At 33.0% G+C, this 92835-nt stretch carries 90 protein-coding genes and 2 riboswitches; of the genes, 72 read left to right on the top strand and 18 right to left on the bottom strand.

All coding sequences use genetic code 11. The features are described 5' to 3' along the window. The first annotated feature begins 176 nt into the window (after positions 1–176). A riboswitch (cyclic di-AMP (ydaO/yuaA leader) is annotated at positions 177–311 on the top strand. A 174-nt stretch (positions 312–485) separates the two neighbouring features. Genes ehuB through ehuA form a run of 4 tightly spaced genes read left to right on the top strand, consistent with a single transcriptional unit; the run spans position 486 to position 3523 of the window. Continuing rightward, a complete protein-coding gene (gene ehuB / locus PP176A_RS11650; RefSeq protein WP_071140655.1) occupies positions 486–1397 on the top strand; it encodes an ectoine/hydroxyectoine ABC transporter substrate-binding protein EhuB in 912 nt (303 codons plus the stop codon). Positions 1398–1423: 26 nt separating this feature from the next. Next, positions 1424–2071, top strand: coding sequence for an ectoine/hydroxyectoine ABC transporter permease subunit EhuC (gene ehuC / locus PP176A_RS11655; RefSeq protein ID WP_071140656.1), 648 nt, complete (start codon positions 1424–1426; stop codon positions 2069–2071). 1 nt (position 2072) lies between these two features. Next, positions 2073–2726: an ectoine/hydroxyectoine ABC transporter permease subunit EhuD gene (ehuD, locus tag PP176A_RS11660; protein WP_071140657.1), complete on the top strand. Its 654-nt coding sequence runs from the start codon at positions 2073–2075 to the stop codon at positions 2724–2726. 29 nt (positions 2727–2755) lie between these two features. After that, positions 2756–3523: an ectoine/hydroxyectoine ABC transporter ATP-binding protein EhuA gene (gene ehuA, locus PP176A_RS11665; protein ID WP_159429065.1), complete on the top strand. Its 768-nt coding sequence runs from the start codon at positions 2756–2758 to the stop codon at positions 3521–3523. A gap of 241 nt (positions 3524–3764) precedes the next feature. Here ehuA and PP176A_RS11670 read toward each other — a convergent pair whose 3' ends face one another. Beyond that, positions 3765–4661 carry an SDR family oxidoreductase gene (locus PP176A_RS11670; RefSeq protein WP_071140659.1) on the bottom strand — a complete coding sequence of 299 codons (897 nt, stop codon included), beginning with the start codon at positions 4659–4661 and terminating at the stop codon, positions 3765–3767. Between the two features lie 883 nt (positions 4662–5544). Here PP176A_RS11670 and PP176A_RS11675 point away from each other — a divergent pair. Further along, positions 5545–6396 (top strand): CPBP family intramembrane glutamic endopeptidase, encoded by an 852-nt coding sequence (locus PP176A_RS11675; protein ID WP_071140660.1) that lies wholly within the window; start codon positions 5545–5547, stop codon positions 6394–6396. 493 nt (positions 6397–6889) lie between these two features. Here the strand turns inward: PP176A_RS11675 and PP176A_RS11680 are convergent, their stop codons facing one another. Continuing rightward, positions 6890–8152, bottom strand: coding sequence for an MFS transporter (locus PP176A_RS11680; RefSeq protein ID WP_071140661.1), 1263 nt, complete (start codon positions 8150–8152; stop codon positions 6890–6892). 29 nt (positions 8153–8181) lie between these two features. Beyond that, positions 8182–8973, bottom strand: coding sequence for a zinc dependent phospholipase C family protein (locus PP176A_RS11685; RefSeq protein ID WP_071140662.1), 792 nt, complete (start codon positions 8971–8973; stop codon positions 8182–8184). Between the two features lie 356 nt (positions 8974–9329). Between PP176A_RS11685 and PP176A_RS11690 the strand changes: the two genes are divergently transcribed. The 4 genes from PP176A_RS11690 to PP176A_RS11705 are packed head-to-tail and all read left to right on the top strand — an operon-like array spanning position 9330 to position 13694. Next, positions 9330–10901, top strand: coding sequence for a VWA domain-containing protein (locus PP176A_RS11690; protein WP_200796144.1), 1572 nt, complete (start codon positions 9330–9332; stop codon positions 10899–10901). 20 nt (positions 10902–10921) lie between these two features. Then, positions 10922–11524 (top strand): 5-bromo-4-chloroindolyl phosphate hydrolysis family protein, encoded by a 603-nt coding sequence (locus PP176A_RS11695; protein WP_071140664.1) that lies wholly within the window; start codon positions 10922–10924, stop codon positions 11522–11524. Then, entirely contained in the window at positions 11525–12571 is a 1047-nt protein-coding gene (locus PP176A_RS11700; RefSeq protein WP_071140665.1) for a substrate-binding domain-containing protein, read from the top strand. A gap of 19 nt (positions 12572–12590) precedes the next feature. Next, entirely contained in the window at positions 12591–13694 is a 1104-nt protein-coding gene (locus tag PP176A_RS11705) for a toxic anion resistance protein (RefSeq protein WP_071140666.1), read from the top strand. Positions 13695–13811: 117 nt separating this feature from the next. Here PP176A_RS11705 and PP176A_RS11710 read toward each other — a convergent pair whose 3' ends face one another. Beyond that, positions 13812–14750 (bottom strand): ketopantoate reductase family protein, encoded by a 939-nt coding sequence (locus PP176A_RS11710; RefSeq protein WP_071140667.1) that lies wholly within the window; start codon positions 14748–14750, stop codon positions 13812–13814. Positions 14751–15063: 313 nt separating this feature from the next. On the opposite strand from PP176A_RS11710, the gene PP176A_RS11715 reads away from it, so the two are divergent. The 5 genes from PP176A_RS11715 (at position 15064) to PP176A_RS11735 (ending at position 20892) form a co-directional block, all read left to right on the top strand. Then, positions 15064–15648 carry an ABC transporter ATP-binding protein gene (locus PP176A_RS11715; protein WP_071140668.1) on the top strand — a complete coding sequence of 195 codons (585 nt, stop codon included), beginning with the start codon at positions 15064–15066 and terminating at the stop codon, positions 15646–15648. A gap of 23 nt (positions 15649–15671) precedes the next feature. Then, positions 15672–16580, top strand: a complete 909-nt coding sequence (locus PP176A_RS11720) for an ABC transporter permease (protein WP_234958927.1) — start codon at positions 15672–15674, stop codon at positions 16578–16580. 165 nt (positions 16581–16745) lie between these two features. Beyond that, on the top strand, positions 16746–17183 hold the full coding sequence (locus PP176A_RS11725) for a MarR family winged helix-turn-helix transcriptional regulator (protein ID WP_071140670.1): 438 nt from the start codon (positions 16746–16748) through the stop codon (positions 17181–17183). Between the two features lie 114 nt (positions 17184–17297). Next, a complete protein-coding gene (locus PP176A_RS11730) occupies positions 17298–19061 on the top strand; it encodes an ABC transporter ATP-binding protein (protein ID WP_071140671.1) in 1764 nt (587 codons plus the stop codon). Beyond that, complete coding sequence (locus PP176A_RS11735) at positions 19021–20892, top strand: ABC transporter ATP-binding protein (RefSeq protein ID WP_071140672.1); 1872 nt, start codon at positions 19021–19023, stop codon at positions 20890–20892. Before PP176A_RS11730 ends, PP176A_RS11735 begins: the two co-directional genes overlap by 41 nt. A 163-nt stretch (positions 20893–21055) precedes the next feature. Here PP176A_RS11735 and PP176A_RS11740 read toward each other — a convergent pair whose 3' ends face one another. Then, positions 21056–21271, bottom strand: coding sequence for a hypothetical protein (locus PP176A_RS11740; RefSeq protein ID WP_071140673.1), 216 nt, complete (start codon positions 21269–21271; stop codon positions 21056–21058). A gap of 233 nt (positions 21272–21504) precedes the next feature. Between PP176A_RS11740 and PP176A_RS11745 the strand changes: the two genes are divergently transcribed. From PP176A_RS11745 to PP176A_RS11810, 15 genes are all read left to right on the top strand, one after another. Further along, on the top strand, positions 21505–21867 hold the full coding sequence (locus PP176A_RS11745) for a C-GCAxxG-C-C family (seleno)protein (protein ID WP_071140674.1): 363 nt from the start codon (positions 21505–21507) through the stop codon (positions 21865–21867). A gap of 69 nt (positions 21868–21936) precedes the next feature. Continuing rightward, complete coding sequence (locus PP176A_RS16260; RefSeq protein WP_159429063.1) at positions 21937–22074, top strand: hypothetical protein; 138 nt, start codon at positions 21937–21939, stop codon at positions 22072–22074. Positions 22075–22287: 213 nt separating this feature from the next. Then, on the top strand, positions 22288–22638 hold the full coding sequence (locus PP176A_RS11750) for an Inorganic pyrophosphatase (RefSeq protein ID WP_200796145.1): 351 nt from the start codon (positions 22288–22290) through the stop codon (positions 22636–22638). Between the two features lie 85 nt (positions 22639–22723). Then, positions 22724–24838 (top strand): stalk domain-containing protein, encoded by a 2115-nt coding sequence (locus PP176A_RS11755; RefSeq protein WP_071140675.1) that lies wholly within the window; start codon positions 22724–22726, stop codon positions 24836–24838. A gap of 96 nt (positions 24839–24934) precedes the next feature. Continuing rightward, the gene (locus PP176A_RS11760; protein ID WP_071140676.1) at positions 24935–25828 is read left to right on the top strand and encodes a damage-control phosphatase ARMT1 family protein; all 894 of its coding nucleotides are present in this window, start codon (positions 24935–24937) and stop codon (positions 25826–25828) included. Positions 25829–25989: 161 nt separating this feature from the next. After that, entirely contained in the window at positions 25990–26688 is a 699-nt protein-coding gene (locus tag PP176A_RS11765) for a flavodoxin family protein (protein ID WP_083381936.1), read from the top strand. Positions 26689–27018: 330 nt separating this feature from the next. After that, positions 27019–27468 (top strand): hypothetical protein, encoded by a 450-nt coding sequence (locus tag PP176A_RS11770; protein ID WP_071140677.1) that lies wholly within the window; start codon positions 27019–27021, stop codon positions 27466–27468. 324 nt (positions 27469–27792) lie between these two features. Continuing rightward, positions 27793–28530: a DUF5131 family protein gene (locus tag PP176A_RS11775; protein WP_234958923.1), complete on the top strand. Its 738-nt coding sequence runs from the start codon at positions 27793–27795 to the stop codon at positions 28528–28530. A gap of 191 nt (positions 28531–28721) precedes the next feature. Then, positions 28722–29528 (top strand): class I SAM-dependent methyltransferase, encoded by an 807-nt coding sequence (locus tag PP176A_RS11780; RefSeq protein ID WP_071140678.1) that lies wholly within the window; start codon positions 28722–28724, stop codon positions 29526–29528. A gap of 20 nt (positions 29529–29548) precedes the next feature. Further along, positions 29549–30037 (top strand): methylated-DNA--[protein]-cysteine S-methyltransferase, encoded by a 489-nt coding sequence (locus tag PP176A_RS11785; RefSeq protein WP_071140679.1) that lies wholly within the window; start codon positions 29549–29551, stop codon positions 30035–30037. Between the two features lie 40 nt (positions 30038–30077). Further along, a complete protein-coding gene (locus tag PP176A_RS11790; RefSeq protein ID WP_071140680.1) occupies positions 30078–30911 on the top strand; it encodes a deoxyribonuclease IV in 834 nt (277 codons plus the stop codon). A 40-nt stretch (positions 30912–30951) separates the two neighbouring features. Next, positions 30952–31404, top strand: a complete 453-nt coding sequence (locus PP176A_RS11795; protein WP_071140681.1) for a hypothetical protein — start codon at positions 30952–30954, stop codon at positions 31402–31404. A 251-nt stretch (positions 31405–31655) separates the two neighbouring features. Further along, the gene (locus PP176A_RS11800; RefSeq protein ID WP_071140682.1) at positions 31656–32342 is read left to right on the top strand and encodes a response regulator transcription factor; all 687 of its coding nucleotides are present in this window, start codon (positions 31656–31658) and stop codon (positions 32340–32342) included. After that, positions 32343–33707, top strand: coding sequence for a HAMP domain-containing sensor histidine kinase (locus PP176A_RS11805; RefSeq protein ID WP_071140683.1), 1365 nt, complete (start codon positions 32343–32345; stop codon positions 33705–33707). A gap of 71 nt (positions 33708–33778) precedes the next feature. Next, positions 33779–35584 carry an urease accessory protein UreH domain-containing protein gene (locus PP176A_RS11810; RefSeq protein WP_071140684.1) on the top strand — a complete coding sequence of 602 codons (1806 nt, stop codon included), beginning with the start codon at positions 33779–33781 and terminating at the stop codon, positions 35582–35584. Between the two features lie 65 nt (positions 35585–35649). Here PP176A_RS11810 and PP176A_RS11815 read toward each other — a convergent pair whose 3' ends face one another. Continuing rightward, positions 35650–35922, bottom strand: coding sequence for a hypothetical protein (locus tag PP176A_RS11815; RefSeq protein WP_071140685.1), 273 nt, complete (start codon positions 35920–35922; stop codon positions 35650–35652). 271 nt (positions 35923–36193) lie between these two features. On the opposite strand from PP176A_RS11815, the gene PP176A_RS11820 reads away from it, so the two are divergent. After that, positions 36194–37054: a DegV family protein gene (locus tag PP176A_RS11820; protein ID WP_083381937.1), complete on the top strand. Its 861-nt coding sequence runs from the start codon at positions 36194–36196 to the stop codon at positions 37052–37054. A gap of 115 nt (positions 37055–37169) precedes the next feature. Here the strand turns inward: PP176A_RS11820 and PP176A_RS11825 are convergent, their stop codons facing one another. Continuing rightward, positions 37170–38183, bottom strand: a complete 1014-nt coding sequence (locus PP176A_RS11825; protein ID WP_071140686.1) for a hypothetical protein — start codon at positions 38181–38183, stop codon at positions 37170–37172. Positions 38184–38320: 137 nt separating this feature from the next. Beyond that, a complete protein-coding gene (locus tag PP176A_RS11830) occupies positions 38321–39064 on the bottom strand; it encodes a class I SAM-dependent methyltransferase (RefSeq protein ID WP_071140687.1) in 744 nt (247 codons plus the stop codon). 501 nt (positions 39065–39565) lie between these two features. Between PP176A_RS11830 and PP176A_RS11835 the strand changes: the two genes are divergently transcribed. The 4 genes from PP176A_RS11835 to PP176A_RS11850 all read left to right on the top strand — a co-directional run bounded on the left by PP176A_RS11835 (position 39566) and on the right by PP176A_RS11850 (position 43157). Further along, the gene (locus PP176A_RS11835; RefSeq protein ID WP_071140688.1) at positions 39566–40387 is read left to right on the top strand and encodes a glycosyltransferase family 8 protein; all 822 of its coding nucleotides are present in this window, start codon (positions 39566–39568) and stop codon (positions 40385–40387) included. 17 nt (positions 40388–40404) lie between these two features. Further along, the gene (locus PP176A_RS11840; RefSeq protein WP_071140689.1) at positions 40405–40977 is read left to right on the top strand and encodes a chromate transporter; all 573 of its coding nucleotides are present in this window, start codon (positions 40405–40407) and stop codon (positions 40975–40977) included. After that, the gene (locus tag PP176A_RS11845) at positions 40974–41546 is read left to right on the top strand and encodes a chromate transporter (RefSeq protein WP_071140690.1); all 573 of its coding nucleotides are present in this window, start codon (positions 40974–40976) and stop codon (positions 41544–41546) included. Before PP176A_RS11840 ends, PP176A_RS11845 begins: the two co-directional genes overlap by 4 nt. Positions 41547–41669: 123 nt before the next feature. Next, positions 41670–43157, top strand: a complete 1488-nt coding sequence (locus PP176A_RS11850; protein ID WP_071140691.1) for a cobyric acid synthase — start codon at positions 41670–41672, stop codon at positions 43155–43157. A gap of 187 nt (positions 43158–43344) precedes the next feature. Here PP176A_RS11850 and PP176A_RS11855 read toward each other — a convergent pair whose 3' ends face one another. Both PP176A_RS11855 and PP176A_RS11860 read right to left on the bottom strand, forming a co-directional pair. Continuing rightward, the gene (locus PP176A_RS11855) at positions 43345–44739 is read right to left on the bottom strand and encodes a sensor histidine kinase (protein WP_071140692.1); all 1395 of its coding nucleotides are present in this window, start codon (positions 44737–44739) and stop codon (positions 43345–43347) included. A gap of 4 nt (positions 44740–44743) precedes the next feature. Next, positions 44744–45442 carry a response regulator transcription factor gene (locus tag PP176A_RS11860; RefSeq protein ID WP_200796146.1) on the bottom strand — a complete coding sequence of 233 codons (699 nt, stop codon included), beginning with the start codon at positions 45440–45442 and terminating at the stop codon, positions 44744–44746. Between the two features lie 152 nt (positions 45443–45594). On the opposite strand from PP176A_RS11860, the gene PP176A_RS11865 reads away from it, so the two are divergent. From PP176A_RS11865 to PP176A_RS11880, 4 genes are all read left to right on the top strand, one after another. After that, on the top strand, positions 45595–46500 hold the full coding sequence (locus tag PP176A_RS11865) for an ABC transporter ATP-binding protein (RefSeq protein ID WP_071140694.1): 906 nt from the start codon (positions 45595–45597) through the stop codon (positions 46498–46500). Positions 46501–46516: 16 nt separating this feature from the next. Then, entirely contained in the window at positions 46517–47293 is a 777-nt protein-coding gene (locus PP176A_RS11870; RefSeq protein ID WP_071140695.1) for an ABC transporter permease, read from the top strand. A gap of 11 nt (positions 47294–47304) precedes the next feature. Continuing rightward, complete coding sequence (locus PP176A_RS11875; protein WP_159429064.1) at positions 47305–48033, top strand: ABC transporter permease; 729 nt, start codon at positions 47305–47307, stop codon at positions 48031–48033. A gap of 170 nt (positions 48034–48203) precedes the next feature. After that, positions 48204–49520: a DPP IV N-terminal domain-containing protein gene (locus PP176A_RS11880; RefSeq protein WP_071140697.1), complete on the top strand. Its 1317-nt coding sequence runs from the start codon at positions 48204–48206 to the stop codon at positions 49518–49520. A gap of 55 nt (positions 49521–49575) precedes the next feature. Here PP176A_RS11880 and PP176A_RS11885 read toward each other — a convergent pair whose 3' ends face one another. Beyond that, complete coding sequence (locus PP176A_RS11885; RefSeq protein WP_071140698.1) at positions 49576–51588, bottom strand: thioredoxin domain-containing protein; 2013 nt, start codon at positions 51586–51588, stop codon at positions 49576–49578. Between the two features lie 301 nt (positions 51589–51889). On the opposite strand from PP176A_RS11885, the gene PP176A_RS11890 reads away from it, so the two are divergent. From PP176A_RS11890 to PP176A_RS11925, 8 genes are all read left to right on the top strand, one after another. Beyond that, positions 51890–52474 carry a nucleotidyltransferase domain-containing protein gene (locus tag PP176A_RS11890; protein WP_071140699.1) on the top strand — a complete coding sequence of 195 codons (585 nt, stop codon included), beginning with the start codon at positions 51890–51892 and terminating at the stop codon, positions 52472–52474. A gap of 292 nt (positions 52475–52766) precedes the next feature. Further along, entirely contained in the window at positions 52767–55034 is a 2268-nt protein-coding gene (locus PP176A_RS11895) for a pyruvate formate lyase family protein (RefSeq protein WP_071140700.1), read from the top strand. A 2-nt stretch (positions 55035–55036) separates the two neighbouring features. Further along, complete coding sequence (locus PP176A_RS11900; protein ID WP_071140701.1) at positions 55037–55972, top strand: glycyl-radical enzyme activating protein; 936 nt, start codon at positions 55037–55039, stop codon at positions 55970–55972. A gap of 129 nt (positions 55973–56101) precedes the next feature. Beyond that, positions 56102–56863 carry a DeoR/GlpR family DNA-binding transcription regulator gene (locus PP176A_RS11905; protein ID WP_071140702.1) on the top strand — a complete coding sequence of 254 codons (762 nt, stop codon included), beginning with the start codon at positions 56102–56104 and terminating at the stop codon, positions 56861–56863. 184 nt (positions 56864–57047) lie between these two features. Then, complete coding sequence (locus PP176A_RS11910; protein WP_071140703.1) at positions 57048–57854, top strand: Cof-type HAD-IIB family hydrolase; 807 nt, start codon at positions 57048–57050, stop codon at positions 57852–57854. A gap of 142 nt (positions 57855–57996) precedes the next feature. Further along, positions 57997–59907, top strand: a complete 1911-nt coding sequence (locus PP176A_RS11915; protein WP_071140704.1) for a PTS fructose transporter subunit IIABC — start codon at positions 57997–57999, stop codon at positions 59905–59907. Between the two features lie 76 nt (positions 59908–59983). Next, positions 59984–60736, top strand: coding sequence for an N-acetylmannosamine-6-phosphate 2-epimerase (locus tag PP176A_RS11920; protein ID WP_071140705.1), 753 nt, complete (start codon positions 59984–59986; stop codon positions 60734–60736). 168 nt (positions 60737–60904) lie between these two features. Further along, complete coding sequence (locus PP176A_RS11925) at positions 60905–61795, top strand: hypothetical protein (protein WP_071140706.1); 891 nt, start codon at positions 60905–60907, stop codon at positions 61793–61795. Positions 61796–61830: 35 nt separating this feature from the next. On the opposite strand, the gene PP176A_RS11930 is transcribed toward PP176A_RS11925, so the two are convergent. The 3 genes from PP176A_RS11930 to PP176A_RS11940 all read right to left on the bottom strand — a co-directional run bounded on the left by PP176A_RS11930 (position 61831) and on the right by PP176A_RS11940 (position 64050). Continuing rightward, positions 61831–62031 carry a CrcB family protein gene (locus tag PP176A_RS11930; RefSeq protein WP_083381941.1) on the bottom strand — a complete coding sequence of 67 codons (201 nt, stop codon included), beginning with the start codon at positions 62029–62031 and terminating at the stop codon, positions 61831–61833. A 44-nt stretch (positions 62032–62075) separates the two neighbouring features. Then, a riboswitch (Fluoride riboswitch) is annotated at positions 62076–62135 on the bottom strand. 60 nt (positions 62136–62195) lie between these two features. Further along, positions 62196–63299 (bottom strand): SIS domain-containing protein, encoded by a 1104-nt coding sequence (locus PP176A_RS11935; RefSeq protein WP_071140707.1) that lies wholly within the window; start codon positions 63297–63299, stop codon positions 62196–62198. Positions 63300–63384: 85 nt separating this feature from the next. Then, the gene (locus PP176A_RS11940) at positions 63385–64050 is read right to left on the bottom strand and encodes a ribulose-phosphate 3-epimerase (protein ID WP_083381943.1); all 666 of its coding nucleotides are present in this window, start codon (positions 64048–64050) and stop codon (positions 63385–63387) included. Positions 64051–64259: 209 nt separating this feature from the next. On the opposite strand from PP176A_RS11940, the gene deoC reads away from it, so the two are divergent. From deoC to PP176A_RS11970, 6 genes are all read left to right on the top strand, one after another. Next, positions 64260–64946 carry a deoxyribose-phosphate aldolase gene (gene deoC / locus PP176A_RS11945; RefSeq protein ID WP_234958925.1) on the top strand — a complete coding sequence of 229 codons (687 nt, stop codon included), beginning with the start codon at positions 64260–64262 and terminating at the stop codon, positions 64944–64946. 130 nt (positions 64947–65076) lie between these two features. Then, complete coding sequence (gene agaB, locus PP176A_RS11950; protein WP_071140709.1) at positions 65077–65556, top strand: PTS galactosamine transporter subunit IIB; 480 nt, start codon at positions 65077–65079, stop codon at positions 65554–65556. 92 nt (positions 65557–65648) lie between these two features. Then, positions 65649–66428 (top strand): PTS galactosamine transporter subunit IIC, encoded by a 780-nt coding sequence (gene agaC / locus PP176A_RS11955; protein WP_071140710.1) that lies wholly within the window; start codon positions 65649–65651, stop codon positions 66426–66428. After that, a complete protein-coding gene (locus PP176A_RS11960) occupies positions 66415–67215 on the top strand; it encodes a PTS system mannose/fructose/sorbose family transporter subunit IID (protein ID WP_071140711.1) in 801 nt (266 codons plus the stop codon). The genes agaC and PP176A_RS11960 overlap by 14 nt, the downstream gene beginning before the upstream one ends. A 91-nt stretch (positions 67216–67306) precedes the next feature. Beyond that, on the top strand, positions 67307–68362 hold the full coding sequence (locus tag PP176A_RS11965; protein ID WP_071140712.1) for an SIS domain-containing protein: 1056 nt from the start codon (positions 67307–67309) through the stop codon (positions 68360–68362). After that, a complete protein-coding gene (locus PP176A_RS11970) occupies positions 68359–68808 on the top strand; it encodes a GNAT family N-acetyltransferase (RefSeq protein WP_071140713.1) in 450 nt (149 codons plus the stop codon). The genes PP176A_RS11965 and PP176A_RS11970 overlap by 4 nt, the downstream gene beginning before the upstream one ends. Positions 68809–68907: 99 nt before the next feature. Here the strand turns inward: PP176A_RS11970 and agaF are convergent, their stop codons facing one another. Further along, positions 68908–69342: a PTS galactosamine/N-acetylgalactosamine transporter subunit IIA gene (gene agaF / locus PP176A_RS11975; RefSeq protein ID WP_071140714.1), complete on the bottom strand. Its 435-nt coding sequence runs from the start codon at positions 69340–69342 to the stop codon at positions 68908–68910. 202 nt (positions 69343–69544) lie between these two features. Here agaF and PP176A_RS11980 point away from each other — a divergent pair, with 202 nt between their 5' ends. The 14 genes from PP176A_RS11980 to PP176A_RS12045 all read left to right on the top strand — a co-directional run bounded on the left by PP176A_RS11980 (position 69545) and on the right by PP176A_RS12045 (position 84210). Then, a complete protein-coding gene (locus tag PP176A_RS11980; RefSeq protein ID WP_071140715.1) occupies positions 69545–70288 on the top strand; it encodes a GntR family transcriptional regulator in 744 nt (247 codons plus the stop codon). Between the two features lie 221 nt (positions 70289–70509). Continuing rightward, entirely contained in the window at positions 70510–73362 is a 2853-nt protein-coding gene (locus PP176A_RS11985; RefSeq protein WP_071140716.1) for a sigma 54-interacting transcriptional regulator, read from the top strand. A gap of 98 nt (positions 73363–73460) precedes the next feature. Continuing rightward, entirely contained in the window at positions 73461–73886 is a 426-nt protein-coding gene (locus PP176A_RS11990; RefSeq protein ID WP_071140717.1) for a PTS sugar transporter subunit IIA, read from the top strand. A 103-nt stretch (positions 73887–73989) separates the two neighbouring features. Beyond that, entirely contained in the window at positions 73990–74763 is a 774-nt protein-coding gene (locus PP176A_RS11995; protein ID WP_071140718.1) for a PTS mannose/fructose/sorbose/N-acetylgalactosamine transporter subunit IIC, read from the top strand. After that, positions 74756–75568 (top strand): PTS system mannose/fructose/sorbose family transporter subunit IID, encoded by an 813-nt coding sequence (locus PP176A_RS12000; RefSeq protein WP_071140719.1) that lies wholly within the window; start codon positions 74756–74758, stop codon positions 75566–75568. Before PP176A_RS11995 ends, PP176A_RS12000 begins: the two co-directional genes overlap by 8 nt. 148 nt (positions 75569–75716) lie before the next feature. Continuing rightward, on the top strand, positions 75717–76205 hold the full coding sequence (locus tag PP176A_RS12005; protein WP_071140720.1) for a PTS system mannose/fructose/N-acetylgalactosamine-transporter subunit IIB: 489 nt from the start codon (positions 75717–75719) through the stop codon (positions 76203–76205). Between the two features lie 35 nt (positions 76206–76240). Then, complete coding sequence (locus tag PP176A_RS12010) at positions 76241–76948, top strand: SIS domain-containing protein (protein ID WP_071140721.1); 708 nt, start codon at positions 76241–76243, stop codon at positions 76946–76948. A gap of 38 nt (positions 76949–76986) precedes the next feature. Beyond that, complete coding sequence (locus PP176A_RS12015) at positions 76987–78090, top strand: Gfo/Idh/MocA family protein (RefSeq protein ID WP_071140722.1); 1104 nt, start codon at positions 76987–76989, stop codon at positions 78088–78090. A gap of 88 nt (positions 78091–78178) precedes the next feature. Then, the gene (locus PP176A_RS12020; RefSeq protein ID WP_071140723.1) at positions 78179–78916 is read left to right on the top strand and encodes a GntR family transcriptional regulator; all 738 of its coding nucleotides are present in this window, start codon (positions 78179–78181) and stop codon (positions 78914–78916) included. A 155-nt stretch (positions 78917–79071) separates the two neighbouring features. Further along, positions 79072–80361 (top strand): neutral/alkaline non-lysosomal ceramidase N-terminal domain-containing protein, encoded by a 1290-nt coding sequence (locus PP176A_RS12025; RefSeq protein WP_071140724.1) that lies wholly within the window; start codon positions 79072–79074, stop codon positions 80359–80361. Between the two features lie 19 nt (positions 80362–80380). Beyond that, positions 80381–81583, top strand: coding sequence for an N-acetylglucosamine-6-phosphate deacetylase (gene nagA, locus PP176A_RS12030; RefSeq protein ID WP_071140725.1), 1203 nt, complete (start codon positions 80381–80383; stop codon positions 81581–81583). Between the two features lie 177 nt (positions 81584–81760). After that, on the top strand, positions 81761–82360 hold the full coding sequence (locus tag PP176A_RS12035) for a nitroreductase family protein (RefSeq protein WP_071140726.1): 600 nt from the start codon (positions 81761–81763) through the stop codon (positions 82358–82360). 223 nt (positions 82361–82583) lie between these two features. Further along, on the top strand, positions 82584–83543 hold the full coding sequence (locus PP176A_RS12040) for a phosphoglycerate dehydrogenase (RefSeq protein ID WP_071140727.1): 960 nt from the start codon (positions 82584–82586) through the stop codon (positions 83541–83543). 19 nt (positions 83544–83562) lie between these two features. Continuing rightward, entirely contained in the window at positions 83563–84210 is a 648-nt protein-coding gene (locus PP176A_RS12045; protein ID WP_071140728.1) for a bifunctional 4-hydroxy-2-oxoglutarate aldolase/2-dehydro-3-deoxy-phosphogluconate aldolase, read from the top strand. Between the two features lie 55 nt (positions 84211–84265). On the opposite strand, the gene PP176A_RS12050 is transcribed toward PP176A_RS12045, so the two are convergent. Further along, the gene (locus PP176A_RS12050) at positions 84266–85054 is read right to left on the bottom strand and encodes an SDR family NAD(P)-dependent oxidoreductase (protein ID WP_071140729.1); all 789 of its coding nucleotides are present in this window, start codon (positions 85052–85054) and stop codon (positions 84266–84268) included. Between the two features lie 135 nt (positions 85055–85189). Then, a complete protein-coding gene (gene spoVB / locus PP176A_RS12055; protein WP_071140730.1) occupies positions 85190–86614 on the bottom strand; it encodes a stage V sporulation protein B in 1425 nt (474 codons plus the stop codon). A gap of 185 nt (positions 86615–86799) precedes the next feature. On the opposite strand from spoVB, the gene PP176A_RS12060 reads away from it, so the two are divergent. Further along, complete coding sequence (locus PP176A_RS12060) at positions 86800–87423, top strand: ribonuclease H1 domain-containing protein (protein ID WP_071140731.1); 624 nt, start codon at positions 86800–86802, stop codon at positions 87421–87423. Here PP176A_RS12060 and PP176A_RS12065 read toward each other — a convergent pair. Next, positions 87420–87908 (bottom strand): deoxycytidylate deaminase, encoded by a 489-nt coding sequence (locus tag PP176A_RS12065; protein WP_071140732.1) that lies wholly within the window; start codon positions 87906–87908, stop codon positions 87420–87422. The two genes, PP176A_RS12060 and PP176A_RS12065, sit on opposite strands and share 4 nt — an antisense overlap. A 111-nt stretch (positions 87909–88019) precedes the next feature. Between PP176A_RS12065 and PP176A_RS12070 the strand changes: the two genes are divergently transcribed. The 5 genes from PP176A_RS12070 to nagB all read left to right on the top strand — a co-directional run bounded on the left by PP176A_RS12070 (position 88020) and on the right by nagB (position 92817). Then, entirely contained in the window at positions 88020–88511 is a 492-nt protein-coding gene (locus PP176A_RS12070) for an LURP-one-related/scramblase family protein (RefSeq protein WP_071140733.1), read from the top strand. A 92-nt stretch (positions 88512–88603) separates the two neighbouring features. Further along, positions 88604–89557 (top strand): dipeptidase, encoded by a 954-nt coding sequence (locus PP176A_RS12075; protein WP_071140734.1) that lies wholly within the window; start codon positions 88604–88606, stop codon positions 89555–89557. Positions 89558–89609: 52 nt separating this feature from the next. Then, positions 89610–90683, top strand: coding sequence for a CapA family protein (locus PP176A_RS12080; protein WP_071140735.1), 1074 nt, complete (start codon positions 89610–89612; stop codon positions 90681–90683). 31 nt (positions 90684–90714) lie between these two features. Further along, positions 90715–91908, top strand: coding sequence for a patatin-like phospholipase family protein (locus PP176A_RS12085; RefSeq protein WP_071140736.1), 1194 nt, complete (start codon positions 90715–90717; stop codon positions 91906–91908). Positions 91909–92040: 132 nt separating this feature from the next. Further along, positions 92041–92817 carry a glucosamine-6-phosphate deaminase gene (nagB, locus tag PP176A_RS12090; protein ID WP_071140737.1) on the top strand — a complete coding sequence of 259 codons (777 nt, stop codon included), beginning with the start codon at positions 92041–92043 and terminating at the stop codon, positions 92815–92817. The last annotated feature ends 18 nt before the right edge of the window (positions 92818–92835 follow it).

Here is a 92835-nt window from a genome sequence, read left to right on the forward strand (position 1 = left end):
GAATAATCAATTCATTTTAATGGTATTGGATTTCGATTAAATCTTAATACAAAATTTATGTTCGGAGAATTTTTCGCCTTGACATTAAAAATAATATGTGTTACCATTTTTATTAAATTATATCCATTAAGATATGTCTATTAAATTATATCTTTATAAGTTAAACAACTCAGTAAAGTTATATTTTGCTGAATTTCCAAAAGGAAAACGGGGGAACCAACGTTGGGGTGCATTGTTTTGCTTTATTAAAACATAGGGTAGTTTCTATCCGAACCCGTCAGCTAACCTCGTAAGCGTATGAAACAAATTTAACCATTTCTGTTTTTTCAATTATGCGTGTTTTTTCTTTTGGGCTATAAAAAGCCCTTTTTGTTTTTCTATTTTAATATTCCAATATTATAGGGCTGTTTCAGCATTTTCTGAGTACTTAAAAATATATTTTAAGTATTTTTTTATTGAGTATTTAAAATAGAAAGGAGAAAAAAATGAAAAAATTTAAAACGGCAACAAATTTATTAACAGTTCTATTATCAATCGGTTTGCTGGTAATATTTTTAACAGGGTGCCAAGATTCAAAGGAAAATTTACAATCAAAAGAAGGGGCGCCCGAAAACGAAACGACATTAGAGAAAGCGCAAAGGCTTGGTTCTGTAACAATTGGGTTTGCAAATGAGAAACCATATGCATATCAAACAGCGGAAGGTAAGCTTACAGGTGAGGCGGTGGAGGTTGCAAGAGCAGTTCTTGAGAATTTAGGCATCACTAAGGTTGAAGGTATTTTGACTGAATTCGGCTCATTAATTCCGGGCTTAAAAGCAAAAAGATTTGATATGGTTACTGCCGGTATGTTTGTAACACCTGAACGTGCAAAGGATGTAAGTTTTGCTAATCCTGAATATAAAATTGGGGAAGCTATTGCCGTGAAAAAAGGCAATCCTCTCGACTTACACAGTTATGAAGACATTGCAAATCATGATTCTGCTAAAATTGCAGTACCGGGAGGAGCAATAGAATATGATTACTTAGTGGCTGTCGGGTTAGATAAGAAACGCATTGTCACTGTTCCTGATATGCCTTCGGCTCTGGCGGCTTTACAATCAGGGCGAGTAGACGCAATTACCGCAACAGGTCCGTCACTGCAGGCCACTCTTGACTCTTCAGAGGATGATAAAATTGAGCGCGTGACGGATTTCACACAACCTGTTATTGATGGTGAAAGTGTGATTGGTTACGGAGCAACGGCATTCAGAAAGTCAGACCAGGATTTTGTTGATGCTTTTAATAAAGAATTAAAGAAGCTTCGGGAATCAGGAAAACTTCTTGAAATTATTGAACCGTTTGGGTTTACTGAAAATGAACTTCCAGGAGATATTACAATTAAAAATTTAATTAAATAATTTATATTTGGAAGGAAGTGTTATAGTTGAGCACATTTGAGCTGCTCATCTCCCTTTTGAAGGGAGGCCTTAAAGTTACAATTATAGTTACATTATTTTCTACAATTCTTGCTTTTATTTTGGGATTTACTGCAGGGTTGGCACGTTTATCAAAATATAAAATATTACGGATTATATCGGGAATGTATGTAGAAGTTTTTCGTGGGACTTCTCTATTAGTTCAACTTTTTTGGTTGTATTTTGCTTTGCCTTTATTGGGTATAAAATTTTCTGCGATATCTACGGCTATTCTTGCTATAGGATTAAATTTTGGTGCCTATTGTTCTGAAATTGTCAGAAGTGCGGTTAATTCAATTCCTCAAGGGCAAACAGAAGCTTGTATAGCATTAAATATGACTTCATTTCAAAGTATGCGGAGAGTTATAATACCTCAAGCATTTGTAACGATGTTGCCCAACTTGGGTAATCAGCTGATAGAGCTGTTAAAAAGTACGTCTCTTGTTTCTATGATTACACTGGCTGATTTAACATATCACGCCAATATACTTAATTCTTCTACATTTGAAACAACAAAAATTTACGGCTTGCTTTTAATTATATATTTTGTTATTTCCTTACCTTTAACATATGGTATTAAGATGTTGGAATGCAAGCTGTCCGTATGGAGGGTTTAATATGTTTGATTGGAAATTTGCTATAAACATACTACCTAAAATATTGGCATCTTTAAAAATCACTATTGTAGCAACCTTTGCAGGATTTTTTCTTGCTCTTGTATTTGGTTTAGTATTATCCATTTTATCCAAATCAAGAATAAAGCCAGTATCTCGTTTAACTAATGGGGTAGTCTTATTTATCAGAAATACACCTTTGTTAGTACAACTATATTTTATTTTTTATGTATTTCCTGAATACGGTTTAACACTTGAGCCACTTTCTGCCGGAATTTTAGGTTTAGGAATTCATTATAGTACCTATTTGTCAGAGGTTTATAGAAGCGGTATTGAAAATGTGCCTCAGGGCCAGTGGGAAGCAGCAAAGGCTTTAAATTTTACACGGATGGAAACTTGGACTAAGATAATACTGCCTCAAGCGATACCTCCTATTTTACCCGTTTTAGGTAATTATTTAATTACGATGTTTAAGGAAACCCCGCTATTGTCTGCAATAACACTTGTCGAAATTCTGCAGACTGCTAAAATAATTGGTGCGGGTTCTTTTAAATATTTGGAAGGGTTTACAATAGTAGGCATTATATTTTTTATACTTAGCTATCCGTCATCGAGATTAATAAAGAGCTTGGATGTACGATTAAATAAAAAGTTTTAATAAAGAAAGGAGTGATTACAATAAAACCTATAATTCGTTATAATAAAATCACTAAAGCTTATGGTGATCTCAAAGTTTTGAAAGGGATAGATTTTGAAATTTATCCGGGAGAAAAGGTTGCTCTGATCGGGCCAAGCGGGTCGGGGAAAACGACTTTAGCCAGACTTTTAATGACATTGGAAGAACCGTCATCCGGTACGATTGAAGTTGAAGGCAAACTTTTGTGGCATGAAAAAATAAACGGCAAATTAGTCAGAGCAAAGGAAAAGCATCTTCACGAAATGAGAAAGGATATTGGTATGGTTTTTCAACATTTTTATCTTTTTCCCCATATGACTGTATTGAATAACGTAATGGAAGCCCCTATAACGGTTTTGGGAATGTCTAAAAAAGAAGCTAAGAAACAAGCCGAACTTATGATAAAAAAAGTCGGTTTAATAGACAAATTAAATATTTATCCTGTTCAACTGTCGGGAGGTCAAAAGCAAAGAGTTGCCATTGCACGAGCTTTGGTAATGAAACCTAAAATAATGCTGTTTGACGAACCTACATCGGCTCTTGATCCCGAATTAGTTGGTGAAGTGCTGGATGTTATAAAAGAAATAGCTGTCAAAGGTAACGATACCGATATGACTATGCTTTTAATAACCCATGAAATGGATTTTGCACGAGAAATAGCCGACAGAATAGTATTCTTTGATGAAGGAGTAATAGTTGAACAAGGATCTCCGGATGAATTGTTTGATAATCCTAAAACCCCAAGGCTGCAGACATTTTTATCCAGGTTTAATTCCTGAAATTTCTGATATTGCCAAATTCCAAAGTTATATGATATGGAAGATAACAGTATAATTTTATCAAATGGTATGTTATATTGACAAAATATAAAGTCACATGGATATTCTATAAAAAATTAAATAATATAGTAAAATAAATATCAATAAATCATTTCAGGTAGATATTCTGTTCTGCCCGAAATAATTAAAATAAATATCTGCTAAGAAGGAGAATTTGTATATTTTGCCTATTATTTTTTTGTTAAGAACTCATAGAAGCTCCTCCGTCTACATGAAGAATTTGCCCGGTAACATAAGTAGAATCATCGGATGCCAGATAAACGTAAGTTGGCGCCAGTTCCACAGGTTGACCGGCTCTTTTCATAAGAGTATCCGTGCCGAATGTTGTTATATATTCTTTAGGAAAACTTGCAGGCTGAAGAGGAGTCCAAATAGGGCCCGGTGCCACACCGTTTACACGTATTCCCTGTGCTACGAGGGATTTTGCCAATGATCGTGTGAAACTTACGATGGCTCCCTTGGTGGCAGAATAGTCGATCAGTAATTCATCGCCTGCGTAGGCAGTAATTGATGTTGTATTTATAATAGCACTTCCGCTTTTTAAATAAGGAAGAGCCGCTTTTGTAACATAAAAGAATGAAAAAATATTAACACGGAAAGTATGTTCAAACTGTTCCGTAGTTATATCTTTCAGACTGTTTTGCGGGAACTGTACTCCGGCATTGTTTACTAATATATCAAGGTGCTTAAAAGCATCGATGGTATCATCAACTGCTTTTTTACAAAATGCCTCTTCTCTTAAATCACCAGAGATCAGAATACATTTTCTTCCTAAATTATTGATGTATTTTTCTGTTTCCTTGGCATCTTCATGTTCATTATAGTAGACTATGGAAATGTCGGCTCCTTCTTTAGCAAAGGCGATTGCTACAGCCTTGCCGATACCGCTGTCTCCTCCGGAAATAAGAGCAACTTTGTTATGTAACTTTTCGGTTCCGGCATAATTGGAATTATCAAAAATCGGGTTTGGAGACATGACATATTCAAATCCGGGTTGCATAGTCTGATGCTGAGGCGGAAACGTAGTCGGTTCTGTGGTGCGTTTTTCTTTGTATCCTATATGCGGATAATAGAGCATATTATTCCTCCTAATTTATATTATTATGATATGAAAAAGTATTGTCGGTATGGTCAAACAGGAATTGACGCTATTAAAATTATCCAGTTAATTTCTTGATTTAATAGGTCTTGATTTTCCATCATAATATTTTATTATGTACAAAATTTCAAAAAAAATTATGTTGATAGAACATGTTCTTGATTGTAATTATTGATTTAAATATAATCTGTGTAAAATAAAAATACTTGGGATAAGGTCTTAGAATATGGGCATTCCATTGGAATACCAGAGGATGAATTGGATTTCACGATTAATGGATTTATAATATATGTGAACAAAAAGAGGCTACGAAAATGGTTTTTCCCATAAGGATGTTTTGAGATTTGCTGTAGGATTTTAGTGTCCTATGGCTTTTCTCTTGTTCTAAACTCTGCCTACGAAGTTGAAATAGACATCAACCTGATGGGGGTAGTTTTTCTTTTTGTACGGCCTTTTCTGCTGTAAATTTATGGTATCAGATTCAGTGCAGTTTATCAAGCTGGGACAGGAATGTCAGAACGATGGAAGTTACAGTTCAGTCATGCCATTCATAATATGCCAGAATATACAATTCAACTAAAAAATATATAACATGGCTGGCATATTATTCATAATAGTTTGATTTGTCCCTTTCTTCTTGTGTACTGCACCATGCTCGCTGGGCAGCGATAGGCTAATTTTTAATTTTTGCCAGTCATAGCGTAATATGAGCCGCCTATGCTGTCTAGAAAAGCGTAGAAAAATTGGCTGAACTGTGTTATGCTGGATATGGAAAGTAATCTCTTGCAAATGTGAACTTTGTGGGAAATGGGTGAAATTTATATAATCCAAGTAAATTCAATAAGTTCAGGAGGTTGAGTTAATGGGAAAAAAACGCACCCAAGCAACGTTTGGAATTATATTGTTGATTTATCTTATATGTTTTGTGTTTCGCGGAATCGAATATATGTTTATCAGAACTGACCAAAGTATTTTTGGTGAAGCTTTTATACACAAGCTTATGGGAATTGGGATTCTTTTTATAGCGTTAAAGTATCTACATATTCGCGCAAGTGAAATCGGCTTTCAACCCCAAAAAGCTCTTAAAAATGTGCTATATGGATTGCTGCTTGGAGTATGTGCATATACGTTGGCTTATGGGATCGAGTATTCCATCCATTCTATGTTAGGAAACTCACCATCGTTGCAGCTTTATGTGACAAGTTATTCTGTCAATGGCAATTTAGGTAATCAGACAGGACTCTTATTCTTTGCCATTTGTATCATCGGCAACATTATAAATGTTGTTATGGAGGAAGGTGTTTTTAGAGGACTGTTTTTAAAACTTGCGGAAAAGAAATATTCATTTTTAATTGCGGTAATCCTTTCATCCGTATTGTTCGGGTTTTGGCATATTGCCGCACCCCTGCGGAGTTTTTTGAACGCAGAAAGAAGCTTTGGCGGTACGCTTATGATGATGCTTATGCTTGTTGTAACAACAGGCATTACCGGAGTCAAATTTTGTCTGCTTACAAAAATATCAGGTTCTTTGTGGCTGCCAATGGCAGATCACTTTTTAAACAACACAATTATCAATATACTGCATATTTCCACTATAACAGGTGTAGATGAGCTGCAAATTGTGAGAATAACCATATCGCAAACTGTTTCATTCATTGCTGTTCTTCTTATATTTTGTAAAAATAAATTTTATAAAAGGGAGACGTTTAGATAAATTCATCAAGATTATTATCAATTTGCTTGTAATCATAGCGTTTTACCAAATCAAAGATAATGCGAAATAATCTTCACGGCGCAAGCCGTCCTGCTTACCAAAAATTTTCAGTCGGCAGGGCGCTTTTGTCAGCCTAAAGTTACATCATTAGGAACAATTTCATCAATAATCATCTATGGCAGGTTTTTTAAATTGTGAAGGAAATTAAAAATATATGGAATAAAATAGAGGGCATGTATTGTAATATATCTAATAATTTAAATACAAAGAAAAGTAGCTTTAATAATACTTTTACAGAGAATTTCCTATGGTGAGAAGAAACAAAGGGTATTGAAGTGAAAATAGCCTTGGAGTTGTGCACCGGGATCATTAGATTTAGGCTGCACCGGGTTTGCCCGTTATAGCGATAGAGTATAATCATTGTTATATAACGTACTTGAAGAGGAGCTAAGCAAATTAAATTGAAAATCGAATATAATTAAAAGAATTTTATCTACCAAATTGCTTTACTTTCCTCATTTGCTTTGACTGCTCTTCTGAATATCAGAAATCCTATTACGAACATAAGGCATATAACGGCAACTCCGATTTTAGAGCTTCCGCTGATTTGGGTTGTGATGCCCATTAACATGGTTCCCGAAAAAGCCGCACCCTTACCGAATATATCATACAGGCCGAAATATTCACTGGATTTTTCTTTTGGAATAATTTTAGCAAAATAGGAACGGGATAATGCCTGAACAGCACCTTGAAACATTGCAACGCAGACGGCCAGCAACCAAAATTCCCAAGGTTTATCAAGTTGAAGAGCAAAAAGTGCGATTGCCAGATATCCTAAAATACATATACTTATTAAATTTTGGGATTTAAATTTTTTAGATAACCTTCCGAATAAAATTGCAAAAGGAAATGCCACAATCTGCGTTAAAAGTAATGCAAGTAAAAGATTGGCGTCATCAATACCTACATCTTTTCCGTAGGATGTAGCCATTTCAATAATTGTATATACACCGTCTATATAAAAGAAGAAGGCTAATAAGAATATAAAGATTTTTTTTTGCTTTTTTATATCCCTTAATACATTGTAGAGCCTGCGGAAACTGTTCTTTAGAGGATTTTCTTTGACTTCCACATAATATATTTGCCTATAATTTTTAATAAGGGGCAGGCTCATAAAGAGCCACCAAACAGCGTTTAGCAAGAAGGCAATACTTGTGGCAAAGGATGTGGTTAAAGAAAATTTATCGGCGAATAAAATAAGTAAAAGACTTATGATGAAAGGGATACAGCTTCCTATATATCCCCAGGCATATCCGAGAGAAGAAATGTGATCCATCCTTTCATCAATTGTAATATCGGAGAGCATAGCATCATAGAAAATAAAACTTCCCGATACACCGACTTTTGCAAGAACGAAAACGGAAAGGAAAAGAATCCAAGAAAAGGGAAAGGCCAAGGTAGCACAGCCTAAAACACCAAATATCATAAATATAGTAAATAGTGGTTTCCTGTAACCTTTGGTATCTGCAAGGGTTCCCAAAATGGGTCCTAATATGGCAACAATAATAGTACTCAGAGATACGGCATAACTCCAATATGCGGTCGAATCAGCAGGTGTTATTCCGTTAGCTTGAGCTATATTTTTAAAATTTATCGGTATTATAGTTGATACTAAAAGAATAAAAGCGGAATTTCCGACATCATAAAGAATCCAAAATTTTTCCCACTTTGATAGTTTGCTTCCGAATCCATTCATTATTTTTTACTCCTTTCTCCCATAGGATTTTATTCGAAATTTCTTTGAAAGCGGCTATTCAATGATTTTGAATTATGAATATTTTCATAAAATTCATTTATAAGGTTCTTTGCAGGCATTATGGCCGAGGAATATAATTCCTTTAAGTTTATGCTGATATCTGTACAGTCAGGGTTGGGTTGATAATTCATAAGGAGTCCTGTCATATTTTCATAATTTCCGGTTAACTTTAACGCCTTTACAATAAAAAACCTTTTTAATTTTCCCGGAGAAACCAGAAAATTTAAGTATCTTTTCATTGATTTCAAAGAAGACAGTATCTTTTCCTCGCTTATTTCCTCAAAAAACCATGAAATGCACTCCGCATATTCTATTTTTGCTATAATATGCCCTGTCGGTTTATAAGAAAGAGGATCCAGATTATTTTCTACCATCAACAGACGATCAAACTCCGTTTCTATTTCCGCATGGGATAACTTAGTTTCCTCTATTTTTTTTCTAATGTAGGGATGACATTGACTGTCCAGTATAAAATGGCAAATGAAGCCTAAGATATAGGCACAACCTGCTTCTGGAGCAGTACAACAGCTGATAACAATTTTTGCTCTTTGAAAAAAAGAACATGCCGGGTCTTCGTGAATGCGATGTCCGATTTGATTAACAGGATTTGAGCTCAACGGTTTGTAATAAAATAATATATCAGGTCCGTGAAGACCAATGTGAAATAAGGGGAGATTGTTATATATCAGATTTTTTACTTCTCCGTCAAGATTTTGCAATACTTTTTCTCCAAAAATATAGTGGGCATAAGTAGATGGCAATTTTGTTCCTCCATTCTATATTCATATAATATTTGAGTTTATTATTCACATAGCTAATTTTTGACATTTTATGGCTGATATAAACTGTTTGATTAATTACATTTTAAAATTAACATTTCTGAGTTTATTTCATGTTAAATGTATGTTAAGTATATGTTATTTTTTGAATTGGAGAATTTATATATAATCGCTCTTGTATTGTATTTAATAATGATTTTGGTCAAAAATAATAAGTTTGTAGTATCCATGGAGCAAGGAGACATATTTAAATCTATATGTTAAAATACATATATCAAAAATTGTTGGTGTGGTATTGAGGACTGTTAGGAACTATTAACAAAAGGAGGAATGATGAATTGAGATTAAAATCGCTTATAATAATAGCTATTCTTCTTGCGTTGTTAATATCAGGGTGTACAACAGTAAAAAAACCTGATTTGAGAATTATTTCAGGTTCGGAAAATGAAGCCTTAGAACCGATTATAACTGAATTTGAAAAGAAAAATAATGTAGAAATTGAAATGGTTTATAAAGGTTCCGTTGACATTATGAATATGTTAGGTACATCTGAAATAGATGAATATGATGCAGTATGGCCGGCAAATAGTATTTGGATTACCATGGGAGATACAGAACATAAAATAAAAGATATGAAATCCATTATGACATCTCCTATTGTATTTGGTATAAGAAAAAGTTTAGCTGAAAATTTAGGCTTTACGAAAGAGGAAACTAAGGTGAGTGATATACTAAAAGCAATAAATAACAAAAAACTAAAGTTTATAATGACGTCGGCAACGCAATCGAACTCGGGAGCCTGTGCATATTTAGGATTTTTATCCGCATTGCTGGATAATCCTGATACTATAAAAATAGAGGATTTAGAGAGGAAAGAAATAAAAGAAAAGTTAGCCCAATTATTATCGGGAGTAAATAGGTCATCGGGAAGTTCAGGATGGTTAAAGGATTTGTATTTAAACGGAAACTATGATGCGATGGTAAACTATGAAGCGGTAATTATAGAAACGAATCAGGAATTAATAAAACAAGGAAGAGAACCCTTATATGCAGTTTATCCCGTAGACGGTTTGGCGATAGCTGACTCGCCTTTAGGATATGTAGATAATAAAGACGAAAAAAAGGCCGGACTTTTCTTAAAGTTTCAGGAATATTTGCTATCCGAAAATGTTCAGAAACAATTATCTGACTTAGGAAGAAGAACAGGGACAGCCGGCGTAAATGAAGATATAAGGAAAGATGTATTCAATAAAGATTGGGGTATAGACGGAAAGAAAGTTATATCAGGAATAACGATGCCCTCTAAGAAAGTGATAAAAAAGGCATTAGATATGTACCAAACAGAGCTGAGAAAGCCGTCTGCTACGGTTTATTGTTTAGATTATTCAGGAAGTATGGCAGGTGAAAGAGAAAAAACTTTAAAAAATGCAATGTCTTCTTTATTAAACCAGGAGGAGGCTAAGAAGCATATGATACAGTCTTCAGAAAAAGATATAATGATTGTAATACCATTTAGTGATACCATATTGGATACATGGGAAGTAAAGGGCAACAAAGAAGAGGAGTTAGATGAAATACTCTCAAAGATACAAGAAATGAATGTAGGCGGCGGGACGGATATTTATACTCCGGCTTTAAAGGGAATAGAAATATTGGACGACCCTAAATATGAGGAATATTCACGAGCAATAGTATTATTGACAGATGGAGAATCAAATGAGGGAATGTATTTCAATGAATTTTCTCAGAAGTTCAAAGAACTGAATACGGATATTCCGGTATTTGCTATTTCTTTTGGAAGTGCTGATGAGCAGCAGCTTGATGACATTACGACTTTGACAAGGGCAAAGGTATTTGACGGCAAGAAAGATTTAGGTGAAGCTTTTAAATTGGTGAAAGGCTACAATTAGGGAATATTGGAGTGAAAAATGTGAAAAAAATTGTGATGGAAATAACTTATGGTTTATGTGCGGGGATGGTATTTCTTATATTTTATCTTTTTTTAGATATATCATTGATTTTTTCGATAATCATTGCATTACTGGTGTATATAGGGATGAACCTTCTATTTACTTCCGGTAGAAAAACTTTAATTGTTGAGAATACCAATCTTACAATAGAGGAATTTAAAAAAATAATAAAGGACGGAAAAGAGAAAATAGAGAAAATAAAAGGTATAGGAAGGGAAATAAAAAACAAAGATGTAAGTATAAGCATAGAGAAAATATGTAAGGTTATGGATGCCATATTTGATAATTTTGAAAAAAATCCTAACGATATTAAATTGGCAAGAAAATTTCTTGATTACTATTTGGATACGGTAAAGAGAATAGTCGAACTATATTATGAATTGTCCGGGAAGGAAGTATATACTGATAAAGAACGGGAGATTTTAGAAAAAGCCCAAGGAATCCTCAACCAAATAGAGACAATCTTTCAAAAACAATTAGGAAAGTTGCAGGAGGGTGATTATTTAGACCTTGAAACGGAACTTGAAGTACTGGAAACTACTATGAAGATGGAGGGGATTTAATTGAAACGAAAAATTATAGGAATAAGTATACTTATTATTATAATTATAATCGGAGTAGTAATAGGTTCAAAAAATCCCAAGGGCTTTAAAAATGAAATAGTAATATCAGGGTATGTTGGCGGTGAAAAAATAGGTTTTTTTGAAGACGAGAAGGTTCAAAATTTATTAAAGAAAAAATACAATATAGTTGTGGACTATACAAAAGCGGGAAGCTATGAGATGATGGATTTGGATACTTCGGATAAAGACTTTCTATTTCCTTCAAGTCAAGTAGCTTTAGAAATTTACAAAGAGAAAAATGCCAATAAGATAAAAAAAGCAGAGAGAGTGTTTCAGTCACCGATTGTTTTATACAGCTGGACTGATATAGCAAAAGCATTAGAGTCAAAAGGAATTGCAAAATCCACTAAAGACGGCTATTATAATTTAGACATGTTTAAACTTCTTGAATATATAAAAAACGGTACAAAATGGTCTGATATAGGAGTTGATTTATACGGCAAGATGAAAGTTCTTTGTACTGATCCAAATAAGTCTAATTCAGGGAATATGTATTCCGGAATGGTATATCAAATTTTAATTGATAACAATTACACAGAGACAGAAGCTCTAAATACATTAAAGGACATGATAAAAAACATAGGCTTTATGGAAACATCATCTGGAACATTATTTGAGAGCTATTTAACTAAAGGAAAGGGAGCAAACCCTTTAGTTATCGGGTATGAAAATCAAATAATAGAATTTGCTTTGGAAAATCCGGAAATATGGAATAAGGCAAAAAGAAATGTAGCGATATTAATACCTGAACCTACTGTATGGAGCGAACATCCGGTTATAGCTTTAACTGATAACGGAAAGTTGTTAATTGATGCGCTTTCTGATAAAGAAATACAGGAAGTATCATGGAAGAATCACGGTTTCAGATACCCGTCGTTTAAAAGCATAGACAATGAAGTAGTAGCTTTGCCCGAAAGCTTAGATAAAATTATAGAAATGCCGAGTGTTTACGAGATGCAAGAAATTATGCGTGTTCTGAGTGAATAAAAAGAGAGGGTGGATGAAAATGGAAACTAATGGCAGAGATCAGGAAATCGAGAAGGACATAAAAAGCGAAATAGTTAATGTTGATGAACATCTTTTAAACTTAAAGGAAGAAGATAAGAAAAAAGTAGCTGAAATTGTAAAAGAAATAGATATCAAAGATACACAGGCAATAATTCAATTTGGGGCATCGGCACAAAAAGAGGTAGCTGATTTTTCCGATACTCTTTTGCAAGAAGTAAGAACTAAGGATACCGGATATGTAGGAGAAACTTTAGGCGATTTAATGACCGAAATAAAAAGTGTGGAAGTAGATAGCCTTCTTAAAAAAGGTATGTTTGATGGTTTATTTGGAGGTTTAAAAAAGAAAGTAAGCAAATTTATGACGGGATATCAATCTGTTAGTGTTAATATTGATAAGATAACATCTAATTTAGATAAAGCAAAAATGACATTATTAAGGGATATAAAAATGCTTGATAATCTTTATGATAAGAATTTGGAATATTTAAATACTTTAGATATGTATATCTTAGCAGGAAATATTAAGTTAAAAGAGTTAAATGAAGAATTATTACCGGAACTACAAAGAAAAGTAACGGAAACAGGCAATTCTTTAGATGCTCAGAAGTTTAAGAATTTTGAACAGCTGGCCAATAGGTTTGAAAAGAAATTACATGATTTAAAACTCAGCAGGATGATAGCGATTCAAACCGCTCCGCAGATTCGTATAATTCAAGGCAATAATCAAACTCTTGTTGAAAAGATTCAAAGCTCCATAATGAATACAATACCTTTGTGGAAAAATCAAGTCGTAATAACAATTTCGTTGTTAAGGCAGGAGAATGCCTTGAAGTTACAGGAAGAAGTAAGTAAGACAACAAATGATTTACTTACTAAGAATTCAGAATTATTGAAGGATAATTCAATAAGAGTAGCGAAAGAAACAGAAAAAGGAATTGTAGAGATAGAAACATTAAGGAATGTACACAACAACTTAATTGCAACTATTGAAGAAACTATTCGGATACAAGAAGAGGGGAAAACGAAAAGGGCATCGGCAGAGGTTGAACTTCAGAATATTGAAAATGAATTGAAACAAAAATTAATAGGACTTAAAAAATAAAGTGTAGTTGGGGACATATCAAATTGTCCCCACGATTTTTTTATAACCTATAGAAGAGTCCCGATACTTGACTTAAAATGGGTTCTGTATAGGTTACCGAAATATTGGGTTACAGCTTTAGAAAATAAGATTTTTGCGTAACTGATTTATGGACGGTGTTATCATTCCGCTTTTCCGTATCAGTATATCAAATTCATCTTGTAATGCCTTCATTTCATCTTTTGCTGCTACAGTATGTTTAGCCATTGTAATCTCCGCCAGCTTAGTTCCCATGAATACTTGAAATATAATTGCCAACAGCCCGGTCGGGAGTTTAAAAAAATACAATTTTGTTGGCGTGATTTGAATGTCCAGCCGGCTTAATACAGAAAAACCTTCTTTGATTCCGCTTATCATAAGCCGTACATCTTTATAGGAGTGGGAAAGAGCATAATTGTCTCCATCATACCTGTAGAGGGCATTGCCTATACTTGTGACCATGGCTACGTGGTTTTTTTGCCAATTGTCCATGTTCCGAGTGATGACGGCCGGAATTCCTGCTTTGCGGAAGATTTGTACAAGGACATCTAAACGCTGAGTGGTTTTTCCACTGTATTCGGCAAAAGTTGTGGTCTGAAAGATACGCATAAATCCCTTGCCTATGAAGTAGTTTACCTGCCCATTTTGACGTTCACCGCCGGCAGACGGAAAGCCAAACATTAGGCGCTTTTCTCCAACAGCCTCTGCCCATGAATCATATCCGGCTGCTGTATTTACGACAAACACTATATTGGGAGATTTGTTTTGAGAAAGGACGGGCAAAACGGTATCGACTTGTGTACGCTGCATCACGACTATAATATAGTCGTATATGTCCTCAGGTGTTAGTGTATCTATTACCTTGACAAATACCTGTTCTTGTTTCTTAGCTCCCGGCTGCATTAAAATTACTCCATGTTTTTTTAGTTCGTTAAACCGTTTCCCTCGGGCCAAAACTGTGACATCACAGCCGGATGAGGCAAGTTTTCCGGCAAAGATGCTGCCAATTACGCCGGCACCATAAATCAAAAATTTCATATAAATCCCTCAATTCATAAAAAAATATTATTTTTGCTTTTATTCCCTTACTTTGTATATTATCAGTATAGCATAAATTAAAAACACAATTTAATGTTTTTTGGGATTAGCATAGCCGGATTTTCGACTAATATTAATACATTATTAAAAGTATCACATCGTATAAAATGAACTGGTATAATTAAAATGAATTTATATATTAAAAAAATAATTTCGACTCGTTAATTTATGATATGTTTGCCTTCTGTTTATCGTCCGTTTACTTTGGCTTTTTATAATTATTTTAATGACGATAGAAAGGAGCAGATATATTATGAATCAAACACCAGTTGTACAGTTTCAACATGCAACAAAAAAAATCGGAAAAAGAAATATCGTGAATGATCTTTCTTTTGATATCAAAGCCGGGGAGGTATTTGGTTTTTTAGGCCCTAACGGGGCTGGAAAGACCACCACAATTCGCATGATGGTTGGACTGATGAAGATAAACCAGGGCGATATTCTCATTAAAGGACAAAGCATTACAAAAGATTTTAATAAAGCTATTCGGAATATAGGAGCTATTATTGAAAATCCGGATTTGTATAAGTATTTGACAGGATATCAGAATTTGAAGCATTATGGGCGAATGGTTTCAGGCGTTACCAAAGCCCGTATTAACGAAATTATAGAAATCGTTGGACTAAAAGACAGGATTTATGACAAAGTAAAAACCTATTCTCTTGGAATGCGGCAACGGTTAGGGATTGCACAGGCTATTTTGAACAGCCCTTCCCTTCTGATTTTGGACGAACCGACTAATGGGCTTGACCCTGCGGGGATTCGGGTATATAGCATTCAGATGCAGGAACAGACATTAGAGGATAAATTTTTGGAGATAACGGAGGAGAGAAAATGAGAGGATTAATTTCAAACGAGCTGATGAAAATATACAGCCGTCGCCTGACACAAATTCTACTGCTTTTGCTGGTTATTTTTGCGGCCAGTGCATCTGTTTTTATGAAAATGGATTATAAACCTTCTCGGGATTGGCGAACCGAAACGAAACAGTTAATCCAAACAAATGAAGAACGGTTAAAACTCGCGGAGCTGTCACCTCAATTGCAAGCCGAAGCTGAAAATAAAATAAAGATTGCAAAATATCGGTTGGAAAACAATATTCCTGTTCCTTTCGGTAATCCCTGGTTGGCTTTATTGAAATTAACCGGATTAGTGGAAATGGTTGAGATTGTTGCAATTATCATTGCTGCGGACATGGTAGCCAGAGAATATACCGATGGTACGATGAAGTTTTTGCTGATCCGTCCCCATAGCCGGACAGCGATTCTGTCGTCAAAATATATGGCTGTGTCTTTGTTTGTTCTCATGACATTGATATTGACTGTTACATGTGCATACGTGACGAATATTTTGTGCTACGGTGTTGGTGACATTCATACTACTGATTTGTTTTTGAATCAGGAAGGGCAGGTTATTCGGTTAAACGTCTTTACTCAGGTCATAAAGATGTATGGGCTTAGTATTTTTCCCATCATGAGTTATATTACCATTGCATTTGCCATATCAACGATTTTACGGAACAGTGCATTGGCGGTTGGAAGTTCGTTGCTTATTATGATTTTAGGTAATTCGATGATTGAGGCAACAGCGAAAATAGAGTGGTTAAAATTTCTTCTGTTTGCCAATAGTGACGTTAGCCTGTATATATTTCACCTTCCGGCCAGACCTGAAATGACACTGGGCTTTTCCATCTCCGTATTGCTTGTATACATCTTTGGGTTTTTATTCATAAATTGGATAGTATTTAAAAAGCGTGATGTGTCCATATAGTAATTACTTTATGGGCTTTGTCAGATAATAGAGATTATAATAAAAGGAAGCAGAATGATTGAAATTTTTAAAGTAATTATGGAAATAGTTTATAAATATCTTGACAAAATTCAAATACTTAAATATACTATTTGTTAGGGTGCTAACATTAAATGGAGGAGTAATATGGAGCAGCATAGGAAAATAGGACTTGCAATTAGAATTCTTTCACATCAGATAGGCCGCAAAATTGAATATCAAATATCTACAAACATTTCTAATGATGTTACAGGATTGCAGGGACACGTGCTCGGTTTTATCAGAGAAAAGTCAAAGGCTGGTGACGTCTTTCAAAGAGACGTGGAAAATGAATTTGATATTAGGCGTTCTACAGCTACAGGTATGTTAAAATTAATGGAAAAGAACGGACTTATTAAACGCGAGGCTGTTTCATACGATGCAAGGCTGAAGAGGATTGTTTTAACGGATAAAGCTCTTGGCCTTCATAATCAAATCATAAGTGTGCTAAAGAGTGTTGAAAATCAGCTTGCAGCTCATTTGACAGAGGATGAAATCAACACGTTTTTTTCTGTTATGGAAAAAATTTCAGATAATATTAAATAGTCAATTGGATATATAAATCGAATTGACTATTCATTTTGGGCATATTGTCAGTATGACAATATGCCCGATAACATTAATTAGAGTTACAGTATGCAGTAAAGGAGAATGAATTTTATGTTGAAACGATTGATAAAAAGTGTAAGAGAATATAAAAGAGATTCCATACTTACACCGATAATGATGACCTTTGAAGTGGTTATGGATGTAGTCATTCCTATTTTAATGGCAAAAATTATTGATAACGGTATTGAACCTGGGGATATGAACTATATATGGAAAATGGGAAGCATTTTAATTATTGCGGCGGCAGCTTCATTTTTGTTTGGCGTTTCTTCAGGGAAATTGGCTGCAAGGGCATCCGCAGGGTTTGCCAAAAATTTGCGCCATGATATGTATTACAATATCCAAAATTTTTCCTTTTCCAATATCGATAAATTTTCTACGGCCAGCTTGATTACAAGAATGACTACTGATGTAACAAATGTTCAAAATGCCTATCAGATGGTGATTCGTATGCTGGCTCGTGCTCCGATGATGCTTATTTTTGCCATGATTATGACTTTTAATATTAATGCCAGATTAGGATTTATTTTTGTATTTGTTGTTCCTGTGCTTGCAGTTGGACTTTTTGGAATTGCAATTAAAGTACATCCGATTTTTGTGAGAGTTTTTCGTAGATATGATAATTTAAATACCGTTGTTGAGGAAAATGTCAGAGGCATCCGCGTCGTAAAATCTTTTGTGAATGAAGATTATGAAAATGAAAAATTTCACGAACGTTCAACGGATATATATAATAATTTTGTAAGGGCAGAGAAGATGCTGGCATTTAACAACCCACTCATGCAATTTTGTATTTATACTTGTATTTTACTTATCTCATGGATGGGCGCGAAAATGATTGTTTCCAATACAATGACTACAGGAGAAATGATGAGTATTTTTGCATATACTATGCAAATTCTAAATAGTCTTATGATGATATCAATGGTTTTTGTGATGATTATTATATCAAGGACTTCGGCTAATCGTATTGTTGAAGTTCTTGAAGAAGAAAGTGATCTCCACAACAGTAATAATCCGATACTTAATGTAAAAGACGGTTCTATCGAGTTTGATCATGTTGATTTTAGCTATATAAAAGACGGAAACAAGCTTTGCCTTAAAGATATAAATATTAGTATTAATTCTGGAGAAGTGGTTGGCATTATGGGAGGAACCGGGAGCGCCAAGACAACTTTGATCCATTTGATACCAAGGCTTTATGACGTTACCGGAGGTTCGGTTAAAATTGGAGGTATTGATGTTCGGGATTATGATATGGACAAATTACGTAACGAAGTTGCTGTGGTGTTGCAAAAGAACGTGCTTTTTTCGGGAACCATTAAGGATAATTTGCGATGGGGAAATGAAGATGCCTCAGATGAAGAACTTATACGTGCTTGCGAAATTGCCCAGGCAGATGATTTTATCCGATCATTTCCTGAGGGTTATGATACTTATATAGAACAAGGAGGCAGTAATATTTCAGGTGGACAAAAACAGCGACTTTGTATTGCAAGAGCGCTGCTTAAAGAACCTAAAATATTGATTCTTGACGATTCTACCAGTGCGGTGGATACCAAAACAGATGCCCTTATACGTAAAGCCTTACGTACAGAGATACCGAATACTACAAAAATTATTATTGCCCAACGTATTTCTTCCGTTGAGGATGCAGACAAAATTATCATATTAAATGATGGCAGAATCGACGGAATCGGAACATCTGAGGAATTGCTGAAGACAAATAGGATTTATCAAGAGATTTATAATTCGCAGATAAAGGGGGCATTATATGATGGAAAACAAGAAATCAAGAAGAAACAAAACGGCTAAACGCCTGATTGGTTATATCGCAGGAACATATAAAGCACGATTTATATTTGTATGCATCAGTATTCTCATAAGTGCATCGGCAGGAGTAATAGGCTCTCTATTTCTGCAAGTTTTGATTGATGATTATATTACTCCCATGTTATCACAAGCAAAACCGGATTTTACACCGCTCTTTCATATAATCTTATATATGGTGGGGATATATTTTGTTGGCGTGCTCTGCACTTATCTGTATAATTTTTTAATGGCGACTATTTCTCAGGGAGTACTTAAAAGAATTCGTGATGACATGTTTTCTCATATGGAGATGCTTCCGGTTAAGTATTTTGACACCCATACTCATGGGGAAACAATGAGCCGCTATACAAATGATACGGATACATTGCGTCAAATGATCAGTCAAAGTATTCCGATGGTTTTTTCATCTGTAGTTACCATGATTGTTGTATTTGTCAGTATGGTGTATATCAGCATTCATTTGACATTGTTTGCGACTGCTTTTACCGGATTGATGGTTCTTACAATATTCAAAATAGGGAATAAAAGTAAGAGATATTTCGGACAGCAACAGAAATCCTTGGGAGAGGTGAACGGTTATGTCGAAGAAATGATGGAAGGGCAAAAAGTTGTCAAGGTTTTTTGCCATGAGAAAAAGGCTAGAGAGGATTTTGATGCTCTTAATGAAAAACTCTGTTATAGTTCGACTCAGGCGAATAAGCTGGCAAATATATTGATGCCTACTATGTTTAACTTAAGCACACTTTTATATATTTTGATTGCCATATTGGGCGGCATAATGGGTATTAAAAATGTAGGAGGGCTGACATTGGGAAGTATAGCAGCTTTTTTGCAGCTCAGCCGTTCTTTTACCATGCCGCTGGGGCAGATTGCTCAACAATCTAACTTTATTATTATGGCCTTTGCAGGTGCAGAGAGGATTTTTGAATTAATGGACGAAAAACCGGAAGAAGATAATGGGTATGTTACCCTTGTCAATGTTAAAATTGAAGGAGATAAAATAGTTGAGGTAAAAGAACGTACAGGAATCTGGGCTTGGAAATATCCACATTCTGATGGTAGTATTACTTATACGAGGCTTTTAGGGGATGTTCGCTTTATAGATGTAAATTTTGGCTATACAGAAGAAGAAACCACACTTCATAATATCAACCTTTATGCAGCACCGGGACAGAAAGTTGCGTTTGTAGGTGCTACTGGAGCAGGTAAGACGACTATCACTAATTTGATTAACCGTTTTTATGATATACAGGAAGGCAAAATCTATTATGATGGTATTAATATCAAAAAAATCAAGAAGAGCGACCTTCGCCGTTCCCTTGCCATGGTATTGCAGGATACTCATTTGTTTACGGGTACGATTATGGAAAATATCCGATACGGTAATCTAAATGCTACAGATGAGGAAGTATATGAAGCGGCGAAGCTCGCAAATGCCGATAGTTTTATATCAATGCTGCCTGATGGTTATAATACCATGATTACAGATGATGGCGGTGATTTGTCTCAAGGGCAACGTCAACTTCTTTCCATAGCACGTGCTGCAGTTGCGAATCCGCCGGTGCTTATTTTGGATGAGGCGACCTCAAGCATTGATACCCGTACAGAAATAATGGTACAGCAAGGTATGGATGCCCTTATGAAGGGGCGTACCGTATTTGTCATTGCTCATAGATTATCCACTGTTCAAAATGCTGATGTTATCATGCTGATTGATAACGGAAGGATTATCGAACGCGGAAATCATGAAGAATTGATAAAAGAAAAGGGTAGATATTATCAACTTTATACCGGAGCCTTTGAATTGGAATGATGATTTTTTAAACTGTTTCATTCACTTTGTGGAGTTGCATGGTTGTGGAATAGAAGATGTGACAAATAAAAAATAATAGAAGCTTTTTTTATAACCCATAGGAAAATCCTATTTACCTTAATTTATATTTTCCGTAAAATGGGTTTCAAAAAAGGCTTCCTTTTTACATTTTCCCTTCCCCATTTGAAAATCTTACCTCTTCAGCAGATATGAGAAAAGTTTCCTTGTTACTTTCTTTTCTACTATGATGACCTTCCAGGTTATTCTTTCTTTCCTTTTGCAAATAGTAATCGATTTTAGCTCCTAACTCTTTACAGCTTTCGAGAGCTATTATTCCCAATTGGCCATTGGGTGTTATACTTGCAGAATCTATATACATTATAATACCTCCGATAATTGAAATATTTTTTAATTTTTGTGACTTAAACTAAAAAATATAATTTAAATACATGACTTATGCTTTTCAATAAGGTAAAATATTTATATTCAATAAATATTATATCATAGAATTTATATGATTTTTTAAAGTTTCTGTAATTTATAAATTGGGATATTAAATGTTGATGGATGAATAATATGCATATATTAAATATAGGGGGTGAAGTTAAATAAATGGTGAAAGTATTGGAATACCATAAACAAGGATATAATTGTGCGGAATCTATAATAAAAGCATTTAATGAAGAAAAGAAATTAAATATTCCTGTTTCTATTGCCAGTCCCTTTGGCAGAGGTATGACAGTAGGTAGCACCTGCGGAGCAATTACGGGAGTGCTTATTGCATTAGGGGCAATAAAAGGGAGGGAAGAATCAAGTGATAAGAATGAATCAAGAGAATATACAAAGGAAATCATGAACAAAATAAAAGAAAAATATGGTACCTATGAATGTTTAGAATTAAAGAAGAAAGGTGTATCCTGCAATGAAATAATAGAATATACTTACAATATTTTAAATGAATACATTAAAATGTAGGCATACTGAATAAAGTAGATTTCTATTCTAAATGAGTTTATGGTAACCAAATTATTGGAGGTTATAACCATGGATACCAATGCAGTATTTTTTCCTCTTGGGTCATCTATATTATCAAGTAAAGACATTCTTGAAAAATTGATTTCTGAATATTCTTATAACATTCTCATACTGAAAAAATGGCTTGAGTTAAATCCGGTATTATAGAATTTATTATCAGCTTTTTCATTGTTTATACCAGTTAACTACGCTATTTACCACATTATATTCCAGTATTTGCATAATAATTTTTATGCTTATTTCAGTCAGGGATACTCACTATAAGGAAAAAATATGGTAGAATTAAATTAAGAATTTATGTATAGCATTGATGGAGAATATTGAATTATGCAAAGAGCTCATTAAAAAAGAGGTGGACTTATGGACATAGATGAAGGTTTTTGGATTGCTTTAGATGAATTAGTTTCCAAATCGGAAATTATTATTGACAGACCGAAAGGGACAAGGCATCCGAAATATTCAGACATACTTTATGATGTAGATTATGGATACTTAAAAGATACAGCGTCAATGGACGGAAATGGAATTGACGTTTGGCAGGGATCGAATAAGGAAAATACTGTAGATTCTATAATTTGTACTGTTGATTTACTGAAAAGGGATTCGGAAATAAAAATATTAATTGGATGTACAGAAGAAGAAAAACAGAAGATTTATAATTTACATAATAGTTCAGAACATATGAAAGGCATTTTAATAAGGAGAAAATAAGCATAAAAACTACTGTGGATGCGTAGTATGAATAATAAAAATTAATTCGGAGGCAGCATAATTTATAAGGGAGTGAGTATAAAAAATGGAAGTAAAAAATAATAAGGTTAATTATCATTTATTGATTTTATTGGTAATGTTATTCATATTGGCTTTATGGATGATTATACCTAAAGTTCTTGCCGATAGTTCCGTAAAATTAGTAGTTGACGGTCACAATATCACCGACGTTGTGCCGGTAATAAAGAATGATAGAACTATCGTACCCATCCGTACTGTAGCTGAACAGTTAGGAGCAGAGGTAAAGTGGAATAATGATGATAGGACTGTGCAAATTATAAAGGGAGACCGTTCGATTTTGCTGAGAATTGATAGTAGACTGACACAGTATGAAATTAATAAGGAGAAAATTTATAATTTGAGTGATGTATCTCCTTGTATTATAAAAGATCATACTTATGTACCTCTTCGCTTAATAAGTAATGCATTAAATGTAAAAATTGATTGGAATGATTCAGAGAGGACGGTTTACGTTGATTCTTCACAAACGTCTAACATTACCCCATTCTTTGACATGAAAATCTCATCTCTAAAATCCGGACAAGTTATTACGGGAACAACAGATCTCCAAGCAGTATTTCCGACTCTTCCGGAAGGAGCAGCAGAGATAAAATATCTTCTGATTAATCCCGATACTGCAAAGGGATTTATAATCGCCAGAGGAGAAAACTTGACGGATAAATATAAGTGGATGCCAAGTATTCAGGATAATGGAGAAAAAATTCTTGTAGCTGCAATTTATGATGCCAATGGAGAATTTTTGGCCGGGGATTCCATTTCCGTACAAGTAAGTATAGCTCCTCAGGTATCATTAACCGAATTAGTTCAAAACCAGGTAATAATAGAAGACAAAATGCAGCTAAATGCAGGGTTAAATTTTTCAGCAGCTTATGTTAAATATGAGATAAAAAATAAAGACAAGGGCAAAGTTTATACTTCTCCGGAGTTAGATCCTCAAGGTATATTTAATAAGACTTTAATGGTAGAGGATAACGGAAATGTTTCTGTAAAGGTAACAGCCTATGATATTAATGACAATCCTTACCCCAGCCAGTCCATTGATGCTAAAATTAATATAGAACGAAAACTATCATTGAGAGGGGTTTCGGAAGGCCAGACAATCGACAACCCCGTTACGCTGTCGACTTCAAGAAATTTTGAAGTAAGTGAAACCGAATATGTGATGAGAGATCCTAAAACCGGAGCAGAAAAAGTTTTATCAAAGATTGGCTATGGAAATTATACTTGGTTCCCGGGGCCGGAGATATCAGGAGAGAAAGAGCTCTTTGTCAGAGTTAAAGATACATCGGGACGTTCCTACACAAGTGACAGTGTTACCGTTAATCCGATTGGAACTCCAAAAATCCTTTTACAAGGAATAGGGCCGAATCAAGTTATTACGGGAACTGTGAAGTTGAAGGTTCTTAGCAATGTTTCTTTGAATAGTATTAAATATATTATGATTAATTCCAAAACTGGGAAAGAAAAAGCTGTTGCCGAAGGTGAGGACTATTTGACGGAGTATGCTTATACGCCCGTTAAAGGGGATGCCGGAACTTGGAAAATCAAGGCTAAGGGAATATATGAGTCAGGAAAGGAAATTGAAACTGAAGAGGTGCCTGTTACGATTTATTTGGATAAAATTTATACAGCTTTACCGATAATTGAAAAGAGTAAATTCATTGATATGGCATCAAAAATGGCTGAAGATTCATGGAAAAAAACAGGGATGTCGGCTTCACTTCAGACTGCTCAAGCTATTCTCGAAACGGGTTGGGGGCAGAGTGTACCTGTGGATAAATATGACGGACAACTTTCTTATAATTTATTCGGAGTAAAAGGTATTGGAACTGCCGGTTCTGTTACATCAAATACATGGGAAGAATATAACGGAGTATCTTATCGTATTGACGCTGAATTCAGAGCTTACAATAATGTAGAGGAAAGTTGGAAGGACCATAATAATTTGTTACTTACAGCCGAAAGATATGAGCCTTTTAGAGAGGTAATGCATGACAGCACTCAGGGAGCATGGGCTTTAAGAAGAGCAGGGTATGCTACAGATTCTCAATATTCAATGAAACTTATAAAAATTATTCGTCTATATAACCTGCAAGAACTTGACAAAGTAAGTATTTAGTAGCTATTTTATGATTTTAGAAGGGACAATTAACTTTTCAAAGAGCAGGATATTAGTAAAAAGATATGGTATAAATATAGAATTCGGAGGCTAATCATGGATGCAGGATTGGAATGTATTTATTGTATTGTAAGGAAAGCAGATTCTTTATTCAGCAAGTATGAGGCTGATAAGGATAAAAAGTTGAAGTTTATGAAAGAGGTATTTAAAGTTGTCTCAATGTCTGAGAAAGGTGATACCTCTCCATATCTTAATTCAAAAATAATTGAAATGTTAAATAATGAGTTTAACTTAGGGGATACTTATTATGAAGTAAAAAAAGAGTATAATGCTCTTGCAATTTCTATGGAGGAAGAAATCTTAGGATTTATTTACGATTCTGAAGATAAACTTCTTACGGCTTTAAAATATGCAATGATCGGCAATTTTATTGATTTTGGAGCCATGGATAAGGTGGATATTGATGAATTAAGAAAGTTAATTAAGGATGTTCCACAGCAACTAATTGATGCTGAAGAATACGAAGGTTTCGTAGAAAAATTAAAAAATGCCGGACAAATCGCATATATTATTGATAATGCCGGAGAAATAGTCTTTGATAAGATATTTATTAAAATAATAAAGGAAATATACCCAAACATAATTATAAATGTTATTGTAAGAGGTGACCCTGTATATAATGATGCAACCATTATAGATGCAAAAGAAGTAGGACTTTGCAATATAGCTAATGTTGTAGAAAATGGGACGGCTATACCTGGCACACAATTGAACAAGATAAATATGAAATCAAAAGAAATAATTGATGATGCAGACTTAATAATTTCAAAAGGACAAGGAAATTTTGAGACTCTCTTTGGCTGCGGCAAGAACATTTATTATATTTTCCTATGCAAATGTGATCTGTTTACAAAGAGATTTAATATAGAAAAATTTAAAGGTGTTTTTGTTAGCGAAAAAAACGTTAAAAATATTATGTACTCTAAATAACTATGTCTTATATAATGTAAAAAACAAAAACAGAGTTTAATAGGAATTAATTAAGAATAATATTAAGATATTAACAGATGAGATTTTATGCTAAGGAAGTTTTTAGGGTGGCTTCTTATTGTAATTAGGTTTAACTTCTGATAGGAGGATAGGTAGAAATTTTGAATATTACTGTAATCTATGGTGTAATGCACAAAGGCAGCACATATCATATCGTCAAATTGTTTTTGAATCGTTTAACTGATGATTCCGATAAAATAGATGAGTTCTTTTTACCAAGGGATATGGATCAGAATTGTTGCGGTTGTTTTTCTTGCTTTCTTAATGGCGAGAATACCTGTCCTCATTTTGACAAGGTGCATCCCATTGCAGAATCATTGGAGAAGGCGGATTTAATCATTCTATCAAGTCCAGTGTATGTATTTTCAATCAGCGGTCAGTTAAAATCGTTGCTTGACCACTTCGGCTATCAGTGGATGCCCCATAGGCCCAATAAAACTATGTTTAGCAAAGTTGGTCTTGTAATCTCAACTGCTGCTGGTGCAGGGATGAAAAAGGCCAATCAAAATATGAAAGATAATCTGTTTTACTGGGGTGTTCCAAAGATATATTCCTATGGCAAAGCCGTTGAGGCTATAGGATGGGAGAATATATCCCATGAAAAGAAGAATATAATTGAAAGGGAAGTTAATAATCTTTCGCGAAAGATTAAGAAATCCGTTGGAAGAGCCAGACCTACTCTTAAGACGAAAATTCTATTTTCCATTATGGGTCTTATGCAGAAAAAAAGTAAATGGAACCCTACTGACAGGGATTATTGGGAGAAAAATGGATGGCTGACTGGTGGTAGACCTTGGTAGAAGATTCCCATTATATTTAATTACAGAAAAATATAAATTATGTGAAATTATGTGAGATTATGTTATATGTTGACTTTTCAAAAATAAGCTGTTATGCTTATTATTAATAGTTAAATCATTTAACTATTAATTTGATTTAATATTAAATTTACTACTGTATTTATATGGCAAAAGGTATACCTGAAAAAAACGAGAGAAATTTTTCCAATTATTTGTCTGTTAAATAGGGAAAAGTATATCATTTAATATTAAAATTTTTCTGCAAAGTAAAGGCAGAAATGCTACAGCAATAAAATATTTTAGATAAAAATTATAGAGAGGTAGTGGAGTATGAATAAAAAGAAAATTCCGGTTTTAAGTTTAGTTTTATATGTATTGTCAGGATTACTTGTAATTTATACGGTTTGGTCTGCAGCCAGCTCATTCAAATATATTTCTGAGATGGTTTCACAAGGTCAGTTGGTAATCAGCGGAAATAAGTATAATATAGCAAATTTTTATATGTCAAACTGCGGACAATATGCAGCATTTGCAGTTATTTTATTTACCTTGGGATGGATATTGCAAAAAAGTTCATCTGGTGTAGCAACAAAATTTAATGTTGAAAATAATGCTGAAAATGTTGAAAGTAATGTTGAAAATCAAATAACATTATCTGAAGAGAATCAGAATGATGAAAAAATCGAAGAAAATCAAAATGGTGAAAAACCTGAAGAGAACCAAAATGATGAAAAAAATGAAGATGATTTAGAAGATACTTCTAAAAATGACGATAAATAATATAATACTAAGTCTTTTAATTGATTAAAATCCAAGAGGAGATATGTGATAAACTGCTGTAATCTCTAATTATTAATATTTATGGAAACTGTTAGGAATTATATTTGTGACAACAATTATTATTTTGTTTGTAGCGACAATAATTTAACTTCAGATGCTCGAAAGAATGATTTTAATGTTTTTTCGAGCATTTTTGGTTGCATCATAAAATACTTCCATGAATATATTGCAAATTTTTTTTATAATACAATATGGTAATTATTGATATTAAATATATTTATAGTTATTATAATATATTATCGGACGTTAATGCAGGACGGAATAATGAAAATTTGGGAGAAGGTGATTGACTTGTCTTCTTGGAATCCTTGGCATGGTTGCCATAAGATCAGCCCAGGATGTCAAAATTGTTACGTGTATCGAATTGACGCAAAGTATGAAAGAAACAGTTCAGTAGTTGCAAAAACAGGTAATTTTGATTTGCCTTTAAAACGCAATAGAACAGGAGGATATAAATTGGTTGGCAACGAAACAGTTTATACCTGTTTTACCTCTGATTTTTTCCTTGAAGATGCAGATCCGTGGAGAGCTGAAGTATGGCAAATGATCCGTATAAGGCATGACTTACATTTTTTTATCATCACAAAGCGAATTGATCGTTTTCATGTAAATCTTCCTAACGATTGGGAAGAAGGTTATGACAATGTTTCTATCTGTTGTACAGTTGAAAATCAAGACAGAGCAGACTATCGACTTCCCATATTTTTAGCTGAGCCAATTAAGCATAAAAGTATTATATGCGAACCAATCTTGGAATTTATTCATCTATCTGACTATCTTTCTTCTGCCATTGAAATGGTTACGGTCGGTGGCGAATCCGGGGATAATGCTCGTATATGTAATTATGACTGGGTATTGGACATCCGAGAACAATGTTTGCAAAAAGGTGTTCCGTTTTATTTTAAACAAACGGGAGCTCATTTTCAAAAAGATGGCAGACTTTATACGATTCCCAGAAAACTTCAGCATTCACAGGCACAAAAGGCTGGAATTGATCTATAAAGTTGCATATAATGGTAATTTATAGTACAATAAAATATATAAAATGAATAACATGAAATTTTAGATTAATGTTAAAATTGTAAAAAATTTATATATGTGAAAATAAAAATGATGAAAGTGAATTTAGATTAGATTATTTCAGATGAGTTATTATTTTTCAACATATATATTTTGGAAGGAAGTTATTTTATATGGGAGAAAATTTACAACTTAATGCAGATAGATTTGTAGGTTTTGCAGATATTTATGATCATGGAAGACCTAAATGTCCGGAAAATGTAAAGAAAATTATATTAAAATATTTAGGATATAATCCATCTCTTGTTGTGGATATGGGATGCGGCACCGGCCTTTCCACAATAATTTGGAGTAACGTAAGTGATAAGGTTATTGGAATTGATCCAAGCATAGATATGATAGAGGAAGCCAAGAAAAAGGCTTCCGCATTAGACAACTTAATATTCATTTCTTCATTTTCAGACGATACGGGACTTAAGGATCATTGTGCTGATGTAATTACATGTTCTCAATCTTTTCACTGGATGAATCCGGAAACAACTTTAAATGAAGTATATAGGATATTAAAAATGAGGGGCATTTTTGCGGTTTATGATTATGATTGGCCTCCTGTATGTAATTGGGAAGCAGAGATTGAATACCAAAAACTTTTTAAGAAAGTAAGAGAAATGGAGTCAACACATGTAGACATCAAAGATAGTTTTGTCAGATGGGATAAAAATAATCATCTTTCAAATATAGAAAAGCTCGGAAGATTTAGATATACAAGAGAAATTGTTTTTTCAAATTGTGAAAGCTGTAATGCTCAGAGATTTATAGAAATGGCTTTAAGCCATGGAGGATTACAGGCCGGCATTAGGGCAGACAGAGATGAAATCATTCCATATCTTACGGCTTTTAAGAAAAAAATAATGGATATTTATGGGGATAATGAATTTGAGATATGTTTTTGTTATCGTATGCGTATTGGTATAAAATAATTTCGGGAGGAATTTATAATATGAATAATGCATATTGTTATGAGACGATAATCGGTAAAATAACTATTGTTGAAAATGGTGTTGGAATTATTCGTGTGAATTTTGGAGAACAGATTCCTGAAAATACGAACGTTTTTGAAACTCCATTGTTAAAGAAAGCAAATCAAGAACTTCAGGAATATTTCAATGGAAAAAGAAAGAGTTTTGATTTACCCCTTGTACCTCAAGGCACAGAGTTTCAACAAAAAGTTTGGAAGGCATTGCAGGCAATTCCTTACGGAGAAACCCTAAGCTACAAAGATATAGCGATAAACGTTGGTAATTCCAAGGCTTCTCGTGCAGTAGGTATGGCAAACAATAGAAATCCCATTCCTATCATTATTCCTTGCCATCGTGTTATTGGAGCTAATGGCAGTTTGGTTGGGTATGGAGGGGGTTTGGATATAAAGGAAAAACTTTTAAAGATAGAAAAAAATGGTAGATGTACATCATGCACATCGAAAATATAAAAGGAAACGAGAATATAATAACTTTGTTGGGGGAACAGCTATGTTGAATATAGGATGTCATTTATCAGCATCAAAGGGATATGAATCAATGGGAAAAGATGCTATTAAAATAGGAGCAAATACATTTCAATTTTTTACTCGGAACCCCAGGGGCAGTAAGGCAAAAGAAATAGATGAAAATGATATGGAAGCCTTATTAGAGATTATAAGGAAAAACAAATTTACTGCAATCTTGGGACATGCACCATATACATTGAATCCATGCTCTGCAGATGAAAATATAAGGGAATTTACAACTAGAATTATGGCAGAGGATTTAGGCAGAATGGAATATCTACCTAATAATTTTTATAATTTCCACCCAGGTAATCATGTAAAGCAGGGAGTGGAAGTAGGAATAAAATATATTGTAAACATGCTCAATACCATATTAAGGCCTGAACAAACCACTATCGTTCTTCTTGAGACAATGGCCGGCAAAGGAACGGAGATAGGCCGCAGATTTGAAGAACTAAAACAAATCATTTCCGATGTTGACCTTTCAGACAAGATGGGTGTATGCTTTGACACTTGCCATGTTTATGATGCCGGATATGATATAGTTAATGACTTAGATGGAGTCTTAGATGAATTTGATAGAATTATAGGTCTTGATAAATTGTATGCAATCCATTTAAATGATAGCAAGAATCCATTTGCAAGTCACAAAGACCGCCATGAAAAAATTGGAAAAGGATATATCGGTAAAGAGGCAATTATTAAAATTATAAATCATCCTAAACTGCGACATCTGCCATTTATCTTAGAAACTCCCAATGAATTATCAGGTTATGGAGAGGAAATCAAGATGCTCCGGGAAGCATATAGGGAATGATAATTTGAATTTTAAAGAATAAAGATAGGAGTTGTAGAGAATGGGAAAATTACCGCCTATAGAAAAAATTTATGAGGCATATAGTGCAATTGCGGATAATAGAGTAACTTTAATGAAAGAATCTGCGGTGGTTTTGTCGTCAAATAGAGAAAAGGAATATACTGTCACATGGGAAAACGGAGTTTATACGTCTAATGATAATGCTTCTTATTGGAGGGGCTATGCAGGGTATCCCATAATAGCAGTTCTTATGCTGCAGAAGGAATTATCATTAAATTCAGATATTATAGATCATTTTAAGGGAATTAACTGGACAGAGCTTAATAAAAAATATAAAGCAAAATACTCAGAAGCTGTTGAAGAAGTTATGGATAATTTAAACAGAAAGAATGTCAACGTCAGTAAGATTAAAGAGGAAGTAGAAAAAGTATACGAGGAAATAAAAGCATTGAATATAATTTGCAGACGTAGTTCTGCAAGACCTCCTAAATAGCGAAATAAGATGAGAGAAAAAAATATTATAAATTTAAGGACTAATGAATTGGATGAACATTTTATATATTATGTTCATCTTTTTTTGTAATTTTGAAAAATATAGAAGCTATTATAAATTTAATTGATAACGTAATAAATCTTTATATTATCTTCAAATAAAATTGTTATAATATATCTAAATTAAGATGTAAATTTAATAAACTTGGGTTATCATATTATAAAAAAGAGAGGAAAGTATAGGGAGAATATATGAATAAGATTTTGATAGTTGAAGATGAAGAAAAAGTATCTGAAATTCTAAAAGCTTATTTGGAAAAGGAAGGTTATCAAGTATATTGCACCACAACCGGTCTAAGAGGTATAGAGATTTTTAAATCAACGGATATAAAACTTATAATACTTGATTTAATGCTTCCGGATATAAGCGGAGAGGAAGTATGTAAAATCATAAGAAAAACTTCTGATGTGCATATATTTATGCTTACTGCCAAGGGAAATTTAAATGACAGAATAGAAGGACTGAATATTGGAGCCGATGAGTATTTAATTAAACCATTCAGTCCAAGAGAACTGGTAGCTAGAGTCAATGCCCTTTTTAGAAGGTTAACTGCAGAAAATGGGAATTCGAACTTTGTTTTCAATGATGGGAGATTGCTTGTTGATTATGATAAAAGAGCCGTCAAAGTAAAAGGAAAGGAAGTTCCATTTACCCCCAATGAATTTGATATATTATATGCTCTTGTAGTAAACAAAGGAAGAGTTTTGTCAAGAGAACAGATTATAAATAAAATATTTGGTATGGATTTTGATGGATATGACAGGACTATCGATGTTCATATAAAAAATATTCGCAAGAAGATAGAAGAGGATACAAAGGATCCTAAATATATTATTACCGTTATGAAAGTAGGCTATAAATTTGGTGGTGAAAACTAAATGCAGACAATCAGGAAAAAATTAAGTATTTTGTTTGTTACCTGTTCGATTATAGCGATATTATTAATTATATTGTTTGTAAATATAACAATAAATAATAAGTTCGATAAATATATGATAGATATACAGAATAAAAGATATGAAGGGATTGTATCTTATTTTCGGGAAGTCTACAGAAGAGATGGAAAATGGACAGATAGTTCCGGCATTGAATTGATGCATGAGGCCTATATGAATAATTACTGTCTGGCCCTTCTTGACAAGAATGAAAGATATGTATGGGGGATGAATCCAGATAATATTAGAAACAATACCCATATAAATACAATGTTTAAAAGCAATAAAGGAATCTATAATTCTAAGAGATTTAGTATAAAACTTAACGGTGAAGTAGTGGGATATGTAGATATAGGCCAATACTCTCCTATATTATTGTCCGAGGACGATGTGAATTTTAAAAAATCTATAAACAGAAGTATTATTGTCAGCGGAATTATAGCTCTTACCGTTACTGCTGCTATAAGTCTTTATTTTTCAAGACAATTTTCCATTCCGATTAGGGAAGTAGCCAATATGTCCGAAAATTTTTCTAAAGGAAATTTTAATATGAAGTTTGATAGTGAAAGTAATATTGAAGAATTAGAAATTCTAATAAAAAGTATCAATGTATTGGGGAAAAAACTTAAATATCAAGATATGTTGAGAAAAAGGTTGATCTCAGACATATCTCATGAAATAAGAACTCCCTTGAATGTGCTTCAAAATAACTTGGAGGCTATGATGGATAATGTATTACCCGTTACAACCGATAGACTTAATTATCTTAATGAAGAAGTGATTAGATTTGGGAAATTATTAAACAATTTAGATATATTAAAGGAATTTGAATCTGAAGGTATAAAACTCAATTTTGAGAGGACATCTTTAGATGAATTGGTTAAAGATGTATGTAAGGATTTTTATATGGCCGCAGAAAACAAAAATATCGAATTATATTATAACATAGAACCTGACAAGGACTATATTATAATGGCAGATAAGGATAAATTAAAGCAGGTATTTATAAATCTCATATCCAATGCTCTCAAGTTTACTAAGAAAGACGGGAAAATATCGATTGATTTATATAGTGGTAATAAAAATATTATTGTAAAAATTAAAGATAACGGTATCGGAATAAAAAAGGAAGATTTGCCTTTTATATTTGAACGTCTTTACCGAGGAGATAGAAGCAGAAATCAAACAGTAGGAAACGGCATAGGTTTAACTGTTGTTAAAAATATACTACAGCTTCATTCTGCAAGTATAGATGTAGAGAGTGAAGAAGGTAAAGGAACTGTTTTTAGTGTGTTTTTTAATAAATAAATTTTTCTTCACAAAATCAACATATTTATTTTATATACTTATATTCTATAAGTAGTATGAGGAGGAAGGATATGAGTATTAAAATTGAGAAGATTAAAGTATATGGAATGACCTGTACTTCTTGTGAAAATCGGGTTGAAAGAGCTGTAAAAAAATTAAATGGAGTATTAAATGTTAAAGCTAATTATGGCGGACAGTTTATCAAAGTAGAATATGATGATGAGTTATGTAACATAAGAAAAATTAAAGCTGCTATAGAGGATGCCGGCTATAGTACACAAAATTCAAATGATTATAAGCTTATGGGAATTCTTATAGTAGTAGTTGCTGTAATATTTCTTAGTTTAAAAAACAGTGGTTTTGATATGGAGAAAAAGCTGGCCGATGCTTCTTATGCTGTTATTTTTTTAGTAGGAATACTTACATCTATACACTGTATAGGAATGTGCGGTGGAATAATGTTTTCCCAGACCTTATCAAAGGAAAATAAAAATAAATTTGAAGTTGTTAAGCCGGCAGTTTTATATAATCTGGGAAGAGTTGTATCTTATACTATTATAGGAGGGATAATTGGTGCTGTCGGTTCTGTATTTTCCATTTCAATTACAGCTAAGGCAGCCGTACAAATATTTGCAGGTATATTTATGATCATGATGGGGTTCAATATAGCTGGTTTTAGTCTATTTAGAAAGTTTAACATAAAATTGCCTCCCATTGCCTGTAGAATTAAGAACAAATCCGGTTCACCTTTTGTAATCGGAGTTTTAAATGGGATTATGCCTTGCGGACCTCTTCAGACAATGCAACTTTTTGCCCTTGGAACCGGAAGTGCAGTAAAAGGTGCTTTATCAATGTTTATGTTTTCCATAGGGACAGTACCTCTTATGTTAATTTTTGGTTCATTGTCAGGACTTTTAGGAAAGAATAGCTCCAAAAGAATACTTAAACTTAGTGGAGTTCTTATTATTGTTCTTGGTTTGATTATGGGAAACAGAGGCTTTGCATTAGCCGGCATAAATATTAATCCTGTGACATCACTTACAGGCAGCTCAAAAGAAATTTCTAAGGGAAATGTTGCTAAGGCTATTTTAAAGGATGGTGTTCAGATTATTAATATGACTGCCGATAATAATGGCTATACACCTAATGCTTTTTATGTACAAAAGGGAATACCAGTTAGGTGGGTAATAGACGGGAAAGAAATTAATTCCTGCAATAACGTTATTGTAGCACAATCGCTAAATATTGAAAAAAAATTAGAAAGTGGTGAAAATGTCATAGAGTTTAATCCGGAGGATAAAGACATAAATTTTAGCTGTTGGATGGGTATGATAAGAGGCGTAATAAAAATTGTAGATAATCTTGAAGACGTAGATATTTCAAAAGCAGATTCATCCCTGCCTCCGGCAAGTACAGTTCCGAGTTGCTGTGCCGGTCCTGTAACTGATGGCTCCGATTCAGGTGTTTCCAATCAACCCAGTATATATGGAAATGATATAACCAGAGTTTCTACGGAAACTTTAATAAATAAAGCATTAGTTGCTGAAGGATATCAAACAGCCAAATTTAAAGGCATAGGATATGAATTTCAACCGTTAATAGTTGTTATTGGCAGTAATGAAAAAGCAAAGATTACTTTTGATTTAAGTGATTTTGATAATTGGGAAGGTGAGTATATTATTATAGATGTAACTACAGGGGATGAAGTTTTTTCCTTCATTGCCGAGAAAGATGTAAGTGAAGTGGAATTTAGTGCCGATAAAGCAGGAGGATATGCTGTTATTAAAAATAACGAAATCTTAGGAATAATTGAATCTGTTGATGATTTAAAAGCTGTAGATTTAGAAAAGATCAGGGATAAATATATTGGTCAGTGACAATAATATGGCTTTAGTAGAACAACTACTAAAGCCATATTATTGTATAGTATAGGTTTGTTGTATTATTTATTGGGATTATTTATCTCGATTGATTTTTTATTATGATCTTTATTTGAATTGTCACAACAATTTTCTTTTCCGCTACCTCGAGACATCATTAGTACCATAGAAATCATCATTATCGGGCATAAAAATGGCACTATTTTTCCTATTATATTTCCGATGCTTGGACTAAATTTTATTATAAGCGGCAAAAAACTTAATATAACTATGGGCAGTCCGCAACGGAGAATCATATGAAACATATGCTTTAATAGATTATGATCTTTTTTCATAATTATCCACTTCCTTTTAAACCTTTTCTCTAAATTTTAATTTAAATTATCCTAATTAATATACTATCCAATTAATATGAAGAATATATGAAGAGGAATATATTGAAAGAGCTTTCAATGGTTCTTATTTTTTATTCTTGATTAAAGTAAGCCTTTTTGATATTATGTATTTAAAAATATTAAATTGTGGTATTCATTCTAATAACAAAATATAATAATAATATTGGGCTAAAAGATTTAACAAATATCATAGAAAAGAAGGTGCGAATTTGTGAGTGAAGCCATTGTAATAACATCAGATAGTGCATGTGATTTGTCCGAAGATCTTGTTGATAAGTATAATGTCAAAATTATTCCATTGCATGTTTCCATAGGAGATAAGGATTACAAAGATTGTGTAGATTTAATGCCCGATGATATTTATGGAATCTATGATAAAACCGGTCTATTACCAAAAACCTCTGCGACGAATGTTTTGGAATACGTAAAATTTTTTAAACAATTTACTGCAAAGGGTTGCTCTGTTATACATATTAGTTTAAGCAGTCAAGTTTCTTGCGTATATCAAAATGCCACATTAGCTGCTTCAGAGCTTTCAAATGTTTATGTTTTAGATTCCTTAAATCTTTCTACAGGAATTGGGCTTTTGGTTATTAAAGCATGTGAAATGAGAGATAGCGGGTTGACTGCTTCTGACATTGTAAAAAATTTAGAAAAATTAATTCCCTGTGTGAATACAAGCTTTGTAGTAGATAGCTTGGAATTTTTGCATAAAGGAGGAAGGTGCTCTTCTATTACAGTAGTGGGAGCTAATATTTTACATATAAAACCATGCATAGAAGTATTAGAAGGAAATATGAGATTAGTCAAAAAGTATAGAGGCAAGCTTAAGAATGCTATTTATAATTATGTTCAAGAAAGACTTAAAACAACTACAGATATAGACTATTCCCGCATATTTATTACTCATTCCGGCGTAGATGGGGATATTATTGAAATGGTTAAAAATATCATAAAGGAAAATTTTATATTTAAGGAAATACTTGTTACAAGGGCAGGATGTGCAGTAACTTCCCATTGTGGTCCAAATACTCTTGGTATTTTATTCGTGAAGGATATCAAAGATAATTAATGAAGAACTAAAAGTCGTTTCTAAAGAAGTATCAACCCCTAAAGAAACGGTAACTTTACCGCTTCCTTAGGGGTTATTATATATCCAAGTTTTTTATCTGCTTATATATTTAAAATTAATCATTAGGATTATCAGGATTACTGGGAACATTTAATTCTGGGTTGTTTATAACAGATACGGGTGTGGGTTTTTTTGACGGAGTTGGGGGAGCCGTTACTATCCTTGCTATTTTGGTTACAGGAATAAAAATAGGAGTGTTTCCATTTTCATCAGACAGTACAAGAATACCATATTCATTTTTATAAATTGCCCCGCTTGCTTGAGTAGTAGCCCCCATCTGCATTATTACCTCTGTGGAAATTGGTAAATAGTCACGAATAGCAGCAATAAGATCAGTGTCGCATCCATTGGGAAGAGGTGACGGAGGTGTAAGATAAGTGATGGAGTCATCATATACCGTATTATCTCCAACGTAAATGGCTGTTATTAGTGTTATGGGGACAGCTTGGAATTGCCCGAGGCTATCTATTAATACAAAAATTGCTCCATTATCCCCATCAGGAGAAGCATATAGCTGATAAGGCGTTCCTGTTACTGTATTGACATTTGTTGTAAAAACTGACATAACGCTCTCAGAATATATAGTAATGAGTTGCTCAATAACGTGTGCTAGCTGAGCATAACTAAAACATAAGGAAGTAGTATCATTTGAATTTCCTGAAGGTTCGTCTTTAAATACCATAAGACTTGCTTTTACAGGCATTGCTACTGAATAGGTTAAAGTACCCGTACTTGAATTTATTAAAGACAGTGTCACAGGAGCTGAAACTACATCGATAATTCCGATGCCGCTAACCTGCCCTGCGATTTGTGGGGAGCTTCCTGTTATGGAATCTGATTGTGAAGATAAGAGCGAGAATATCATTCCATTAGCTGATCCTGTTGACTGAATTGCAACCCACCAATTTATAATATATCTTCCCGTACTATTAAGGGTAATAATACCCGTGGAGGGATTATAATCTATATCTCCTGTTGAATATACAAGATTATTAAAGACTACACGAGCTGTAGAAGCAACTGTCGCACCTGATGCTGTTCTTTCTATTTGTAAAGCTATATTTCCCATTGAATTTCCTCCATTTCAAATTTGACTTTTTGTATGAAATTCATTATGCAAGTATTGCTCTTATTTGGGTCAGTATAAAATATGAATGGAGAAAAACTTTTGTTCCATAAAATATATTTCTAAGATAAATCGGCATATTATTTTGCCCATTCCATAAACAAAAATAGAGGGATTTGTGCTAATCTTGCTATTCTATATGAAATTTCTGTTTGTTTTTTATCGGGAACAGGTTCATTATAATCTACGAGGACAAATTTGTATTTTAGGAATATTTTAAAGTAATCTTCTAAAGTTCTATGTCTGAAAACAGCGGAATTACTAAATTCGTTACTTATTTTTGCTTTATAAATTTTTGGATTGAAATAATCTGTTATTTTAAAAAATTGATTTCCACAGTCATCTTTGTTCCATCCGGCAGCTTGTCCGCTGAAACACGGATGGAGAATACTTGCAAATAATCTGCCCTTGGGCTTTAAAATCCTGTATATTTCAGAAACAGTTTCCTTGAGATCTTCACAATCCATTAACATCATAGATGATAGGACTATATCATAAGCATTATCTTTTATATTTTCTAAATTACAGCTATTCCTGACGAGATAATTAATGTTCAAATTTTCCTCTTTGGATTTTGTTTTTGCTATTTCGATTAATTTATATGAACAATCGATGCCGGTAACATCAGCACCTTTCCTTGCAAGTTTTCGTGAGTACTCTCCTTCTCCGCACCCCAAATCTAAGATTTTTTTGTTGCCTATGTCACCTATCAGATTGATTGTATATGGCATTATAAAATAATTTCTGTAATCATTATTTTCAGAAAACTTTGCCCATTCTTCTCCAATATTATTCCAACAAATTGTTGAGCTGTCTTCTTTCAACTTTAATCACTCCCTTTAAAAAACATTATTATGATAATATTATCATAAATAGGTCAATTGTAAAACTAAATTAGATGGGAAGATTAAAAAAATCTATATTTATAATTAGCTATAAATTTTAATATAAAATTATAATATTAATTTGCCTTTAATGCTCTGCTGACCTTCTTTTATATAATTTTTTAAATTCTAATAAAATCTTAATATTTCACTAATACTCCTCTAATTTTATTATATTATCCTGTATATAAAAAATAATTGTACACTAAATACAATATATATAAATTCCGATTGTGAGCTGTACACTAAAGAATAAAAATATGATAAAATTAATAGGAAAGAAAGGTAGCGGTATTTTTAATATTTGTTTCGTTATAATTAATAGATGAAAGAAGAAGCTTTTTTTGAAACCCATTTAAAATCAAGTATAATTAAGACAAATAGGACTTTCCTATGGGTTATGAAAAAAACACATTATGATATAAGGGGTGTGTAGTATTGATGAACTTATTAGTAACGTTGAATGAAGCTTATGTACCGACACTTAAGGTCATGCTGCGTTCGTTATTTGACAATTGTAAGAAACAATTGACTATTTATATTATGTATACGGATATAGGAGAAAATGAAATAAAGGATCTTGCAGCATTTGTTAAATATTTCGGTCATACTCTATATCCACTGCCTGTTAATTCTGATACTTTTTCTAATGCACCTGTTAATTTTTATTATAGCAAGGAAATGTATTATCGCCTCTTTGCTTATACTGTTTTGCCTTCAACAGTAGATAAGGTACTTTATCTTGATCCTGACATTTTAGTACTTAATCCAATTGAAAAATTATACAACATTGATCTTGGGGATTATTTATTTGCGGCTGCGGCTCATGATAAAATGATGATAGGATATATTAATAAAATACGTCTTAAAACAGATGGAGACAGATATTACAATTCAGGTGTGCTGTTAATGAATATAAAACGATTACGTGAGGATATGGATATATCAGAGATATCAGGCTATGTGGAAGAACATGCCAGTGAATTAATATTGCCGGATCAGGATGTGCTTAACGGCTTGTATTGGGATAAAATTATGCCTTTGGATGAATGTTTATATAATTATGATGCCCGCCGATATAGTGCATATTTAATTAGTACAAAGGGAAAAGTCAATATGGAATATATTATTTATAATACCGTCATTATGCATTTTTGTGGTAAACAGAAGCCATGGCATAATGGATATCCATATCGTTTTGGAATATTGTACAAACATTATAAAAAGTTAGCAGAAAGAGATGAGAAGGCTTTGCTGCAATAATAACATTGGAGGTTTCTATGAAAAAAAAAGATGCTGTTATATTATGGAGATTGTTCTATATTTTTTTCAAAGCAGGTACTTTTACATTTGCAGGAGGTCTTGCCATGTTACCTGTCATTGAAAAGGATATTGTAGAAAAATATAAAATTTTAGATAAAGATTCTTTTATGGAATATGCTACTCTTTCCCAGACTTTACCGGGAGTTATTGCATTAAACTGTGCATCTTTTGTAGGATATAGCGCTGCAGGAATTATAGGTATGCTGGTCGCCGGATTGGGAGCTGTATTTTCTTCTTTTGTATTAATGGTTGTTGCTACTATTCTGTTACAGAGGGTTGCTCAGGAAGGTGCTCTAGCGGGAGCCTTTCGTGGGATTCGCGCAGCCTCTTCCGCATTGATACTATCTGCCGCTTTTTCTCTTGGAAGATATAATTTAAAGAGCAGGTTTGCCGTTATTGTTATGATATCAGCCTTTATGATGGTTGCATTTGGACAAGTAAGTGCCTTATTTGTTGTTATTATGGCCGGGGTAGCAGGCTATATATATCAAAATGTGAAAAATAAGATTAGAGGAGACAAAAGAATATGATTACGGAACTTATGGAACTATTTCTCAGTTTTCTAAAAATTGGATTCGCCGGCTTTGGAGGCGGATATGCTATGCTTTCCATGATATTGAGCGAATCACATAAATTTGGTATTACTTTGGAACAATTTGCTGATTTAAATGCTCTTGATATGATAGTACCCGGACCGATTGCAATTAATGCCGCAACATATGTAGGGTATCTGAGCGAAGGTTTTTGGGGTGCTCTTTTTGCTACTGTGGGAGTTTCTTTGCCATCTTTTATTTTGGTTATTTTAGTTATGCGCTTTTTTTCCAGGTATCGTGAAAGTCATTTGGTAAATGACATCTTGTCCGGAATTAAACCTGCCGCCGTGGGATTAATTGCAGCAGCAGCTCTTACTATTGCTTTGGGAATTATTTTATTACCGGGGCAGCAGATAAGCAATTTATTTTCAGATCCGTTGGGGACTGTTTCCCTTGTTTCTCTTATAATTTTTGTTGTTACAGCTTTTTTGAATATAAAGTTTGATTTAAACCCAATACTTCTTACATTAATTGCCGGAATTGTAGGAACTATATGTTTAAAATAAAAATTCAAGATGATTGTTAATAATAGAGCTGAGATTAAGATGGTGAAAAGGGTTTTGACAGCTAATTAAAGGAATATTGAGTTTCATATTAGAAAATATAATACTATAAAGGGGATAAGTAAAATGTCTAAATTAATGATACAAGGGACGGCTTCATCAGTTGGTAAAAGTGTTTTAGTTGCAGCTCTTTGCAGGATATTCACTCAGGACGGTTTTAAGGTGGTACCCTTTAAATCTCAAAATATGTCTTTAAATTCATATATAACTTTAACGGGAAAGGAGATGGGCCGGGCTCAGGTACTTCAAGCATATGCCTGTGGTCTGGAACCGGAATTTTATATGAATCCCATACTTCTTAAACCTACTTCGGATAAGAAAAGCCAAGTAATTGTAAATGGAAATGTCTATGGAAATTTTACGGCTATGGAATATCATAATATGAAATCCATGTTTAAAGATATGATTAAAGAACAATTTGAGGATCTGGAAAGGAAATTTGATATAGTCGTTATAGAAGGGGCGGGAAGCCCTGCCGAGATAAATTTGAGGGATAAGGATATAGTGAATATGGGAATGGCTGAAATAGCCAATGCTCCCGTACTTATTGTAGGGGATATAGATAAAGGAGGGGTATTTGCTTCTTTAGCAGGTACTATGCTTTTACTTAACAATGAAGAACGCAAGAGAGTGAAAGGGACAATAATTAATAAATTCAGGGGGGATGTGGAAATATTGAAGCCCGGTCTTACCATGCTTGAAGATATTATCCATATACCATGCCTTGGAGTAGTCCCTTATTTTAGGCTTATGTTAGAGGACGAAGACGGGGCAATAGAATTCAGCAAGAAAGTGACGGCTCCTATAGATATAGCTGTAATAAAGCTTCCTCATATTTCGAACTTTACGGATATTGATCCGTTAAAAAACGAAAAAGATGTATCTATAAGGTTTATAGAATCCAAAGAAGAATTTGGGAATCCGGATATACTTATTATACCGGGAAGCAAAAACACCATAGGGGATCTTATAGCCTTGCGAAAAACAGGCTTGGAAGATTTAATTAAGGAATATTCAAATATCGGGAATATCATAGGGATCTGCGGAGGATATCAGATGCTTGGAAGGTGGATAAAAGATCCCTATGGAGTTGAAACGGATGAAAAGGAAATAGAAGGGATGAATCTTTTAGACATAGGCACGGTATTTAACGAGGAAAAAACTACAACCAGAATAGAAGCGGAAACCATAGGATTGAAAGGCAATATGAAGGTTTATGGATACGAAATACATATGGGAATATGTGAATATGGGGATAAGGCTAAAAAATTATTTGAAATTGTGGACAAGAATGGAGAAAAAGCGAATTATCCTGATGGCACCGTAAATGAAAAGGGCAATATAATGGGAACATATATTCACGGGATATTTGATGGTACGGAATTTAGAGAATATATACTTAACAATATAAGAATCCAAAAAGGGCTTTCTCTTAGAAGATCCGATATTTATGAAAGCCTCAGAGATAAGGAATTGAATAAATTGGCGGATATAGTAAGGGACAGCCTTGATATGAAAAGGATATATAAAATAATCGGACGGGAGTTTGTTTAGAAAAAAGGTATAGAAGATCATGTTATGCTAAATCACCTGAGCAGTGTGGAAAATTTTTTCTGTATAAGTTTTTGTAACTCATTTGTAACGATTTTTATATGGATAATTGTTATACTAAGTATAGTAAGTTTAAATTAGATTAATAAGCCCGCCATTGGCCTAGTTCTACCCCAAGCGATTTACAGAACTAGGTCTTATTTTTGTTATACAAAGGCAAAGTTATCCTCGTTTTGAACCCGTGGTTTTCAACACTTCTAAAGTTAACGGAACCCTCATGTAATTCAATAATTTGTTTTACAATCAACAAACCTAATCCATGAGATCTTTCAGTTTTAGTATTTCTTCTGATAAGTTCTGTTACCGAATAATTTAAAAGCTTCAATTTTTCTTCAGAGACGCCAACTCCATTATCAGAAATATCAATATTAACTTCGGCGGTATCCATAGTAATTTCTATTTGAATTTGGCACCCCTGTGGATTGTGCTTTATGGAATTTAAAATGAGATTTCTGAAAGCTCGCTCCAATAGTTTTTCGTCCCCGTTTACCATAGTGGAGGAAGGAATACTATCGGAAATAAAATTGAAATCGTACAGGGAACTGTAGATTTCATGGTTCATATAATCCACAATAACCTCCCGCAGGATTTTTACAATAGAAATATCCTTTTTTTCCATAGGCACTAAATTATATTCTAATCGTGAGGTTAAATTTAAATCATTAACTAAATTTTGAATTTGAATACTATTACTTTGAATTAGTTCCAGCTCTTTTTTCTCTATATTGTCAAGATGCTTACTTTGGGAAAGACGATCAATATATCCTATAATCAGAGACAGGGGCGTTCTTATGTCATGACTGATTCCGGCAATCCAATTTGTTCTCATGGAATCTTTTTCTAATAGCTGTTTTGATGTTTTATTAACAGCTATTTTGATATCCAACAAATCCCCATTTTCTTTCAATTGAATTTTTTCTCCGTTTGAAATCCGGTATATAGCATTAGTAATGGGATTTATAGATTGCAATAGTTTTCTTTTTGATATCATATAGAGGATGAAAACAACCAATAAATTAAACAGTAAATAATACATTATATTTCGGGGCAAATTTTGTACTATCCGCACGTGAAAAGCATTAGTAGGAATCTTTCCATAGCTGTCCTTAGGATAACCCAGTACTAAAAGTCCTTTATTATTTATATAAGTGAAAACGGGATAGTCTTTTAGATAATATCGGGTAAACAAAGCAACGTCTTTTATGGAATATTTTATTGGAATTTCTTTCGGTAAATCCTTACTCCATATTACTTTTCCGGTTTTATCGTCAATGACCATAGCCCAAATTTTATTTTTTTCAAGCAGTGCAAGATCGTTCTTATCTATAACTACAACTGAATTATTTTGATTGATTTGATCTATTAATTTATTGCTAAGTTCATCCGGGGGAATGATAGAAGTAGTGATACTGATAGCTTTATAGTTCAAATAAGTGAATAATATTAAATTGATAATAAATAAAATAAACAAGGAAAGAGAAAAAGCAAGTAAGTTTTTGCGGATAAATCGTACTGTAGATTGCATGTTTTTATCTCCTTTCCACAATTAGCTTATATCCTAAGCCCTTAATGGTGATTAGGGATTCGGGACAGGAAGGGTTTTTTTCTATTTTTTCACGAATTCTTCTGATATGTGCCATTAATGAGTTTTCATATCCAAAATAAGCATCTCCCCAGACAGCTTGACACAAGCCGTCTATTGTAACAATACGGTTTGAATTTTGATATAAGGTTTGAAGGATGGAAAATTCCTTTTTAGTAAGAACAAAAACCTCTTTACCCTTTATGATCTCTCCGGTTTCAAATCGAATTTCCGAATATTTTAAAACTATAGTTTCCGATTTTTCTTTATAAGTTCTTCGGAGAACAGCTTGAAGACGGAGGACCAAATCTTTGGGAAGAAAAGGTTTTGTAATGTAATCATCCGCACCTAATGAAAAACCCTGATATTGATCGTTCATGGCATCTTTTGCTGATAAAAAGAGAACAGGGACATCCGATAATTTTCTGATTTTACTTAGAAATTGAAAACCGTCTCCATCAGGCAGCATGATATCTAAAATAATTATGTCCGGTTTGAACTCATAAAAACTATTTAAAGCTTCACCCATGTTTTTTGCTTTTACTATATTGGTATAACCTTCTTCTTGCAAAATAGTCTGAAGCAAATCTAACAATGCTTTTTCGTCGTCAACAAGAAGGATATGTTTGGTTTTAAGATAATCCATATTACTCAATAATACCACCTTCCAATGGAATTATATCATAATATTATTTTGTAAAAAAAATTATTCGCAAATTTAAGGTAAATTTAAGGATGCTGCAAGGGCAGTGTAAGGATTTTCTGATATGCTGTAGTCTCAGAAAAGGAGGAATAAAAATGACCATGATGATTGAAATTAAAAATCTTATAAAAAAATATGGCAGAGAAACAGTTGTCAATATTGATTCCTTACGGATAAAAGAGGGAGAAATATATGGATTTCTCGGACCAAACGGTGCCGGAAAATCTACAACCATGAAGATGATTTTATCTCTTGTCACACCTACTGACGGTAAAATTCAAATTATGGGAAGAGAAATGAATGATAATACGAGAGTAGCGCTTCTACAACAGATAGGTTCATTGATTGAAGGCCCTTCATATTATTCTCATTTGACGGGAATGGAGAATATGGAAATTATACAGGTTTTAAAGGATGTACCAAAAAAAAATATAGAGAAGGCTATTCAAATTGTAGGGTTAAAGAACCACATGAATAAAAAGGTAAAAAACTATTCTCTTGGCATGAAGCAAAGGCTGGGAGTAGCTATGGCCATTTCTAATTTTCCAAAGCTTATTATATTAGATGAGCCGACCAACGGACTTGATCCTGCGGGAATGGAAGAAATGAGGGAATTAATAAAGACTCTTCCCAAGGATTACGGAATGACAGTTATGATGTCCAGCCATATCTTAGATGAAGTGGAAAAAGTGGTGAGCAGTATCGGTATCATAAACAAAGGTCATATGATTTTTGAAGGAAGTTTGGCAGAACTGAAAAGAGACAACCATCCAAGTATTTATTTTAAAACATCCAATCCGCAGAAGACTTTTGTACTGTTTAAGGAAAAAAATTCTGAACTTAGGGAAGAAGGAGTATTAATATCAGATTTATCCGATAGTGAAACTGCCTATTGTGCAAAAAAAATTATTGATAGCGGAATAGAACTGTATCGGATGGAAGAGAGGACAAAATCATTGGAAGAGTTGTTTATTCAATTGACAGGAAAGAAAAGTTTATAAGAAAGAGGTGAATTCTGTGATAAATAAAATAAAAAAATTTTCAGTGGAAAATAAAAAATACCGCCATCTATATCTATCACTTATATTTCTTTTATTTTTATTTATGGATATGGGGATAGTTCTTATGACGGCTTTGGATTCGAATTTTCAGAGTACAATAAATAAACCGGAAAGCTATTCGTGGTTACAATTGATAAATAGTTATTTAATAGCAAAAACAATTTTTATGCCGACTTTACTTGCAGTCATTACAAGCAGAGTAGCTGATATAGAAAATAGAGGAGATATGTGGAAGGTGTTAAAGACTTCCGGATGGACTATGGAGGAAATATTTGATATTAAATTTTTATCCATCTTCATAAAATATATTATATTTCAAATTTTGGAAGGAATTTTGCTTGTGCTGGTAGGAAGGAAAGTCGGAATAACTATGCCAATACCCGTAGAGAGATTAACTGTGACTTTAATTTCCATTATAGCCATAAGCTTTGCCATTATGACTATACATTATTTTTTGGCTATGCGTTATGAAAATCAGCTTATTGGATTAGCTCTTAGTGTATGTGGCTCCTTATCTGGAATTATAGGAATACTTTTACCCTTCGGCATTAGTCGGTTTATACTTTATTCTTATTATGCTCATCTTATATCGACAGAATTTGTTAAGACTGGGAAGGACCAATGGGGGCTGAAATTAGTTCCTATGAGGTTATATCCTCTTTTGGTTTCTGTTTTACTCGGCATCTTTGTGTTTGTATGGAGTCGCCGAAAGCTGAAAAAATTAGATTTTTAGGAGGGCATATGATGAATTTAATCAGGATAGAATTTATGAAATTAAAAAAGTCAAATATATGGACTTCGGCAGTTATTATACCAATGATTTCTGTTTTTTTAGGAAGTGGAAATTACTATTTGAATAGAGAGATATTAAAAAGCCAGTGGTATTCTTTATGGACTCAAGTAAGTTTATTTTACGGTTTCTTTTTTTATACCATTACCATTGCAATTATATGTTCTTATAGTTGGAGAATGGAACATAAGGATAATAATTGGAACAGGATTTTAGCTTTACCCTATTCATATTTACAACTTATTATCTCAAAAATTGTCTCCATATCTATAGTTTCGTTGTGTATTCAAGCGATATTCTTGATATTTTATTATGTAACGGGAAAATTTATATTCGGATTTAAAACCGGATTTCCCCCTGAAGTATTTATTTGGGTGGGAATAAGCTGGATCATATCTATTTCTGTTTGCAGCATGCAATCTTTTATATCTATGAATATAAAATCTTTTTCTGTTCCTGTAGGCATTGCCCTGTTTTTATGTTTTATCGGAATCGGATTTTATGTTTTTAAGGGCTTGGGAGAAAATCTGGTATATTTTTTACCAAATTCATTATTGATAAAGGGAATGTCGTCAAATGAAACAGAAATGCTTAAAGTATCGGAATATATAAAGATGTTGATTTCAACTTTATTATTTACTGTATTTTTCATATATTTGTCAATAATAAGTATAAAAAAATAAGAAATTGAGCAGGGTATTTTAGACGAATAATAATTTAGCGTGGATTTTGTAACTTATTTGTAACCATAATGTAAATATCTTTTAAATACCTTTTTAACCGGATTATATAAAATAATATATGAGTGGTAAATTAATATTAACGGAATTTTTAATGATCTGGGGGGATTTATTTGAAAAAGTTTAATTTATTGGTTTTAATTGTTTTGTCATCTGTTTTAATTAATCAATCGTCGGTTCAGCCTGTTCAGAGCAGTCCATCACCATCAGCAGAAATTAAACCGGAAACAAGTGCTGCTGTTGTAAAAAATGACGGATTGTATTTGGTCGATTTGAATAAGGCAATTGATTCCAAACTTTGTGATGGTCAGATAGTTGGCCCGAAATTTTCTCCGAATGGGGAACATGTTGTATTTGTACGTGGCAATTCCATATATATCACTGATCTAAAAGGAAATCTAAATTTGGTATCAAGTAAATTTGAGAATATGAACGGTGAATATTACAGTTGGATTGATAATTCACGAATAGTTTATTCAAGTGAAAAGGGAGGATTATATACTTATGATGTTCAAAAGGGGATTACAAACGCGATAAAGAAGGGAGCAGAGTATTATTCCAATATGATTTATATATCCGATAATAACCTTTTGGCAGAAAAATATAAAGAATATACAAAACCTAACGATCCGGGAAGATATGTTAAGTGCTTCGGTATAGTGTTCATAGATTTAAAAACCGGAAATGAAGAAATTGTTATTCCTGATATCCCTGCAGACTGGGATGAGGACGGAGGAACAGGTGCAGGAATGATGCCTATAATTGCCGGAAAATCATATGACAGCTCTTATGTTTATATATTTAAACATTTTCATTCAGGTTCCATGTCGGCAGACGGGGTACCCTTCGGAGTATATGATGTTAAGAATAAGAAATTCATAAGCTTTGATAATGTTTCTACTACATGCAATAATGATAATATTTCACCGTCGCCGATTATCAATACTCAATTGGCGTTTACCCAAACTTCGGGAAGAATGATATGGAATGGAAACAGCGTTGGAATCTTGGATGTCAAAGATCATTCATTTAAAAGGCTTTCCGACAAAAATGTGAATGCCATGACACCAACCTTTTCACCTGACGGAAAATATATAGTATATTCTGCTTCTCCGGCTGTTACCGATGTTCTCGATGGAAAAGATTTTTTCCAAAAAGGAAGACAAAAAATATATGCTCAGAATATCGCTACAAAGGAAGTTACGGAATTGACTACGGCAAAAGACGGATTTGATTTCGGACCGAGATATATAAATAATGGGAAAACTCTTATATTTTTAAGATGGGATATGAAAGAATCAAATGATGAAAATTTTATCGTCTCTCTTTGGAAACTTGAAAATGGTAAAGAAACGTTGATCAGCAAAGATATAATGTCAGTGGCATACTACGGCCATATGAGTACGGAAGATTATATGGAGATAAAATAAATGATTTAAAAGCACTCCTGTTTTACGAAGGAGTGTTTTTAATTTACATATAGTTTTACTCATCTAAAAGTCTGCAAAAAGTTTTTATATCGGTGGTAGGCTCATAGCAGCTGAAATTTTTACAGACATAAGCGGTGGTTTTATAAGATACAAAGGCATCTGTCTGTTTGTTGTCCTTTAATATAAAAACAGTAAAAGGAAGAAACCTTCTGTTTATTTCATTTATCATATTTATTGTATTTTGATTTTCCGGTTCCCCTGCAATTACTATCTCGCTTCCTTTTAATTTCATGAACATATACCCGGACAGGAAGTTTATATGTGATTCGGGAGAGCTGTTTATATTTCCGCCGAAAAGATCCAAAAGTCTCGATGCTTTTGAATACAAATCGGAATTTTCGGTGAGCTTACTAAGTCTTATTAAATCAGATAAAGCTACGGAATTTCCCGACGGCATGGCTCCGTCATAGATTTCCTTAGGCCTGATTATAAGATTTTCGCTATCTTTCCCGTACAGATAAAATCCGCCTTCCTTTTCATCCCAAAACAATTCAGTCATTTGATTATTCAGATTTATCGCATTTTCAAGATATTTTATATTTAGTGTGGCTTCGTAAAGTTCTATAAGCCCCCATATGAAAAAGGCATAATCATCAATAAAACCCAAGTGATCAATGCTGCCTTCCCTATATCTCTCCATTAACCGTCCTTTATCTGAAAACATATTGTTTAATAGGAAACCGGCACACTTTTCCGCAGCAGCGATATATTTTTTTTCTCCGAAAGCTCTTCCTCCGAAGGCCATAGCTCCTATCATAAGGCCATTCCAGCTTGTGAGTATTTTATCATCCTTATGAGGATGGACTCTTTTTTCTCTGTAGCTGAACAGTTTTTTTCTTATTCCTTCAAAATTTTTATCCAGTTCTTCAAAGGATTTTATATCCTTGTCGATAAGATTGGGAATATTTTTACCGTTAAAATTTCCATTTTCGCTTATATTATAAAAATCAGAGAAAAATTTTGATTCCTCCTGAGTTAATAAATTTTCAACTTCTTTTTTATCCCAAACATAAAATTTTCCTTCTTCGCCTTCACTATCCGCATCTTCAGCACAGTAGAAGCCTCCTTCGGGAGAAGTCATATCTCTTAGAATATAGGCAAATATTTTTTCGGATATATCTTTAAAAAATTCTTTGCCGGTAGCAAGAAAGATTTCGGCACATACATGAGATATAAGGGCATTATCATAGAGCATTTTTTCAAAATGGGGAACAAGCCACTTTTCGTCTGTAGAATATCTTGAAAATCCGAATCCTATATGATCAAATATTCCTCCTCTGTACATGCCTTCTATTGTTTTTTCTACCATATGCAGAGCATTTTCGTCTTTGAAATATTTATAGTATCTAAGCAAAAAACTTAAATTATGAGGTGTGGGAAATTTAGGCCGAATTCCAAATCCTCCGTATGTTTTATCAAAATTTAAGTTAAAAAACCGGTAAGCTTTATCTAATATGTTAGGCTGCAATTTTTCGTTTTTATATCTGATTAAATTATTGTTAATACTTTTTGCAATCTCTTTTCCAGTTTCAATAAATTCTTTCTTTCTTGACTTCCAGATTTTTTCTGCCGATACCAATAAGTCAATAAGGCCTAAAACGCCATAATTACTTATTTTGGGAAGATAAGTCCCCGCATATACAGGTTCTTTATCATAAGTCATTATTATTGTAAGAGGCCATCCTCCTTGCCCGGTTAAACTTTGACAGATGGACATATAGATATTGTCGATGTCAGGCCTTTCTTCCCGGTCAACTTTTATGCTGACAAAATATTTATTGAGTATTTCAGCAACTTTCCCGTCTTCAAAGGATTCTTTTTCCATAACGTGGCACCAATGACAGGTGGAATATCCTATGGAAAGGAATACGGGTTTATCTTCGGCTTTCGCTTTATCAAAGGCTTCATCACACCAAGAATACCAATTAACAGGATTATAAGCGTGTTGAAGAAGATAAGGACTTTTTTCGTTTATCAATCTATTAGGTATTCTGTTATTAGCTGTCATGGGCATCATCTCCTTTCTATAGCTGTTTTCTTTATTATATCCCAAATAAAAGAAAGCTACTATAAAAATAGCTCATTACGAGCTGTGTTTAATTCGGCATTTCTTATCTATTATAATCACAGGCCTTGTAAGCATCGGTAATTTTTGAAATAACAAATTCTATTTTTGGGGGGGTATTGATTCATTAAGATTTCTTGCGTATTGTAAATTTGTGGCTTATAATTGACATAAAGAACAGGCATATGAAACTTCAAAGTTAAGATTATTGACTTAATTATATATGTAACGAAAGGAAAATATTATGCAAAAGTTAATTGAATACGCTAATGAAATTATGGAATATATTTCAACATATAAAGAAGTCAGGTCATGTACATTATATGGAAGTCTCGCAAATAATAACTTTGATGAATATTCGGACATAGATATTGAGATTGATGTATCAGGATACGACAATAGTTTATTTGTAACCAGATTATCGGAGATTATGGCAATTAAATATCCGATTATATTTTCTGACTATGCGCCAAGCCTTATTCCGGAGTCCTATGTAGTTTCTATTGCTATAGATGAGAACAATCCCTTTTGCGTAGTCGATTTTAAATGCGTTGCAAATCCGCATTACACCACTTTAGGTAAAAAAGACTTCATATTGGACAAGGTTGAGCATACTATGAAAATATGGACGGCTAATTGTAAGCATTATTTGCGTGGTATTGACTGTCAAAGTGATATTACAAAAATGGCAAAACGTATCATTGGAGCAGAGAAAATATCATATATGAGTGAACTTGAACTTCTTGATGTTACTCTAAATTGGCTTGAACAAAATTGTGAAGAAAAACATTATAAGTATGTCAGTAACTGTAGGAAATTTATTGAATAAAATTAGGTATATTTCTTGTTCTTCATAGTGTGTATTATTATTGTGTATGTAATTGTTTTAATAGTGTTATCGCTAAAATTGATTTGCTTTTTATAGATTCGAACAAAAAAATGCCTGCAGAAAATCTGCAGGCCTTATTTTTTGCTCTTAAAAATGTAGAATTAGTCTGAAATAATATGAATCAAAATAAATTAAAAAGATATAAAATGATTGACAATGAAGCAAAGCAATGGTATAGTAAATTTATAGAAAGATGAAAATAATGATCAATTAGTGAGGAAGGGGTAGAGCAATGGCAAGGATTAATATTGACGGAGAACAAAACGTAGAAGTAAGTAAAAAAATACCCTGTGAAAAACCGCTAAAACAACAACTTGAAATTATGGAAACATATACGAAAGCTTATAAAGAAAGTGAAAAACTTGATAAGGCAAGGCGTGAATTGAATTGTCTTAAAACCATATTTCCCGTATTGTTCCGTTCTATTGAAGATACGGACTTAATAGCAGGAAGACTTGATTATCTTCCCATTGGTTTTGGAAGTACTACAAGCATCGGAGGAGTGGGACATTACTGTGTATTCCATAAACTGAGGGAGTTTAAAGAACAGTTAAGTACTGAGGATGAGAAGAATAGAGTAGATGTTCTATATGATTATTGGCAGGATCATGATATTAAGTCAATCTATTGCCAAGATGTATTGAATGATACAACAACGGGACGATTTATAGATTGTAATTATCCTTTAATGGCTACAGCACGTCTAAGCGGCATGATGCTGAATTATAAAAGATTGATGAAATATGGTATTAACGGTTTAATTCGGATAATTCAATTGAAACCCCAGAATGAGTTTCTTTCTTGTTCTATAGAAGCATTAAACCTTTTAAAAGATGTGATAGACCGACAAAAGGAATTGGTTTTGGAGAAAATACCTTCTGCAAATACGGAACGTAAGAAAGAATTGGACCTTATGTTTAAAGATTTAGATGCAATTCGTGAAGAACCGCCTCATACCTTTCATCAAGCATTACAGCTATTTTGGATTTATGCCTTATGTGCCGGTGTAATTAATTATGGAAGATTGGATGATATATTAGGTACTTATTTAAAGCGTGATATTGATGAAGGGATAATTACAGAAGAAGATGCATACCGCTATTTAAAATCTTTGTGGTGGATGATTGAAAATCGCCGTACGACGGTTAACGGACGTATTATTGTGGGAGGAGAAGGGCGCGATGATGTGGAAGGCGCAGATTTGTTTACAAGGATTTGCCTCAAAGTATGTAAAAATACAAGATATGTAGAGCCTCAGTTTACGCTGCGTTTATATAAAGATACACCTGAGGATATTAAGGATATGGCTTACGATTGTATTTCTTCCGGAGCTACTTATCCTACCCTTTATAATGATGAAGTAAATGTTCCGGCAGTAGAATATGCTATGAGACTTGATAAAAAAACGGCTCAGCAATATGTACCTTTCGGGTGCGGTGAATTTGTTATCCAAGGAAAAAGTGTCGGTACCCCCAATACATTGTTGAATTTACTGAAATTGCTGAATATAACTTTGAATAAAGGTATAGATCCCATGGATGGTATTTATAAGGGGGGACCTATCCATATAAAACCGCTGGACGAATACAGGACTTTTGAAGAATTTTATAGTCAATATAAAGAACTATTGGATTACTATTTTGATTTAAGTATAGAGGCTCAGTATCATAGTTATGAAGTGATGAATAAGGAAGTGTCGTTTTTATTTACGAGTATTTTGATGGATGACTGTATTGACAGAGGGAAAGCATTGCTTGACGGAGGAGTGGAAATTTTAGGCGGAACAAATGAAACCTATGGAAATATCAATGCGTCAGACGCACTGTATGCAATTAAGAGCCTGGTCTTTGATCAGGAGAAATACACTTTGAAGGAGTTGAATGAAGCGGCATTGCATGATTTTGTAGGGTACGAAAAAATCAGAAAGGAACTCTTGGATGTTCCGAAGTACGGTAATGATCATAAAGAATGTGATGATCTTGCCAACGATTTGTATGAGTTTGTGGCTAAGGGTATCAGGCAGAGAGGAATTGGTAAAGGAATGGGATATTATTTAATTGTAATCAGTAACAATCAAACAAATACAGACTGGGGACATAAGACAAGTGCTTCTTTAGATGGAAGACGAAAAGGACAATATATGAATCCGGCCAATAATCCTCAAGGTGGTGCTGCCAAAAGCGGTCCGACGGCGGTCCTCAATTCTCTGTCGAGATTTAAAGCCAGGTATCACGGAGGAAGCGTACAGAATATTAGATTTACACCCCATATGATGAAAGAAGATAAAGAAAAGGTAGAGGCTCTCTTTGATGTATATTTCAAGAAGGGAGGGTGCCAATTGATGGTAACGGTGGTTGATCATGGGGTGTTGGAAGATGCACAGAAACATCCTCAAAAATATCCGGATTTGCTTGTAAGAGTGGCAGGGTACAGTGCAGTATTTGTAGATTTAACGCCGGATGTACAAGAAGAATTATTAAGCAGGGAGTTGTATGGCTAAAGATGAGAAGTGATATTAATTTAGAGCATCATATCAATAAAATTAAAATATTCAATATAGAAAAGTTTGCAACTCATGACGGTGAGGGTATACGCACTGTTGTATTTATGCAAGGGTGTCCCCTTCACTGTCCTTGGTGTTCAAATCCGGAATCTCAGTGTATGGATTCACATTTGTTTTATACCAAAAAGAAATGTGTGCACTGTCATAGGTGCGTACAGGTTTGTCCGACCCATGCAATTACGTTTTGTGAAGAACATTTTTCTTATGATAAAGAAAAGTGTATCCATTGCAAACAATGCGTCTCCAATTGTTTCAATGAAGCAATTGAGTTTTCGGGTATTTTAAAAACAGTGGAAGAAATTGTAGCAGAAGTAGAAAAGGATAAGGATTATTATGATTATACCGGTGGTGGAGTTACCATATCAGGTGGAGAACCATTTCTGCAATTTGACGGCTTTTTAGAATTGTTGAAAGCATTGAAAAAGGAATCATTGAATATTGCAGTTGAAACAACGGGACAATGTACCCTCACACATCTGAAGCAGGCTATTCCATATATAGACACATTTCTATTTGATGTAAAGCATACGGATAAAGAGGTACTTAAATCTGTAACAGGCGGAGATTTGGATATGATATTGAATAATCTCCGTTATATTGCAGAAAATTATAAGGAACGTGTTATTATAAGAGTTCCTGTTATTCCTAAGTTTAATTATGAGAAAGATGTTTTGGCTTCGATTATAAAATTGGGAAGCGAACTCCGCGTAAAGGAGGTCCATTTACTGCCCTATCATACCTTGGGTAAAAATAAATATGAGAAGATGCAAAAGCCTTATAGAATGGAAGGAATTCCTACAGTAAATAAAAGTGAATTGTTGTCATATATAGATATAGGAAAGGTCCACAATGTAACTGTAAAAATAGGCGGTTAGAGAATTGAAATATGAAATGAGATAAATAGCTTTGAATTAATTTGAATTGAATTGTTGACACAGGTAGCCATTCTTTGTTACACTAAAATTAGTATAAGATATATCAGTATATCAAATGGAGGCTATTATATGCTATTACAGGAGAGACTATACCATATTATGAATATTATTCATTCAAAATCCTTTGTAACAATTAAGGAGCTCATGGATGAACTGGATGTATCAAAATCAACTATTAATAGAGATTTGATCGAATTAGAAAAACGCGGTATGGTAAAGCGTGAACGGGGCGGAGCAACGGCAGTGGAAATATCCAAGACCTTATCTACCTTTAATGAAATGCCTGTTGTTGATAAAGAAAACCTCAGTGCAGATGCGAAAAGAATTATATGTGAGAAAGCAGTAGAAAATGTAAAAGATGGAGATTGTATTTATATAGACGGAGGGTCAACACCGGCTTATTTGATACAAGGACTTCTTAGAAAACGTGTGAAAATTGTTACTGCAAGTACCTATTTATTGCGTAAGATTCCCTCCAGCTTTCAGGAAGAAGTTTATTTATTGGGAGGAGAATTCCATTTTGGTTATGATATGAGCGTAGGAACTATGGCATGTGATATGCTGCACAGTTTCAATTTTGATCATGGTTTTTTCAGTACAAATGGTATAAATCTGGATACAGGAGAAGTATATGTGTTTGATGTAAAGGTGGGTGCTGTTAAACTGGAGGCTATGAAACGTTGTAACCGTAATTATCTGTTAGTTGACGATTCAAAGTTTAATGTGAAGGCATTATGCACATGGACTGAGTTAAGTGCATTTACAAATGTGTATGTGAATATGTTCTCTAAAGAAAGGAAATTACCGGACAATTTTATTATATGCAGCTGATTATGCAGATGATAAATACACCGTCATCCTGCTTGTGATAAATATGAGTTTACGTATATGATAAGCAAGATGACGGTTTTTTACAGCCATTGATGAATTAAAATGAATTATAATAATATAATACGAATTATGAAGATTTATACTGAAATAGATAGATTGTATAATGAGAGGGGAGGTGATAGCTATGGGTAGAAAAATCATATTTTTTGATATTGACGGAACACTAACAAAATGTGAAAAAAATATCCATAAACCAACACCGGAAACAATAAGGGCAATACGGAAATTAAAAGAAAACCGTATTTATGTGGCGATTGCAACGGGACGATCCAAATGCTTTATTCAAAAAAGCATACTGGAATTAGAACCGGATATTTTAATTTGTAATAATGGAGCTTATATTGAAATGAACGGTGAGGTAATTAACAGTAAGCCGATTTCAAAAACATATGTTGTGGATATTGTAAATACCGGTAAAATATATGAAATTCCCATAGTATTGGAAAGTCCGGAATGTTGTTATGCAGTTAATATGAGTTTGGAAGAGAGAAAACGATTGATTCGAAATATTGCGGTAGAGAGTAGATTCATTAAGACAGTAGATGAGCAGAAATCGTTTTTAGAACAATTTCAGATTTACAAATTGATTGTTATACTTCCTACTAAAGAGAAATTTGACATTATTAATCGCAAATATGGAAATGAATTTAATATATTGAGACAGCAATCATTTTATTCTTATGACTTTTATCCGAAAAATGTGTCAAAAGGTAAAGGAGTACGGATTATTAAAGAATATGTAGGAAACAAGTTGACGGAAAGTTATGCCTTTGGCGATGACGTAAATGACATGGAAATGTTGAATGAAGCAGATATTGGAATTGCAATGGGTGACGGCAATGAAGAATTAAAAAAGCATGCAGACTATGTAACGGAACCATTGGAACAAGAAGGCATTTCTAAAATGCTAACTCGATTGGAACTTATTTGAAATTCAGATAAGAATTTTATAAAAAAGGCTTCAATAGAAGCACAATAAATTAAGGAGGAACATGATTTTCATATGGGTTATAGAAAAGGAAAGAATTTATAACAAATAAAGTTAAATTATAAAATTTAAGGAGGGTATTATAATGAGAAACATATCACAATTTCTTTCCTCAGAACTTGTAAAAATCAATTTACAATCTAAGGACAAGAAGTCAGCAATTAAAGAGTTATCAGGTCTTTTTGAAACAAAACAAATTATTAAAGACAAAAACCAATATATTGCTGATGTTTTAAAACGAGAAGAAGAAGTTTCAACAGAGCTGGACAATGGTGTAGCAATACCTCATGCCAAATCAGCAGCAGTCATAAAACCGGCAGTAGCTATCGGAATATCCCGTAATGGGATAGATTTCAGCGGTGAGGGCAGACTGAGTTATGTTATATTTTTGATTGCTATACCTCAGAATGCAAACGATACGCATATTTCAATTCTAAGTAATCTTACATCTCATTTATTAGAAACTGATTGTATTCAAAAGATAAAAGGCGCAAAAACAGAGCAAGAGGTTGTTGACATATTTTCAAAAGAAATAGAGGAAGAACATCAGACAAGAAAAGGGGGAAGATTTTTAATAGGGGTTACAGGATGTACCGTTGGAGTGGCTCATACTTATTTAGCACAAAAAGCATTGGAGAAAGCTGCTAATGAAATAGGAGTTACAATAAAGGTAGAGACAAACGGTTCAATTGGTATAGAAAATTCACCGACAAAAGAAGAGATTGAACATGCAGAAGGAATTATTATTGCCAGTGACAGAGAAACGGATATGGAACGTTTTGCCGGGAAACGAGTTATAAATACAAGTGCGAAGAAAGGAATTGATGAGCCCAAAGAATTGATTATGCAAATTCTTGATAAAAAAGCACCCATTTATAAGCACAATCAGAAAAAAACGGTTACCCATTTTGAAGAATCTGACACAGAGTCACAGCATAAATCATTGTACAAAGTGTTGATGAGCGGAGTATCTTATATGATTCCTTTTGTTGTTATAGGAGGATTACTAATTGCCATATCTCTTGCTATAGGAGGGGAACCGACACCGAATGGTTTAGTAATTCCGGAAGGGAGTTTTTGGAATAAAATTTCTGCTGTAGGAAGTACCGGTTTTACTTTAATGATTCCTATACTGGCTGGATATATTGCAAGTGCAATCGGTGATCGTGCCGCATTGGCTCCGGGCATGATTGGCGGTTGGATTGCAAATAACGGTTCTTTTTATAATTCCACTGCCGGTACCGGTTTTATCGGAGCAATAATAGCAGGACTTTTAGTCGGATACTTTGTAAAGTGGTTAAAACATTTTAAATACCCAGAAGCAATTCAGCCTTTAGTACCGATTATGTTGATTCCTATTACGGCTTCATTATTTATTGCCTTTATTTTTATATTTATTATTGGAATGCCGATTTCTTCACTGATGACAGCTCTTAATGCCATGCTTCAAAGATTATCCACAGGGAGCTTAATAATATTAGGAATTGTAGTTGGATTAATGCAAGGGTTTGATATGGGTGGACCATTTGGGAAAGTGGCTTTTATGTTTTCTGTAGGATTGATTGCAGAGGGTCAGCCTCAATTTATGGGAGCTCAGGCCTGTGCAATTCCGGTAGCTCCCTTAGGAATGGCATTAGCTACGTTTCTGGACCGCAAACATCGATTGTTTCAATCAGAAGAAACAGCAAATGGTAAAGCAGCATTGGCTATGGGATTAGTAGGAATATCAGAAGGGGCAATTCCTTTTGCTGCCAGTGATCCATTTACAGTTATCCCGGCTAATATGATAGGTTCTGCTGTAGCATGTACTATGGGATTTTTGTTTGGAATTACGGATACGGTAGCCCATGGAGGGCCCATTGTATTATTGTTAGGAGCAGTAAATAAACCGCTGATTGGACTGTTATGCATGATGGTCGGCGCATCCGTAACAGCATTAATATGCTTGACATTAAAAAAATATAAGTACAGCAAAGTCGAAAAGAGTTATAATTAATTATTGTATAGTATCCAAGAATTGATTGATTAAATCAATAAATATCGATAATTAATATAAAAAGGGAGAAAAAACAATGGACGAGAAGAAGGAAAAACTGCTGGATTCTATGAAAAAAGGATTAATTGTGTCATGCCAGGTACAACGTGATGATCCGATTTATACAGATGATATAGCGGTTAAAATGGCGGAGTCTGCACAATGGGCCGGAGCCGTTGGAATCCGTGCCAATTCACCTGAACAGATTCGGGCAATTAAAGAAAAAGTCGATTTGCCTATGATTGGATTGTATAAGATATGGCATAAAGATACAGATGTATTTATAACTCCTACTTTAGACGCTGCCAGAGAGGTATGGGAAGCGGGTGCGGATATTATTGCGTTGGATTGTACGGCACAGATAACTCATGAAGGTAGGCCGGCTTGGGATTTATTAAAGATAGTAAGAAGGGAAATTCCGGAAGCCATTATTCTTGCAGATATCTCGACGTATGAAGAAGCAGCAAGAGCAATTGATAATGGAGCAGATATTGTGGCGCCGACTTTATATGGATATACTAAAGAAACAGCTCATATCGAGGGGCCGGATTACCGTACGCTTGCAAAGATGTGCAGGAATTTTAAAGATTCAGCCTATGTAATAATGGAAGGCCATATATATACTCCGGAAGATGCCATGAAATGCATTTACCTTGGTGCTCATGCTGTGGTTGTAGGGAGTGCAATTACACGTCCTCATTTGACGGCGAAACGTTTTGTAGACATGTTGAGCGGATATCAAAGCAATTGGCGGGATTCAGAAAGGGCAAAACATTTAATTACGGAATGAGAAGGACATGAAAGATGAGACTTGTGAAATAGACGGAAAACTTTTTATTAGTCGCCACTGCTGATTTATAAGCAGTGGCGATGTTAAATAAGGTAATAAAATTTGAAAATACCAAATGGAAAGCTTATAATAAGACAAGTAACATTTATATATTGGGGAGATATAATAATGGGCGATTTTATGATTGGGATGTATGGAAAATATGATGATAAGAAATTTGACAGGGATTTTAGGAAAGGGTTTTACGGAATAGAAGCATGTTTGTTTGAGGAGGAAGGGGATATTGAAAGATTATGCAATAAGGCCGATAAAGAAGGGTTTAAAGTTGGCATTCATTTTCCGTTAAGATCAGGCATATCGAAATTAAGGGATCCTCAATTTTTGTCTATAGATAAAGGCGTAAAAGAAAAAGCCTATGAATATATAGAAGAAGAATTAAGATATATCAAAAATGAAGGAATTAAGCCGGAATATATTTTATTCCATTATCCTAAGCCGGTTATAATTAAAGATGATTTTGATATAAATAATTGGGGGTTTTGTGATAGAAGTGAGTATATTTATGAATCGGAGTATCCATGGCATGAATTTACAGAAAATAGCGAATTTTTATTTAATTGGTTATCTCAAAAAAGTATTGAATATGACTTTATTCCAGTATTAGAATTTGATGCTTTGAATAAATATATATGTAAATTTAATTTTCTTGAAGAACTTTTGGAAAGATATAAAAGGATTAGGATTTGTTTAGACACAGGTAGATTGCATATACAAAATAGAATAGATTTGGATTTTAATGACATTGAAATTGTTAAAAGATTTTCAAAATATACAGATGTTGTACATCTGTGGAATATCAGAGTAGGCAGTATCAGTCACTTTCCTGCATTAAGTAATTTAAAACCTGAAGAAGGTTGGGCACCGATTAGGGACTATTTAAGAATAATCAAAGATGAAAATCCCAATGTAAAGATAATGTTTGAACATAGGTCGGATTTGATAAGTGATGAGGAATTAGGTGACTGCTACTCATGGATTAACTCATTAATTAAATTATAGTAGGGAGACTTTCCATTAACCGTCATAATCGAATTTTATAAGACAAGTTTGCCTAATATCACACCTCCGAAACTTAAAAATAGATTCAATAGAGTATTTAAAGTACATAATACATAGTTACCATTATTAAGAAAAGTAATAGTTTCATAACTGAAAGTAGAAAATGTTGTAAGCCCTCCTACTAATCCTGTTGTAAGAAATAATCCGCCAACCCCCACATAAAGTAATTTTTGCATTTAAACTATCTCCTTTTTTGAAAAATAAAAAAACTCCTGCTTATTATTAAGGAGGAGTCATTAGCAAAAAGCATTTAAAGGTGAACTCCATCACCTGAATTTTATTATACTTTATATCAAACTAAAAATCTACAATAATTTTTAGTTTATTAAGATATTTAACATTAACACTCTCTGTCGATATATGATTTACTTTTATATGATATTAAAGTTTTAAATTTGTTGTATAGAGGGTGCTTTTCCCACTTATGAAGTTCGTTTGTAACCATAAAGGACAGTACTTGAAAGAAGGCAACAGTATAAATTGATTTCAGATATGGATTAGGCTGAGAAGTAAAACGCAGAGCATGTTGTTCGTCCACTGTTTTATTATTTGTGATAATAAATGCACGATCAGTTATACTGCGTACAGCATGATAAATTTCTATTGTACGTTGAGATGTTGAGTCTTCATTATCAATGAAAAAGAGAGTATACAATGGATTTAGTTGAAGATTTGGTCCATGTAAAAATTCTTCTGCCTCATAGGCAACTGCCGGAATCTGGATTGTTTCTCCGATCTTTAAGGCCCCTTCAAGAGCTGCTCCAAAACTAATTCCGCATCCACAAACATAAGCGTTTGTCATGGAAGTAAATGATTTATAATTATCTTTGAATAATTTGAGGGTGTTTCTTGTTATTTCCTCATAGGTAGACATTGAATCTGAAATTTGGTTAAGTAACATAGCTTTTTCTTCTGATGTCAGATTTCCCTTTATATAAGAAGCCTCAACTGAAAATAACATAAGAAAGACAGACAAAGTAACTACACCTTTAGTTACATAACCTACGGTTTCTATTCCGCAGCCATAATCAATGATATGAGTTGCATAATCTTTAAAATCACTGTCTAAATTTGCAGTAACCCCTATAGATTCAATCTTTAATTCGTTTAACTTTTTTAAAGAATCGATTGAATTCGTACTACATCCGCTTTGAGATATTACTATTGCAAAATCATCATCTTTTAAATTCGATTCGTAATAATTAAAGGTAAAAGGAGAAATTATCTTTACTTCAATGTTTAAATATTTTTCAATAAATAATTTTGCACACTGAGATGCATTGTAGGATGAACCTGATGCAATGATCCAAAGCCTTTTATAGTCCTTTTTCAAAAATAGATCAACTAAATTTTTTGTAATGTTAAAAGAATTTTTAACATTATTTCTGACTGCTTGCGGTGTTTCATATACGTAATCCAACATTGTCATTTTTTTATCAGACATAATATCGCCTCCGTTTATACTCATGTAATTATATTTATTATTATTTCAATTAATTTTTAATATATGACAGCTCCATAGATGAAAATTAATTTCTAATAATGGAATTTCTAAGTTTAATGACATTCGTATTAAAATCTTCATTATTAAATAAACTGCTCGTTCCGGCAACAAAGACATCTGCTCCAAGTTGACTCATTTTACCACTGTTTTCAAAACTGACATTACCGTCGACTTCAATTAATAAATTCGGATTAAGATAATCTGCCAATTTTCGAGTTTGTTTTATTTTATTTAAGGTATAAGGTATTAGCTTTTGACCTGCGAATCCAGGATGGACCGTTAAAATAAGAACAAGTTCTATTTGTTCAATATAAGGAATCAATGTTTCAACGTCTGTTTTAGGTTTTAAGGCAATTCCTGCTTTCGCGGGAATCGAATGAATTCGTTTTATTGTGTTTAACGGATTTTGACTTGCCTCTATATGAAAAGTAACGATATCATTAGGATTGAATTTAAAAAAATCAATTTTAATATTTGGATTGGTTACCATCAGATGAACATCTAAAGGAATATTGGTTCTTTTATGCAAATAACTAACAAAATCCGTTCCGAAGGCAAAGTTAGGAACAAATTCTCCATCCATTATATCAACATGAATATAATCAATTGAATTTTCTTCAAAAGATTTTATATTTTTGTCAAAATTGGCCCAATCTCCGCACATTATAGACGGGGATATAAATTTATTCACAAATATCACCTCAATGTAATTACATTATAACATAATTGTAATTTCATTATAACATAATAACTTATTATGTCAATTATTTAAACGGGAATGATATAAAATAATTTGAAAAGTTAAACTATTTTAATAATATAAATTAAAAAGATATTGACTAAAATAATATTGTTATATTATAATGTAATTACAATATAACAATATAGGAGGAAATTGAATTGTTGACAGTTAAAAAAATAGCTAAGATTATTGATCATACGATATTGAAGCCAAATGCGACATCCCTTGAAATTACTAAGGCTTGTAATGAATGTAAGAAATATGGATTTGGAATGATTGCCATAAATTCAGCTCAAGTAAAATTTTGCAAAGAGCAACTTAAAGGGACTGGTATACATGTAGGGGCTGCTATCAGTTTTCCCTTAGGGCAAACTACATTAGAAACTAAATTATTTGAAACAAAAAACTCCATTGATAATGGCTGTGATGAGATTGACTATGTAATTAATATAGGCGAGTTAAAAAATGGGAATATTAAATATATAGAAGAAGAAATGGAGGCTATGGTGGACTTATGTCGTGACCGCAATATAATTTCAAAAGCGATATTGGAAAATTGTTATTTGGAAAAAAATGAAATTATTGAATTATGCAAAATTGCATTAAAAATAAAGCCGGATTTTATAAAGACATCCACCGGGTTTGGAATAAGCGGAGCAAAAATCGAAGACGTTAAGTTAATGAAGAGCATTGTTAAAGATGAAGTTGGAATTAAAGCGGCTGGGGGAATTCGTGATCTAAATACTTTTTTAGAAATGATTGATGCAGGAGCAACCAGAATAGGGACAACAAGTAGTATAAAAATTATTAAAGAATATCGAAATAGTAAGGGAATACAGAAATAGTTTTGACTATATATGGTATTGATGAATCAATATTTATCTGAAAATATAGAATATTTTTAAAAAATATATATTAATTATATAATTATAAGTAGAATTGATATATATTTAATTTATGGGGGAGTGGTGGAGAATGAAAACGCCGAATATTTTGTGGACGCGAATAGACAACAGACTGGTACATGGACAGGTAGGTGTAACTTGGACGACAACAATTCGGCCGAATTTAATGATTGTTGTTGATGATGAAACGGCAAATGATAAAATTCAACAGGAGTTAATGCAAATGACGGCTGAATCAGTTGGAGTAGGAATACGTTTTTTTTCGGTACAAAAATGTATTGATGTTATTTTTAAGGCATCTCCTTCTCAGAAAATATTTATTATTGCAAGAACTCCAGAAACAGTGAGGAAACTTGTTGAAGGAGGGGTTCCTATAAAATTGTGTAATATTGGAAATATGCATTATTCGGAAGGGAAAAAAGTATCTCGTGATGTTCATGTTTATCTTGATGAAAAGGATCTGGAAGATTTAAGAGCAATTCGAAATATGGGAGTTGATGTTTTCATACAGATAACTCCAAATGATCATAAGCTTGATTTTGAAATTTAGTTTTAAACAGGCCCTAAATTGGTTTGCTTTTTATGGTTTTATAAACAAATCAATTTTTAAAATATAAACTATTATGAAAGGAGAGAAAAGTTATGGAAATCACATTATCACAGGGTCTGCTATTGGCATTGATGACATTTATATGTGGAATAGATGCCGTATGGGAAGCATTTTTTATCTTCAGACCTATCGTTGTATGTTTTTTTACAGGAATTATACTTGGCGATGTACAACTTGGTTTGGCAGCAGGTGCTGTTTGCGAGTTGACCTATGTTGGACTGACCACGGTTGGCGGCACTGTTCCACCTAATCCGTTAGTTGCGGGAGTCATGACAACAGTGCTGGCTTATACGAGTGGAGTACCCGTTGCTACGGCCTTAGGATTATCTCTTCCCTTTGCACTTTTAATGCAATATATCAATATTTTCTTTAATTCCACATTTTCAGGAGTCATGAGTAAATTAGATGATTATGCTGCTAAAGGAGAAACAGGACCTTTTGTTAGAACTATAACCTGGATGGGACTTGTGGTTGCTCTATCTTATGCAATCGTAATTTTCTTATCAGCTTATGCAATACAGGAGCCCATCAGTGCATTTGTCAATTCATTCCCTGCATGGTTAGTTCATGGTTTTGAAGTCGCAGGAGGATTATTGCCGGGTGTTGGTTTAGGATTATTATTGAGAATCATGCTTAAAACTGAAAATGTAGGATATTTATTCATCGGATTTTTGATTGCTTCATTTTTACCGTTACAAAATGTATTGCCTATAGCAATTGCAGGAGCAGCTGTTGCTATTATTGGATATGTTAACGATAAGAACAAAATTATTCCGGGTGATACGGGAGGTGACGATGATGGGGGAATATAGAAATAAGCTATCTAAAAAGGATATTACAAAGCTGGGTATTATTTCAACAGCATATCAAACAGGATTTAATTATGAACGTATGCAGGCCGGTGGGTTTACTGCCAGTATGATTCCAAGCTTTAAAAAGATATATGGCGACAATAAAGAAGAGATTTCAAAAGCTATGACAAATAATATGGATTTTATAAATACGGAACCTCATATGGGGACATTTCTTATGGGATTAATTGTATCTCTTGAAGAAGCCGGAGAAGACCGTAATTTAATTAAGAATTTAAAAGTTGGATTGTTTGGACCTTTAGCAGGCCTTGGGGATGCCATATTCTGGTTTACCCTATTGCCTATTAGTGCAGGTATTTGTTCGTCTTTAGCTCAGGAAGGTTCAATTGTAGGTCCAATTCTTTATATGCTTATATGGTTTATTGCCTGGTATTCAAGGGTTTGGTTTGCAGGATTTGGATATTCCTTAGGAGTAAATGCAATTTCAACAATCCGTAAAAATGCCGGTGCTATTACAAATGCAGCAGGAATTCTCGGCGTAATGGTAGTAGGCGGATTGATTCCAAGCTATGTTAGTATTAATATTTTATCTTCTATTCCTCTTGCAAAAGGATCATCCTTATCGATTCAGAAAGATTTCTTTGATAAGATTTTGCCCAATCTTTTGCCTTTAGGTTTTGTATTTTTCACTTATTGGCTGTTGAAAAACAAACGTGTTAATATAGTTCTTCTTATTGTTTCGATTATCTTAGTTTCAATACTTTGTTCAGCCTTGGGAATTCTTTAGATGTTTTTGTATAGAAGGCTTATCTTTTCAATTGAAGATTAGCCTTCTATATTCCATATACAAATAACTTTAGAAGATGGGGGATTATAAAATGTACGATACTTCAAAATCTCAAATGTGGAAAGAAATATTTGAACAACCACAAGCAGTTGAAAATGCTGTTAAATTTAATATGGAGACGATTAAGTCCATTGCAGCCGAGGTAAAGAAAAGAAAAATAAATACAGTAGTATTTGCTGCCAGAGGTTCGAGTGAGCATGCATGCCAAGTAGGTAAATATTTATTTGAAATCTATTGTGGAATGACGGCATCTATTGCTTCTCCGTCGGTTATTACGTCTTATGAGGCAATTCCTGATTATAGTAATATACTTTTAATTGGAGTTTCTCAGTCGGGAGGAGCTCAAGATGTTTATGAAACAATGAAGGCATGCGAAAATCAAGGAGGAGTTTGTGTAAGTATTACTAATGTAAGAGATTCCTTAATGACCAGAGTAGGAAGTTATTATATGAACTGTGAATGTGGCCCTGAGCTGAGTGTCACTGCAGCAAAGTCGTACATCACTCAACTTGCGATTATTTCTGCTTTAGCTGCTTATATAAGCGATAACAACGATTTTATTGATGAAATATTGCACTTGAAAGAAATTGTAAGTGAATCCTTGTTGATTGAGGACCAAATAAGAAAAATTATTCCTCTTTACAGAAATGCAAGTAACATACTTATATTTGGGCGCGGCTTATTGTATGCTCTTGGGTTAGAGACAGAATTAAAAATTCAGGAAACAAGCTACTTAGATGCAAAATGTTATGCTTCCAGTGATTATCAACATGGACCTATTGCCGCAACTCGAAGATTTATACCAACAATTTTCTTTATAGCTGATAACCATACAAACGATAGTATCATTAGTTTATATAATCGTCTTAAAAAAGAATATAAGATATTTAGTACGGTTGTTACAAACAATAAAAATTTAATAAAAGATGCTGATGAAATTATTGAATTGCCGACTAATCATGAAGGTTTAAAAGCGGTTTTCTCTTGTACAATATTTTCTCAAATGTTCTCTTGTCTCCTTTCTATAGCAAGAGGATATAATCCGGATGCTCCGGAAGGAGTATCAAAGAAAACTGTGACCAGATGATGGAACTTAAAAAATTAAATCAAAAAAACGAGTTGGAGTTAAATTCAATAATTTCTAATTTTTTTCATCAACCTGTAGATCGTCAGAAATCAGTTAAATTTTTATCTGATAAGAGAAATATAATTTATGCATGTGTTGAAGATGAAAATGTTGTTGCCTATGTATTAGGTTATCAACTGCCGAGAATTGATAATGGGAATGATATGTTATATATACATCACGTATGTGTATCCGCAGAATATCGGAGAAAAGGGATTGCTAAAAAATTATTAAATATGGCCCTTGAATATGCCCAAAAAGAAAATCTTCATTATGTTTATCTGATCACCCAGACCGATAATTTACCTGCACGCAGGTTGTATGAAAGCTGTAATGGATATAACCATCCTAAAAATAAAGAACTTTATTATTGGTATTTTAGTGCGAAAGGATTAAATAATGATTAATTATATTTATATTTTCTCTTAATATGTACTTTGTCTTAAATAGGTTCTAAAAAAGGCTTCCTGAATATATTAATGTTTTAATAGAAGCCTTTTTACTATTTATATGCCATCTTCATAATTTTCTTCTGTGAAATCGAACTTTTTAAATTGAAATAAACGCATTTGTTCTTTCCCTGTAGATATACATTGATTAATAAGGGAAATCATGTCGTTATTTTCTTTTTCCAACATACTGAATTCCAACAACAGAGGTAAATTTGTACCATAGATAATGTAACAGTTTTTTAGTTCTACTGTCAAAGTTACGGAAGTTTTAAAAGGGGTACCCCCCATGATATCGGTAAAAATCACGATTGAGTCACACAAACTTAATTTTTTTAAAACTTGTTTTAATTCTTTTTCTAAATCTTCCGGCGAATTTTCAGGGGAAAAGTCAACTGCAAAAATGTTTTCCATTTCTCCGACAATTAATTTTAATGAGCTTAACATCCCGGATGCAAACATTCCGTGCCCCGTTATAATTGTTCCAATCAATAGTTATCACCCTTTCGATTGTAATAACATTATTATAATATAATTGGGGGAAATAATAAAGAATAAAATTATAATAAAATGCATAAAATTGAGGTTATTCACCATATTACTCTTAACTTGAACATTCATATTTAAAATGATAATATAATAATATAAATTTGTGTTATTATGTTATCACATAATTTTTGAGAGGAAGAATTATATGGAATATATTAAAATTAATAAGCATATTTCTACACCCTTTTATTCCCAGATAAAGGATTGCATTATAAAAGCTATCGAAGATGGAACGATTAAAGCTAATGATAAATTGCCAACCGAGCAAGAATTATGCGAAACTTTAAAAATTTCAAGGCCAGTAGTAAGACAAGCTTATGCAGAGCTGCTTTCGGAAGGAGTTATCGTTAGATATAAAGGAAAAGGGACTTTTGTTAGAGAAAGAGAAGTGAGAGAAAATTTCTTTAAAGAATTATCGAGTTTTTATCAAGAAATGAAAAGAGAGGGATTAAGACCATCCACCAAGGTATTGGAGTTAAAAAAGGTAGGATATGACGAAGCAATTTTCTCTCCATTGGAATTAAATGAGGATGAAGAATGCCTCCATATTAAAAGATTAAGATATGGAAATGATATTCCAATTGTGCTCGTGGATACTTATATACCGTTAAAATATTTTGACGGATTAGAAAATTATGATTTTGAGAATTTATCTCTATATGATATTTTTGAAAAAGATTATGATACCACTGTATTTAAAGCCAATAGGTTTGTTTGCGCAAGAATTATAAATAATGAGGATGCAAAATTATTGCAAGTAAAACGAAATACTGCAATTCACTATGTGAAAACTATTGCTTTTGACCAAATGGATCGGGCTATTGAATTATCAATAGCTCGTTATCCGGGAGAGAGGAACACTTTTGAAGTCCAAATTGATAAAAGGTGACAGAGGGAAAAGAATAAATGGGAAGTGGGGTAAACAATACTGGAATAGAATCCCAAAAGAAGGTTTAGATAACATTTCTTTGGGATTTTTCTATGTCATAAAGAATTGACTTTTCAGTTTATAGAATATATAATAAAAAGCAACAATTGTATATACAATATTACATTTTTAGACTTTTTATCGATAATTAAATAATAACTGAAGAAGGGAGGGTAAGTGTAATGACAAATAGAGAAATAATCATAAAGGAAGTAAAAGAGAATAACTTAGAAAGAATAAACAACGGGATAAAAGAATTTGGAATAACTGCTCAGGAATTGTTTGAAAAGACATCGATTAACAGAAGCTTGATAAGCCATTGCCTCAGTGTCCTTAACAAAGAAGGGAAAATTATAAAAATTAATACGAGACCGGTATATTTTATAGATTTGGAAATCTTTGAAAATAGTTTTGATGTTGAATTGAGAGGGGAATTAATTTATAAAAATTTTGAAGAATTAATGGAAATAAAAGAAAAACAAAAAGATCCCAAAATTTTTTTGAAGAACGAAGAAAACGTTTTTATGGATGTGATTGGATATAACGGTAGTTTGGCTTATCAAATTGAACAGTGCAAGATTGCGGTAAAGTATCCTCCAAAAGGTTTATCCATTCTTATTGTAGGTTCTACCGGATCAGGGAAGAGTTTCTTAGCAGGAAAGATTTATGAATATGCAAGGGCTAATGGATATATAAAAAGAGATGCTCCATTTTTAACTTTTAATTGTGCAAAATATTCTAACAATAAAGAGCTCCTATCTGCAGCGTTATTTGGATATAAGAAGGGAGCTTTTACGGGAGCTGAAACTGATAGAGAAGGTATTATAGAAAATGCTGATGGTGGTTATGTTTTTTTGGATGAAATACACCGTCTCCCTCCGGAAGGACAAGAGCAACTTTTCTTTTTCATGGACAAGGGAATATTTGCGAGAATTGGAGAAAACGAAGTATATAGAAAGGCAGACGTTAGGTTTATATTTGCAACTACAGAAGATCCAAAGGCTGTTTTATTGAATACTTTTTTGAGAAGAATTCCCATAATAATAAAGAAACCGCCGTTAAGAGACAGGCCTCTTAACGAAAAATTTCAGCTTATATATCATTTTTTTAAAGAAGAGTCACATTTGATAAGCCATAATATAAGAATATCGAGACACGCTCTAAAAATACTTATGGACGCTGATTTTGAAGGAAATATAGGGCAATTGAAAAATGATATCACAATTACATGTGCCAGAGCATATAATAGGGAAGACATTATGGAAAGAGGAGAAAGGGAGTTTATAGATATTGATTTTATGATGCTTCCAGAATATTTAGTAAAAAATGCTATAAATAGTAAGACAAACTATATAGACAGTCTTTATAAGGGATATATAACAGAAGACCTGATAATAAACAAATCTGATGACATAAATTTTCTTGAGAAAAATTTTGAAAATGAAATTCATATCCAATTTTATGATTCCGTGTTGAAATTACTTTCTGAAATAAAGATGGATAACAAAGATGATTTTTTAATAAAGAAGATTCAGAAACTAATAGATGAATATTTTAAGAAATTAATATTAAACATGAATTCTTACAGCAGTGAGGATATAAGGCATGAGAGATTTTATATCTTATATAAATGTATTCAGGATATGTTTTCAATATTAAAATCTAAATACGATATCAGATATACAGATAATAATATTTATAAGTTTGCCTGCTTTATACAGACGTCCATGGAGCACCAATATAGTTTGATGTTGCAAGACTATGAATCTGAAATAAATGAATATGTTGATATATTAAAATATAGTTATCCCCATGAATATGACACTACATATAAAATTATAAATTTTATAAAGATTAATTTGGACATATCCCTTGGGAAGGTGGAAATGGTAATTATAATACTCTATTTGATCAATTCAGGAGAAGAAAATTACTCAAAGAAAATAAAGGCTGTTTTAATAGCTCATGGATATTCTACGGCTAGTAGTATTGCCAATGTGGCCAATCATCTGCTTGGAATTGATATTTTTGAATCCTTTGATATGCCCATAGATACTACTACAGCAGATATTGTAGAAAAATTAAAACAATATTTTAAAGAGGTAAATACGTCCAAAGGGGTAATTATCTTAGTTGACATGGGTTCTTTGGAAGAAATATATAAGGGACTGGAAAGAGTACATCATGGAGATATAGGTATTATAAACAATTTAACTACGAAATTGGCATTAAAAGTGGGCAGTGATATAAATCAAGATTTATCCATAGAACAAATAATAAACAATGTAGAAAATCTCGATGGATACAAATGTAAAATTATATATACTGAACAAAAAAGACAAAAAGCTATTATAGTTACTTGTTTTACTGGAATTGGTACTGCTATAAAGATAAAAGATCTTTTAATAAAGAGTTTAAGTGAACATCCTCCCAATGCTAATTTTATAGTTTGTAATTATTTGGATTTGGAGAAGAACAAGTATAATGATGATATTTTCAATAAATTTGATGTACTAGCCATTATTGGTACCGAGAATCCAGGAATAAAAGAAGTACCGTTTTTATATTTGGAAGATCTCATTTCCGATAATGAAGGCTATGTTTTTGACCGGATATTAAAAGATATTATACCTAAACAAAAAGTTTTTCAGGTTAAACAGTCCATAATGAAGTATTTTACTTTAGAGGGGGTTTTGAGTTATATAACTATTTTAAATCCGGATAAAATAGTTAATCAGCTGGAAAATGCAATTGAGATGTTACAATATAAGTTAAAGAAACAATTCAGCAATGATACAATTATATGTTTATATATACATTTAAGCTGTTTAATAGAAAGATTGGTAACTAAAACTCAGTTGGAAGAAGAAGATATAGAAAACATAAAAGCATTTAGAGAAGAAAACAAAGATTTTATTGATATTGTAAGAAGTAGTTTTAGTTATATAGAAAGCTATTATAGTGTTACTATACCTCTTAGCGAGATATATTATCTCTATCAAATTTTAAGTGTAAAACTTGATTTAAAAAGTTGAAATTTCAACAATAAGGACCGTGCAAAGCAGATGTGTAAAACTATTTGGCATGGTCCTTGCTTTATATTTTTTTAAATAAAGAGAATAGGAGACAACATATGTACAATATACTAATAATATCTCATGGTAATATAGCGGATAGTTACTTAAATACTGCCGAAATGATTATGGGTAAAATTGAAAATGTCAAAGCTATTGGAATAGAGCCGGGAGAAGAAATATCTGCTTATGGAGATAAAGTATTTAATATGGCAGAGGAGATATATACCGAAGATGGAATTTTGATTCTGGCAGATTTATATGGCGGAACTCCCTGTAATATATCTATATCACGAATATTGAACCATTTCGAAAAAATTTATATAATAGCAGGATTTAATTTTTTACTATTGCTTGAAGCCTTGAACAGGAGAACCGATAATCTGAAAGATTCAATTCAAAATTTGATAAATGCCGGAGTTAACGGAATAACAGATGTAAACGCTATAGTAAAAAATAATAAAATTAAGAATGAAGATGAATAATCGGAGCAGCAAATTTATATAAATCTTAGAAATACTCATTAATAAAAACAGAAAGGAGGATAATAGGGAAAATATCTATTAATTAAAGGAAGGTGGGAGTAGTATGCAGATTACCTTTGTTCAAATTTTATTGCTGACTATTTATGCTTTTGTAGCCATTTATGATGCTTTGGAAACCGACATAGGATTAAGTCGGCCAATACAGGCAGGATTTTTTACAGGTCTTATAATGGGAAATGTTACATTGGGGTTAGCTGTAGGAGCTACCTTGCAATTGATGATTTTGGGAGTAGGAACTTACGGGGGAGCATCGATTCCCGATTTCATGACAGGAGCTATAATCGGAACTGCTTTTGGAGTTATTTCAGGTCAAGGAATAGAATTTGCCATAGGTCTTGCAGTGCCTATAGGGTTATTATTGGTACAGCTTGATGTATTGGCAAGATTTGCAAACACATTTTTCCAACATAGAGCAGACAAATATGCTGAAGAAGGTAATTTTAAGAAAGTTGAAACAATGAATATTTTGGGAATTATACCATGGGGATTATCTCGTGCAATACCTGTATTTGTAGCTTTGCTGTTTGGACATGAAATAGTTGAACAGCTTGTAAAGGTATTCCCAAGTTGGTTAACCAGCGGATTATCTGTAGCAGGGAAGGTACTTCCTGCATTGGGAATTGCCATATTATTAAGATACTTACCAGTAAAAAAATATTCGTCTTATTTATTAATTGGATTTGTTTTAGCAGCTTATCTAAAAGTGCCGATGGTTGGAGTTGCTATAGTGGGAATGGCCTTAGGACTATTGGTATATCAAAGAAATCAGAAAGATGTTAGAAGTGCTTTGACGGGAGGTGCTAACGAAGATGAGTAATGGGTCTGCTGATTCCAGTAAAATAACAAAAAAGGATTTAAAAAGTGTATACCTCAGATGGCTTTTAGGCGGGCAAACAGGATGGAATTATGAAAGAATGCAAGGACTTTGTTATTGCTTTTCCATGATGCCTGTGCTGAGAAAACTTTATACTAAAGAGGAAGATTTAAAGAAAGCAGTAAAATTACATCTTCAATTTTTTAATACTGAACCGGATATGGCACATCTGATTTTGGGAGCTAATGTTGCTATAGAAGAAAATCAAGGATTAGAATCGGAAGAAACCATTACAGCAATTAAAACGGGGCTTATGGGGCCCTTTGCAGGAGTAGGAGATACCATATTTGGAGTTATTGCCAATACCGTATTTGGATCTATTGCCGCTTATATGGCATTAGCCGGGAATTCATTGGGAATTTGGATATGGTTAATATGGAATATAGCAAGATGGTTTATAAGATGGGAATTTACTAAATTAGGATATACTCAAGGGTTAAAGATTGCCACCGTAATGGAGGGAACATTAAAAAGCATAACAGAAGTGGCGAGCATTCTTGGCTTAACTGTTGTGGGAGCATTGATTCCTACGGTGATAACTCCTTCAGTACCGGCAGTTTTTAAGTCAGGAGAAGTAAGTATGGAAGTGCAAGGAATATTGGATCAGATAATGCCTTCTTTGGTTCCTGTGGCTTTAGTGTTCTTTGTATATTGGCTGTTGGGAAGAAAAAAGATGACTTCGACAAAAGCAATATGGATTCTTTTAGCTATTTCTATTATATTAGGGGCATTTGGAATATTAAGTTAAAAACAATTTTGTCAGTTTAAATTATTAATATTAAAGAGAGTATTAAAAGATTAATACTCTCTTTAATAAAACCCACTTAAGGTCAAGCGTAGATTAATGAGAATATAGCTTTCCTATGGGTTATAAAATATTTAAAGGAGGTTTAACTTTGAGCATAATACATGTTAGGATAGATGACAGGCTTATTCACGGGCAGGTAGCGGCTTTTTGGTGTAATTCATTAAAGGTAGACAGAATAATGATTGCGGATGACGAAGTAGCAAACAACAGCATACAGAAAAGTGTCTTAAGGTTGGCAGCACCTCCGGGAGTGAGTACATCCATTATTACAAAAGAACAAGCAGCAGAAAATATTAAAGCCGGAAAATATGAAAATCAAAGGGTATTTTTGATATTTAAAAGTCCTAAGGATGCTTATGATTTGATTCAATTAGGAGTAGATTTGAAGGTTATAAATGTAGGGAATATGGCCCATAGAGAAGGGACAGTTCAAATAAAAAGAAATATAAAGGTAAGCCAAGAAGACGTAGAATATTTCTTGAAACTAAGGGACATGGGAATAAAGTTGACGGCCAAAATGGTTCCCGCTGATTCTGAAACCGATTTTATGGATTATCTAAAAAAGGTATTGAATTGATTAAAAAATAATTTGTTTTAAGGAGGAGAATTTCTATGGGATACGAACTATATTTTGATATTATTGAAAAGATGATTAAGGATGTTAAAGAAACTCAAGGGGATAATATAAGGAATGCAGGAAAAATTATAGCAGATTCAATTATGGCTGGGGGAATATTGCAGACTTTTGGAAGCGGACATTCTTATGCCGGTGCTATAGAAATAGCCGGCAGGGCAGGAGGATTGATTCCGGCAAAGGCTCTTGAGGAATATTCGAGGGGAAAGTACGAGATGATTGAAGGCGTGGGGACGAAATTTATGGAACAGGTTGATATAAGAGATAATGATTGTTTTGTATTAATATCTAATTCGGGAAGAAATCCAATGTCCATTGAGATTGCTGATATAGTAAAGCAAAAAGGAAATAAAATAATAGTTGTCACTTCCCTTGATGTATCCAAAACCATGACTTCAAGGCATTCTTCCGGAAAAAAATTGTATGAATTTGCAGATGTGATTCTTGACAACAAAGGGGTTGAAGGAGATGCGGCTGTAAGTCTTCCCGGCATGCCGAACAAAATATGTGGGACATCATCTGTTACTGCAGCGATACTTCTTAATGCTACCATCTTAGAATCTGTTGAGATAATGTTAAGCAGAGGATATGTTCCGCCGGTATATCTGAGCGCCAATATCGATGGCGGTCCTGAACACAACCTGAATTTATTAGAAAAATATGCGGACAGACTGTATAGAAAATGATATCATATTATTAATTTAAGACATAGGAGGGTAATAGTGTGAAAAAAATTAATGTTGGGTTAATAGGGTATGGGTATATAGGGAAAATCCATAATATTGCATATAAGGTTATACCTATAATATTTCCTCAGTATGGTAATGTATATAGACTGTCTGCAATGGTAAGCAGTAAAACTCAAAATTTGGAGGGTACAGGATTTGATAATCTTGTATCTTCCATATATGATTTAAAAGAGGAAAACTTAGATATGATAGATATTTGTACACCTAATTTTCTGCATTTCGAACAGTCAAGCTTTTTTATCAAAAAAGGTTCAAATATATATTGTGAAAAACCGATGACAGTAAATTCGAAGGAAGGATTACAGATTTTGGATTTAATTGAAGAAAGAAAAACTATTACACAAGTAGCGTTAATATATAGATTTATGCCTGCTATAAGTAAGGCAAGAGCAATAATAAAGAATAATTGTATAGGAGAAATAATTAATTTCAGAGGCCAGTTTTTTCACAGCAGCTATTTAAATCCTAAAAGAGCGATTACATGGAGATTGAAAAAAAGTATGTCCGGGGGAGGAGCTATAGCGGATTTAGGCATACATCTGTTGGATGCATTAGTATTTTTACTTGGTTATGAAAATGTGGATAAAATTAGTGCAAAGGCAAATACCGTTATTAAAGAAAGACCGTCAGAAAATGGAGAAAAGATGGAAAAAGTAGATGTTGATGATTGGGGCCTTATGACCTTGGAGTTAAAAAATGGCGCTGTAGGAACTGCAGAGGTGTCGAAGGTTTCTTATAACCCTTATGATGTTTTTGAAATTGAAATATACGGGACGAATGGATATGTTAAGATATCAGATAAAAATCCTTATGAACCTGTTTACAGTATTTATAATTCACGAAACTCCCGGGATATATCAGAAATAATAAATTCGGATAATTATACAAATTACCTGAACAGCATATATCCTAATCCAAGAATGTCTATGGGATTCATGGTTGATATGCATACTGCAAGTTTATTGAATATGATAATAAATGTAATTAATAACAAAATTGTTAATGAAGTAACTCCTACCTTTGAGGAAAGTATGAAATCACATAAGCTGTTGGAAGAAGCATATTTGTCAATACAGTAAAATTTTGGAGGACAGGTCTATTGAATTATTTTAAAATATTTGATAAATTTATAGATATAATTAATTAAAATAAGTAAGGTCGGTGCAAATGAAAAAAATAGATAAAAATAGTCCTATCCCTAAATATTATCAGTTAAGAGAAATATTAAGAGAAATGATTGAAAATGAGGAATTAAAGCCAGGAGAAATTATTTCTGGAGAAATGGAGTTATGTAAATTTCATGGAATAAGCAGGATGACAGTCCGAAAGGCTATTCAGGATTTAGTAAATGAGGGAATGTTATATAGAGAACAAGGCAAAGGTACCTTTGTGTCTTATCCGAAGCAGAAGAAAAATATTTCTCAGTTACTCAGTTTCACAGAGGAGATGAAATCTAAAGGATATAACGTAACTAATAGATTATTATATTTTAATAAGGAAATACCAGAAAAGAAAATATCAAAGATATTTCATATGAAAAAGGGAGAAATGATATATGTTATTAAAAGGATAAGGTTTGCCGGAAAAGAACCTATAGCCTTAGAGATATCATATCTTCCGGAAAAAAATTTTCCAAATCTCAGTAGAGAGGAGTCCGAAAAGAATTCCTTATATTATTTATTTGAGAATAAGTACGGAATTAAATTAAAATATGGAACCCAAACTGTAGAACCTGTGATTCTTACACCTTATGAAGCCGATTTGTTTAATGTGAATGAAAATATGTTAGGGTTATTATTTAAAAGAACCACATATAGCGATGATGATACAATAGTTGAATATACAAAATCCATATACAGATGTGATATATATAAGTATGAAGCTATCTTAAAAAGAAAATTATAATTTTAGATTATTTGTAGTCAGAAATGATTTTAAAGATGTATATACAACATAACATCATGTTTTATAACCCATATAAAAGTCATAATTTGCCTTAAGGGTTTCATTAAATGCCTTTTTTATAACAAAATGAAGAATATTATGAAGGAGTGGATAGCTTGAATTTAAATTTTAAAGCAAATACATCGGCAACCCCTTTAAACGTGCCAACAGGTGTATATATGGCAGGCTATGCAGATAGGGAAAATGGGAGCAAGGGAATACATGACAATATATATACAAAGGCTCTTACGGTTTCCAATGGGGAGAAAACTATAATTGTTATATCTAATGATCTGTTGGGAGTAGATGAAGAATTAGTCGATAAAGTTGTTTCTGGAATTAAAAAAGAAATAAATATCCCGGAGGAAAATATATTTATTTGTGCGACACATACCCACTCGGCACCTCATATTATTAACTGGGAATTTGATGAAAAGAATTTTTCTTGTAGATTAAATAAAAAATTAAAAGAATATATAATTGATACTATGATTAAAAATGCTTTAAAGTCCGCCAAGGATTTAAGACAGATAAGATTAGCATACGGAAAATCTAAATGTGTTGGAGTGGCTTCAAACAGAATATGTAAAGAAGGTCCTGTAGATGATTCGGTTAATGTGATATTTCTTATTGCTGAAAATAATTTACCGCTGGGAGTAATAGTCAATTATTCCTGTCATCCTACTGTATTAGGTGCTGATAATGAGTATATATCTGCTGATTATCCCGGAGTTGTTCAGAATTTAGTCGAAGAATATTTTAAAAATAATTGCGTATGTATGTTTATAAACGGCGCTTGTGGTAATCAGAGTACAAGGTTCACCAGAAAAGCCCAAGATTTTAACGAAGTTAAAAGAATGGGTGGCCTTGTATTTAAAAGTGTATTGGAAGCCTATGATAATAAAGAAGATAAGAATAATTACGAAATAAATGGAATTAAAAGATATTTTAAATTTCCTAAGAAGGAAATACCGGACCGCAAGGAGGCAATGGAATATTACAGAAGGACATTATATGACTTAAATAAGGCAAAAAATGATTCAAATATTTCACCTCAAAATATGAGAAGTATAATAACAAAATATCAAGGGGCAAGTATATCATTGAAACTGATTGACGTCTTGGAAAATATAAATTTGGAACTGCCTATTCAGATTATAAAATTGGGAGATATATTGATTGTAGGTGTTCCTGTGGAATTGTTTAATGATTACGGGTTTGATATAAAAAGAGAATCCGATTTTAATAACGTTATAATCGCAGGATATACGAATGGAATGGTGGGCTATGTTTATACTCCCGAATCTTATGAAGATGGGGATTATGAAGCCTGGTCATCTCCCTTTGGGAAATTCACGGGGGATTTCATAACCCAGAACGTAATGAGTTTGATTAAAATATTATAAACATAGGGGGAGAACATAATTGAAAAAATTTATTGTTAGAAGTGAGAGGGTATATACTCCTGATGGAGTAATCGACGGAGGAATCATAATTAGCGGAAGAATTATAGAGAAAATCATAGAAAAAGAGGATTTAAGCAGATACAAAGAATTGGAATTTATAAATGCCGAAAATAATTTAATAATACCAGGATTGATTGATATTCATATTCATGGTTCAGGAGGTTGGACAGTCAGTTCAGAAGATGAAAGACAAATAAAGGGGATGTGCAAATATCTTCCGTCTATTGGAGTTACAAGCTTTCAACCTACCTTGGGAGGAGAAGACGTTGAAAGTATAAAAAAATATCTGAATACAATAGGCTCTGTAATTAAAGGATATTATGAAGGAGCTAAAATTTTAGGAATACATATGGAAGGTCCATTCTTAAATCCTGAAAAGAAAGGTGTTTTCTTAGTAAGAAATTTATTGAAACCGTCAGTTGAATTAATGAAATCCTTTATAGAAAAAAGCGGTAACAACATCATTCATGTAACTGTTGCTCCAGAACTGGACGGTGCGGAAGAACTGATTAAATATTTGACTTGTAATGGAATATTAGTGGCCGGGGGACATACAAATGGGACAATAGAAGAAACCAAGAAAGGAATTCAATGGGGGATTTCACTGTCAAATCATACGTGTAATGCCCAGCGTTCAATACACCATAGGGAACCGGGAGCTTTGGGAGGATATTTGTTAGATGATAATGTGTATTGTGAATTGATATGTGATTTTATACACGTTCATCCGGATATGCTCAAATTGATTTTAAAAATTAAGTCTCCGGAAAAAATTTGTATGATTTCTGATTCAATAGTTGCTTCAGGATTGAGACCTGGGAAATATGATTTTTCGGGAAGAGAGATAATAATAGATGAAGAAAGCAGCAGATTATCCGACGGAACTATTGCAGGGAGTACTAAAAATCTTTTGTATGGATTTAAAAACATGGCTTATTTGGGATATTCCATCGAAGATGTAATTAAAATGTCATCATCTCTTCCGGCAAAACTGTCTAATGTGTACGATGAAAAGGGAAGCATTGAAGAAGGAAAAGACGCGGATTTTGTAATACTGGATGATAATTTTAACGTTCATATGACATATGTTGAAGGTAAAGTATGTTTTGATTCAAGTGAAAGAAAAAGCTTTCTAAATCAGCAGGATATATCCAGAATTTGAAGAGGTCCTAAGAAAATTTAAGTTTAAATACTGCTCAGCATCAAATAATTGGATATATAATTAATAATTAGATTATTAATAAATTTTAAGGGTAAATATGAAATAGATTAAAGCAGAAATGTTAAATAAAATCATCATGAACTTGTCAGTATGGTAAAAAGATAAGGAGGTATCTGAATGAATAAAGATTTTTATGCAGCCATTAAAGATAGACGTTCTTTTTATGGTATAAGTAAGGAAAATGTAATTTCTGACGAAAGAATATTGGAAGTAGTCAATTATGGAGTTAAACATTCCCCAAGTCCATTTAATTCTCAGAGTGCAAGAGTTATGGTCTTGTTAGGTGAAAATCATAATAAACTATGGGATATTACTAAGGAAGAGTTGAGAAAAATTGTGCCGCCACAGAATTTTTCCGATACGGAAGAAAAAATTAATTCTTTTCGTAGTGGGTATGGCTCGATACTTTTCTTTGAAGATCAGGATGTAGTTGAAGAACTTCAGGAAAATTTTCCTACATATAAAGAAAATTTTCCCAAATGGTCTCAGCAAAGCTCAGGAATGCTTCAATTTGTAATATGGACTTCTTTGGAAATGGAAGGTTTTGGGGCATCTCTTCAGCACTATAATCCATTGATAGATGAAGAAGTTAAAAAAACATTTAATGTACCGGATAATTGGAAACTAATCGCTCAGCTTCCTTTCGGGAAATCAGTCTCATTGCCGGGAGAAAAGGAATTTAAACCTTTAGAAGAAAGAGTAAAGGTGTTTAAATAATATCTTAAAAAGTGAAGAACGGAAAATCTGCTAACATTCAATTAGCAGATTTTCCGTTTTACGATGATGTTAAATTTTTTGAAAATTGGTGAGAATGATACTTTTTTGATGAAGAGATATGGCACGAAAAGGTATTATTAAATAGTTGCAAAAAATCAAATGTAATAGTAAAATTAAATTATGTAAAATTAGATGAACAAAATTAAGAATCGAGGTTGATATAATGTCCAAGTATAAAGTTGTAGTTACAGCACGATCTTTTGGTAAGAGTAGCACAGAGCCATTTGATATATTAGAAAAAAACGGATGTGAAGTGCATAAAATTCCAATAGAAAAACCTCTGAATGCCAAAGAACTGATACCTTTAATAAAAGATGCCGATGCATTAATAGCAGGTAACGACAAAGTAACAAAAGAAGTAATTGATGCGGGAAACAAGCTAAAGGTTATATCAAGATATGGCATCGGATATGATAATGTAGATATAAAAGCTGCAAAGGAAAAAGGAATTGTTGTGACAAATACACCTAATACCAATAATAATTCGGTAGCTGACTTAACAATTGGCCTTATGATTGCCATAGCAAGAAATATAGTCGGAGCAAATAATACAGTAAAAAGCGAAGGCTGGGGCAGAGTATTAGGCACAGAGGTATATAAAAAGACTATAGGAGTTATAGGAACAGGAAGTATAGGCAAGGGAGTTATCAAAAGAGCAAAAGGATTTGAGATGGATGTATTATGTTTTGATGTATACCCTGATCATGAGTTTGCCGAAAAATACGGTGCAAAATATTGCTCTATGGAAGAAATTTTACAAAAATCGGATATAATAACTATACACGTTCCATTAATGGAATCAACAAAAAATCTTATAGGAGAGAAAGAGCTTAAAATGATGAAAAACACTGCATTTCTTATTAATGCAGCGAGAGGCGGTATTGTAAATGAAGATGCATTATATAATGCACTTTCGAAAAATATAATTGCAGGAGCAGCATTGGATGCCGTGGAACATGAGCCTCCAGTAGGAAGCCCTCTTTTAAAGCTTGACAATGTTATAATAACTCCCCATATAGGAGGATATACATCTACGGCTGTAAATAATATGGGGGTTGCAGCTGCAAACAATGTTGTATTTGTTTTGAATAATGAGCCGGGAGCTCATATTGTAAATAATTAAATTATAGGAGGAATTAATAATGAAGGCTTATGAGGTACTGGAACAAATTAAAGAATCTGGAGTTTGTGCAATAGTAAGAGGAACATCAGCTGAATCATTGTGTAAGATAGCAGATGCATTACTTGCAGGAGGAGTAAATACAATAGAAGTTACCTTCAATACTCCAGGAGCTTCTGAAATGATAAAGGAGTTAGTAGCTAAATATAAAGATAAGATGCTGATAGGAGCAGGAACAGTTTTGGACGCTGAAACAGCAAGAACAGCTATATTATCGGGAGCAGCATTTGTATTGTCACCTTCTTTAAATCTTGGAATGGTAAAAATGTGTCAAAGATACAGCGTACTTCCCGTTCCGGGGATTGCCACTCCGACAGAAGCAGTAACAGCATGGGAAAATGGAGTGCAAATCATAAAAGTATTTCCGGCAGGAGTTTTCGGGCCGAATTATATAAAGCAGTTGAAAGGACCTCTTTCACAAATGGAAATGATGGCAGTAGGAGCAATAGATCTTGATAATTTTGGATCGTTCTTAAAAGCAGGAGCATGTTCCGCAGGAATAGCAAGTTCCCTTGTAAGCAATAAACTTGTAGAAGAAGGGAAATTTGATGAAATAACAAAGAGGGCCAAAGGATTCAGGGATATATTTGAATCGCAGAAAAGAAAGTAAGTAAAGATAGATTTAGGGGTTGTCTCAAAAAGAGGTAACCCCTAATTTTATTCCTTCAATTTCTTTCTCCATGCCTTTTCAACCATCCGGAAAATCGAATTCGCTCAACAATTTGTACGAGAACATCAACAGGTGTAACCCTTGATAAAATACAACGTATAATAAAAATTATTGAAGGATAAACTGAACGGGCTTCTACTTGTAATCCTATTTTCATACATAAAGCCGTCATAGACGGAAATTGGCGAGCCAATAATGGCATGGGAGTATCGGGGCCTCCGGCTTTTTCAAAAAACGGCGTAAAATTAGCAACGGGATAAACAGGTATTATTTTGACATTTTTGGGGCGTTCCATACGGTATGTTCGTACAAATCCGTCAAGTGCAAATTTTGTAGAATTGTAAAGGGAAAATCCCGGGAGTACCATTTTTCCTAAAGCAGAAATGGTGACCATAAAGATTAAGGGTTCCGTTTTGTTATTTTCAGTTAGTTTTTGTAAAGTATAAATTGGGGATATTACATTTGTCTTATATATTTGTTCGATTTTCTCCCAATTTGAGTTTCCAATTTTGCCGTAATATGCAAAGCCTGCATTTGCGACAAATATATCTATTCCACCCATTAATTCGGTCGCTTCTTCAAGCATGCGATCAACTTGAATAGGGTCAGATACATCACATGTAATCGTCTTTATGCCACGATTTCCCAGTTCATCAATAATTCTCTGAGGATTCCTTGATACACCGACTACAGAAGCTCCGGATGCAGATAATCGCTTTAAAAGAGCCCATCCGATTCCGGAAGATGCACCAGTAATAACTATTCTCTTACCTTTCAGATTCATAAATACTCCACCTTTTTATTACTATTTTAAATTTTGACACTCTCTGTTTATTGATTAACCTTTAATATATTCTTATGTAATTTTATTATACTATTATTTTTCAAGTATAGTAATTATTGAAAATATATTAAAAATTTAAAAGGATATTAGTTTTATTATATTTGAAGCTATTTTTATACAGTAGAAGAATAACAAAGCCAACTGAAGGTATATTATGATATTTGTTAAACTGAATTTTAAATTTAAAAATTTATTGATTTCAATTCCATTCATGATTAATGTTACAATGGCTGTTACAATCATCTCTATTCCACATCCTAAAATATTTATGGAAGGGACGGCCGTAAGAAAAAATATAATCAAGATTTCAATTACGGCTGCTATTAAAGAATTTTTGAGGATGGTTTTTTGCTTTCCCAATCCGTTTAATATACTGTTTGTAGCAGCAGCAGTATATGATATGGGGGCAGACAGTGCAGCAAATCGAATATAGTTTCCCAGATCATTTCTGTTATAGAATACTCTTCCCAGATTGTCTCCCCAAATTAAGCATATTATTAATACAGAAAGTCCTAAAATAAAAGAAATTTTAATTACGGAACTAATTCTTTTTTTTACTGCTTCTTTGTCTTTTATAACTAATTTTTGGGACAGATCAGGAATTAGAACGATAGAAATAGCAAATATAATAATCATGGGCAGAGAAACAATATTTACAGACATATTAGAAAATTTTCCTATCATAGTTAATGCTTCTTCGTAGGGGATGCCTCCAGCTACTAATCTTTTGGGGATGAGGAGGGTAGATACGGTAAAAAATATTGTAGATATGAATTCGTTTAAGCATAAAGGAAGTGATATAACAAGAATATTTTTTATTAATGTTTTGGTTCTATCAGGTTGTTCGGAAAAACGATTATGATATTTTTTTATATTTACTTTATAATATAGAAACAGTAAAACAAGGGATATGAATTCTCCCGATGATATAGTTATATTTGCGGCTGTTACCTTAGCCGTAATTGAGCCGGGGGAATAGAATTTGAATATAAATGATATTATAAATATTCTTGCCGATTTTTCAAAAACATCAATTACTGCTGGTATTCCTACATTAGCAATACCATAAAAATAACCTTTAAATGTATTGGAAAGAGTCATAAAGAATATGGTGCCGCAGGATATTCTTAAAGCATAAATGACTCTTTCGTCTTTTATAATAAATTCACTTATTGGATTTATCAATAGAAACAATATAAATATAATAAAAATGGCCCATATTACATTTAATGTAAGTATTGTCCTCATACTTTTTATAATATTATTATACTGATATTTTACTTTATATTCGGCTATTATTTTGGATAGGGCGGTTAACATTCCTCCGCATATCAGGCATAGGGATATCCTATTTATGGGCATAATAAGGCCGTTTAGGGCCATTCCGTCGGCTCCCAATTCTCTTGAGAGGGCTATGGAATACATAAATCCTAAAATTCCCGTGATGAGATTTGATAGAATAAGTAAAATTGAATTCTTTATAAATGCATCTTTCTCCATAATTTTCCTCTTATTCTTCAAAAAAACTTTATACCTTCTAATAATACGATATTAATATACTATTAAAGACAACATGGACATATGTGTTAAATTTCTTATGAAAATTGTAATGGTATTTCAATAATATATTGTTTTAGTTGCTGATTTTTGGTACCCTATAAATATAAAATGTTTTGAGGTGAATTATGAAGAAAAAATATTACGCTGTAAAAAAAGGTATAAACATAGGTATATATAATAGTTGGGGAAAATGCGAAGAACAGGTAAAGGGGTATCCTCAAGCGGAATATAAAAGTTTTTTAACGCTTAAGGAAGCAGAAGATTATTTAAATGGAATAGAAAATGAAGGAATAGTTAGGAGAGATAAAAAGGTTGAAGATTTAGAGGATGGAGAGATGATTGCCTATGTAGATGGAAGCTTTGATAAAGAATCAGGATATTATGGATATGGAGCTGTTCTTATTACAAAGAAGGGAAAAGAGGTGTATAAAGGAAGGGATAATAAAAAAGAAAAATCTGATATGAGAAATGTTGCGGGAGAAATAGACGGTTCCATGACGGCTATGAAAATTGCTTTAGAAAGAAACATTCGTACATTATATCTTTACTATGATTATGCGGGAATTGAAAAATGGTGTACAGAGGAGTGGAAAAGAAATAAAACGGAAACAAAGGAGTATAATAAATATTATAATTCAATTAAAGACAAGTTAAAAGTTATATTTATAAAAGTAAGAGCCCACAGCGGTAATAAATATAATGAAGAAGCCGATGGGCTTGCTAAATCGGCTTTAAAGAACAATGATTAGTATCCTGCAGTTCCGTTTAATGATTCATCATTTTCAATCCAATATCTTACATTGATTGTTCTGTAATCATCTTTAGAATCTCTGATTATTACATTTTCAATTCCAGAGTTTATTATCAATCTTTTGCACATTGAACAGGGGTTGGCATTGAGAATTAATTCTCCTGTTTTCATTTCCTTTCCCACAAGATATAATGTTGCTCCAATCATATCTTTTCTTGATGCACTGATGATTGCATTTGCTTCTGCATGAACAGAACGGCACAGTTCATATTGAGTACCTCTTGGAATGTTGAGCTTATCTCTAATACAGTATTTTAAATCGCAACAGTTACTTCTGCCTCTTGGTGCTCCTGTATATCCTGTAGAGATAATTTCATCGTTTTTTACAATTATTGCTCCAAAATTTCTTCTAAGACATGTCCCTCTTTCTGCTACTACTTCCGCAATATCTAAATAATAATTAGTTTTATCTCTTCTTTCCAATATAATTCCTTCTTTCCTATGATATTGATTAATAATATTATATAATATTATTGAAACAATTCAATAAATATAATATCTGCAAGTTATTTTAAATAAGGAGGGACTGATAAAATGAGATATTTAGTAAGAGAAAGAATATTTTCTATCGGTGATAAATTTGATATCCAGGACGAATCGGGACGAAATGTATATGAGGTAGCAGGAAAGGTCTTTTCTTTCGGAAATAAACTAAACATATTTGATATGTCGGGAAATAACTTAATATACATTGAACAAAAAATATTTAAATTTTTACCGGAATATTATATATATATGGGAGATAAGATTGTAGCTAATGTAAAAAAGGAGTTCACATTTTTTAGACCTAAATTCAATATTTTTAGTGATTTTGGAGATTTTACGTTGGAAGGAGATATATTTGCCCATGACTTTTCCATATTTAAAGATGGAAACGAAATTTGTAGGGTAAATAAAAAGTGGATTTCCATTTCAGATGCTTATGGAGTGGAAATATTCGGAGATGAAGATCCGGCTTTTATATTGGCATTATGTATAGTGTTTGATCAAGTGCTTTATGACAATAACGGTAGTAAAAATGCTTGAGATATATGATTATTAAACCTAAAGTTGCTGGAGTATTTTAGAATATATATTGTAAGTATATTACAATTTTATTAATAAAAGGAGATGCTGTTATGAATTATAAACATATTCACGAGAATTCCATAGTTATAGATGCTCATTCGGATATACCTCTTCATATGTATCAAAATAGGATGAAGAAAAAGAGAATATTAACTGAAACTCATATACCTTTATTAAAAAGAGGAGGAGTCAATATTGTATTTATAGATTTATTTGAAGAGCTTCATCCGGAAGGTTCTTTAAAGGAAGCGATGATTCAGATTTCTGAGTTGTATGGAGAATTGGATAATTGTTCCGATGCAATACTTATAAAAACTAAAGATGATTTAAATGAAGTACTTAAAGGGGAAAAAATAGGATTTGTTTTGTCGGCCGAAGGATTGGAGTTTATAAGTAATGAAGTCTCCATGCTTAGAGTTTTTTATGAACTTGGCCTTAGATGTGCAATGCTTACATGGAATTGGAGAAATTATTTGGCAAGCGGAACATATGAAAATGGAGGTTTAAGTTTAATGGGAAAAGAAGCAATAAAGGAAATGAACAGGTTGGGGATAATAGTGGATGTCTCCCATTTAAATGAAGAAGGATTTTGGGATATTGTTGCTATTTCGACAAAGCCAATTATAGCTTCTCATTCAAACGCCAAAAAAATTACAAATCATGTGAGAAATCTAACTGATGATCAAATTAAAGCAATTGCTAAAACTGGAGGAGTTATAGGGCTTAATTCTTATTTTACAAGTAAAGAAGGACAAGGGAAAGAAACTTTGGAAACTTATATGGATCATATGGAGTATATGATAGAAACAGCGGGGGAGGATCATGTAGGACTGGGATTTGATTTCAACATGTATTTGGGATCCTTTGGGGCAGTTGGATTGGAAGATTGTACTTGTATTCCTAATGTTACTAAAGAACTTATAAATAGAGGGTATAAAGAGGAAACTGTGAAAAAAATACTTGGAGGAAATTTTGTGAGAGTATTAGAAAGTATTTTACCCTAATTTGTGCATAGAATATATGTGGAAGAACTTTTAATTAGGGGAGGTAACGCCTATGAAGAAATACTTATTCATTTTTATAATAATCTTAATTTTCTTAAATAGTGTAGGGTCCGCGGAGGAAATGAAACCTAAGGGAAGTATAGATATAAATTTAGTGGGAGATATACTTCTTGACGGAACTATTAAAAAGTATATTGAAAAAGAAGGCACTGAGTACCCATGGAAAGAAGCAAAAACTTATTTGAAGAAAGAGGATTTAAATGTTGGAAACTTGGAATGCAGTGTTACTAATAAAGGCACTAAATGGAAAGATAAACAGTTTAATTTCAGGATGAACCCTGAGGATCTTCAAGGGATAAAAGATGCAAATATAGAATTAGTTACATTAGCAAATAACCATGTTATGGATTATGGCTATGACGGACTTTTGGATACATTTAAATATTTGGACAGCTATGGGATAAAATATACGGGTGCGGGAAGAACAAAAAAGGAAGCAATGAATGGAGTGGTAATTGAAAAAAATGGAGTGAAAGTAGGAATAGTTGCTTTTTCAAGAGTAATTCCCGACGTAAAATGGTATGCTACGGATAAAAGAGCAGGAATCATAAGTGCTTATGAACCTTATGTAAATGAAATGTATAAAAAAATTAAAGATATGAAAGAGAAAGCAGATATAGTAATTCTTTCTATTCACTGGGGAATTGAAAGAAATGATATTCCCAGAAAAAATGAAATATCTATTGCAAGGAAAGCCATAGATTCTGGTGCGGATATAATTATGGGACATCATCCCCATGTGCTTCAGGGGATAGAAATATATAAGGGAAAACCGATTTTTTATAGTCTTGGGAATTTTGTATTTAACTCTCGAGATAAATTAAGCACAAAAACTATGATAGGTCAGGTTAAAATTGTGGATAAAAAGGTATCTGAGGTAGAAGTTATCCCCATGAAAATAATAAAATCCAGGCCAATTTCTGTAACGGAAAAAGAAGGGTTGGGAACCACTAATTATCTGAATAATATATCAAAAAATTTTAATACTAAGATTTTAAAAGATGGAACAGTGAAATATTTAAAAAAGGTAGGAATATCATATAAATTCCAATTTATAAGTTTGTAACGAAAGAATAAGGGAAAAGAAGGTGAACTTAATGAGAGGATTAGTATTAGAAGGTGGTGGAGCAAAAGGAGCATACCATATTGGTGCTTATAAAGCTTTAAAAGAAATGGGAGTGGAAATAGACGGAGTAGCCGGAACCTCTGTAGGAGCATTAAACGGAGCGATGATTGCCCAAGAAGATATAGATAGAGCTTATGAGTTGTGGAATAACATGACTTATTCTCGAGTTATTAATGCGAATGATGAGGATATAGAAAAGATAAAAAAGGGAAAATTGAAAATTGAAGATATAAAAGATATATCAGAAAAAATAAAGGGAGTAATTTCCGAAAAAGGTGTTGATATAACTCCATTAAAGGAACTTCTCTATGATGTGATAAATGAAGAAAAGGTGAGAAGGTCTGGAAAGGATTTTGGAATTGTGACAGTTTCTTTAACAGATTTAAAACCTCTTGAAATTTATATTGAAGATATTCCTCAAGGAAAGTTAGTGGAATATTTAATGGCAAGTGCTTATCTTCCCGTTTTTAAGAGGGAAAAGATCGATGGGAAGGACTTTATAGATGGAGGTATCTATGATAATGTTCCTATGGGACTTTTAATAAATAAAGGTTATGAGGATTTAATTGTTGTCAGAACTCATGGTTTAGGAAGAAATAGAAGGATAAATAAAAAAAATTTAAATATAAGATATATTTCTCCGAGAGAAAGTCTGGGAAGGACTCTGGACTTTGATACGAAAACCTGTAGGTTTAATTTGAAGCTTGGATATTTTGATGCTTTTAAAGCTATTAAACAACTCAAAGGAAATAAATATTATATTATTCCAAAGAAAGACGAAAATTATTTTGTTGATGTTCTTTTAAACTTGAATGAAGAGAAAATCCTTGAAATTGGGAAAATATTAAAAATAGAAGAAGTTCCTTATAGAAGAGCGTTATTTGAATTTATAATACCAAAACTGAATAATATTCTTGGATTAGATAAAAAGAATGATTATGAAGATATCTTAATAATGTTTTTAGAATATTTGGCCGAAGAATATGAAATGGAAAGATTTAAAATATACGGTTATGAGGAATTTTTAGAGAACGTTATTGAAAGACATAAATATAATAGCCAAGATAATGCTTTATTTTCAAAACTGGTCATGAGGATGGATATATTAGGTAAATTTTCAAAGAGCGAAATAATTAAAGAAATTGCGAATATAGTGTTTTTTTAGCCAGTATATTTGACAAGTAAGCTGGAATTTTTTATAATTGTATATACAAGATAACAAATATAGTACAACAATAGTAAAAATTAAAATGGTATGTTGATTTTGTAATTTTAAGTAATATTGGGAGGTAATGACATGAATGTTGTTGTCGTAAATGATTATGATGAAATGAGCAAAAGGGCGGCCAGTATTATTGCCAGTCAAGTTATTTTAAATCCAAAAAGTGTTTTAGGATTTGCAACGGGAGATACACCTATTGGAACCTATAAGGAACTTGTAAAAATATATAAGGAAGGATATATTGATTTTAGTGATGTTGTAACTTTCAATCTTGATGAATACTATAGCATTTCAAAAGAAAATCCTCAGAGCTATAATTTTTATATGAAGAATTATTTATTTAATCATATCAATGTAAAAGATGAAAATATTCATATGTTAAATGGGATGTGTGATGATATAGAAAAGGAATGTACAAGCTATGAAAATTTAATCAAAGAATCAGGGGGAATAAATCTACAGATTCTCGGGATAGGCAGAAATGGCCACATAGGGTTCAATGAACCTAATGCGAATTTTGAAGGGGTAACCCATCTTGTACATTTAGATAAAGGCACTATAAATGCAAACTCAAGATTTTTTAATTCTGTCGAAGAAGTTCCGACCAAAGCTATAAGTATGGGAATAAAAACTATTATGAGTGTAAAAAAAATTTTGCTGTTGGCCAGCGGTATCAAAAAGTCGGAAGCTGTTTACCATGCCGTAAATGGACCGATTACTCCTAAAGTTCCGGGATCAATATTGCAATTGCATCCGGATGTGACGCTTATTTTAGATAAAGAAGCGGCCTATAAAATTAGTAGTAGAAATGAAAAATACAGGAATTTATCAATTGTGGAAGGAAAAAAGTGATAAAAACAATTTTGACAG

The organism is Sporanaerobacter sp. PP17-6a, assembly GCF_900095615.1.
Classification (GTDB): domain Bacteria; phylum Bacillota; class Clostridia; order Tissierellales; family Acidilutibacteraceae; genus Acidilutibacter; species Acidilutibacter cellobiosedens.

Coding starts and splice junctions, on each gene's coding strand:
- PP176A_RS11860 (WP_200796146.1), bottom strand. CDS start 45,442: ATGGATTATCTTAAAACCAAACATATCCTTCTTGTTGACGACGAAAAA.
- PP176A_RS11750 (WP_200796145.1), top strand. CDS start 22,288: ATGGACATAGATGAAGGTTTTTGGATTGCTTTAGATGAATTAGTTTCC.
- PP176A_RS11835 (WP_071140688.1), top strand. CDS start 39,566: ATGAACTTATTAGTAACGTTGAATGAAGCTTATGTACCGACACTTAAG.
- PP176A_RS11855 (WP_071140692.1), bottom strand. CDS start 44,739: ATGCAATCTACAGTACGATTTATCCGCAAAAACTTACTTGCTTTTTCT.
- PP176A_RS11925 (WP_071140706.1), top strand. CDS start 60,905: ATGGGCGATTTTATGATTGGGATGTATGGAAAATATGATGATAAGAAA.
- PP176A_RS11795 (WP_071140681.1), top strand. CDS start 30,952: ATGGGAAAATTACCGCCTATAGAAAAAATTTATGAGGCATATAGTGCA.
- PP176A_RS11775 (WP_234958923.1), top strand. CDS start 27,793: ATGAAAATTTGGGAGAAGGTGATTGACTTGTCTTCTTGGAATCCTTGG.
- PP176A_RS11680 (WP_071140661.1), bottom strand. CDS start 8,152: ATGAATGGATTCGGAAGCAAACTATCAAAGTGGGAAAAATTTTGGATT.
- PP176A_RS12050 (WP_071140729.1), bottom strand. CDS start 85,054: ATGAATCTGAAAGGTAAGAGAATAGTTATTACTGGTGCATCTTCCGGA.
- PP176A_RS11840 (WP_071140689.1), top strand. CDS start 40,405: ATGAAAAAAAAAGATGCTGTTATATTATGGAGATTGTTCTATATTTTT.
- PP176A_RS11790 (WP_071140680.1), top strand. CDS start 30,078: ATGTTGAATATAGGATGTCATTTATCAGCATCAAAGGGATATGAATCA.
- PP176A_RS11905 (WP_071140702.1), top strand. CDS start 56,102: ATGCTATTACAGGAGAGACTATACCATATTATGAATATTATTCATTCA.
- PP176A_RS11710 (WP_071140667.1), bottom strand. CDS start 14,750: ATGAAATTTTTGATTTATGGTGCCGGCGTAATTGGCAGCATCTTTGCC.
- PP176A_RS12035 (WP_071140726.1), top strand. CDS start 81,761: ATGAATAAAGATTTTTATGCAGCCATTAAAGATAGACGTTCTTTTTAT.
- PP176A_RS12020 (WP_071140723.1), top strand. CDS start 78,179: ATGAAAAAAATAGATAAAAATAGTCCTATCCCTAAATATTATCAGTTA.
- PP176A_RS11715 (WP_071140668.1), top strand. CDS start 15,064: ATGAATCAAACACCAGTTGTACAGTTTCAACATGCAACAAAAAAAATC.
- PP176A_RS11990 (WP_071140717.1), top strand. CDS start 73,461: ATGTACAATATACTAATAATATCTCATGGTAATATAGCGGATAGTTAC.
- PP176A_RS11850 (WP_071140691.1), top strand. CDS start 41,670: ATGTCTAAATTAATGATACAAGGGACGGCTTCATCAGTTGGTAAAAGT.
- PP176A_RS11900 (WP_071140701.1), top strand. CDS start 55,037: ATGAGAAGTGATATTAATTTAGAGCATCATATCAATAAAATTAAAATA.
- PP176A_RS12070 (WP_071140733.1), top strand. CDS start 88,020: ATGAGATATTTAGTAAGAGAAAGAATATTTTCTATCGGTGATAAATTT.
- PP176A_RS11770 (WP_071140677.1), top strand. CDS start 27,019: ATGAATAAAAAGAAAATTCCGGTTTTAAGTTTAGTTTTATATGTATTG.
- PP176A_RS11970 (WP_071140713.1), top strand. CDS start 68,359: ATGATGGAACTTAAAAAATTAAATCAAAAAAACGAGTTGGAGTTAAAT.
- PP176A_RS11875 (WP_159429064.1), top strand. CDS start 47,305: ATGAATTTAATCAGGATAGAATTTATGAAATTAAAAAAGTCAAATATA.
- PP176A_RS11735 (WP_071140672.1), top strand. CDS start 19,021: ATGATGGAAAACAAGAAATCAAGAAGAAACAAAACGGCTAAACGCCTG.
- PP176A_RS12040 (WP_071140727.1), top strand. CDS start 82,584: ATGTCCAAGTATAAAGTTGTAGTTACAGCACGATCTTTTGGTAAGAGT.
- PP176A_RS11755 (WP_071140675.1), top strand. CDS start 22,724: ATGGAAGTAAAAAATAATAAGGTTAATTATCATTTATTGATTTTATTG.
- PP176A_RS11785 (WP_071140679.1), top strand. CDS start 29,549: ATGAATAATGCATATTGTTATGAGACGATAATCGGTAAAATAACTATT.
- PP176A_RS11805 (WP_071140683.1), top strand. CDS start 32,343: ATGCAGACAATCAGGAAAAAATTAAGTATTTTGTTTGTTACCTGTTCG.
- PP176A_RS12085 (WP_071140736.1), top strand. CDS start 90,715: ATGAGAGGATTAGTATTAGAAGGTGGTGGAGCAAAAGGAGCATACCAT.
- PP176A_RS12060 (WP_071140731.1), top strand. CDS start 86,800: ATGAAGAAAAAATATTACGCTGTAAAAAAAGGTATAAACATAGGTATA.
- PP176A_RS11720 (WP_234958927.1), top strand. CDS start 15,672: ATGAAAATATACAGCCGTCGCCTGACACAAATTCTACTGCTTTTGCTG.
- PP176A_RS11845 (WP_071140690.1), top strand. CDS start 40,974: ATGATTACGGAACTTATGGAACTATTTCTCAGTTTTCTAAAAATTGGA.
- PP176A_RS11745 (WP_071140674.1), top strand. CDS start 21,505: ATGGTGAAAGTATTGGAATACCATAAACAAGGATATAATTGTGCGGAA.
- PP176A_RS16260 (WP_159429063.1), top strand. CDS start 21,937: ATGGATACCAATGCAGTATTTTTTCCTCTTGGGTCATCTATATTATCA.
- PP176A_RS11670 (WP_071140659.1), bottom strand. CDS start 4,661: ATGCTCTATTATCCGCATATAGGATACAAAGAAAAACGCACCACAGAA.
- ehuB (WP_071140655.1), top strand. CDS start 486: ATGAAAAAATTTAAAACGGCAACAAATTTATTAACAGTTCTATTATCA.
- PP176A_RS11865 (WP_071140694.1), top strand. CDS start 45,595: ATGACCATGATGATTGAAATTAAAAATCTTATAAAAAAATATGGCAGA.
- spoVB (WP_071140730.1), bottom strand. CDS start 86,614: ATGGAGAAAGATGCATTTATAAAGAATTCAATTTTACTTATTCTATCA.
- PP176A_RS12045 (WP_071140728.1), top strand. CDS start 83,563: ATGAAGGCTTATGAGGTACTGGAACAAATTAAAGAATCTGGAGTTTGT.
- PP176A_RS11675 (WP_071140660.1), top strand. CDS start 5,545: ATGGGAAAAAAACGCACCCAAGCAACGTTTGGAATTATATTGTTGATT.
- PP176A_RS11815 (WP_071140685.1), bottom strand. CDS start 35,922: ATGAAAAAAGATCATAATCTATTAAAGCATATGTTTCATATGATTCTC.
- PP176A_RS11960 (WP_071140711.1), top strand. CDS start 66,415: ATGGGGGAATATAGAAATAAGCTATCTAAAAAGGATATTACAAAGCTG.
- PP176A_RS12010 (WP_071140721.1), top strand. CDS start 76,241: ATGGGATACGAACTATATTTTGATATTATTGAAAAGATGATTAAGGAT.
- PP176A_RS11725 (WP_071140670.1), top strand. CDS start 16,746: ATGGAGCAGCATAGGAAAATAGGACTTGCAATTAGAATTCTTTCACAT.
- PP176A_RS11730 (WP_071140671.1), top strand. CDS start 17,298: ATGTTGAAACGATTGATAAAAAGTGTAAGAGAATATAAAAGAGATTCC.
- PP176A_RS11995 (WP_071140718.1), top strand. CDS start 73,990: ATGCAGATTACCTTTGTTCAAATTTTATTGCTGACTATTTATGCTTTT.
- PP176A_RS11885 (WP_071140698.1), bottom strand. CDS start 51,588: ATGACAGCTAATAACAGAATACCTAATAGATTGATAAACGAAAAAAGT.
- nagB (WP_071140737.1), top strand. CDS start 92,041: ATGAATGTTGTTGTCGTAAATGATTATGATGAAATGAGCAAAAGGGCG.
- PP176A_RS11910 (WP_071140703.1), top strand. CDS start 57,048: ATGGGTAGAAAAATCATATTTTTTGATATTGACGGAACACTAACAAAA.
- PP176A_RS12080 (WP_071140735.1), top strand. CDS start 89,610: ATGAAGAAATACTTATTCATTTTTATAATAATCTTAATTTTCTTAAAT.
- PP176A_RS11965 (WP_071140712.1), top strand. CDS start 67,307: ATGTACGATACTTCAAAATCTCAAATGTGGAAAGAAATATTTGAACAA.
- PP176A_RS11810 (WP_071140684.1), top strand. CDS start 33,779: ATGAGTATTAAAATTGAGAAGATTAAAGTATATGGAATGACCTGTACT.
- PP176A_RS11780 (WP_071140678.1), top strand. CDS start 28,722: ATGGGAGAAAATTTACAACTTAATGCAGATAGATTTGTAGGTTTTGCA.
- agaB (WP_071140709.1), top strand. CDS start 65,077: ATGAAAACGCCGAATATTTTGTGGACGCGAATAGACAACAGACTGGTA.
- ehuD (WP_071140657.1), top strand. CDS start 2,073: ATGTTTGATTGGAAATTTGCTATAAACATACTACCTAAAATATTGGCA.
- PP176A_RS11915 (WP_071140704.1), top strand. CDS start 57,997: ATGAGAAACATATCACAATTTCTTTCCTCAGAACTTGTAAAAATCAAT.
- PP176A_RS12000 (WP_071140719.1), top strand. CDS start 74,756: ATGAGTAATGGGTCTGCTGATTCCAGTAAAATAACAAAAAAGGATTTA.
- PP176A_RS11935 (WP_071140707.1), bottom strand. CDS start 63,299: ATGTCTGATAAAAAAATGACAATGTTGGATTACGTATATGAAACACCG.
- PP176A_RS11740 (WP_071140673.1), bottom strand. CDS start 21,271: ATGTATATAGATTCTGCAAGTATAACACCCAATGGCCAATTGGGAATA.
- PP176A_RS11800 (WP_071140682.1), top strand. CDS start 31,656: ATGAATAAGATTTTGATAGTTGAAGATGAAGAAAAAGTATCTGAAATT.
- PP176A_RS11985 (WP_071140716.1), top strand. CDS start 70,510: ATGACAAATAGAGAAATAATCATAAAGGAAGTAAAAGAGAATAACTTA.
- PP176A_RS11760 (WP_071140676.1), top strand. CDS start 24,935: ATGGATGCAGGATTGGAATGTATTTATTGTATTGTAAGGAAAGCAGAT.
- agaC (WP_071140710.1), top strand. CDS start 65,649: ATGGAAATCACATTATCACAGGGTCTGCTATTGGCATTGATGACATTT.
- PP176A_RS11930 (WP_083381941.1), bottom strand. CDS start 62,031: ATGCAAAAATTACTTTATGTGGGGGTTGGCGGATTATTTCTTACAACA.
- PP176A_RS12075 (WP_071140734.1), top strand. CDS start 88,604: ATGAATTATAAACATATTCACGAGAATTCCATAGTTATAGATGCTCAT.
- PP176A_RS11705 (WP_071140666.1), top strand. CDS start 12,591: ATGGAAACTAATGGCAGAGATCAGGAAATCGAGAAGGACATAAAAAGC.
- PP176A_RS11895 (WP_071140700.1), top strand. CDS start 52,767: ATGGCAAGGATTAATATTGACGGAGAACAAAACGTAGAAGTAAGTAAA.
- PP176A_RS11920 (WP_071140705.1), top strand. CDS start 59,984: ATGGACGAGAAGAAGGAAAAACTGCTGGATTCTATGAAAAAAGGATTA.
- PP176A_RS11890 (WP_071140699.1), top strand. CDS start 51,890: ATGCAAAAGTTAATTGAATACGCTAATGAAATTATGGAATATATTTCA.
- PP176A_RS11825 (WP_071140686.1), bottom strand. CDS start 38,183: ATGGGAAATATAGCTTTACAAATAGAAAGAACAGCATCAGGTGCGACA.
- PP176A_RS11980 (WP_071140715.1), top strand. CDS start 69,545: ATGGAATATATTAAAATTAATAAGCATATTTCTACACCCTTTTATTCC.